Annotated in this window: 115 protein-coding genes, 2 riboswitches and 1 other annotated feature (1 of these 118 running past the window's edge); of the genes, 50 read left to right on the top strand and 65 right to left on the bottom strand. The window is 40.2% G+C overall.

The window, feature by feature from the left end; genetic code table 11:
- Positions 1 to 364 precede the first annotated feature (364 nt).
- Positions 365 to 3,070, bottom strand: coding sequence for an aconitate hydratase AcnA (gene acnA, locus ACFPA1_RS05930; RefSeq protein ID WP_213140095.1), 2,706 nt, complete (start codon positions 3,068 to 3,070; stop codon positions 365 to 367).
- Between the two features lie 322 nt (positions 3,071 to 3,392).
- On the opposite strand from acnA, the gene sspO reads away from it, so the two are divergent.
- A complete protein-coding gene (gene sspO / locus ACFPA1_RS05925; RefSeq protein ID WP_213140096.1) occupies positions 3,393 to 3,542 on the top strand; it encodes a small acid-soluble spore protein O in 150 nt (49 codons plus the stop codon).
- Between the two features lie 60 nt (positions 3,543 to 3,602).
- Here the strand turns inward: sspO and ACFPA1_RS05920 are convergent, their stop codons facing one another.
- Entirely contained in the window at positions 3,603 to 3,872 is a 270-nt protein-coding gene (locus ACFPA1_RS05920; protein ID WP_213140097.1) for a hypothetical protein, read from the bottom strand.
- Positions 3,873 to 3,985: 113 nt separating this feature from the next.
- Between ACFPA1_RS05920 and ACFPA1_RS05915 the strand changes: the two genes are divergently transcribed.
- Entirely contained in the window at positions 3,986 to 4,126 is a 141-nt protein-coding gene (locus ACFPA1_RS05915) for a small acid-soluble spore protein P (RefSeq protein WP_213115690.1), read from the top strand.
- Positions 4,127 to 4,193: 67 nt separating this feature from the next.
- On the opposite strand, the gene selA is transcribed toward ACFPA1_RS05915, so the two are convergent.
- Positions 4,194 to 5,600: an L-seryl-tRNA(Sec) selenium transferase gene (gene selA / locus ACFPA1_RS05910; protein ID WP_378581700.1), complete on the bottom strand. Its 1,407-nt coding sequence runs from the start codon at positions 5,598 to 5,600 to the stop codon at positions 4,194 to 4,196.
- 102 nt (positions 5,601 to 5,702) lie between these two features.
- Here selA and ACFPA1_RS05905 point away from each other — a divergent pair, with 102 nt between their 5' ends.
- Positions 5,703 to 6,107 carry an Hsp20/alpha crystallin family protein gene (locus ACFPA1_RS05905; protein WP_213140099.1) on the top strand — a complete coding sequence of 135 codons (405 nt, stop codon included), beginning with the start codon at positions 5,703 to 5,705 and terminating at the stop codon, positions 6,105 to 6,107.
- A gap of 79 nt (positions 6,108 to 6,186) precedes the next feature.
- Here ACFPA1_RS05905 and ACFPA1_RS05900 read toward each other — a convergent pair whose 3' ends face one another.
- The gene (locus tag ACFPA1_RS05900; RefSeq protein ID WP_372447556.1) at positions 6,187 to 6,426 is read right to left on the bottom strand and encodes an Rdx family protein; all 240 of its coding nucleotides are present in this window, start codon (positions 6,424 to 6,426) and stop codon (positions 6,187 to 6,189) included.
- Positions 6,427 to 6,548: 122 nt separating this feature from the next.
- Between ACFPA1_RS05900 and selD the strand changes: the two genes are divergently transcribed.
- Positions 6,549 to 7,601 (top strand): selenide, water dikinase SelD, encoded by a 1,053-nt coding sequence (gene selD, locus ACFPA1_RS05895; protein WP_213140100.1) that lies wholly within the window; start codon positions 6,549 to 6,551, stop codon positions 7,599 to 7,601.
- A 32-nt stretch (positions 7,602 to 7,633) separates the two neighbouring features.
- Here selD and ACFPA1_RS05890 read toward each other — a convergent pair whose 3' ends face one another.
- The 4 genes from ACFPA1_RS05890 to ACFPA1_RS05875 form a co-directional block, all read right to left on the bottom strand.
- Positions 7,634 to 8,596: an L-threonine 3-dehydrogenase gene (locus ACFPA1_RS05890; protein ID WP_213140101.1), complete on the bottom strand. Its 963-nt coding sequence runs from the start codon at positions 8,594 to 8,596 to the stop codon at positions 7,634 to 7,636.
- Between the two features lie 27 nt (positions 8,597 to 8,623).
- The gene (locus ACFPA1_RS05885; protein ID WP_213140102.1) at positions 8,624 to 9,814 is read right to left on the bottom strand and encodes a glycine C-acetyltransferase; all 1,191 of its coding nucleotides are present in this window, start codon (positions 9,812 to 9,814) and stop codon (positions 8,624 to 8,626) included.
- Positions 9,815 to 10,058: 244 nt separating this feature from the next.
- A complete protein-coding gene (locus tag ACFPA1_RS05880; protein WP_213140103.1) occupies positions 10,059 to 11,606 on the bottom strand; it encodes an acyl-CoA carboxylase subunit beta in 1,548 nt (515 codons plus the stop codon).
- Between the two features lie 11 nt (positions 11,607 to 11,617).
- Entirely contained in the window at positions 11,618 to 13,273 is a 1,656-nt protein-coding gene (locus tag ACFPA1_RS05875) for an AMP-binding protein (protein ID WP_213140104.1), read from the bottom strand.
- 279 nt (positions 13,274 to 13,552) lie between these two features.
- Positions 13,553 to 13,654, top strand: a riboswitch (purine riboswitch).
- 127 nt (positions 13,655 to 13,781) lie between these two features.
- Here ACFPA1_RS05875 and ACFPA1_RS05870 point away from each other — a divergent pair.
- Positions 13,782 to 14,375 carry a xanthine phosphoribosyltransferase gene (locus ACFPA1_RS05870; RefSeq protein WP_378581699.1) on the top strand — a complete coding sequence of 198 codons (594 nt, stop codon included), beginning with the start codon at positions 13,782 to 13,784 and terminating at the stop codon, positions 14,373 to 14,375.
- A complete protein-coding gene (locus tag ACFPA1_RS05865) occupies positions 14,375 to 15,685 on the top strand; it encodes a nucleobase:cation symporter-2 family protein (protein ID WP_213140106.1) in 1,311 nt (436 codons plus the stop codon). Before ACFPA1_RS05870 ends, ACFPA1_RS05865 begins: the two co-directional genes overlap by 1 nt.
- 19 nt (positions 15,686 to 15,704) lie before the next feature.
- Here the strand turns inward: ACFPA1_RS05865 and ACFPA1_RS05860 are convergent, their stop codons facing one another.
- Both ACFPA1_RS05860 and ACFPA1_RS05855 read right to left on the bottom strand, forming a co-directional pair.
- A complete protein-coding gene (locus tag ACFPA1_RS05860; RefSeq protein WP_378581698.1) occupies positions 15,705 to 16,001 on the bottom strand; it encodes a spore germination protein in 297 nt (98 codons plus the stop codon).
- Between the two features lie 129 nt (positions 16,002 to 16,130).
- Positions 16,131 to 16,598: a hypothetical protein gene (locus ACFPA1_RS05855; protein WP_213140108.1), complete on the bottom strand. Its 468-nt coding sequence runs from the start codon at positions 16,596 to 16,598 to the stop codon at positions 16,131 to 16,133.
- Positions 16,599 to 16,870: 272 nt separating this feature from the next.
- Here ACFPA1_RS05855 and ACFPA1_RS05850 point away from each other — a divergent pair, with 272 nt between their 5' ends.
- The 3 genes from ACFPA1_RS05850 to ACFPA1_RS05840 are packed head-to-tail and all read left to right on the top strand — an operon-like array spanning position 16,871 to position 20,184.
- Positions 16,871 to 17,773, top strand: coding sequence for a putative selenate ABC transporter substrate-binding protein (locus ACFPA1_RS05850; RefSeq protein ID WP_213140109.1), 903 nt, complete (start codon positions 16,871 to 16,873; stop codon positions 17,771 to 17,773).
- 16 nt (positions 17,774 to 17,789) lie between these two features.
- Positions 17,790 to 18,551, top strand: coding sequence for a phosphonate ABC transporter ATP-binding protein (gene phnC / locus ACFPA1_RS05845; RefSeq protein ID WP_378581697.1), 762 nt, complete (start codon positions 17,790 to 17,792; stop codon positions 18,549 to 18,551).
- Positions 18,544 to 20,184 carry a PhnE/PtxC family ABC transporter permease gene (locus tag ACFPA1_RS05840; protein WP_213140111.1) on the top strand — a complete coding sequence of 547 codons (1,641 nt, stop codon included), beginning with the start codon at positions 18,544 to 18,546 and terminating at the stop codon, positions 20,182 to 20,184. The genes phnC and ACFPA1_RS05840 overlap by 8 nt, the downstream gene beginning before the upstream one ends.
- Positions 20,185 to 20,317: 133 nt before the next feature.
- On the opposite strand, the gene ACFPA1_RS05835 is transcribed toward ACFPA1_RS05840, so the two are convergent.
- Entirely contained in the window at positions 20,318 to 20,647 is a 330-nt protein-coding gene (locus ACFPA1_RS05835; RefSeq protein WP_213140112.1) for a hypothetical protein, read from the bottom strand.
- Between the two features lie 155 nt (positions 20,648 to 20,802).
- On the opposite strand from ACFPA1_RS05835, the gene ACFPA1_RS05830 reads away from it, so the two are divergent.
- Together ACFPA1_RS05830 and ACFPA1_RS05825 are read left to right on the top strand one after the other, a co-directional pair.
- Positions 20,803 to 21,465, top strand: coding sequence for a response regulator transcription factor (locus ACFPA1_RS05830; RefSeq protein ID WP_277398192.1), 663 nt, complete (start codon positions 20,803 to 20,805; stop codon positions 21,463 to 21,465).
- Positions 21,462 to 22,445: a sensor histidine kinase gene (locus ACFPA1_RS05825; protein WP_213140114.1), complete on the top strand. Its 984-nt coding sequence runs from the start codon at positions 21,462 to 21,464 to the stop codon at positions 22,443 to 22,445. The genes ACFPA1_RS05830 and ACFPA1_RS05825 overlap by 4 nt, the downstream gene beginning before the upstream one ends.
- Positions 22,446 to 22,462: 17 nt before the next feature.
- Here the strand turns inward: ACFPA1_RS05825 and ACFPA1_RS05820 are convergent, their stop codons facing one another.
- Positions 22,463 to 24,388, bottom strand: a complete 1,926-nt coding sequence (locus ACFPA1_RS05820; RefSeq protein ID WP_378581696.1) for an FtsX-like permease family protein — start codon at positions 24,386 to 24,388, stop codon at positions 22,463 to 22,465.
- Positions 24,375 to 25,142: an ABC transporter ATP-binding protein gene (locus ACFPA1_RS05815; protein ID WP_213140116.1), complete on the bottom strand. Its 768-nt coding sequence runs from the start codon at positions 25,140 to 25,142 to the stop codon at positions 24,375 to 24,377. The genes ACFPA1_RS05820 and ACFPA1_RS05815 overlap by 14 nt, the downstream gene beginning before the upstream one ends.
- Before the next feature lie 217 nt (positions 25,143 to 25,359).
- Between ACFPA1_RS05815 and ACFPA1_RS05810 the strand changes: the two genes are divergently transcribed.
- A complete protein-coding gene (locus ACFPA1_RS05810; RefSeq protein WP_378581695.1) occupies positions 25,360 to 26,517 on the top strand; it encodes an MFS transporter in 1,158 nt (385 codons plus the stop codon).
- 76 nt (positions 26,518 to 26,593) lie between these two features.
- Positions 26,594 to 26,926 (top strand): hypothetical protein, encoded by a 333-nt coding sequence (locus tag ACFPA1_RS05805; protein ID WP_213140118.1) that lies wholly within the window; start codon positions 26,594 to 26,596, stop codon positions 26,924 to 26,926.
- An 11-nt stretch (positions 26,927 to 26,937) separates the two neighbouring features.
- Here the strand turns inward: ACFPA1_RS05805 and ACFPA1_RS05800 are convergent, their stop codons facing one another.
- Positions 26,938 to 27,720, bottom strand: coding sequence for a sulfite exporter TauE/SafE family protein (locus ACFPA1_RS05800; RefSeq protein WP_213140119.1), 783 nt, complete (start codon positions 27,718 to 27,720; stop codon positions 26,938 to 26,940).
- A 155-nt stretch (positions 27,721 to 27,875) separates the two neighbouring features.
- Positions 27,876 to 28,139: a metal-sensitive transcriptional regulator gene (locus ACFPA1_RS05795; protein ID WP_213115713.1), complete on the bottom strand. Its 264-nt coding sequence runs from the start codon at positions 28,137 to 28,139 to the stop codon at positions 27,876 to 27,878.
- 233 nt (positions 28,140 to 28,372) lie between these two features.
- Here ACFPA1_RS05795 and ACFPA1_RS05790 point away from each other — a divergent pair, with 233 nt between their 5' ends.
- Positions 28,373 to 28,552 (top strand): hypothetical protein, encoded by a 180-nt coding sequence (locus ACFPA1_RS05790; RefSeq protein WP_213141340.1) that lies wholly within the window; start codon positions 28,373 to 28,375, stop codon positions 28,550 to 28,552.
- Positions 28,553 to 28,609: 57 nt separating this feature from the next.
- Here ACFPA1_RS05790 and ACFPA1_RS05785 read toward each other — a convergent pair whose 3' ends face one another.
- Positions 28,610 to 29,398: a hypothetical protein gene (locus ACFPA1_RS05785; protein ID WP_213140120.1), complete on the bottom strand. Its 789-nt coding sequence runs from the start codon at positions 29,396 to 29,398 to the stop codon at positions 28,610 to 28,612.
- 188 nt (positions 29,399 to 29,586) lie between these two features.
- On the opposite strand from ACFPA1_RS05785, the gene ACFPA1_RS05780 reads away from it, so the two are divergent.
- The 3 genes from ACFPA1_RS05780 (at position 29,587) to ACFPA1_RS05770 (ending at position 31,549) form a co-directional block, all read left to right on the top strand.
- The gene (locus ACFPA1_RS05780; RefSeq protein ID WP_213140121.1) at positions 29,587 to 29,868 is read left to right on the top strand and encodes a DUF2642 domain-containing protein; all 282 of its coding nucleotides are present in this window, start codon (positions 29,587 to 29,589) and stop codon (positions 29,866 to 29,868) included.
- Between the two features lie 94 nt (positions 29,869 to 29,962).
- Entirely contained in the window at positions 29,963 to 30,061 is a 99-nt protein-coding gene (locus ACFPA1_RS05775) for a YjcZ family sporulation protein (protein ID WP_241113772.1), read from the top strand.
- Between the two features lie 150 nt (positions 30,062 to 30,211).
- The gene (locus tag ACFPA1_RS05770) at positions 30,212 to 31,549 is read left to right on the top strand and encodes a D-serine ammonia-lyase (protein WP_378581694.1); all 1,338 of its coding nucleotides are present in this window, start codon (positions 30,212 to 30,214) and stop codon (positions 31,547 to 31,549) included.
- 33 nt (positions 31,550 to 31,582) lie between these two features.
- Here the strand turns inward: ACFPA1_RS05770 and ACFPA1_RS05765 are convergent, their stop codons facing one another.
- The 4 genes from ACFPA1_RS05765 to ACFPA1_RS05750 all read right to left on the bottom strand — a co-directional run bounded on the left by ACFPA1_RS05765 (position 31,583) and on the right by ACFPA1_RS05750 (position 36,510).
- Entirely contained in the window at positions 31,583 to 33,067 is a 1,485-nt protein-coding gene (locus tag ACFPA1_RS05765; RefSeq protein ID WP_378581693.1) for a pyruvate kinase, read from the bottom strand.
- A 937-nt stretch (positions 33,068 to 34,004) separates the two neighbouring features.
- A complete protein-coding gene (locus ACFPA1_RS05760; protein ID WP_241113775.1) occupies positions 34,005 to 35,309 on the bottom strand; it encodes an arsenic transporter in 1,305 nt (434 codons plus the stop codon).
- A 289-nt stretch (positions 35,310 to 35,598) separates the two neighbouring features.
- The gene (locus ACFPA1_RS05755) at positions 35,599 to 36,186 is read right to left on the bottom strand and encodes a hypothetical protein (RefSeq protein WP_213140124.1); all 588 of its coding nucleotides are present in this window, start codon (positions 36,184 to 36,186) and stop codon (positions 35,599 to 35,601) included.
- 15 nt (positions 36,187 to 36,201) lie between these two features.
- Positions 36,202 to 36,510: a hypothetical protein gene (locus tag ACFPA1_RS05750; protein ID WP_378581692.1), complete on the bottom strand. Its 309-nt coding sequence runs from the start codon at positions 36,508 to 36,510 to the stop codon at positions 36,202 to 36,204.
- 186 nt (positions 36,511 to 36,696) lie between these two features.
- On the opposite strand from ACFPA1_RS05750, the gene ACFPA1_RS05745 reads away from it, so the two are divergent.
- The 4 genes from ACFPA1_RS05745 to ACFPA1_RS05730 all read left to right on the top strand — a co-directional run bounded on the left by ACFPA1_RS05745 (position 36,697) and on the right by ACFPA1_RS05730 (position 40,662).
- The gene (locus ACFPA1_RS05745) at positions 36,697 to 37,767 is read left to right on the top strand and encodes a CotH kinase family protein (protein WP_378581691.1); all 1,071 of its coding nucleotides are present in this window, start codon (positions 36,697 to 36,699) and stop codon (positions 37,765 to 37,767) included.
- Positions 37,768 to 37,918: 151 nt separating this feature from the next.
- Positions 37,919 to 38,434, top strand: a complete 516-nt coding sequence (locus ACFPA1_RS05740) for a hypothetical protein (RefSeq protein ID WP_213140127.1) — start codon at positions 37,919 to 37,921, stop codon at positions 38,432 to 38,434.
- Between the two features lie 56 nt (positions 38,435 to 38,490).
- Positions 38,491 to 39,807, top strand: a complete 1,317-nt coding sequence (locus ACFPA1_RS05735) for a hypothetical protein (RefSeq protein WP_213140128.1) — start codon at positions 38,491 to 38,493, stop codon at positions 39,805 to 39,807.
- A 186-nt stretch (positions 39,808 to 39,993) separates the two neighbouring features.
- Positions 39,994 to 40,662 (top strand): DUF2642 domain-containing protein, encoded by a 669-nt coding sequence (locus tag ACFPA1_RS05730; protein WP_213115724.1) that lies wholly within the window; start codon positions 39,994 to 39,996, stop codon positions 40,660 to 40,662.
- A gap of 157 nt (positions 40,663 to 40,819) precedes the next feature.
- Here the strand turns inward: ACFPA1_RS05730 and ACFPA1_RS05725 are convergent, their stop codons facing one another.
- Positions 40,820 to 41,893 (bottom strand): NAD(P)H-dependent flavin oxidoreductase, encoded by a 1,074-nt coding sequence (locus ACFPA1_RS05725; RefSeq protein ID WP_213140129.1) that lies wholly within the window; start codon positions 41,891 to 41,893, stop codon positions 40,820 to 40,822.
- 166 nt (positions 41,894 to 42,059) lie between these two features.
- On the opposite strand from ACFPA1_RS05725, the gene ACFPA1_RS05720 reads away from it, so the two are divergent.
- Positions 42,060 to 42,452 (top strand): thiol-disulfide oxidoreductase DCC family protein, encoded by a 393-nt coding sequence (locus ACFPA1_RS05720; RefSeq protein WP_213140130.1) that lies wholly within the window; start codon positions 42,060 to 42,062, stop codon positions 42,450 to 42,452.
- A 59-nt stretch (positions 42,453 to 42,511) separates the two neighbouring features.
- Here the strand turns inward: ACFPA1_RS05720 and ACFPA1_RS05715 are convergent, their stop codons facing one another.
- Positions 42,512 to 43,063 (bottom strand): GNAT family N-acetyltransferase, encoded by a 552-nt coding sequence (locus ACFPA1_RS05715; RefSeq protein WP_213140131.1) that lies wholly within the window; start codon positions 43,061 to 43,063, stop codon positions 42,512 to 42,514.
- A gap of 459 nt (positions 43,064 to 43,522) precedes the next feature.
- Between ACFPA1_RS05715 and treP the strand changes: the two genes are divergently transcribed.
- The 9 genes from treP to ACFPA1_RS05670 all read left to right on the top strand — a co-directional run bounded on the left by treP (position 43,523) and on the right by ACFPA1_RS05670 (position 51,176).
- Positions 43,523 to 44,947 carry a PTS system trehalose-specific EIIBC component gene (treP, locus tag ACFPA1_RS05710; protein WP_213140132.1) on the top strand — a complete coding sequence of 475 codons (1,425 nt, stop codon included), beginning with the start codon at positions 43,523 to 43,525 and terminating at the stop codon, positions 44,945 to 44,947.
- Positions 44,948 to 45,012: 65 nt separating this feature from the next.
- Positions 45,013 to 46,680 (top strand): alpha,alpha-phosphotrehalase, encoded by a 1,668-nt coding sequence (gene treC / locus ACFPA1_RS05705; protein WP_378581690.1) that lies wholly within the window; start codon positions 45,013 to 45,015, stop codon positions 46,678 to 46,680.
- Positions 46,681 to 46,694: 14 nt separating this feature from the next.
- On the top strand, positions 46,695 to 47,408 hold the full coding sequence (gene treR / locus ACFPA1_RS05700) for a trehalose operon repressor (RefSeq protein WP_213140134.1): 714 nt from the start codon (positions 46,695 to 46,697) through the stop codon (positions 47,406 to 47,408).
- Positions 47,409 to 47,494: 86 nt separating this feature from the next.
- Entirely contained in the window at positions 47,495 to 48,172 is a 678-nt protein-coding gene (locus ACFPA1_RS05695; protein ID WP_213140135.1) for an SOS response-associated peptidase, read from the top strand.
- 259 nt (positions 48,173 to 48,431) lie between these two features.
- Entirely contained in the window at positions 48,432 to 48,680 is a 249-nt protein-coding gene (locus ACFPA1_RS05690) for a hypothetical protein (RefSeq protein WP_213140136.1), read from the top strand.
- 13 nt (positions 48,681 to 48,693) lie between these two features.
- Positions 48,694 to 48,936, top strand: coding sequence for a hypothetical protein (locus tag ACFPA1_RS05685; RefSeq protein WP_378581689.1), 243 nt, complete (start codon positions 48,694 to 48,696; stop codon positions 48,934 to 48,936).
- A 41-nt stretch (positions 48,937 to 48,977) separates the two neighbouring features.
- Positions 48,978 to 49,211 (top strand): hypothetical protein, encoded by a 234-nt coding sequence (locus tag ACFPA1_RS05680; RefSeq protein ID WP_213140138.1) that lies wholly within the window; start codon positions 48,978 to 48,980, stop codon positions 49,209 to 49,211.
- Between the two features lie 136 nt (positions 49,212 to 49,347).
- On the top strand, positions 49,348 to 49,965 hold the full coding sequence (locus ACFPA1_RS05675; protein WP_213140139.1) for an RraA family protein: 618 nt from the start codon (positions 49,348 to 49,350) through the stop codon (positions 49,963 to 49,965).
- A gap of 104 nt (positions 49,966 to 50,069) precedes the next feature.
- Positions 50,070 to 51,176: a potassium channel family protein gene (locus tag ACFPA1_RS05670; protein WP_213140140.1), complete on the top strand. Its 1,107-nt coding sequence runs from the start codon at positions 50,070 to 50,072 to the stop codon at positions 51,174 to 51,176.
- A 31-nt stretch (positions 51,177 to 51,207) separates the two neighbouring features.
- On the opposite strand, the gene ACFPA1_RS05665 is transcribed toward ACFPA1_RS05670, so the two are convergent.
- Positions 51,208 to 51,645, bottom strand: a complete 438-nt coding sequence (locus ACFPA1_RS05665) for a GNAT family N-acetyltransferase (protein WP_213140141.1) — start codon at positions 51,643 to 51,645, stop codon at positions 51,208 to 51,210.
- Between the two features lie 215 nt (positions 51,646 to 51,860).
- Between ACFPA1_RS05665 and ACFPA1_RS05660 the strand changes: the two genes are divergently transcribed.
- Complete coding sequence (locus tag ACFPA1_RS05660) at positions 51,861 to 52,697, top strand: DUF4405 domain-containing protein (protein ID WP_213140142.1); 837 nt, start codon at positions 51,861 to 51,863, stop codon at positions 52,695 to 52,697.
- Between the two features lie 55 nt (positions 52,698 to 52,752).
- Here ACFPA1_RS05660 and ACFPA1_RS05655 read toward each other — a convergent pair whose 3' ends face one another.
- From ACFPA1_RS05655 to ACFPA1_RS05640, 4 genes are all read right to left on the bottom strand, one after another.
- A complete protein-coding gene (locus tag ACFPA1_RS05655; RefSeq protein WP_213140143.1) occupies positions 52,753 to 52,998 on the bottom strand; it encodes a hypothetical protein in 246 nt (81 codons plus the stop codon).
- Positions 52,999 to 53,033: 35 nt separating this feature from the next.
- A complete protein-coding gene (locus ACFPA1_RS05650; RefSeq protein WP_213140144.1) occupies positions 53,034 to 53,468 on the bottom strand; it encodes an SRPBCC family protein in 435 nt (144 codons plus the stop codon).
- A 67-nt stretch (positions 53,469 to 53,535) separates the two neighbouring features.
- On the bottom strand, positions 53,536 to 54,693 hold the full coding sequence (locus ACFPA1_RS05645; RefSeq protein ID WP_378581688.1) for an acyltransferase family protein: 1,158 nt from the start codon (positions 54,691 to 54,693) through the stop codon (positions 53,536 to 53,538).
- Between the two features lie 224 nt (positions 54,694 to 54,917).
- A complete protein-coding gene (locus ACFPA1_RS05640; protein WP_378581687.1) occupies positions 54,918 to 56,510 on the bottom strand; it encodes a long-chain-fatty-acid--CoA ligase in 1,593 nt (530 codons plus the stop codon).
- Positions 56,511 to 56,681: 171 nt separating this feature from the next.
- Between ACFPA1_RS05640 and ACFPA1_RS05635 the strand changes: the two genes are divergently transcribed.
- The gene (locus tag ACFPA1_RS05635; protein WP_378581686.1) at positions 56,682 to 57,086 is read left to right on the top strand and encodes a hypothetical protein; all 405 of its coding nucleotides are present in this window, start codon (positions 56,682 to 56,684) and stop codon (positions 57,084 to 57,086) included.
- Positions 57,087 to 57,626: 540 nt separating this feature from the next.
- Here the strand turns inward: ACFPA1_RS05635 and ACFPA1_RS05630 are convergent.
- On the bottom strand, positions 57,627 to 59,039 hold the full coding sequence (locus ACFPA1_RS05630; protein WP_378581685.1) for a PLP-dependent aminotransferase family protein: 1,413 nt from the start codon (positions 59,037 to 59,039) through the stop codon (positions 57,627 to 57,629).
- A gap of 230 nt (positions 59,040 to 59,269) precedes the next feature.
- Here ACFPA1_RS05630 and ACFPA1_RS05625 point away from each other — a divergent pair, with 230 nt between their 5' ends.
- Positions 59,270 to 60,286, top strand: a complete 1,017-nt coding sequence (locus ACFPA1_RS05625) for a DUF3231 family protein (RefSeq protein WP_213140149.1) — start codon at positions 59,270 to 59,272, stop codon at positions 60,284 to 60,286.
- Positions 60,287 to 60,310: 24 nt separating this feature from the next.
- On the opposite strand, the gene crcB (ACFPA1_RS05620) is transcribed toward ACFPA1_RS05625, so the two are convergent.
- The 4 genes from crcB (ACFPA1_RS05620) to ACFPA1_RS05605 form a co-directional block, all read right to left on the bottom strand.
- Entirely contained in the window at positions 60,311 to 60,673 is a 363-nt protein-coding gene (gene crcB / locus ACFPA1_RS05620; RefSeq protein WP_213140150.1) for a fluoride efflux transporter CrcB, read from the bottom strand.
- The gene (gene crcB / locus ACFPA1_RS05615; protein ID WP_213140151.1) at positions 60,670 to 61,044 is read right to left on the bottom strand and encodes a fluoride efflux transporter CrcB; all 375 of its coding nucleotides are present in this window, start codon (positions 61,042 to 61,044) and stop codon (positions 60,670 to 60,672) included. Before crcB (ACFPA1_RS05615) ends, crcB (ACFPA1_RS05620) begins: the two co-directional genes overlap by 4 nt.
- Before the next feature lie 114 nt (positions 61,045 to 61,158).
- Positions 61,159 to 61,299 (bottom strand): YrzI family small protein, encoded by a 141-nt coding sequence (locus tag ACFPA1_RS05610; protein ID WP_213140152.1) that lies wholly within the window; start codon positions 61,297 to 61,299, stop codon positions 61,159 to 61,161.
- Between the two features lie 155 nt (positions 61,300 to 61,454).
- The gene (locus tag ACFPA1_RS05605) at positions 61,455 to 61,964 is read right to left on the bottom strand and encodes a YbaK/EbsC family protein (protein ID WP_213140153.1); all 510 of its coding nucleotides are present in this window, start codon (positions 61,962 to 61,964) and stop codon (positions 61,455 to 61,457) included.
- A 272-nt stretch (positions 61,965 to 62,236) separates the two neighbouring features.
- Between ACFPA1_RS05605 and ACFPA1_RS05600 the strand changes: the two genes are divergently transcribed.
- Both ACFPA1_RS05600 and ACFPA1_RS05595 read left to right on the top strand, forming a co-directional pair.
- Complete coding sequence (locus tag ACFPA1_RS05600; protein WP_213140154.1) at positions 62,237 to 63,028, top strand: GNAT family N-acetyltransferase; 792 nt, start codon at positions 62,237 to 62,239, stop codon at positions 63,026 to 63,028.
- Between the two features lie 125 nt (positions 63,029 to 63,153).
- Positions 63,154 to 64,065 (top strand): DMT family transporter, encoded by a 912-nt coding sequence (locus tag ACFPA1_RS05595; RefSeq protein ID WP_378581684.1) that lies wholly within the window; start codon positions 63,154 to 63,156, stop codon positions 64,063 to 64,065.
- Between the two features lie 131 nt (positions 64,066 to 64,196).
- Here ACFPA1_RS05595 and ACFPA1_RS05590 read toward each other — a convergent pair whose 3' ends face one another.
- The 6 genes from ACFPA1_RS05590 to ilvA all read right to left on the bottom strand — a co-directional run bounded on the left by ACFPA1_RS05590 (position 64,197) and on the right by ilvA (position 70,719).
- Positions 64,197 to 64,916 carry a YebC/PmpR family DNA-binding transcriptional regulator gene (locus ACFPA1_RS05590; protein ID WP_213140156.1) on the bottom strand — a complete coding sequence of 240 codons (720 nt, stop codon included), beginning with the start codon at positions 64,914 to 64,916 and terminating at the stop codon, positions 64,197 to 64,199.
- A gap of 224 nt (positions 64,917 to 65,140) precedes the next feature.
- A complete protein-coding gene (locus tag ACFPA1_RS05585; protein WP_213140157.1) occupies positions 65,141 to 65,341 on the bottom strand; it encodes a CLC_0170 family protein in 201 nt (66 codons plus the stop codon).
- A 19-nt stretch (positions 65,342 to 65,360) separates the two neighbouring features.
- Positions 65,361 to 66,572: a Ger(x)C family spore germination protein gene (locus ACFPA1_RS05580; RefSeq protein ID WP_213140158.1), complete on the bottom strand. Its 1,212-nt coding sequence runs from the start codon at positions 66,570 to 66,572 to the stop codon at positions 65,361 to 65,363.
- Positions 66,562 to 67,662, bottom strand: coding sequence for a GerAB/ArcD/ProY family transporter (locus ACFPA1_RS05575; RefSeq protein ID WP_213140159.1), 1,101 nt, complete (start codon positions 67,660 to 67,662; stop codon positions 66,562 to 66,564). Before ACFPA1_RS05575 ends, ACFPA1_RS05580 begins: the two co-directional genes overlap by 11 nt.
- On the bottom strand, positions 67,610 to 69,232 hold the full coding sequence (locus ACFPA1_RS05570; protein ID WP_213141244.1) for a spore germination protein: 1,623 nt from the start codon (positions 69,230 to 69,232) through the stop codon (positions 67,610 to 67,612). The genes ACFPA1_RS05575 and ACFPA1_RS05570 overlap by 53 nt, the downstream gene beginning before the upstream one ends.
- A gap of 227 nt (positions 69,233 to 69,459) precedes the next feature.
- Positions 69,460 to 70,719, bottom strand: coding sequence for a threonine ammonia-lyase IlvA (ilvA, locus tag ACFPA1_RS05565; protein ID WP_213140160.1), 1,260 nt, complete (start codon positions 70,717 to 70,719; stop codon positions 69,460 to 69,462).
- 70 nt (positions 70,720 to 70,789) lie between these two features.
- Positions 70,790 to 71,046 (bottom strand) — a binding site (T-box leader).
- Positions 71,047 to 71,269: 223 nt separating this feature from the next.
- On the opposite strand from ilvA, the gene ACFPA1_RS05560 reads away from it, so the two are divergent.
- Positions 71,270 to 71,776 (top strand): gamma carbonic anhydrase family protein, encoded by a 507-nt coding sequence (locus ACFPA1_RS05560; protein ID WP_378581683.1) that lies wholly within the window; start codon positions 71,270 to 71,272, stop codon positions 71,774 to 71,776.
- A 76-nt stretch (positions 71,777 to 71,852) separates the two neighbouring features.
- Here the strand turns inward: ACFPA1_RS05560 and ACFPA1_RS05555 are convergent, their stop codons facing one another.
- The 4 genes from ACFPA1_RS05555 to ACFPA1_RS05540 form a co-directional block, all read right to left on the bottom strand.
- Positions 71,853 to 72,434 carry an SCO family protein gene (locus ACFPA1_RS05555; RefSeq protein WP_213140162.1) on the bottom strand — a complete coding sequence of 194 codons (582 nt, stop codon included), beginning with the start codon at positions 72,432 to 72,434 and terminating at the stop codon, positions 71,853 to 71,855.
- A gap of 62 nt (positions 72,435 to 72,496) precedes the next feature.
- Positions 72,497 to 73,504, bottom strand: a complete 1,008-nt coding sequence (locus ACFPA1_RS05550) for an ABC transporter substrate-binding protein (RefSeq protein ID WP_213140163.1) — start codon at positions 73,502 to 73,504, stop codon at positions 72,497 to 72,499.
- A gap of 21 nt (positions 73,505 to 73,525) precedes the next feature.
- The gene (locus ACFPA1_RS05545) at positions 73,526 to 74,287 is read right to left on the bottom strand and encodes an ABC transporter permease (protein WP_213140164.1); all 762 of its coding nucleotides are present in this window, start codon (positions 74,285 to 74,287) and stop codon (positions 73,526 to 73,528) included.
- On the bottom strand, positions 74,271 to 75,056 hold the full coding sequence (locus tag ACFPA1_RS05540) for an ABC transporter ATP-binding protein (protein ID WP_378581682.1): 786 nt from the start codon (positions 75,054 to 75,056) through the stop codon (positions 74,271 to 74,273). Before ACFPA1_RS05540 ends, ACFPA1_RS05545 begins: the two co-directional genes overlap by 17 nt.
- A gap of 214 nt (positions 75,057 to 75,270) precedes the next feature.
- Here ACFPA1_RS05540 and ACFPA1_RS05535 point away from each other — a divergent pair, with 214 nt between their 5' ends.
- The gene (locus ACFPA1_RS05535; protein WP_213140166.1) at positions 75,271 to 75,726 is read left to right on the top strand and encodes a YndM family protein; all 456 of its coding nucleotides are present in this window, start codon (positions 75,271 to 75,273) and stop codon (positions 75,724 to 75,726) included.
- Positions 75,727 to 75,854: 128 nt separating this feature from the next.
- Here the strand turns inward: ACFPA1_RS05535 and ACFPA1_RS05530 are convergent, their stop codons facing one another.
- The 3 genes from ACFPA1_RS05530 to ACFPA1_RS05520 form a co-directional block, all read right to left on the bottom strand.
- Positions 75,855 to 77,180, bottom strand: coding sequence for an MDR family MFS transporter (locus ACFPA1_RS05530; protein WP_378581681.1), 1,326 nt, complete (start codon positions 77,178 to 77,180; stop codon positions 75,855 to 75,857).
- Between the two features lie 215 nt (positions 77,181 to 77,395).
- Complete coding sequence (locus ACFPA1_RS05525; RefSeq protein ID WP_378581680.1) at positions 77,396 to 78,622, bottom strand: ATP-binding protein; 1,227 nt, start codon at positions 78,620 to 78,622, stop codon at positions 77,396 to 77,398.
- Positions 78,623 to 78,830: 208 nt separating this feature from the next.
- Positions 78,831 to 79,700 carry a proline iminopeptidase-family hydrolase gene (locus tag ACFPA1_RS05520; protein WP_378581679.1) on the bottom strand — a complete coding sequence of 290 codons (870 nt, stop codon included), beginning with the start codon at positions 79,698 to 79,700 and terminating at the stop codon, positions 78,831 to 78,833.
- A gap of 140 nt (positions 79,701 to 79,840) precedes the next feature.
- On the opposite strand from ACFPA1_RS05520, the gene ACFPA1_RS05515 reads away from it, so the two are divergent.
- The gene (locus tag ACFPA1_RS05515) at positions 79,841 to 80,008 is read left to right on the top strand and encodes a hypothetical protein (protein ID WP_378581678.1); all 168 of its coding nucleotides are present in this window, start codon (positions 79,841 to 79,843) and stop codon (positions 80,006 to 80,008) included.
- A 67-nt stretch (positions 80,009 to 80,075) separates the two neighbouring features.
- Here ACFPA1_RS05515 and ACFPA1_RS05510 read toward each other — a convergent pair whose 3' ends face one another.
- The 4 genes from ACFPA1_RS05510 to ACFPA1_RS05495 all read right to left on the bottom strand — a co-directional run bounded on the left by ACFPA1_RS05510 (position 80,076) and on the right by ACFPA1_RS05495 (position 85,706).
- Positions 80,076 to 81,308, bottom strand: a complete 1,233-nt coding sequence (locus ACFPA1_RS05510) for a glycosyltransferase family 2 protein (RefSeq protein WP_378581677.1) — start codon at positions 81,306 to 81,308, stop codon at positions 80,076 to 80,078.
- Positions 81,309 to 81,688: 380 nt separating this feature from the next.
- The gene (locus ACFPA1_RS05505) at positions 81,689 to 82,906 is read right to left on the bottom strand and encodes an MFS transporter (RefSeq protein ID WP_378581676.1); all 1,218 of its coding nucleotides are present in this window, start codon (positions 82,904 to 82,906) and stop codon (positions 81,689 to 81,691) included.
- Positions 82,907 to 83,054: 148 nt separating this feature from the next.
- Positions 83,055 to 84,893, bottom strand: a complete 1,839-nt coding sequence (locus ACFPA1_RS05500; protein ID WP_213140172.1) for a PAS domain S-box protein — start codon at positions 84,891 to 84,893, stop codon at positions 83,055 to 83,057.
- A gap of 114 nt (positions 84,894 to 85,007) precedes the next feature.
- The gene (locus ACFPA1_RS05495) at positions 85,008 to 85,706 is read right to left on the bottom strand and encodes a Na-translocating system protein MpsC family protein (RefSeq protein ID WP_378581675.1); all 699 of its coding nucleotides are present in this window, start codon (positions 85,704 to 85,706) and stop codon (positions 85,008 to 85,010) included.
- A 391-nt stretch (positions 85,707 to 86,097) separates the two neighbouring features.
- Here ACFPA1_RS05495 and ACFPA1_RS05490 point away from each other — a divergent pair, with 391 nt between their 5' ends.
- Positions 86,098 to 86,274 (top strand): hypothetical protein, encoded by a 177-nt coding sequence (locus ACFPA1_RS05490; RefSeq protein ID WP_213140174.1) that lies wholly within the window; start codon positions 86,098 to 86,100, stop codon positions 86,272 to 86,274.
- A 58-nt stretch (positions 86,275 to 86,332) separates the two neighbouring features.
- Here ACFPA1_RS05490 and ACFPA1_RS05485 read toward each other — a convergent pair whose 3' ends face one another.
- Positions 86,333 to 88,159 (bottom strand): APC family permease, encoded by a 1,827-nt coding sequence (locus ACFPA1_RS05485; protein WP_213140175.1) that lies wholly within the window; start codon positions 88,157 to 88,159, stop codon positions 86,333 to 86,335.
- A gap of 128 nt (positions 88,160 to 88,287) precedes the next feature.
- Positions 88,288 to 88,430: riboswitch (cyclic di-AMP (ydaO/yuaA leader) on the bottom strand.
- A 124-nt stretch (positions 88,431 to 88,554) separates the two neighbouring features.
- Here ACFPA1_RS05485 and ACFPA1_RS05480 point away from each other — a divergent pair.
- Positions 88,555 to 88,689, top strand: a complete 135-nt coding sequence (locus tag ACFPA1_RS05480) for a hypothetical protein (protein ID WP_277398384.1) — start codon at positions 88,555 to 88,557, stop codon at positions 88,687 to 88,689.
- A 90-nt stretch (positions 88,690 to 88,779) separates the two neighbouring features.
- Here ACFPA1_RS05480 and ACFPA1_RS05475 read toward each other — a convergent pair whose 3' ends face one another.
- The gene (locus tag ACFPA1_RS05475) at positions 88,780 to 89,757 is read right to left on the bottom strand and encodes an aldo/keto reductase (RefSeq protein WP_213140176.1); all 978 of its coding nucleotides are present in this window, start codon (positions 89,755 to 89,757) and stop codon (positions 88,780 to 88,782) included.
- Between the two features lie 117 nt (positions 89,758 to 89,874).
- Here ACFPA1_RS05475 and ACFPA1_RS05470 point away from each other — a divergent pair, with 117 nt between their 5' ends.
- Positions 89,875 to 90,648, top strand: a complete 774-nt coding sequence (locus tag ACFPA1_RS05470) for an arylamine N-acetyltransferase family protein (RefSeq protein ID WP_378581674.1) — start codon at positions 89,875 to 89,877, stop codon at positions 90,646 to 90,648.
- A gap of 215 nt (positions 90,649 to 90,863) precedes the next feature.
- A complete protein-coding gene (locus ACFPA1_RS05465) occupies positions 90,864 to 92,090 on the top strand; it encodes an MFS transporter (protein ID WP_213140178.1) in 1,227 nt (408 codons plus the stop codon).
- Positions 92,091 to 92,114: 24 nt separating this feature from the next.
- On the opposite strand, the gene ACFPA1_RS05460 is transcribed toward ACFPA1_RS05465, so the two are convergent.
- From ACFPA1_RS05460 to ACFPA1_RS05445, 4 genes are all read right to left on the bottom strand, one after another.
- On the bottom strand, positions 92,115 to 92,951 hold the full coding sequence (locus ACFPA1_RS05460) for a hypothetical protein (RefSeq protein ID WP_213140179.1): 837 nt from the start codon (positions 92,949 to 92,951) through the stop codon (positions 92,115 to 92,117).
- A gap of 120 nt (positions 92,952 to 93,071) precedes the next feature.
- Positions 93,072 to 94,280, bottom strand: a complete 1,209-nt coding sequence (locus ACFPA1_RS05455) for an ATP-binding protein (RefSeq protein ID WP_213140180.1) — start codon at positions 94,278 to 94,280, stop codon at positions 93,072 to 93,074.
- Positions 94,281 to 95,156: a tetratricopeptide repeat protein gene (locus ACFPA1_RS05450; RefSeq protein WP_213140181.1), complete on the bottom strand. Its 876-nt coding sequence runs from the start codon at positions 95,154 to 95,156 to the stop codon at positions 94,281 to 94,283.
- A 6-nt stretch (positions 95,157 to 95,162) separates the two neighbouring features.
- Positions 95,163 to 95,636, bottom strand: a complete 474-nt coding sequence (locus tag ACFPA1_RS05445; RefSeq protein ID WP_213140182.1) for a hypothetical protein — start codon at positions 95,634 to 95,636, stop codon at positions 95,163 to 95,165.
- A 190-nt stretch (positions 95,637 to 95,826) separates the two neighbouring features.
- Here ACFPA1_RS05445 and ACFPA1_RS05440 point away from each other — a divergent pair, with 190 nt between their 5' ends.
- Positions 95,827 to 97,512, top strand: coding sequence for a hypothetical protein (locus tag ACFPA1_RS05440; protein ID WP_378581673.1), 1,686 nt, complete (start codon positions 95,827 to 95,829; stop codon positions 97,510 to 97,512).
- A 208-nt stretch (positions 97,513 to 97,720) separates the two neighbouring features.
- On the opposite strand, the gene ACFPA1_RS05435 is transcribed toward ACFPA1_RS05440, so the two are convergent.
- Both ACFPA1_RS05435 and ACFPA1_RS05430 read right to left on the bottom strand, forming a co-directional pair.
- Complete coding sequence (locus ACFPA1_RS05435) at positions 97,721 to 99,031, bottom strand: hemolysin family protein (protein ID WP_213140184.1); 1,311 nt, start codon at positions 99,029 to 99,031, stop codon at positions 97,721 to 97,723.
- A gap of 57 nt (positions 99,032 to 99,088) precedes the next feature.
- Entirely contained in the window at positions 99,089 to 99,502 is a 414-nt protein-coding gene (locus ACFPA1_RS05430) for a MerR family transcriptional regulator (RefSeq protein ID WP_241114093.1), read from the bottom strand.
- A 180-nt stretch (positions 99,503 to 99,682) separates the two neighbouring features.
- Between ACFPA1_RS05430 and ACFPA1_RS05425 the strand changes: the two genes are divergently transcribed.
- On the top strand, positions 99,683 to 100,477 hold the full coding sequence (locus ACFPA1_RS05425; RefSeq protein WP_213141246.1) for an EcsC family protein: 795 nt from the start codon (positions 99,683 to 99,685) through the stop codon (positions 100,475 to 100,477).
- Between the two features lie 74 nt (positions 100,478 to 100,551).
- Positions 100,552 to 100,935: a VOC family protein gene (locus ACFPA1_RS05420; RefSeq protein ID WP_213140186.1), complete on the top strand. Its 384-nt coding sequence runs from the start codon at positions 100,552 to 100,554 to the stop codon at positions 100,933 to 100,935.
- A gap of 67 nt (positions 100,936 to 101,002) precedes the next feature.
- On the opposite strand, the gene ACFPA1_RS05415 is transcribed toward ACFPA1_RS05420, so the two are convergent.
- Positions 101,003 to 102,118, bottom strand: coding sequence for a UDP-N-acetylmuramoyl-tripeptide--D-alanyl-D-alanine ligase (locus ACFPA1_RS05415; protein WP_213140187.1), 1,116 nt, complete (start codon positions 102,116 to 102,118; stop codon positions 101,003 to 101,005).
- Positions 102,119 to 102,327: 209 nt separating this feature from the next.
- Between ACFPA1_RS05415 and ACFPA1_RS05410 the strand changes: the two genes are divergently transcribed.
- Positions 102,328 to 103,704 (top strand): YheC/YheD family protein, encoded by a 1,377-nt coding sequence (locus ACFPA1_RS05410; protein WP_378581672.1) that lies wholly within the window; start codon positions 102,328 to 102,330, stop codon positions 103,702 to 103,704.
- Between the two features lie 165 nt (positions 103,705 to 103,869).
- On the opposite strand, the gene ACFPA1_RS05405 is transcribed toward ACFPA1_RS05410, so the two are convergent.
- Complete coding sequence (locus ACFPA1_RS05405; RefSeq protein WP_378581671.1) at positions 103,870 to 104,781, bottom strand: DMT family transporter; 912 nt, start codon at positions 104,779 to 104,781, stop codon at positions 103,870 to 103,872.
- A gap of 221 nt (positions 104,782 to 105,002) precedes the next feature.
- On the opposite strand from ACFPA1_RS05405, the gene ACFPA1_RS05400 reads away from it, so the two are divergent.
- Complete coding sequence (locus ACFPA1_RS05400; RefSeq protein WP_213140191.1) at positions 105,003 to 105,626, top strand: TetR/AcrR family transcriptional regulator; 624 nt, start codon at positions 105,003 to 105,005, stop codon at positions 105,624 to 105,626.
- 34 nt (positions 105,627 to 105,660) lie between these two features.
- Positions 105,661 to 107,172: a DHA2 family efflux MFS transporter permease subunit gene (locus tag ACFPA1_RS05395; protein ID WP_213140192.1), complete on the top strand. Its 1,512-nt coding sequence runs from the start codon at positions 105,661 to 105,663 to the stop codon at positions 107,170 to 107,172.
- A gap of 52 nt (positions 107,173 to 107,224) precedes the next feature.
- On the opposite strand, the gene yeiL is transcribed toward ACFPA1_RS05395, so the two are convergent.
- Positions 107,225 to 107,896 (bottom strand): transcriptional regulator YeiL, encoded by a 672-nt coding sequence (yeiL, locus tag ACFPA1_RS05390; protein ID WP_213140193.1) that lies wholly within the window; start codon positions 107,894 to 107,896, stop codon positions 107,225 to 107,227.
- A 79-nt stretch (positions 107,897 to 107,975) separates the two neighbouring features.
- Between yeiL and ACFPA1_RS05385 the strand changes: the two genes are divergently transcribed.
- On the top strand, positions 107,976 to 109,124 hold the full coding sequence (locus ACFPA1_RS05385) for an MFS transporter (RefSeq protein WP_213140194.1): 1,149 nt from the start codon (positions 107,976 to 107,978) through the stop codon (positions 109,122 to 109,124).
- Between the two features lie 59 nt (positions 109,125 to 109,183).
- On the opposite strand, the gene hprK is transcribed toward ACFPA1_RS05385, so the two are convergent.
- The 5 genes from hprK to ACFPA1_RS05360 form a co-directional block, all read right to left on the bottom strand.
- Entirely contained in the window at positions 109,184 to 110,119 is a 936-nt protein-coding gene (hprK, locus tag ACFPA1_RS05380) for an HPr(Ser) kinase/phosphatase (RefSeq protein WP_378581670.1), read from the bottom strand.
- 168 nt (positions 110,120 to 110,287) lie between these two features.
- Positions 110,288 to 110,932: a response regulator gene (locus ACFPA1_RS05375; protein WP_378581862.1), complete on the bottom strand. Its 645-nt coding sequence runs from the start codon at positions 110,930 to 110,932 to the stop codon at positions 110,288 to 110,290.
- Positions 110,933 to 110,941: 9 nt separating this feature from the next.
- Positions 110,942 to 112,081 (bottom strand): sensor histidine kinase, encoded by a 1,140-nt coding sequence (locus ACFPA1_RS05370; protein WP_378581669.1) that lies wholly within the window; start codon positions 112,079 to 112,081, stop codon positions 110,942 to 110,944.
- Positions 112,082 to 112,241: 160 nt separating this feature from the next.
- Positions 112,242 to 113,801, bottom strand: a complete 1,560-nt coding sequence (locus ACFPA1_RS05365) for a malate:quinone oxidoreductase (RefSeq protein WP_378581668.1) — start codon at positions 113,799 to 113,801, stop codon at positions 112,242 to 112,244.
- 331 nt (positions 113,802 to 114,132) lie between these two features.
- Positions 114,133 to 115,021: the 3' portion of a TrkH family potassium uptake protein gene (locus ACFPA1_RS05360; protein WP_213140198.1), read on the bottom strand. Its footprint extends 458 nt past the window's final position; 889 of the gene's 1,347 nt are visible here — the last part of the coding sequence; its start codon lies off the right edge, out of view; it ends in the stop codon at positions 114,133 to 114,135.

The following is a 115,021-nucleotide window of genomic DNA, read 5'->3' as shown; positions in this document are numbered from 1 at the left end:
TTTTAAGCAAGTATAAGCAGAATTGTCAACAAAATTCTAAATGAGGATTTATGGATTACTTCTGGTTTTTGTTATTATCTTGTTGTCTTGATTTTGACCTTCTTGTTTATTCAAATTATCTGGTTGCCTTCTATAAACATTTCTTCGATTCGGCGAATAATAATTTACATTATTGGGTCTTACTTGTTTAGATGACTTGCCACAACCACATGCCATATTACTCACTCCTCTTTCTGATTTTCGTAAAAACACGATAGGTATTATGTGATATTATATGGTGCTAATAAGTGAGGTGCTTGGACAAATATAAGAAAACGCAAAAAACACCATGCGCATTCACGCATGGTGTTTTTCTATTCTAGGATTAGCCTTGTAATCTTTCACGAAGAACCATTTGCAGGATTCCACCGTGACGGTAGTAGTCGATTTCAACTTCAGAGTCAAAACGTACAACTACTTCAAATTCCTTCTTGCTGCCATCTTCAGCAGTAGCAGTAACTTTTACAAGGTCACGAGGTTTTACGTTCTCATCAACTTGAACTTCAAATGTTTCCTTGCCAGTTAAACCAAGTGATTCTGCGTTGTCGCCTTCTTTGAATTGAAGTGGAAGAACGCCCATTAATACAAGGTTTGAACGGTGGATACGTTCGAAGCTTTCAGCAAGAACAGTTTTGATGCCTAGTAGGTTTGTACCTTTTGCAGCCCAGTCACGGGAAGATCCCATTCCGTAGTCTTTTCCAGCAAGAACCATTAAGCCAGTGCCTTCTTCTTTGTACTTCATGCAAGCATCGTAAATGGACATAACTTCGCCTGTTGGCCAGTAAGTTGTAAAGCCGCCTTCTGTGCCAGGTGCGATTTGGTTACGGATACGGATGTTTGCGAACGTACCGCGCATCATAACTTCGTGGTTTCCACGGCGGGAGCCGTAAGAGTTGAAGTCACGTGGCTGAACGCCTTTTTCCAATAAATATTTACCAGCTGGAGTATTTTTGCCGATCGCTCCTGCAGGTGAAATATGGTCAGTTGTTACAGAGTCACCGAACTTACCAACAATACGAAGTCCAGTTAATGGCTCAACTTCACCAGGATCTTTAGATAGACCTTCAAAGAATGGAGGATTTGCAATGTAAGTAGAATCCTCATCCCAAGTATATAATGGCTCGTTGCTTGTCTTGATTTCATTCCAGCGCTCGTTGTCGCCAAACACATTCTCGTATTCTCTACGGAACAGCTCAGGTGTAACAGTTTGTTTTACTACTTCATTTACTTCAGCAGTAGTTGGCCAGATATCCTTGAAGAAGACGTCGTTGCCATTTTTGTCTTTTCCGATAGGGTCTTTTTCAAAGTCAACGTTAACTGTTCCAGCTAATGCATAAGTAACAACTAGCGGTGGTGATGCTAGGTAGTTAGCTTTTACAAGCGGATGGATACGTCCTTCGAAGTTACGGTTACCGGAAAGAACAGATGTAACTAATAGGTCGTTCTCCGCGATTGTTTTTTCGATTTCATCTTTTAATGGACCGGAGTTACCGATACATGTTGTACAGCCGTAACCAACAAGGTTGAAGCCGATTTGCTCTAGGTATGGAAGTAAGCCGGAATCACGAAGGTAACCAGTTACAACCTTAGATCCTGGTGCCAAAGAAGTTTTTACAAACTTAGGAACTTCCATTCCAAGTTCTACAGCTTTCTTCGCAACAAGACCTGCACCCACTAGAACATATGGGTTAGAGGTGTTTGTACAGCTTGTGATAGAAGCAATCGCAACAGCACCTGTTTTGATTTCTGCTTCGTCACCGTTGTTAAATTTAACGGTTGCCGACTTTTCAAGCTCATCAGAACCTAAGCCGAAGCCTTGATTGCCTTGAGGAGCAGAAACAGCTTTCACGAATTCTTCCTTCATTTGTGAAAGTGGAATCAAATCCTGTGGACGCTTAGGACCAGAAAGATTTGCTTCGATTTCAGCAAGGTTGATTTCGACTACGTCAGTATAAACTGGCTCATCAGCTGGTGAGAAGAATAAGCCGTTAGCTTTGCAATATGCCTCAACAACTTTGATTGCTTCTTCATCGCGGCCTGTTAAGCGCATATATCCAAGTGATTCTTCATCGATTGCGAAGAATCCGCAAGTTGCACCGTATTCAGGAGCCATGTTCGCAACTGTTGCACGGTCAGCAAGCGGTAATGAAGGAACGCCTGGTCCGTAGAATTCAACAAATTTGCCAACTACGCCATGCTTACGAAGAACTTGTGTTACTTTTAATGCAAGGTCAGTAGCAGTAGCACCGTTTGGAAGTTCACCAGTTAATTTAACCCCTACAACCTCTGGTACTGGGAAGTAAGAAGGCTGTCCAAGCATGCCTGCTTCTGCTTCGATACCGCCAACGCCCCAGCCAAGAACGCCAAGACCATTGATCATAGTTGTATGTGAGTCAGTACCTACAAGTGTATCTGGATAAGCTTCGAGCTCGCCGTCAACTTCAGCAACATGAACAACATCAGCCAAGTACTCAAGGTTAACTTGGTGAACGATACCAGTTGCAGGAGGAACTGCGCGGTAGTTATTGAATGCTTTTTGTGCCCAGCTTAAGAACTGGTAACGCTCAGCATTACGTTCGAATTCTAAATCCATGTTAACTTTTAATGCATTTTCGTTACCATATGCATCAACCTGTACAGAGTGGTCGATAACAAGGTCAACAGTTTTTTCAGGATTGATTTTGTCTGGGTCGCCGCCAAGGTCTGCCATTGCTTTTCTTAAGGAAGCAAGGTCAACGACTGCAGGAACACCAGTGAAGTCCTGAAGGATTACACGGGAAGGCTTGAAAGGTACATCTACCTCTTTAAGTTCATCTGTTCCCCATTTTGCAAGATTTTCAACATGCTCTTTTGTAATAACACGGCCATCATATTGGCGGAGCACGGATTCAAGTAATACTTTTACGGAATAAGGCAATTTGGACACGTTGCCAATGCCTGCTTCTTCCAAAGCGTTTAGACGGTAATAATGATAAGTTTTGCCGTTTACGTCAAAGGAAGATCGTGCGTTAAACACATCATTTTTCGCCATGGTAGTAACCCCCTTATACGTCATAAAAATACAAAAATCGAAAAGTTGAAAAATCCCCATCCGGCTTTTACTTTTCTCACAAAAATAATCTTAATACAACCGATTACATAAGTAAATAACAAGAAAGTTATTGTGATTGATAAGTTTTTCTTATGGTTTTTTATGTAATTTGTTCGGAATATTTTGAAAAAACTATCATTACCTATGTAAAATTTTCTTTTGCCATCCGAAGGATTCCCTCTTACATTATGGCAAAAAAACTTTTATTTGTCATTAATTTCGTCCGAATGGAGATAGTAATTTTAACAGGAGGTGAAGGTTAATGGCAAAAAGAAAGGCGAAGCATGTCATACCAGGAATGAATGCAGCTGGCGCGCAAGGTATGGGTGCAGGCTATAATGAAGAGATGGCCAATGAACCCCTTACAGAAATGGAAAGACGAAACAATAAAAAACGTAAAAAGAATCAATAAAGATGCTTCCATTGCTTGAAATGGATTGAAAAAGCGGGACGGGATTCCCGCTTTTTCTTATTATTGAAAATCATTTACCTCAGTTACAATTTGTTTTAAATCCTGCTGAAATCTCTCAAGCTGTGCCCTTTGTGTTTCAGAAGCCACTTCGAGTGCATTCTCAATTTGCTGGTAAGCCTCATTCACTTCGTTTTTTAAATGCTTTAATTGATGTCCATAGCTAGCACTGTCGCTGACAATCGTTTCGAAAAGTCCCTGTGCATTCTCAAACCCCTGCTGAGCAGCTTGAAAAGCTTCCTGTTTATTCTTGTTATAAGGATTTCTTTGCATCTTTAGGATTCCCCCTTAAATTGTTTACCCATTAAATTGTACAGAACGAAAAAAAATATTCAGCACATAAAAAGAATGATTGACCGCATCCTAACTGATGAGGAGGGATAATGATGACCAACAAAAATGACGGGACAGATATGCGCAGAAATGCCCCAAAACAATCCGGCCAGCCGGAGCCTTTAAGCGGGTCAAAAAAAGTGAAAAATCGCAACCATACGCGTCAAAAACATAATTCAAGCCATGATATGTAATTTAACGATTAGCTAAATCGAAAAAAGCATCGATTCAGAATTCACTGAAACGATGCTTTCGTTTTTCTTAAATATGTAACAATGTATCTAGGAGCTGCTCCTCTTCCTCCTTAGTAACAGTCCTCAGATCAATTAAAAATTCATCCTTTTGAATTCTGCCAATGATAGCAGGCTTAGACTCCGTTCTTAACTTCCTGCCAAGCTGCTCGGCCGTTAAGGATTCATGCCTTAAGGCTATAACCCTTGCAGGCAATTCCACATCCGGCATAGTGCCTCCTCCGACCTGACTTGTAGCTTGAAAAATATTTGCCTGAAAAGCAGTTGTCCTTTGTAACAAATTTGTAACAAAGTTTGCTGCCCTTTCGTCTAATTCATTGACAGAAATTAATAAATCACGGATGACCGGAATATTTTTCATTGTCTTTTCACCACGGGCATAATCTAGTAATGTACCCTCAAGCGCCGCAAGTGTCATTTTATCCACCCGCACCACTCGCGCAAGCTGGTGTTTTTTCAATCGGTCAATAATTGCCTTTTTCCCAGCAATAATTCCTGCCTGCGGGCCTCCTAACAGCTTGTCCCCGCTAAATGTGACAACATCCGCACCCAATCCGATTACTTCTTTGACTACCGGCTCGTCCCCAATTCCATGGTTTCTTAGGTCAAATAACGCACCGCTCCCTAAATCCTCATAGAAAAGGACATCTTCACGGGTTTTTGTAAGCTGAATTAATTCCTCTGACTCAACCGATTTTGTAAAACCAATTACCTTAAAATTGCTGGTGTGAACTTTCATGATGATAGCCGTGTCGGGCGTCACCGCATTTTCATAATCATAAAGATGAGTTTTATTGGTTGTCCCAACTTCGATTAATGTCGCACCGCTCTCCTCCATGATCGAAGAAATTCGAAACGATCCGCCGATTTCAACAAGCTGTCCTCTTGAAACAATGACCTCTTTATTTTTGGCCAAGGCTCTTAAGACGAGGTAAACAGCAGCAGCATTATTATTCACGACCATCGCCGCTTCGGCCCCAGTAATCTCTTTAATCAAGGCTTCAACATGACTATGGCGAGAACCACGTTCCCCTTCATTTAACTTATATTCAAGATTGGAATAGTTTTGAGCTACTTCCACTACATGTTGAATAGCGGCATTGCTTAACCTAGCCCTGCCAAGGTTGGTATGTAAAATCGTGCCTGTTGCATTAATAACTTTTTCTAATGTATAGGAAAGCTGTTTTTTAATTTTATATTGCAGCTGTTGAAAAATTTCATCAATAAACGATTCCGTTCCAGGCAATGGCCCTAGCCACTGTTGGTGGATGATTGCTTGTCTAGTCTCATCCAGAATGTCTTTTAGAAGACTAGTCAGGGCTGCTGCATCAAGCTGATTTTGTTCAATCAACACTTTAAACTGTGGGTGATGTTGAAGCTCATGTACAGGTGGAATGCTCCGCAAGGTTTCTTTCATGCAATAAATATCTCCTTAAAATCCTTCTTTTGTCCTATTATAGCATTTTTAACATTTTTCGGCTCCTTGAATAAAATGAAACGTGTAAGGAGGAATAATATTTTGAAAAAGAAAAACCTGCCTCGAAATTCTGTAGTAGATTTTGAAAAAATGGAAAAATGGTTAACAAATTATTTTTTGGATCCATCTACAACCCATTGCGATTTATATCAATTCAGAATTGATATATACGAAACCGAAACAGATTGGATTGTTGAGGCATCATTAGATGAATATGTCAGTTCGGAGATTAAAGTAAAAACTGATAATACACAGCTTATCATTACAGCGCAAAAACATTCTTACACATTCTCATCACGACATCCAAAAAAGACCCGCACAATTGACTTTCCTTTCTCTATAATTAATCATTGTATAAACGCTTCCTTTCAAAATAATGTTTTAGAGATCTTTATATCAAAAATAAATAATGGTTCAGGAAAAAATCGGTATATTACGCTGCCTTGATTTACTTTTTTATTACACAGTTTACATAATAAAATTACCGGCAATTTAAAACCCTCACAGTTGAATGTGAGGGTTTTTGTTATTTTGACTCCATGATTTTAATAATGTCTTCTGTATCTGGGAATAACCCTATTTCATCTTTAGAGTAGATTTTTTCCCCATTCACGGTAACCTCGAAGATTCCTCCCGAGGCCGGAATCAATTCCAATTTTGAAATATCACGCCGGAAATGCGTGATTAGTTCCTCCGCGAAACTCGCGGCTTTTGGTGCGTAGTTTCACTGCATGCAAAATTCAACAATTACATGAAAGTTTTTCATTGATGACCTCCTGCTTTTCATTATGTATATGGTAGAAACATTTTATCTTTTCAACTATTATTCCGCAAATGTTTTGCACCAATTAGTATAATAGGTATACTATTTAATGGGAGGTGTACATAATGAGTGAGCAGGAAAAGATTCGCCTAACCTCTTTATCAACTAAGGCTGGTTGAGGCTGTAAAATTGGTCCAGAGGACCTGACGCAAGTTTTGCGTCTTTTACCAAAACAAGACCCTGTTCCCGAATTACTTGTCGGGAATGAAACTAGCGATGATGCGGGTGTGTATCAATTAACGGATACGATTGCGCTGATTCAAACAGTAGACTACTTTACTCCAATTGTGGACGACCCGTATATGTTCGGCCAGATTGCAGCCGCAAATTCATTAAGCGATGTGTACGCGATGGGTGGAGAACCGAAGACTGTATTGAATATTGTCGGCTACCCTATAAAAAAACTCGGAGCGGATATGCTTGCAGATATTTTACGCGGTGCTGCAGATAAAGTTAAAGAAGCTGGGGCCCTCACGGTTGGCGGCCATTCCATCGATGATCAGGAACCGAAATTTGGGTTATCCGTGACAGGAATTGTCCATCCGGAAAAAGTTTGGAAAAATGTCGGTGCAAAGCCAGGAGATATCCTTATATTGACAAAACCAATTGGCGTTGGAATCTTGACAACCGGGATTAAAAGAAATGCCGTAACTCCGGAGCAAGAACAAGCCGTGACAGAAACAATGGCAATGCTGAATAAAACCGCTGCTGAAGAGCTCTTCCCATTTACTCCTAGTGCTGTGACTGATGTAACCGGCTTTGGCCTGTTAGGACACGGAAGTGAAATGGCACGAGGGAGTGATGTGAGCTTTGAAATTTCATTTAACCAGGTGCCAATTCTTGAAGGGGCCATCGAATTAGCGAAAAATGGCGTAGTCCCTGGCGGCTCTAAGTCTAATCATAAATGGTTATCTAATGACGTTGTGTACGAGGACATTCTTCCTGAAGAACAGCTTGTTTTATGTGATGCGATTACTTCAGGGGGATTACTTGTATCGATTGCCGAAGATGATGCAAAGCGGTATATGGATAACTTGCATTCGCGTGGATTAGCGAAAGCCTCCATCATTGGTCGAGTAACCAAGAAAAATGACAAATTAATCTATGTGAAAAGATAACAGCGAAGCTTTGAGAGCTTCGCTGTTTTTCTTTAACTTGGGATTTTCAATTGAAATTTTTGGCTTAATTTATCAAGCATATCTTTCGTCATTTTATCTAAGTCATAGTCGAATTTGAAGCCCCACTCTTCCTTAGCCGCACTGGAATCGATAGAGTTTGGCCAGCTTTCCGCAATTTTCTGGCGAGTTGGGTCGACATTGTAATTCATTTTGAATCCAGGTATATATTTTCTGATGCTTGCCGCGATTTCTTCTGGGTCGAAACTCATCGCAGACACGTTAAAGGAATTGCGGTGTTTCAACTTAGAACCATCCGCTTCCATTAAATCCACAATGGCATTCAATGCATCCGGCATATACATCATGTCCATATAGGTGCCTTTATCGATATACGATGTATAGCGCCCATTTTTTACTGCTTCATAATAAATTTCCACAGCGTAGTCGGTAGTACCGCCTCCAGGGAGTGCCACATAGGAAATCAATCCAGGGAAACGCAAACCGCGTGTGTCAACACCGAATTTTTCAAAGTAATAATCCGCCAAAAGTTCACCGGCTACTTTATTGACACCATACATGGTGGTAGGGCGCATAATCGTATCCTGTGGTGTATTGTCTTTCGGTGTTGATGGACCAAAAGCACCAATTGAGCTTGGGGTGAAAAATTGTGCATTCATTTCGCGAGCTGTCTCTAGCGCATTTAACAGTCCGCCCATATTCAAGTTCCAAGCGAAAACTGGTTTTGCTTCGGCAGTGGCCGACAATAGGGCCGCTAAATGCATGACCGTATCCACCTTATATTTTCGCGCAGTCTCCACCATTGTTTTCCCATCGGTCACATCAACAACCTCAAATGGACCGCTTAATGCCGCTTCGCTGTTGTTTTTCTTAATATCGGTGGCGATGACATTGTCAGCCCCGTAAATATCTCTCAGCTTTAAGGTTAGCTCTGAACCAATTTGCCCTAAAGCACCCGTTATTAATATACGTTTCATCTATATCATCCTCTGTCAGTAAAATCTTTAAATAATTCCTAATTCCTTGCCGACTTTTTCGTAAATGGCGATGGCCTTATCAAGCATTTCTTTCGTATGGGCAGCTGTCGGCATATTGCGGACCCGTCCTGTCCCGCGAGGAACGGTCGGGAATACGATCGCCTTCGCATAAACCCCTTCTTCATTTAACCGTCTGCTAAAATCCTGAGTTAATTTTTCATCGCCAATGATACATGGAGTAATCGGCGTTTCACTGTTTCCAATATTAAAGCCCAAGTCCTTTAATCCTTTTTTCAAATAGTTTCCGTTTTCCCAAAGCTTTTTATTAAGCTCAGTACTTTCCATTAAAATCTCGATTGCACGTTTGCTTGCAGCCACATCAGCAGGTGTTAGGGAAGTGGAAAATAAGAACGGACGGCTGCGAACCTTCAGCCAATCAATTAAGTTTTGCTTTCCAGCAACATAACCGCCGACAACTCCGATTGCTTTTGATAGAGTACCAATTTGAAAATCGATCTTATCGGAAAGTCCAAAATGTTTGACCGTCCCTGCACCATCACCGAGTACACCTGAACCATGTGCATCGTCTACATAGGTAATCAAGTCAAATTCCTCAGCAATTTTCACGATTTCTGGCAGCAGTGCGATATCCCCGTCCATCGAAAAAACGCCATCGGTAATGACCATCACTTTGTTATACTGACCAGACTCGACTGCTTCTTTGGCTTTGGCGCGCAAATCTTCCATATCAGAATGGTTGAATCGAATTATCTTAGCTCTTGACAATCTGCATCCGTCAATAATAGAGGCGTGGTTAAGTTCATCTGATAATATCGCATCGTTTTGATCCATGACAGCGGAAATAGCCGCCATGTTACAATTAAAACCTGATTGATAAGCTATGGCTGCTTCTGTATGTTTAAACTCAGCTAATTTTTCCTCCAGTTCCAGATGAAGCTTGAGAGTTCCATTAATAGTCCGAACAGCTCCTGCTCCCACTCCGTATTTTTCAAGCGCTTCAGCAGCAGCTTTTTTCAACCGTTCATCGGTTGCTAATCCTAAATAATTATTGGAAGAAAGATTGACAAGTTCCTTGCCGTTAATCGTAATCACCGGTCCATTTGGACTTTCAAGCGGATCGATGACGTTATATAGGCCTTTTCCCTTTAAATCCTCAAGATTTTCATTTAAAAAATGCTCTAACTTTTTACTGGACATATAAAATCCTCCTTTATCATGAAAAACGATGTTTATGTATTTTTTAAAAATACAATTGTCCTCCTGAGGCGGACATTTATTTTCCTTATAAACCCTGTTATAAAAGGATTCATTTACTATACTTTATCACATTTCCACAAGAATGTTCACCCCAGGTGGACATTTTTTTAAAATATTTTTTATTAGATTGCCCATTTGAGTCGCAAAAAAAAGAACCCTTCCAAAATGGAAAGGTTCCAAAAGTTTATATACCTGTCGGCCAAGTCGCTAGCAGCCTCTCACTTTTTTCACGCTTTGAGGTTAATAAGTATTCAAGTGACTGGCACAGGAATTTTCGTGTTTCATTGGGCTGGATGACATCGTCAATCAAATGCTTCGCTGCTGCTTTATATGGTGAACTATCAAATGACCAAAGTTCCAAAAGTTTTTTTCGTTCCTCGCTTGGATTTTCAGCGCGGGCCAATTCGCGGCCAAACACGACATTCACCCCCACTTCTGGTCCAGTAAAATTAATTTCCGCGCTAGGCCACGCGACCACTAAATCACCGCCCATGCCCGGACCGCACATATTCCCGTATGCAGCACCGATACTTTTACGGATGACAACGGAGATTTTCGGTACAGTCGATAATGCCAACGCCTGATTCCAGACCATAATTTTTGTTGGCATTTTTGCCTTCTCCGCCTCGCTGCTGATGCGGAAACCTGGGGTATCGTGCAGAAAGATCAGCGGGATATGATAGGAATCACAAAGGCAAATAAACTCAGTCGCCTTTTGACACTCATGCGGTCCAGGTGCCCCCGCAAATTGGTTTGGCTGGTTGGCGATAATTCCGACCACATGCCCGCTCAAATGGGCAAACGATGTAATTAAGCCTTTGCCGAATTTCCGTTGATATTCGTAAAAGATGCTATCGTCAACAATCGTTTCAATAATTTTTTTCATATCATAGACGCGGTTGTTTTGCTGCGGCAGTATATTGAAAACCTCATCTACCAAGCGGTATGGATCATCATTCGTCTGTCTCATTTGCGGGCGTTCATCACTGTTTTGCGGCATATATGAAAAAAAGGTTTTCAACTGGTCAAAGCAGTCTTCTTCCGTTGCCCCATCATCATCAATTTGCCCGGTAAAGCGGTTATGAATATCGACCCCGCCTAATTCTTCCGGTATCATCCTCTGCCCGTTCGCGAGCTCAAGCATCCGTGGTCCGGCAATCGCCATACAGGTTCCTTGCAGCTGGGTGACGAAATCGGAAGAAACAGCAGTCCATGTAGGACCTCCAAAGCTATCTCCCAAGATGGCCGTCATCGTCGGTACTTGGCGGTGAACTGTCAGCATCTCACGCGGGAAAAGCTTATCGCTGAAACCGTCTGAACCCATTCCATCCGGCATCCGCAATCCGCCGCCTTCATGCAGTGCAAACATTGGGAGGCCGTTTTTAACCGCAAACTCATGGATACTTTTGGATTTTCGCATGTGAACGGCACCTTCCGTCCCGGCAAAAACAGTCTTGTCCCCGGCCTGAATGACGGCTGACCGGCCATTCACTTTACCGACACCAATGATAAGTCCATCCCCATAGCTTTTATGCTCGGCTCCCTTTACATCAGATGTATTTAACATGCCAAGCTCCATAAAGCTCCCTGCATCAGCAAATTTTTCAATTCTTTCGCGTGCAGTTAATAGTCCGCGTTCGTGCTGGGCAGCGATTTTATCACAACCACCACCTAAAAGTGCCGCTTCTTTTCTTTCCTGTAAATCCTTTGATAATTTTTGTAATAACTCCATTGTATAATCTCCTACTCTTCTTTTAATAATTTTCGCAATACCTTTCCGGATGATGTTGCCGGCAGCTGATCAATGAATTCTATATAACGTGGATATTTATACGCAGCCATGTTTTCTTTTGCCCATGAGATGATCGCGTCAGGAGTCAAGCCTTCCTTATTCGAATCCTGCAGTACGACAAATGCTTTGACAACTTCTCCTTTTACAGGATCAGGCACGCCGATAACGGCTGATTGGCGAATAGCCGGATGTAAATTGAGAAGTGCTTCGACGTCTTCTGGAAAAATACTGTAGCCTGAGCTTTTTATCATTTCTTTTACTCGTCCCATGAAATACAAATATCCATCCTCGTCAAGGCGTCCGATATCACCAGTATGAACCCAACCGTCCCTTAGCGTTTCGGCTGTTGCTTCCGGCCGGTTTAAATACCCCTTAAACACACCCGGATTTTTCACGACAATTTCACCCTGCTCACCTGCAGGCACTTCCTCACCTGTTTCGATATGAAGGATGCGAATTTCTGTATCAAAAGTAGGGATTCCACAGGAACCAAACTTCACTTTATCCTTTGGCATAAACGTGTCACATGTATGAGTTTCACTTAAACCATAGGAAGCCTCGTATAACGGGCAGCCCTTCGTAACCGCTTTCCATTTGTCTGAAAGCTCTTGTGTGACCTGAACTCCAAAGCTGGTGGCCAGATTGGTTGTTAAACTGGACAAGTCTCTTTCGGCAATGCCTGGAATTTGTAAAATGGCCCAATTCATCGGCGCGATGCTATACCAATAGGAAACACGGTACTTTTCTATGGCGTCAACCGTTGCAAGCGGATCAAAACGAGTAAATAACACACATGGCCTGCCCGAATAAATGGTTGAATTTAACCCCATCAACATACCAGCAATATGGCATAATGGAGCACTTGCCAATAAAATTTCATCGTCCTTCATAACGTTTGAATGGGTAGCGGCTGCTGATTTAAAAAGGGCATTACCAAATGAGAGCATAGCTCCTTTTGGGCGTCCGGTGGTTCCGGAGGTAAAGACCATTAACCCAATATCATTCCACAAATCAACTTGCTCAGTATGTTCGTCAGGATTTTCAGTTTGAAGGATCGTGGTGAAATCATCTGCTTCTGTGAGGTGGTGTTTTGGTACAAGCAATTCTTCTGGAAACTTCCATTCAGGCTGGTCTGGGAGAAAATCTTGATAGTTAGCAGTCACGATAAAGCTAAGGCTGCGGGACTTTTCCATCGCTTTTTTGACAAGAGGGTAAATTTCTGCACCAGCTACAATCCCTTCAATTGGTGCTTCTTCGAAATAATAGGCCAATTCATTTTCTTTAAACATTGGGTTCAGCGGCACAACCGTTCCACCTAGTTTTTGTATGGCGAAATGAGCAATAATATATTGCGGACAGTTTTGCAAATAAAGGGCGATGCAGCTGCCTTTCTTAACCCCTTTTTTATGTAAATAGCCAGCAAAGCGATTCACGTACTCCAAGAGTTGTCCCCAAGTGACCTCTTGTCCATAAAAAATATAGGCAGTGTCATTTGGGCGCTCGTTCCCATGCTGCTCTAAATAAGCAAAAAGTGGTTTTTCACCTTGTAAATAGGTAAAGTTGGCAGGTACATCAGCTGGCCAATATGGGCGGATTTTTTCAACCATCTTTCATTCCTCCAATTATTCTTTATATGAAAATTATGATTGGGGCCAAACATCCTAACCGGTTAGTATCCCCTAGTGATATTTATTTACCTTTTCACAATTTTCTGATATATACGTACATTTTAATAGTAACTGAAATAGGTTAATTGTTCAATCCTTCTATGATACTTACGTGAAGGGTTTCTAAAAGACGAACAAAGCAAAAAAATAATTAGCACATTATTCGCTTTTTGCGAAAAAAGTGATTGATTTCTCGATTTACCGTGATATAATTTGAAATGAATTCAATAAGGCTTCACTCATATAATCGCGGGAATATGGCCCGCAAGTCTCTACCGAATTGCCGTAAACGATTCGACTATGAGTGGGTAATGAGAACGGATGCTTTTCTTTTTAAGCGTACTTCCATTCTATTCCTTTCGGACACTAAGCCCAAAGGCCATTACCTCACTCAATTTGATGTGGGGACGGCCTTTGGGTTTTTTATTTTTAAAAATGGGGGTACAACATGAGACTATTACAGGAAAAAATCAAAAATGACGGGCAAGTTTTATCAGATCAAATCCTAAAAGTTGATTCTTTTTTAAACCATCAAATTGTTCCAGAATTAATGCTTGAAATTGGCAAAGAGTTTGCGAAGCGCTTCGAGGACGAGGGAATCACCAAAATTGTCACCATTGAATCTTCGGGCATTGCCCCTGCAGTCATGACGGGCCTACAGTTCAATATTCCAGTTATTTTCGCCAGAAAAAGAAAATCACTCACATTAACCGAAGGATTGATCACTGCTTCTGTTCATTCCTTTACAAAGCAGGAAACTAACGAGATTTCGATTGCACAAAAGTTTTTAAATGCTGAGGACAAAGTTCTTATTATTGATGACTTTCTTGCCAATGGTCAGGCAGCCTTAGGGTTAATTGATATTGTCAACCAAAGTGGCGCCGAAGTGGCCGGAGTAGGAATAGTCATCGAAAAGTCCTTCCAAGACGGTGCAAAAATGCTTAGCGACCAAGGAATAAGAGTTGAATCTTTAGCCCGTGTTGCTTCCCTCGCTAACGGTGAAGTCACTTTTAAATCTGAAAAAGTAGAGGAGCTAGTATAATGAAAAATTCAACACTTAAAACAGCATCCCTTGGAATTCAGCATGTTCTCGCTATGTATGCAGGAGCAGTTATTGTTCCGCTGATTATTGGCGGTGCCCTCAATCTTTCGAACGAACAGCTTGCCTATCTAGTTTCTCTTGATATATTAACAAGCGGTATCGCTACATTATTACAGGTATGGCAGAATCGTTATTTTGGGATCGGTCTTCCGATTGTCCTTGGCTGTACATTTACGGCAGTAGGCCCGATTATTGCCATTGGAAATCAGTATGGCATGTCCTCTATTTATGGTTCAATCCTAGTTTCCGGATTAATTGTCATGTTGATTGCGAAATACTTTGGTAAACTGATTCACTTCTTCCCTCCAGTCGTAACGGGTTCAGTTGTGACGATTATTGGAACGACACTAATTCCTGTCGCAATGAATAATGTTGCCGGCGGTCAAGGCAGCCCTGATTTTGGTTCGATTTCAAACATTGCGCTGGCATTTGGTACGTTATTATTTATCATTATTCTTTATCGTTTCTTTAAAGGTTTCATACGCGCTATTTCTATATTATTAGGCTTGATAGCAGGTACGATTGCTGCATCGTTCATGGGAAAAGTTAATTTTTCTGCAGTTGGTGATGCATCCTGGTTTCATATGGTAACACCTTTACATTTTGCAACTCCTTCTTTTGAACTGGCACCGATCATTACGATGACTATTGTAGCAATAGTAAGTCTTGTGGAATCAACTGGTGTTTATTTTGCCTTAAGTGATATCACGGGACGAAAGTTGACGGAACAGGATTTAGTGAAAGGGTATCGTGCAGAAGGATTGGCAAGTGTGATTGGGGCATTCTTTAATTCATTCCCGTACACCACTTACTCGCAAAATGTCGGGCTTGTCCAGTTTTCTGGTGTTAAGGATAAGAGCGTTATTTATACAATGGGCGGAATTTTAATTTTTCTAGGGTTTGTACCGAAAATTGCGGCGTTAACAACAGTTATCCCGACTGCTGTACTTGGCGGAGCAATGGTTGCTATGTTTGGGATGGTCATTGCTTCTGGAATCAAGATGCTTAGTAAGGTAGACTTTTCTTCACAGGAGAACCTATTGATCATTGCTTGTTCTGTTGGAGTGGGCTTAGGTGTAACTACCGTTCCTGATTTATTTGCACATCTTCCTGAGAGTGTTAAGATTCTTACGAATAGCGGGATTGTCGCTGGCAGCTTAACAGCCATCTTCCTAAATATTGTCTTCAATGTCGTCAAACCCGCTAAGCGGACTCAAGCACAAACAGCAAAAGGCTTAAAAGTATCATAAAAATAATCAGACGGGGCTGCTATCGGCCCCGTCTTCTATTTGCCGCCATATTTTTACCTCTATTTCCTGCACTTCCTGCTCTAGATTGTCTCGTATTTCCCGAACCCAATAATCCCTGATTATCCGCAATTGATTGAAGCAGATTGCTTGCGGCAGTAAGTGCCGTATTTCCTGAACCACCGGGATCCGTATTTCCGGAGCCTGAACCTGAAACAGTATTGGTAATCGAAATGGGTGAAATAATCACTGCCCCGCCAAAGTTTACGATTCCTCCTGATACGGTTCCGATGCTGATACCATCCTTCACTATGCCCATCGCCTTCCCTCCTTGTACGACTGTCATTTTTATTAGAGTATGTACAAGCAGCCAAGCCTGTTTATACAAATTCATCAATAAAATAAAAAAAGAGAGAGCGTTTCTCTGCCTCTCTATGCAATCCTATTGTTAGCAAATCGACCTTTTCTCCAACCGGCATATCCATTTATAATACCCCAATAATATTAAAAGCAAAATGGGGTCTAAAATGGCAGCATGCCAAAGCTTCCACCAGCCGTAATGGAAGTAGCCCCAAGGTTCCGGAAATAGAGTAATCATCTCGTAAACTAAGATCGCAATCACAAATAAAATGATAAAGGATACTTTTTTAACAAAAGGTCCTTTAAAAGGAAACCAATTTAAAAAAATCATATTAACGGGTGGTACCACAAATAAATGCGGAATTATGCCAGCCCATTCCACATCTTTACCAAAATACCAGTAGGCGTGGTATTTAATTTCTACCAAAACATCGAAGGTGCTTTGAAAGGCAATTGTAAAGCACCAAATGTGAACAATTTGATTGGCAGTTAAAACCCTATTTTCCTTAAAAGCGATAAAATTAAAAATGAGGATGGCGATAATTAATCCAATCATACATTTATCCTTTTTTCCTTAAATTGCCTCCAAAATCAAAACCTATTCATTTCTTCTGACACTATTTTTTCGTCACAGCAAACTGTATAAATTGAAATTTTGTGCCCCTGTCAGACCGACAGGGTTTTTATCTATTTGAATAATCGATACTAATCCATAGAATAAATCGATAAATTGAATTTATTACGTACTAACATTTCCTTATAATTAGGAAGGTTAATATTTATTTCTATTCATTTTTTAGTAATTGACAATTGAGGTGGGTATCTTTTATGAAAAAGTGGTTTTCTGTAATGATCCTGGTGATGATGGTATTTTCATTAGCCGCCTGTGGTCAAAACAATAATGAAAAATCTAGTGAAGGCAAGAAAGAACAAAAAACAGATCAAGTGTTTAAAATCGGAGCCATTCCGGACCAAAATGCCGCCGACTTGCAAAAAGGCATGGATGCAGTCGCTAAATACTTAAACGAGAAAACTGGCCTAAAGGTAGAGTTCGTTCCTTCTGTCGATTATGCCGCTTTAGTAACAGGATTCCAGCGCGGTGAAATCAGCATGGCTTGGTTTGGCGGATTAACAAGTGTTCAGGCTAGAAACCTTGTCCCTGAGGCTAAATCCATCGTTCAACGGCCGCGGGATGCTGAATTCCAATCAGTGTTTATCACCCAGCCTAATTCCGGCATTAATTCCTTGAAGGATTTAAAAGGGAAATCATTTACGTTTGGCAGTGAAAGTTCAACATCCGGCCATTTAATGCCACGTTATTTCCTTTCAGAAACGGGCATTGACCCGAACAAAGACTTTAATGGTAAGCCTAATTTTTCCGGCTCACATGACACAACCTATAAGTTAATCGAATCCGGTTCCTTCCAGGCGGGTGCATTAAATATTTCCGTTTGGGAAGCAGCCGTTAAAGAAGGTAAAGTGGATACAAACAAGGTAAAGGTATTCTATACAACACCTCCTTACTATGACTATAACTGGACCATTAATAAAGAGATCGACAAGAAATTTGGCAAAGGCGCAGAGCAAAAAATTAAGGATGCCCTCCTTTCTTTCAATGGAGAGCCAAAAGAAATGGCTGATTTGTTCCAAACCGACAAGTTTATCGAAACAAATAACGGAAACTATGGCAAAATTGAAAAAGTAGCCAAAGAACTAGAGATTATTAAATAGTAGGTGTTTGTCATCTATGACTACAAAAATCATGATTGATATAAAAAATTTAACAAAACATTTTGAGCGGAAGATAGCCTTATCTTCCCTTTCTTTTACCATTAAACAAGGGGAACTGGTGGCATTGGTTGGCCCAAGCGGCGCCGGAAAATCGACGCTGTTAAATTCAATTGCCCGCCTCGTACCTTTGGAAAGTGGTGAAATGGTCATTGACGGCCAGAACATTTCTTCTTATAAAAAAGGAAAAGCCTTCGCGAAAAAGGTTGGGGTTATCCGTCAGCAATTTGATCTAATCGGTCCGCTAGCAGTGATCCAAAACGTCTTGGCGGGAAAATTAGCGGAATGGGGAACCGTGAAATCATTGATATCTCTGCTCGTCCCACAGGAAAAAGATGCGGCACTTAGCGCGCTTGAACGTGTCGGTCTCGCGGATAAAGCTTATGAAATCACCTCTACCCTTTCCGGCGGTGAGCAGCAGCGTGTTGCATTGGCCAGACTAATGGTTCAAAAACCGGAGATTATTTTGGCAGATGAACCAGTTGCCTCCCTTGACCCTGCACGGGCTGATGACGTTCTGTCGATGCTCACTAAAATTGTTTCAGAGGATAACCAAACGCTAATTGCCAGCCTACATTCAGTTGAATATGCACGAAAATATTTTGACAGAATCATTTCCTTAAAAAACGGTGCGATATTTTTTGATTTGCCGACAGAAAAGGTAACCGATGAAATGTTAACCGAACTGTACAGTCTAAAGGAGCATTCGAGCCATGCATAAATGGAACTCCCCCTTTCGGCTCCATAAACGATTTATTCTTTCATTGATTTTGTTGGCAGTTTTCGGATGGAGTTTGTTTTCGGTCAAATGGGATGCAGATGAGGTGTACCATGCTGGCGGAATTCCAACATTGGGGCAAATTTTTAAAGGTCTCTTTCAACCGGATTTGAGCCGTGAGGTTTTATCGAAAGGTCTTGAAGCCGCCTGGATTACTTTGGCATATGCCGTAGCAGGAATGTCTCTAGCCATTATTTATGCTTTTATTGTCGGCGTCCTCGCATCGGGGACGTTAACATCTTCACGGGCATCTAGACTTGCCAATAAGGTATTTTTCAGAGGAATATTAGGATTTACCCGTTCGATTCACGAACTGGTTTGGGCGTGGCTGTTCGTGTCTGCCATCGGTTTCTCACCGTTTGCTGCCATTTTTGCCTTAGCAATTCCATACGGCGGGATTCTTGGCCGAATTTTCGCCGATATGCTAAATGATGTACCCAAAGAGCCAATAAAAGCTTTATTGGCAGCCGGGGCCTCCAAACTTGAGGTCCTCTTTTACGGGTATTTGCCGTTAGTTTGGGCTGATATGATTAGTTATACGATGTACCGTTTTGAATGCTCGATTCGTTCTTCGGCAATTATGAGCTTTGTCGGTCTCGGCGGTCTTGGCTATCAAATTCAACTTTCGCTTGCTGATTTGAAATACGACCAAGTTTGGACCTATGTATTTTATTTAATTGCCTTGGTTGTACTTGTGGATATTTGGAGTAATTTTGTCCGCAAAAGCTTAACAGATCGAAAGCGCCAGCGTGGTTTCAGTTCAGGCTGGCGTGCCGCTCTTTTGGCGTCATTGTTGATTGCAGGTTCGTGGATATATATTTATATTATCGACCATGCCGATATATTTGACCTTTTCTCTGATCAAAATGCGGAATACGCGGGAAAGTTTTTTGGAGGATTAATTGGTTTAAATGAAAACAATCCTGCCTTTTTCAATGCCGAAAGCTGGGCTTCTGCGTTAAAACTGACCTATGAGACGCTTGAAATGAGCGTAATGGCGATTGGGTTTTCGACCATTGCAGCCTGTTTAACAGTGATTCCAGCGGCGCGTAATATTGCGAGCGGTAACCTGACCATTTCGAAAAAATGGTACAATTGGCCGCTATACGGTCTGGTCCGTCTCGTTTATATTTTTTCCCGTTCCGTTCCGGAATTGGTCTGGGCGATGATGATTATTTTCATTTTAAAACCGGGTATTTTGCCGGGCGCACTTGCCCTTGCTTTGCACAATTTCGGAATTCTAGGAAAGCTATGGGCAGAGGTAATTGAGGATATGGATCCACGGCCGATTCGCAACTTGGCTGCATCCGGTGCCTCTAAGATTGAGACAATGTTTTACGGGATTCTTCCCATTGTTTTGCCAAGGTTTCTGACCTATGTATTATATCGATGGGAAGTAATTATGAGGACTACGATTGTCGTTGGATTCGTTGGTGCAGGCGGTCTAGGCATGGATTTTAAACTAGCCATGAGCTATTTCCAATACACGCAGATTACCCTGCTGCTGCTTTGCTATATGATTCTTGTTGTCATCGCGGACTTTGCATCGGAAAGTACGCGGAAAACAGTGAAATAGCGAAATTACGGCCGCTCGATCATCGGATCAGCGGCTTTTTTGGTTAAAAACAATCACATTCTATCATTTATACACTGGGCTAAACATCTGCTAAAAATAATCTATCATTCAGCTAATAAACAGCTAGCATAACTCAGCTTGGTTTTTTATGGTCTAAATCCTTCGGCTGTTGGGCCTTTCTCACTAGCTTACCGGCATCAAAATGTCGGCCATAGGTGGTTACGATTTCTGCCGCTTCTTCATAAGTCGGGATTTGTCCGTTTGCTTTCCTTGTTAAAAAGTAGGATTGAACCTTTCCACTGTAAAACACCCAGCTAAAAAACTTCCTTGCAAAGTTATGCATACCTCCAGTTCGGAAGGAATTCATTTCTTTGCCTGCTTTCCAGACAGTCAATGTCTGGCCGATTCCGCCTTCTAATTGCCCTCTCAATTCCGTATACAGCAAATTGTCGTTCTTGCTCATCGCCTTCATGATTCTCTGGTTTAAAAAGCCATTGATTATTAGGCGCGGTATGTTGAAATGTTCTCCCCTTGTTCAATAAGGTAATTTTTCCAAATCCATCCTCACCCTTGTATAATAGAATCATATGGAAGGGGCGGGATATCTTGTTTAAGGTTATGATTGTAGAGGATGATCCAAAAATACGCGATATTATTTCTGAACACCTATTGAAATGGAGGATTGAACCTAGTAAGATAACAAATTTTGAGAACCTGGATGAACAGTTTATCGAAGTTAAACCCCACCTTGTTCTGCTGGATATTAATTTACCAATCTATGATGGCTTTTATTGGTGTAGCAAAATCAGACAACTGTCCAATGTGCCCATCATCTTCATCTCCTCTCGAAATCAAAATATGGATATCGTCATGGCCATGAATATGGGGGGCGATGATTTTATCCAGAAGCCCTTCTCATTAGAGGTACTGACTGCCAAGATGAATGCTATTTTGCGAAGGACTTACACCTATCAGCAAGAGGAAAAAGAAGTTATCGAGCATAGGGGCTTAATTCTTAATCTAAATAAGGGGAATATTTCTTACCATAACAGCGAAATAGACCTAACCAAAAATGAGTTTCAGATTCTTTATTTATTATTGAAAAAGAAGGAAACCATTGTAACTCGCGATGAAATCATGCAAGCCCTATGGGAAAGTGAAAATTTTATAGATGATAACACGCTAACCGTTAATATCGCACGTCTGCGCAGAAAATTGGAAGATTTGGGTCTCATCGATTTTATCGAAACGAAAAAACGGCAAGGATATATGATTCCATGAAATTCAGATATTACCTTATAGATCAAAAATGGCAGCTTATTACCTTTTATTCAATTCTTGGCGTTATTTCTATCATAATCAGTGTTGAACCACAATTGAGGGTTTCATATAGTAGCCTGCTCTACTTCATCTTGCTGGCGACCTTTTTGTATAATTTATATTTTATCGGTAGTTTTTATCGGAAAAAGGGACAACTTCGCAAATGGCAGTCTCAGGATTTTGAAAGCATTCCTGCCTCCGCCTCTTTCGAACAGCAAATTTATAGCCAGGTGTTAAGACAGTTAGAGGAACAATATTTAAGACAAATACATGAACGAAACGATGCGGCCAAGGAACAGCTCGAATTTATGACGCAATGGTTTCATGAAATAAAAACCCCAATTGCCGTCAGCCGCCTGCTGCTTGAGACGGAAATCGATTCACCAAGCATGCAGGAAGAAATAGATAAAATCGAAGGCTATGTGGAACAGGCCCTCCACTTTTCCCGCCTTAACGATTTTAATAAGGACTATCTAATCCAGGAGATTGATTTGGAAAAGTTGATGAAGGAAATAATCATTGGAGAATCCAAGTCTTTCATCGGCAGAAAGATAAAACTAGATTTACAGGTTTCCTCACTGACTGTATTGAGCGATAAAAAAGGACTGACCTACATAGTTCGCCAGGTTCTATCGAACGCTTTAAAATATACGAAAGAAAACGGCAAGATTACTATCATCGCAGACCCAAAGTCAAGGAATCTTATCATCCGTGATTCTGGTATCGGGATTCCCGCTGAAGATCTTCCCCGTGTTTTTGAAAAAGGATTTACCGGAAAAAACGGCAGAGGCCCTCAAAAATCAACAGGAATGGGACTGTATCTAGCAAAGAAGACAGCAGAGAAGTTAGGACATACATTAATATTGGAATCTGCCACGGATAACGGAACAAAAGCTATCCTTCACTTTCCAGAAACGGTGAATAATATCCATCAAATGTGAAAAAACAAGCTCAACTATCATGAGCTTGTTTTTATTAACCGCACATAACCAGCAGTAGTCATCAAATAGTAAATCAGATAAATAACAAGATATGCACCAAGAAAAATCATAAATGGAACCTGCAGTGGAATCTGTAAAAATTCGGATAGCAAATAAGTAATCATTGCACTATGACTGACAGCAAGCAGCAATGGCAGCACAAAAACAAATCCTACTTGTCTTGCCACCGTCTTTTTAATCTCCTGTTCCGGAATGCCGATTTTTCTGAGGGTTTGATATCTGGCCTTATCGGATGCTGCTTCCATCAACTGTTTGAAATAAATAATGCTTCCCGTTGCGGCCATGAACACAAGTCCAAGAAAACCACAGATGTAGATTAATAGTCCATAGGTTTCAAGTCCGTTATGATATTTATCATAAAAACTCGAATAGATAGGGAGATTGTCATTAAACTGAAGCGGCCTTACAATCTTTTCTAACTTGGAATCTAATTTTTCAAGCGATTTCTCATTCTTCAATTTATAGATGTGCAAATACTGTGGTGAAATCCCCTCTTTTAGCTCCTCATATTGAGCATTACTTATAACCAACGGGAACAACATCTCCCCTTGATTAAGCAGGGAAAATAGCTTATAGGTAGTAATAGTTAACTCTTGTCCGGCCTTAAGAACAAGTTGTTTTCCAGAATAAGGATCGGATTTTACATCCAGATTTCCATCATAAAAGGCCGCTGCTTCATTTCTTTTTAAGTGAAGGGATTCCGGTCTCCCCCTTTTCTCCATTAGTTTCTGAAATGTATTTTCGGAGATCAGCATGGTTTGAAAAAAATCTGGCACCCTTTCCATGCCGTTCAAATCAGCCTCCACAGGAAGATACTCCAGGTTGAGTTGGTATCGGGGGTTATCCTCACTGGCCCTTACAATCAAAGCTGCAATTTCTTTGTTTACTTCATCATCCTTCATATTGAACATATAGCTGTAGGGAAAGTGCTCATTTGTCACTCTATCAATATGATAATAAAAACCAAGAATGGTTCCGCATGCTAATAGTGTCACACTACTTAATAGAGAGATTACGGTCAAGATAAGGACATTTCCTTTAAACCGGTATAATAAATTGGTGATGCCAAGCAGGTTTTTTCCTTTCAAATAAACCCTCTCCAGCCTCTTCATCAATTTTAACAAATAGGCTGCTAGGGAATTCATAAAAAAGTAAGAACCTGCCACAAGGAAAAATACCGCGGTGCCAAATCTAATTCCGGTATTGTGAATTATCGTGAACTTCTCCGGATTCCAAAATAATAGATAGGAAACACCAATCAGGACAACTGCTAAAATACTCGTTATGATAGAGCCTTTCGCAAGCCTCTCTCCTTTACGGTCAGCTTTAAATAACTCGGTAAGCGAAAATCGATAGATTAATCGATAGCTATGGATGGAGGTCACTAATAATATGATAAGAAACACCACGATCGTCTGCAGCATCGCCCTGCTTGATACCGAAAAAGACGCTTGCAGCGAAAAGCCCATTAACTTGAAAATTATCATCATGAACAATTTGGAGAACAATATTCCGGCGCCAATACCTATCACTAAAGCCAGTGCCCCAATGATCATATTTTCATAAAAAAGCAGCAAGGCGATTTTTTTCTTACTCATACCAAATAAGGCGTATAATCCGACTTCCTTTTTCCGCATCCTGGTAAAAAACGAATTGGAATACCAAATGAAAGAACCTGAGAAAATCATGAGAATCATCGATGCCGCAAAAAAAGCAGACTCCAGTTTTCCAATTGTTACAGTACTGCTTAACAGCTGCTGATTGTCTTGGAATGAAACAAAGGTAAAATAAATAGCCGTACTAAAGACCAGCGAATAAAGATAGAGCAAATATTGGCGTATGTTTCGGATGATATTCTTTCTGGCAAGTTTAGAGAGCGTCATATTGCCCGCCTCCTATACTTGAGAGAATATCTAGAATTTGCCCGAAAAGATGCTTTCGCGAGTGCTCACCTTTTCGAATTTCGGTGAAAAGAGTTCCATCTTTGATAAACACAACACGAGAACAAAAGCTTGCGGCATAAGGGTCGTGGGTAACCATAAGGATGGTTGCCGCCTGCTCCCTATGTAGTTCCGATAAAGTTTCCAGCAAATAATAGGCTGACTTTGAATCCAGTGCGCCGGTAGGCTCATCAGCAAATAGGATCTTTGGCTGGCCGATGATTGCTCGACATACAGCGGTCCTCTGCTGCTGTCCCCCTGATATTTCATACGGGAACTTTTCCAAAATTTCTTCAATCCCGAACTTTCGTGCCAAATCGTTAACCTTTCTTTTCATTTCCTTTTGCGGAGTTTTACTAAAGGTAAGCGGCAGGAGAATATTCTCTTCCACTGTTAAAGTATCTAGGAGGTTATAATCCTGAAAAATAAACCCCATTTGATCTCTTCTGAAATCAGTAAGCTCTGTTTCCTTCATGTTTGTCAGGCTTTTACCATTAAATTGAAGGAGGCCGGAGGATGGCTTCTCGATGGTTGAAAGAACATTTAGTAATGTGGATTTCCCTGCACCTGATGGTCCCATGACTCCGACGAATTCTCCCTTAGTAATGTTCAAATCAATATCGTGCAAAGCGGTGTAAGAGTTCCTTTTTGTGCCAAACACCTTATTTATCCCTTTAGCTTCTAATATTAATTCCATATATATCACCCATTTCTAAAATCCTTAGTTTTATCATAGGAAATTAATGGCTTTTTTTCCATAATCAATCCTTACGAAAATGGAAGTGAACCTTACATTTTTGTAAGGATGAGGAAGAGCAAGAAATGATGGTTGCATTATATTAGCATGCTGAGTGATAATGGGTATTGAGTTTCATTTAGTGGAATTTGGATTTAATTGAAGGAGTTGACATCCTTTGCAGAAAAAGACTGCTTTACCGATTCTATTTGTTGTCATGTTTTTAGTAATGGTCGGGTTTGGCATCATCATCCCGGTCCTGCCGTTTTATGCGGAGGAAATGGGGGCGAATCCGACAGAACTTGGGCTGTTAATGGCGGTCTATTCCTTGATGCAACTGATCTTTGCACCAATGTGGGGGCGCCTATCTGACCGCATTGGCCGAAAACCGGTCATGATGATAGGGATTACCGGTCTTGCCCTTTCATTCTTTATTCAAGCGATTTCAACCGAGCTTTGGATGCTGTTTGTCGCCAGAATATTAGGAGGAATGCTTTCATCTGCTAATATGCCAACGGCAATGGCATACGTTGCCGACATTACAACAGAAGAAAACCGCGGAAGAGGAATGGGCATTATCGGTGCTGCGGTTGGCCTTGGCTTTGTTTTTGGACCGGCTGTCGGCGGTATTTTTTCTAAATTCAGCTTGAGTATGCCTTTTTTCCTTGCTAGCGGATCCGCAGCCATCACCCTAGTGCTTGTATTTCTTTTGTTAAAGGAGTCAAAACACGAAACAGGACAGACTTCTGAAGAAAAAAGATCGATCTGGAAAGCCTTTACCCGTGAAGTTTCCGTCTTATTTTTCGTACAATTATTCATTTCTTTATCCCTTTCAGGTTTGGAAGCCACTTTTGCCTATTTTGCTGCTGAAAAAGCGGGTCTTGATTCAACACAACTGGGCTATATCTTCATGATTATGGGGTTTGGCGGCGCGCTGGTACAAGGAGGACTTGTAGGCAGGTTAACAAAGAAATATGGAGAAAGTGCCGTTATTCAAGGTGGAATGATTGTTTCTGCCATTGGATTTGGGCTTATACTACTTGTAGATAACTTTACGACAGCGGCAATCTATTTAACCATTTTTGGATTAGGAAATGGCGTAATCCGGCCAAGTGTTTCTTCACTGCTGACGAAGACATCATCCGCAGGACATGGAAGTTCAACTGGGCTTTTGTCATCCTTTGACTCGTTGGGCCGTATTATTGGACCGCCGCTTGGAGGCTGGCTGTTTTCGCTGGCGATTGGTCTACCTTATATTTCAGGTGCTATAATCACCATCCTGGCATTTTTCATGTTTTTATTTTTCAGGCCACGTGTGAAACCTGCAAACATTTAAAAGCTAAAGGCATATGTTCATCGGACGAGCATAAAATGGGTTACGAGAATTCATTTATTAAAGGAGCTCGGAACTCATGAAAATAAAAACCTACTTAACTGCCTGCGGTTTGCTAATTACCATTGGTTTAGGTGCCTATCTGGATTCACCATATTCTTTTATAAACAAAAAATTGTCCTATACAGCTGATCAGCCGGTCCATGCGGTTCAAGCCAGCGTAGAGCCGCCGGAGGACATGCCGGAGATGGTAGAGAAACTGGTGAAACGTGAAAAAAAGGATGGTTATATTCTTGAAACTTATCAGGAGTATGAGGTTTATAAAGACGAGGATGGAAATATAAGCGAAGAAGTGCCCACCTCCAAGACAGAGATATTAAAATATTATGATTATAGAAATAAGGACCGCTAAAATAGCGGTCCTTATTTTAATAAAATATCCATCCATACCTTTATGGCCACTGCCAAAATCAATATCCCCATTATCATTTGCAGAATTTTTGTATTCATTCTCTTCCCTGCATTAGCACCAAGTGGAGCCGCCAGTAAACTGGCCACAACCAGTATCAGCGCAGGTAAAATGTCGACGTGACCGGTAGTGATTTTACCGGTAATCGAACCAATAGATGAAATAAGGGTAATCGCCAATGATGAGGCGATGGTCATCCGGGTCGGTATCTTTAAAACAACAAGCATGATTGGCACCAAGAGGAAAGCACCTCCTGCCCCCACAATGCCGGCTCCAATCCCGACGATAAATGCCAATATTGCCCCCAGCCATTTATTAAATTGCACTTGATCGAGCGGGATATTATCAATCCCTTTTTTCGGGATAAAAATCATAATGACAGCAATTAAAGCAAGAATACCGTATACAATATTTATGCCGCTTTCGGGCAATTGCGAAGATACGAATCCCCCAATAAAACTACCAAGCAAAATACTGATCCCCATATAGGCAATAAGAATTTTATTTAAATAATCGCCCTTCCGGTAGGCTAAAACACCCCCGATTGTGGCAAAAAATACCTGGATGGCCGTTATTCCTGAAACCTCGTGTGCTGTAAAATGGCCGATACCAAGCGCCGGAGGAATATACAAAAGCATCGGAAAATTTATGATGGCCCCGCCTATTCCCAACATACCCGATAGAAATGCACCTACAAATCCGATAATAAAAACTGTAATGATAAAACTAATTTCCATGACTGCCCCCTAAAAGTAAGGAACAATTTAGTCCCTTCCCATAATAAATATTACAGGTTGATGCCCAGTTGCACAAGAAATGTTTGTCTTACCAAACATCAATACCTATATGGGTATTTTTCAAAAAAAAATAAAAGAGGGCACCTCCACTCTTTTTACCGGCTTTTCACGAGTAGATTTACGGCCTCTTTTACTAGTTCTTCCATGTTTTTATCCCCTTGCTCTTCTGCCTTTTTTACACACTCCACCAAATTGGAGCTTACAATAACACCAATTGTACGATCAATGGCAGTTCTAGAAGCAGATAGTTGGGTAATAACGTCTTTGCAGTCCTTGTTTTCTTCCATCATTTTTAATATTCCGCGCAACTGGCCTTCAATACGTTTGACTCTATTTTTAATTTGATCATTATAGTCCAAATCGCTTACCTCCTAATAAAAACAAGCATTGACATGATTTATATTATACCCGCAAAGGTATATTGTCAACCTACTTAAAATTAGTTGCATTTCTCCATGATTTAACTCTTCCATATTCACCTAATTTTTATGACCTCATATGATAAAAATAAACGTTAACTATTGATATTTAAGGGAGATAATGTATAATTCATAGTATAACTATAGGAATTAATGGATAGGAGGACTAAAGCGTGATGCGTTTTTTTAAAAACCTTTTCGTTGAACATTGTCCGAAATGCAATAAAGAGTTGGAAACACATAAATCCAATTTATTAAGCTCAGTTGTCGTAAAATCCTGTCCAGAGCAGCATTATCAGAAAGAATATCATCCAGCTTTTGAAACATATATTGAAAGCGATACTGTCTCCTAATAGGCGGAGTTCCACAGCTCCGCTCATTATATTTTTTATTACATATGAATTTTTCGTTTATTTAGAGATAATGTACAGTTCTTTTTGGAATTTTTCTAATATCTCTTCAAAGGGGGAATGAATTAAAAGAGGAAACAGATCTTCGAGGGCTTCATAATAGTCCTGTCCTAACAACTCGCGCAAAATCACATACCTCTGAAACAGCAGGGCTATTTCAAAGTCAATGCCCATGTCATATAAACCATTAAACAAGTCTTCTTTTGGTAATTTTCTTATTTTCCTCAGAATCTTTTCATTTTTTTCGATAAATTTTTCATGGAGATAGTGGGTTACATAGTCTGTATAAATCATTTGCCCGATTTCATTTGTTTCTTTTTTGGAATGATTAAAGCCGATGACACGGTCTTCCTTTTTTTCCTGAAGGATAAATGTTTTATTACCGCTTAAATGGGTGATGAAATTCTTCACACTTTTATCAAAAATTTTATCAAACTGGATGATTTGATGTAGTTTTACTGCAAAATCCTTATGTTCCTCCCCCACGACGAATAACCGGTCTACAATCGGCAACAGCTTTAAAACTCCTTCAGATAGCTTGCTGGAAGCATCATAAATGATAATATCATGTTTTTTCTTCATCGCTTTGACTTTTCGCTTTTGTTCCGTTAATGTCAGTTTGGCGAACTCATGGATCAATTCGTTTGAACAATCTTCCTTTTCTAGACTCCCATATGATATAAAAGCGACGGATAAATTTGTGTTTGTCTTAAGCCAATTATAGATCGATAATGACAGTTCAGTTACACCTGATTTTGCTTTCGGGGAATAAAAACCGACCAAATACATTTTTCTCACCTGCCTTATAGTTATTCATATTCAGATGTGAACTATTTGGTTGGACAAACTCCCATTCTTACAAAACGCTTTCTTGGTCCACTTCCATTTATAAACACCCCCCTTAAAAATTTTTCAAAAGACAATCCCATTTTCCTATGTTTTGCATTTACTATACCTGAGAGGAGATGAATAGACGAATGAGCGATAATACATTTCATCAATTTGCCCATGAATTAGTAAATGAAGAAGTAAATGTTGTTACAACTCAAGGAAATTTTGAAGGAAGGCTGCTTTTAGTCGGTTCAGATATTATTGTCCTGCAAAATAGAATGGCTGCACGGCGCAGAATTATCATTAGGATTCTCGAAATCGTAGCACTGTTCCGAGCAGAAATCCGGCCAACAGGCCCATTTGGCTTTATGGGCGCCGCTCCTGAGTTTGAGGAATCCCGTGAAAGCCGTGATCACGAGCACAACTAATCATGTAAAAATCCGCATTAAAAATACATGTTTGTCTATACGCCGCAAAACCTTCAGACATACCCTGTAGTAAAGGATGTTGGAGGTGATATGTATGAGCGGCGGCGGCGGAGCAGGATTTGCTTTAATCGTAGTTCTGTTTATTTTGTTGATTATTGTTGGTGCAAGCTTTATGGGCGGTTACTTTTATTAATAAATACCGTTAATATGGTAATCCACCATAAAAGACGATCTATTTGCAAAAATAGATCGTCTTTTTCATTCTTTCAAGCTGATATTTTAATATCTTTTTTGTTAATATAAAAGATAATTAAGATAAGTTATAGATGGCAGGGTGATATACATGGAGAAAGAGTTTTATAATCGGATGGGTAGTCAAGAACAGGTGCTGCTTAATCGTCTTTCAAACTATCAGGAAGTATACTGGTCGAATGGCAAGCTTGAGAAATATCAGACGGGAATCGAAAAATGTACGTTAACATGGATTGATATTGACGATGCGGAAAAGCGTTTGGAGCGCTTTGCTCCCTATATTGCAAAAGTGTTTCCGGAAACTCAGAATACAGGCGGCATAATCGAATCTCCGTTAGTAAAAATTCCAAGCATGCAACAAAAAATGGAACAAGATTTAGGGCAGCGAATTTCGGGTGATCTTTGGTTAAAATGTGACAGTCATCTTCCTATTTCAGGGTCCATTAAGGCTAGAGGCGGTATTTACGAGGTTTTAAAACATGCGGAAAAATTAGCTTTGAGTCAAAGGCTTTTAACAATGGATGACGATTACTCGGTTTTGGACAGTGACCAATTTCGTAATTTCTTCTCGCAATATTCGATTGCAGTCGGTTCCACCGGTAATCTCGGTTTGAGCATTGGTATTATGAGCGCAAAGATAGGTTTTAACGTTACTGTACATATGTCTGCGGACGCCAAACAGTGGAAAAAAGATTTGCTGCGTTTAAAAGGGGTAACAGTGGTTGAATACGAATCGGACTACAGCAAAGCGGTCGAGGAGGGCCGACGACAGGCCGAGGCTGACCCGTCCTGTCATTTTATTGATGATGAAAATTCCCAAGATTTATTTCTAGGTTATGCGACTGCTGCCTTGCGGTTAAAAAATCAATTACAAGAATTAAAGATAACTGTAGATGAAAATCATCCATTATTTGTATACCTGCCATGCGGTGTTGGTGGTGGGCCAGGCGGTGTGGCTTACGGTCTAAAGCTACTGTTTAAAGATAATGTTCACTGTTTCTTTGCCGAACCCACTCATTCCCCATGTATGCTGCTGGGAATGATGACAGGCCTTCATGACCAAATTTCCGTGCAGGATATTGGACTAGATAATCTCACCGACGCAGATGGACTTGCTGTCGGCAGACCTTCCGGCTTTGTCGGGAAAATCATCGAGCCATTTTTAAGTGGAATTTATACGGTTAGTGATGAGAGGCTGTATAAACTGCTGAAGGATTTGGCAGACTCAGAAAATATTTATCTAGAACCCTCTGCATTAGCCGGGATGAATGGTCCTGTGTGGCTGGCTGGTGAGGCTTCAGATTATCTGAGCAGGCATGGGTTATCTGAAAAGGTCAGCCAAGGTACGCACATTGTTTGGGCGACTGGTGGAAGCATGGTACCAAAGGAAATGATGGAGAAGTATTATCAAAAAGGTGTTAATTCATAAGTTCAGGGCCGCTGAATATGGTTGCGGCCCTTTTTAAAGTACCCCAAATTGGGTAATATGACTTCCAAAAGCTATATCTTTCCTTGGAAAATTCGACTCTTCTGTTAACAGTTTTGCCAGCATAATTAAAGCTTCATTAATAAAAAGACCTTTATTCAACATGACGCAATCTGACCTCTTTGCCTGAGACACATCGGTAATTTCCGACCGTGCCGCTATTCCCTTTTTCGTCAGTTTCTCTAAAACACCCGTTGCCCAAATAACAGGGACATGAGCAGCAGAACAGATCGTGAGGATTTCTTCCTGAACAAATGACAGGTTTTCGGGGCCAACCTCTACGGCCAGGTCACCTCGGGCAATCATAATCCCAAATTTATTAAAGTTTAACCCTTCGATGATGATTCTAGATAGTTGATGAATGGCATCCTTGGTTTCAATTTTTGCTACAACAGCCAAATCCCCTGCTGCTTTTCGATTCAATTCCACCCTTAATTTTCTTAAATCCTGCGGTGAATGTACGAAGGAAATACCTGCGATGTCGGCATGTTTGGTGACAAACCTTAAATCCTGAATATCTTTTTCAGTTAGGGCAGGAACATTTAAGCTAAGTAGTGAATCAGGTAAATTTATCCCTTTCCCTTGTTTGACCTGGTATGGAGCGATTGCTGGTGACAGGATTTCAACTTCCACGTACTCTTTTGTTACGTGGTGAACAATTCCCATAATTTTTCCGTCATCGATGAAAATTCGGTCTTTGGCACGGACATTTCGAAATGCTTTCACCAGCGTCACCGGAACTCCAGCAGGTTGATCTGTTGTTTGCGGATGTCCTATTTGCTGAGGATCCAGATATAATCTTAATGTATCGCCTTTTTTGACAAAAATATTAGCGGATTGCAAGTCACCAATCCGCACCTTTGGGCCAGCCAAATCCATGAAAATTTTGCATGTCCGGCCTTGATAGTTACCTTCGTCCCTCAGTTTATTTTCTGCATTCCGCAATGCTCCGATAATTTGCAACCAAACCTCCGGATGATGGTGGGCACAATTGATTCTGGCAACATTCATCCCATTTAATAGTAAACTCTCCATTAAGACGGGCTCATGGATACTTTTTACATCCAAGGTGACCATGATGGAGGATTGCAGGCCAGGATTGGTGTTTCCAAAGAGTCCGTAGGTGCGGTGTCGCACGTTTTGCCTTGCGGCTTCCGGTGTCGGAGCGTGGAGGCTTGTCGATGGAATTACCTGAGCATCCAAGTTTTTTAATATTTTTTCTAATGTATATAATACATGGGGCTCCGAGTGGTCAAGTGCTGCCAATCCTCTGTTTGTTAATTGTTCGCTGATTTCTGACGTTAATTTTTTCCGTAAAGACAAATAGGCAATTAGGTTATCCCGACTTGCCAAGGAGTCCGTTACTAGGAAATTTTTACTGGCATTTTCACTTTCCTGTTTGACCTGATAATCTATACTCAACATTTGTTGGATGAAATCTGGAGAATTATTGAAAACCACTCTTTTTCTCTCCTTATTGATAAATTTAATTAAGGAGTAATCGGATGCTATATTGGTTACCCTCGTATTCGTTGTATTTATGGCAACTAAATTCATTATCATAAAATTGTATGCAACGACGAGTGGAGCGATGTATGTACAGCTTTTTACTTGTGGTAACTTGCATATAAAAATGATTTGGACTGTTTGGATACTGGATGCGGAAAATCGGAACTGGGATTGTGTATTGCGGGGAACTATGCGACCGAATTCGGGAAATCGGTACCGGGTTGGGAGCCTAAACACTCTTTATAACGACCGAACCTTAAATTATCCCTCGCTTCGGTCGTTATGATCGCCTCATAACGACTGAACTACCAAAAACTCCCACGATTCAGGCGTTATAAACGCCTCATAACGACTGAAACATCGAAAAGTTCCACGCCTCGGTCGTTATGAACGCCCCCATAACGACCGAACTACCAAAAACCCCCACGCCTCGGGCATTATGAACGCTTCATATCGACTGAACTACCAAAACTCCCATGCTTCAGGCGTTATAAACGCCTCATAACAACCGAACCATCGAAAAATTCCATGCTTCGGGCGTTATGAACACCCCATAACAACCGAACTACCAAAAACCCCCACACCAAGGGCGTTATAAATCCTACAAAATTGTCAAAAAGATGCACCAGCCTGAAAAAAACAGCCAGTACTGCCTCCAAACTTAAACCTGCTTATTCTTACCTGTCCACCCGTTCAAACCATCCCCAGCAACGCGTCCTCTAGCAGTTCCGGCAGGCGGTCCGGGGTGCAGCCGAAACAAAGAATTCCCATTCCCGCCTAGTTGCAGAGACAATCAATATAGATTTAGACAAAAAAATTGCCGAGAAAAATAACCTTTCTCGACAACCTGAGTACATGCACTAGGCATGTACCTTTAAAGCTTATGGATTTATACAAAAACTAGCAACAGCCATAGGTATAAGCTGATTAAGGTAAAAATTAATGTCGGCGGAATAACGAGAATTGTTACCTTTATATACTCCATCCAAGGAATTTGAATTTTATTGTTTTTAAGAATGTGCATCCAAATAAGGGTTGCCAGCGTTCCAATCGGCAGAATGAGCGACCCGATATCACTGCCAATGATATTGGCAAGATAAACAGTTTTCATGATTAATGGGTCCAAGCCCATTTCTGTTAATGCCAATGTAGAAATCATCAAAGCCGGGTGATTGTTAAAAATATTCGAGAGCACTGATGTAATCACACCCATCGTCAAGCTGGCATGGAACAGGCTGTCATTTACGATCGATTTTAGATGCACCAGCAACAAATTGGTCAGTCCAATATTGTGTAATCCGTAAATGATAACATACATGCCGAATGCAAAAATTAAGATATGCCATGGAATTTTACCAATAACATCTTTTGGGTTGATTTTTAAATATACCCATCTCCAGATTAGCAGGATAATGGAGCCTAAGACAGCCACTAATGATACAGAAATGCCAAGATATGAAGCAACAAATAAACTGATTCGTACTATGAATACGAAGATGAGCATATTGATCATCAATTTCTTTTTTTCATTAAACAAAACATCGCTATTTTTTTGCAACGGGTGATAGAGTCGATTTTTTTGCAGTGGAATGCAGTAAGAATGTGGGGAAATTTGTTGAGGAATTTCCTTCTTGAAAATCATATAGAGCAGTAAGGATAGAAACACTAATCCAAGAACACCTGGCACAAACATCATTTCCGTCTGCATATAAAGGTCCATCCCGATAATCTTTAAGGCAATTAAATTGACGATATTGCTGACCCCGATTGGCGCACTTGAGGCCGTCGCAATGAGGGCACCACTCAAAAGGTAAGGAATCATTTGCCGTACTTTTAAGCCTAAATTCTTAAGCGTTAAGATTAAAATGGGTGTGGTAATCAAAATGCTGCCGTCATTATTGAAAAAGAGTGTCATTAAAAAGCAAAGCAGTAAAGTATACCAGTATAGACGGACACCAGAACCCTTTGAAACTTTTAACATTAAAGCTGCTGTCCAGCTAAAAAATCCGATGCTTTCCAATACAATCGCCATAACGATTGTGGCTATGATGGTGATGGCTGCCCCCGTTACTTTTGAACTAATATCTACTAGGTCCGCCGTAGAAACACTTCCGCTTAAAAAAACGATCACCGCTCCAATGGAAGCAGGAATGGCTTCATTCATATTTTTTGGACGGATAAATATCATTATCATAGTAAATAAAAAAGCTAGTATGGTAATGATAACCGTCGATTGGTCATATATCGTAATAATTTCACATCCTTGCAAATTGTTTTATTGATTTGAAATTGTTTATCCCACCCCTCGTCCTATGGTTTATTTTACGCCTGTCCTTGACTGGTTGACCTAAACGAGTATCTCGGTCTCACATAAATCAGCAAAAGACTAAATAATTTTTCCTTTTATTATGTAGGCAGCTGCCGACTTTGGATACAGAAGAAGAAAAACAAAAATCCGGTACTATGGATAAAAGTACCGGATTTTATTTCATATTTTCATAAAATACATTTTTTACAGAGTTATTATTTCTTTTTACCCTTTCCGCCCTTTTTTCCTTTGCTGCCATGACTTCCGCTGCTGCCGTGGCTTCCCGAACTGCCATGGCTTCCGCTGCTGCCGTGGCTTCCTGAACTGCCATGGCTTCCACTGCTGCCGTGGCTTCCTGAACTGCCATGGCTTCCACTGCTGCCGTGGCTTCCCGAACTGCCATGGCTTCCACCACTTCCTGAACTTCCGTGGCTGCCATGCTTTTTCGGACCAGGGCCAGGTTTTTTATGTTTTTTATGCTTTTTATGATGACCAGGGCCTCGACCCCCACTTGATCCTCCGCTGCTTCCGTGACTGCCGGTGCTGCCGCCCTTGCTTCCACTGCTGCCATGTGATCCGGTGCTACCACTGCTGCCCTTACTGCCATGTGATCCAGTGCTACCGCTGCTGCCGGTACTGCCATGTGATCCAGTGCTACCGCTGCTGCCGGTACTGCCATGTGATCCAGTGCTTCCACTGCTGCCCTTACTGCCGCCGCTTCCAGTGCTTCCGCTGCTGTGATGTTTCTTTGGACCAGGACCATGCTTCTTATGTTTTTTCAACGGGCCTTTTCCACTGCTGCCAGACTTGCCAGAACTACCGCTGCCCTTTGAGCCTGTGCTGCCAGTACTTCCGTGACTGCCAGTGCTTCCGTGACTGCCGGTGCTTCCGTGACTGCCGGTGCTTCCATGACTGCCGGTACTTCCATGACTGCCGGTACTTCCATGACTGCCGGTACTTCCATGACTGCCGGTACTTCCATGACTCTTTCCGCCTTTGCCTTTCTTATGTTTACCAGCAGGATTATTATGCATAAATGCAAGTACACCATTTGCTTCTGCTTGTTGTAATAATTCTTCAACGCCAAGATTTAACACCATTTATACACCACTTTCCAATACAATTTATTTTCTCTTTCAATTTATGAAATTGGCGTATGTTTTGATATAGACAGATATATATTTTTCAAAACTAAAAGTCATTTAGGAAACAAATACACACCTCCAATATATATTGCATATATCTAGATAAAATATGGTATAGGGGTATTAAAGTGTTAAAATACGAAATTTTAATAAATCCTAAATGGTTAAGAAAATTGGAATATGATATTTGGAATGACGATTTAGTCCCAGCTGTGTTAAAGATTGGAAACAATCGCTATAAAATAAGCCTTTCGTACCGCGGCAATGTAATTAGAGATAAGAAAAAGAGATCCTACCGGATTGTATTTGAAAAGCCATTTACAAAGAATGGCGCCCATGAACTTCATCTTAATGCCGAGTTCTCAGATATATCCTTGTGCAGGAACAAACTATCACTAGATTTTTTTGATCGGATCGGCGTTATATCTCCTCACTCACGCCATATACTTTTATACGTTAACGGATATTGTAAAGGTATTTACTTAGAAATAGAATCATTAGACCAATACCTCCTGGAAAAAAGAAATTTACCGGATGGTGCCATTATTTACGCAACCAATAATCGAGCGAACTTCTCCTTAATAACGAAAAAAAATGAACCAAAAAAGAGGCTCGACCAGGGGTATACGCTAAAATATGGCAATAAAGAAGATATGGAACATTTACGGAGTTTCATTGCGATGATAAATGTGCTAAAAAATAAGGATTTTAAAAGAGAAATCGTCAATATATTGGATGTAGACAAATATTTAAGATGGCTTTGTGGCGTGGTTTGTACACAAAACTACGATGGATTTATCCATAATTATGCACTCTACAAAAATGGAGAAACAAATTTATACGAAATCAGCCCTTGGGACTATGACGGTACCTGGGGAAGAAACCTCCATGGCCGGCTCCTTGATTATGATTACGTCCCCGTTACAGGATATAACACTTTAACTGGGCGAATTCTACACTTCCCGGAATTTAAATCGAGATATAAAGAAATTCTATTCTCTATTTTAGATAATGATTTTACCGTAGAGGTTCAAGCACCGATTATCAATGAGCTATTGGAAAAAATAAAACCCTACATCAGCCTAGATCCTTATATTGAATTGGATGAGGAAACACTGGACGAGGAAAAAAATGTCTTTTTTGAGTTTATTCGAAATAGAAATGCCTATCTTAGCAGCGAACTTTCTATTTTAATTTAGGCCTTAAGTATATGGTTTTTGACCATATTTTTTTTGCCTATTTTTCAGGTACTTGTTAAAAAAAGGCTACTTTATTAGTACAACATCATCCCATGATACATATAGATGCAGTGTAAATGTTTATCTAAATATAAGGAGGAAACTATGGGTTATGAATAAAGAGTCGATGATGCAATATGTGGGCAAAACGATTCGTGTCGATCGGGGTGGCCCTGAATCCAGGATGGGAAAAGTATTGGCCGTTTTTGAAGATTATTTTGTTCTTTTAACTGAAAGTGATGGCGTGGTTTATTACAAAACCAATCATATTAGAAGTGTGACTGAGAGTTCAAGGGATCTTTTGAAACTCGGTGTGAATATTCCAAAGAACTTCGAATACAAAACTGGCGAAAACTTTGTCAAACTATTAGAAAGTATTCGTTATCAATGGATACGAATTAACCGCGGAGGAACTGAAGCCTTAGAAGGAGTACTAAATGATGTAAGTAAAGATATTGCTTCTTTAATTGTGAAAGAAGAGGTCGTTCGTTTTTCTATGAAGCATATCCGAAACATTAGTTATGGTTTATTGCTTGAGGGCAAATCCGGCGGCAGTAAGAACGACGAGAGCAATGATGAAGATGAGAATGAGGAAGATGAAGGTTCGAGAGAGGAAAGTAACGATTAAAAATGAGTCGCTTCTCCTATGAGGAGCGACCCATAATCTCTTTAGGAGGCTGAATAATGGGATTAGAGAAATTTACTGCTGCTTTAGATTTGCTAAAAGGCTTCTATGTGAATCTATATGTAGGTGAGGAAGTTTATAAAGGTAAATTGCTTGGCGTTGAAGAAGACCATGTTGTCTTAGAAACCGACCAGAAATTTATCTTTTACTACCGAATTGATAAAATTCAGGCCATTACGAAGAATACAAGAGACTTTAAAGTTCTAAATTCTAAGACACCATTTCAAAAAACACAAAGCTTGATCGCTTTATTAAATTCATTTCAACACACCTGGGTCACGATTCTAAGTATCCATAAGCAAAGATTTAGCGGCGTGCTTAGTGAAGTAGATTCAGATTTTGTTACTTTGATTAATGGTGAAGAACGAATTTTATTAAAATTAGACTATGTGTCCAATATTCTCAAAGGATTTATAAAAGAAGAAAAAAAAGCCACGGAAAATAAGGAAGCAGCAGAAGGACAAAACAAGACAGAAAACAAACAAGAACAATCGAAGGAAAAAGCAGCTGCTAAAAAGGATAATAGTAACCAAAAATCGGATAAAAAGGATGCTGAAGCAAAAGCCGATACACACTCTGAAAAAAATGAAAAAGTGGAAATCAAGGAAAAAGATGAAATCAAGGAAAATGATGATAAGCATCAGGCGGCGGACCAAGAGCTTGCAGGCTGGTCAAAGCCATTTAAATTGGAAAGCCCGGTCGCAAATATTGAAGAGGATGAAAGTCATTCAAGTTCCGGAAATGAGGAATCAAAACCGGAGGAAAAACCAGCTCCAGTATTGCTTAAGACTGTAGTAAAAAAGAACAGCGATAATCAAAATGATAATAAATCTAAAAATCAAGAGAAAACAAAACAGGTTGTTTCACAAAAAGAAACAGCGAAAGAAAAAAATGAGCAAAAGGCAAAACAAGTGGCAAAGTCTGATACTACTGCTGCTAAAACAAAGGAAAAAACAAAATCGGAAGCTGTATCACGAAATAAGAAAGAAATGAAAACAACGGAAACCGCTCCAGCCAAATTAAAAGATAAAATAACAGCAGAAACCGCGCAATCCCCATCTGCTACCACAAAATTTGAAAAGGGCCAAAAAGAAAAGAGATTTATATGGAATGCCTTCGAGCAGGAAAAGAAATCCTCCCGTTTTGCCGGTGAAGGAGCAGTCGGTTCAAATGTAAATCCTTCCCCATTCGAGGGTGAAATCGTGTCAGGATCGATGGTGAAATCTTTACCATTTGCCGAAATCGCATCTGGCTCCAGCAAGAACTCATACTCGTTTGCTGAACCTGCAAAAATAAAGAGATTCAGAGTTTATTAATAAAAAAAGCTGTTTATTATTTATGACAATATCAAGTAATCATTCAACCATTTTAATTGTCCACACTAATCCCCTTTTACAAAAGTGAGCTGGGGTCCATTATGTTCATCCACTTTTTTATTGAAAGGGAATGTTGAAGCCCCTCTCTTTTTGTAAACGTCACTTCTTTGGAAAGGAGTGTGTGAAATGAATTTTAAAGAAGCAATTGGAAAATATATCAAAATTGAAATTGCCGGCAAGAAACTTTTAAGCGGCATGCTGATTGATGTTGGCGGTGATTTGTGTGTATTGTTTAACGGGACTGATTATCTTTATATCCCTACCATTCATATACAAAACTGGCAGTATCTCAAACAGGATGAAATTGAGGAAATCACAATCAGTAATGAACCTACCCCTATCTATAATCATAATGAAGATATCTCTTTAAGAAAAATCCTTACATCTGCGAAGGGTATTTTTACAGAAATCTACGTTACAAGTAAACAAGCACTGCATGGTTACATTATCAGCATCATGAACAATTATTTTGTGTTTTACTCACCTATTTATAAAACCATGTTTATCTCATTAAATCATTTAAAATGGCTTATACCTTACACAAATAATAAAAGACCTTATGGCCTAAGCAACTCCAATTTACCTGTTAATCCAAGCAGTATCACCTTTGCTCGATCATTCGAAATCCAAATAGAAAAACTAAAAGGAGAACTGGTTGTCTTCAACATTGGAGAAAACGAAAATGTCATTGGCAAAATCCAAAACATAAAAAACAACTTCGTCGAATTAATCTCAGCCAAAGAAGACCCAGTCTACCTCAACCTCCATCACATCAAAACCCTCCACATGACGTAGCAACTATCTGTGCCCATCTGCCCGCAAAGTAAACAAGCTCTAGGCACAAAATAAAGTGGTGTCAGGCACCGCCCGTGGAAAATTAAGAAAGGCTGAATCATATTCTTATTGTTTCTGATTCAGCCTTGTTGTTTTTTTGGTAGGCCTTTTTTCAAAGTTATAACTTTGTTTGAAGTTTTTCAGCCTCTGATATTATCCTGCCGATTAATTTGCTCACGGTTATGTTTCTAGCCAGCCTTGGACTTTGTCCGGACCAGAGTGACATATATTCGTGGTTTCCTTTGGCGGCCGAGGCTTTTCTAATTGCCTTTGTCAGTTCGTTCTGCACTGGATAGTCTGGTAGATGATCCTCCATTTGTTCATGTTTTTCGATAAACCGATTGTTAATCCCCCTAGCCATTTTACCGGAAAAGGCTTTGGTCAAAACAGTTTGGTCCTCCTCCGCTTCTAAAATTGCCTGCTTATGCAGTTTATTGGCTCCGCTTTCTTCACATACCAAGAAGGCTGTCCCCATTTGCACTGCTAAGGCGCCCAAACATTTGGCCGCCATAACTCCACGCCCGTCCATGATCCCGCCTGCCGCGATAATCGGAATACGTACACTGTCAGTTGCTTGTGGAAGGAGGGACATCAAACCGATTAAACTTTGTTGGTCCCCGCCTAAAAACGTTCCGCGGTGTCCGCCCGCTTCCATCCCTTGGACCACAACCGCATCCATCCCTGCTTCTTCATTCAATTTTGTTTCCTGTACTGTAGTGGCCGTTCCAATCAGGATAATGGTATTCTGTTTAAGTTTGGCTGTGATTTCTGCTGACGGCAGCCCAAAGGTAAAGGAACACACTGGGATTTTTTCTTCGATAATGATATCCACCTGTTCATGAAACTTCTTTAGGTCTTCTTCGAAACTAGGGAGACTTGGATTACCCTCTATTCCCAATTCCTCCTGCAGAGGTATTAAAACGGATTTGGCATTGTTAATCTTATCCTCATCGACATGATAAGTACTTGGAACAAATAAATTCACACCGAAATTACTTGAAGTTAACTCACGAATTTCATGAATTTGCTGCCTCAATTGACTTGGACTTAAATAACCCGCGCCAATCATTCCGAGCCCACCGCTATTGGAAACAGCGGCAACTAATTCCGAAGTTGTCACCCCTCCAGCCATTGGCGCCTGAATAATTGGATACTTAACTTCCAGCAACTTCGTTAAAGAATTTTCCCACATATTCTACCTCCTCTATACAAACTTAACTATAACGATTAAATTCGTTATCCTGCAAGATAAATTCGGAAAATAATGATATTTCTGGTAAGCAACAATGAGAAACCGCTCCAATATTATGGTAAGCTATCGATATAAACAAAGTGTGAATGGATAAGTGGGGGTCTAAATGGAACGAATTATTTTGTATGATGGGGTCTGTAATCTTTGCAATAAGAGCGTCCAATTTATTATAAAAAGGGATTCCTCAGGCCAATTCAAATTTGCATCCCAGCAAGGTGTCGCCGGACAAAACCTGCTCAAGAAATTCACCTTACCCCCTAAGATGAACAGTTTTGTGCTAATAGAAAATGAAAAAATCTACCTTGAATCAACGGCAGTACTTAAAGTTTGTAAGGATCTTTCAGGGGCATGGAGACTCCTCGCTGTTCTGTTCGTCATCCCCCTCCCCATTCGTGACCGGCTTTATAAAACAATTGCCAGCAACCGATATAAGTGGTTCGGAAAAACAGAAAGCTGCATGCTTCCAAAACCGGAATGGAAAAATAGATTTTTAGATTAATGCTGCTAAACTAAAACAAAACAGCCCCTCTAGGTGCTGTTTTTTCCTTTTTAAAGATTTCAAGAACCGGTAAACGACCTTTTATGAAAAGCACCAATATACTTAAAAATTTCCTCACCGCTATCAGGCAGCGCAGTGTCAGGCCCTAATTTAATAAACATGGCCCGATAAGGTTCAGGTACCCATATATAATGATGAATGTAATCAGTTATGATAAAGCCGCATTTTTCCCAAAAGCGAATTCTTGCGAGGTTTTCGTCGGTCTGGTCAGATTCAACCTCTATAACAAGATTCTCACATTGGCCTTCCTGTGCCGCCCATTCTTTAATATAAGTAACCATGTTTTTACCAATTCCCTGGTTTTGATACTCCTCTGGGACAGCGAGGTAATCAATTAATAACGCAGATATTCCAGCAAGTTTTCCGCTGATTGCCATTGCCGTTGCCTGATTATCCAAAAATCCCACGTGCAAACAACAAAGCTTCTTCCTGAACATGTTTCGGATAATCTTCTCCGGCTTTGCTCCCTTACCAAGAAAAGCCTCTTCATAAATAGGAAAAACCTTACCCCATATAGCCTCATCAAAGTAGTCAATTGTTTTAAATTCCAATAATGGACAACCTCCATAAAGTACTTTCTATCATCATACACATAAAATTCCATTTAAAAAAAGACCCTTGAACAAAGTCAAGGGCCAAAGCGAGAACCTAGCGGTCACAACTAAGTCTCAAATTAGGAGGTCTAAACTCAGAAGAATTTAAACAACTATAGTGTAACATTTTCTAAAAATTCATTCAATAGTTTAAAGTGTTAAAGACTAAAAGTATTTTAAAAATTCAGGAAAACACTATACTTTTTTACCAACCCTCCCCATCATTTACTTAACTTTTCCAATAAAATTTCATTATTGACAAACATGTATATACAAGTCATAATGAAAACGTAATCAAAACTTGTATATACAGGTAGAAACCAACAGGTAAACTCATACAAAACCTGTATAAAATTAAGGGTTTGATAAAAATATAGGAAACAAATGGGTATTACCCATTCGTTAGGGGGAAATCAGATGAGTAAATACACAGATCCTTCAAAGGAATTACTCAAACATATTGGCGGTAAAGAAAACATTGCTGCCGTTACTCACTGTGTAACTAGAATGCGGTTTGTTTTAAAGGATCCATCGAAAGCCGATGTAAAAAGTATTGAATCAATCGGACTTGTTAAAGGTACATTTACCCAAGCTGGCCAATTTCAAGTCATTATTGGAAATGAAGTTTCTAGCTTTTATAATGAATTCGAAAAAATTGCAGGTGTTGAAGGCGCTTCAAAAGAAGAAGCAAAAATTGCAGCGAAGAAAAATCAAAACTGGCTGCAGCGGATGATGGGGCATTTAGCCGAAATCTTCACACCATTAATTCCAGCCCTTGTTGTCGGCGGTTTAATCCTTGGATTCCGAAATATTATTGGCGACATTAAACTATTAGATGATGGAACAAAAACAATTGTAGAAGTTTCTCAATTTTGGGCCGGAGTCCACTCATTCCTTTGGCTGATTGGTGAGGCGATTTTCCACTTCCTCCCTGTCGGCATCACCTGGTCTGTAGCCAAGAAAATGGGCGCATCGCAAATTCTTGGTATCGTTCTCGGAATTACCTTAGTATCACCGCAATTGCTAAATGCTTATGCCGTTGCGGGAGCGAAAGAAATTCCTACATGGGATTTTGGTTTTGCACACATTAAGATGATTGGTTATCAAGCTCAAGTAATCCCTGCGATTCTAGCTGGCTTAACTTTAGGCTTCCTTGAAACGAGACTGCGTAAAGTAGTGCCAAATTCAATTTCGATGATTGTTGTGCCATTTTTTGCACTGGTTCCGACTGTATTAATTGCTCACACAATTTTAGGGCCGATCGGCTGGCAAATTGGTTCAGGCATTTCTCATGTGGTTTATTCAAGCTTAACCTCTTCCTTCGGCTGGTTGTTTGCAGCAATCTTTGGATTTGCTTATGCTCCACTAGTCATAACAGGCTTACACCATATGACAAACGCAATTGACCTTCAATTGATGAGTGAGCTTGGCGGTACAAACCTATGGCCAATGATTGCTTTATCCAATATCGCTCAAGGTTCAGCCGTTCTTGCGATGATTTTCATCAACCGTAAAAACGAAGAGGAAAAGCAAGTTTCAATCCCGGCGACCATTTCATGTTACCTTGGGGTGACGGAGCCGGCAATGTTTGGTATTAACCTGAAATATGGTTTCCCATTCTTAGCAGCCATGATTGGTTCCATGGTTGCAGGCGTTGTATCTGTAGCAAGCGGTGTTATGGCTAACTCAATTGGTGTCGGTGGTCTTCCTGGCATCTTATCGATACAAGCAAAACATATGGCGATGTTTGCTGTCTGCATGGTCATTGCCGTTGTTGTTCCATTCCTGTTAACAACCATCTTTGCAAAAACGGGAATGAACAAATTTTCTTTGAAAAAATAACTCCAATCAAGGAGGGAGAACAGCTCCCTCCTTTTCACATTAAATACATTAGGCAGGTGCAAAAAATGTCAACAGCTTGGTGGAAAAATGCAGTCGTTTATCAAATTTATCCAAAAAGCTTTAAGGATACAACCGGTAATGGTACCGGAGATCTTCAAGGCATCATTGAAAAACTCGACTATCTGAAAAAATTAGGTGTCGATGTTCTATGGCTCACCCCTATATATCAATCGCCACAGCGAGATAATGGGTATGACATTAGCGATTATTACAGCATATATCCCGAATATGGCACAATGGAAGATTTTGAACGGTTGCTGAATGAAGCCCATAAGCGCTGTTTAAAGATCATGATGGATATTGTCATCAATCATACCTCAACAGAACATGAATGGTTTAAGCAGTCAAAATCCTCAAAAGATAACCCGTACCGTGACTTCTACATTTGGAAGGATGGTGTAAACGGAGCACCGCCAAACAACTGGCAGTCTAAATTTGGCGGTTCTGCTTGGGAGTATGACGAAACGACTGGCCAATATTACCTTCATCTTTTCGATGTGACCCAAGCGGACCTCAATTGGGAAAACGAAAAGGTCCGCCAAGCCTTATATGAAATGATGCATTTTTGGCTTAAAAAAGGAGTCGATGGCTTCCGTCTTGACGTTATCAATCTCATCTCAAAAAACCAGCAGTTCCCGCAGGATGAAACGGACGGACGCAAATTTTACACTGATGGTCCAAGAATCCATGAGTTTCTGCACGAGATGAACGAAAGGGTTTTTTCAAATTATGATTTAATAACGGTCGGTGAAATGTCGTCTACCTCTATTGATCATTGCATCGATTACACAAAACCCGAACGGGAAGAATTAAATATGGTGTTTAGCTTCCATCACCTGAAGGTTGATTACCTGAATGGCGATAAGTGGACGAATGCGGATTTCGATTTCGATGCCCTTAAAAAGATTCTGTCTAACTGGCAAATAGAAATGATTAAGGGAGGCGGCTGGAATGCCCTTTTCTGGTGCAATCACGACCAACCACGCGTGGTATCGCGATTTGGGGATGATGTGAAATACCATAAAGAATCAGCGAAAATGCTAGCCACTGCGATCCACATGATGCAGGGCACCCCTTATATTTACCAGGGGGAAGAATTCGGAATGGCCAATCCGAACTTTAATTCCATTGAGGACTACCGTGATGTAGAATCCTTGAATATTTTTAAAATCAAGAAAAACGAGGGAATGAGTGAACAAGAAATCCTTACTATCTTGAAGCAAAAGTCACGGGATAACTCAAGAACACCGGTACAATGGGATTCCAGCCGCAATGCTGGGTTTACGGCAGGTACTCCATGGATTAATACAGCGGAAAATTTCTTTGATATCAATGCCGAAAACGCCATGCAAGATCACGATTCTATTTTCTATTATTATCAAAAACTTATTCAGCTTAGAAAAAATCACGATATCATAACAGACGGAGACTTTGAATTAATTTTAGAAGATGACAAAGAGGTTTTTGCGTATGTTCGTTCCAATGGCGTTGAAAAAATGCTTGTTCTAGTTAATTTTTACGGGAAAGAAAAAGCGGTCACTCTCCCATCTCACTTACATCTTGATGGTGAACATTGTGAAATGTTAATCTCTAATTATGAGGATTCAGCTGCACTTGGGAGCCAAATTCATTTGCGGCCATATGAGTCCATCGTTTACCTTATGAAGAAGTGATTGGTGATGTCTTTATGACAAACAAATATTTAACCATCTACAATACGATTGTCGAACAAATTAAAAGCGGAGAAATCCTACCTCAGACGCTCCTGCCTTCTGAGAATGAATTAACAGAACACTTCCAGACATCAAGGGAAACTATCAGAAAAGCGTTAAATTTGCTATCGCAAAATGGATATATTCAAAAAGTCCGCGGCAAAGGTTCCATCGTCATCGATGTCTCCAAGTTCGACTTCCCTGTTTCCGGACTAGTCAGCTTTAAAGAGCTTGGCCAAAAAATGGGCCGGAAACCGAGAACCATCGTGAATGAGTTGGAATTAATGAAACCGGACGGCTATATTCGCCAGCAACTCCAGCTGTCCGGGAAAGATCAGGTCTGGAAGGTCGTGCGGACACGAGAAATCGGCGGAGAAAAGATCATTTTAGATAAGGACTTCCTAAATAAAAAGTTTGTTCCAGAATTAACAGAAGAAATTTGCGCAGATTCTATTTATGAGTATTTGGAAGAAGACTTGAATCTTACCATCAGTTTTGCGAAAAAAGAAATAGTGGTCGAAGAACCGACGGATGAGGACCGTGCCCTTCTGGATCTTGATGGTTTTCATAACATCGTTGTTATTAAAAACCTTGTATACCTGGATGATGCCAGTCTATTTCAATACACGGAATCCCGGCACCGCCCCGATAAGTTTCGGTTCGTCGACTTTGCCCGAAGGACAAATTGATTATGAATGGAAATCTCTTGTAAAAGAGGTTTCCTTTTTGATTTTTTGCTACAATAAACCTAACTTAAGAACCTGAGGTGAAAAGTATGTGCGGGCGATTTACCTTAACAGCAACAATTGATCAGATTCTTGACCGGTTCGATATACAAGCTTTCCTTGACGAGGAAAATTATTTGCCAAGCTTTAACATTGCCCCCTCTCAACTGGTATTGGCAATCATCAATGATGGCACGTCCAATAGGATGGGCTTTTTAAAATGGGGGTTGATTCCTCCCTGGGCCAAGGACATGTCGATTGGTCATAAAATGATCAATGCTCGGGCAGAAACTTTAACAGAAAAACCAAGCTTCCAAAAGCCGTTCCAGAAAAAGCGCTGCCTTATTATTGCGGATAGCTTTTACGAGTGGAAACGAAATGATGATAAAACGAAAACACCAATGCGGATTAAACTGAAGGATGATAACCTTTTTGCGATGGCCGGACTTTGGGATAAATGGAAATCCCCCGAAGGGCAATCTGTCTTTTCCTGCTCTGTCATAACAACTGCCCCGAACGAATTGATGAAGGATATTCATGACCGAATGCCGGTCATTTTAAAACCGGAGGACGAACATAAATGGCTTGACCCCTCGATTACGGATACGAATTTCCTTAATCAATTCCTGGTGTCATTTAATAAAGATCAGATGGAAGCATACGAGGTCTCTTCGCTTGTAAACTCGCCAAAAAACAACTCGATTGATCTCATTCAAAAAATATGCTAACGCACATTTTTTCCGACTATGGACAAGTTGCCTATATGCACGTCCACATTCTGTCATATGATGTACTAACCCATTAAGTTTTTCCTTCTTTTAAGTGGCCGGAAGCCACTTTCTTTTTTTGTCCGAAAACCCATCCGTATAAATGGTCTGTATCACATATAAAGTGAATACAATGTAAAATACCATCAACAAATAACCAGGGGCCCCCCACTAAATTGCAATGACTTGTTGATACCTTTTGTTTTTAGAGGTGAGATGATTGGTTTTCATTCCAACAAATTTGAATATTTGTTATTTAAAAGTTGGCACACCTGACCATAAGAGCGCTGTTTCCTTTGGTCAAAATATTTATTTGGGAATCAATACAGTTGGGAAGAAAAATCAGGGATTCGGCCAGCAGATGGCCGATGATTCTACAACCGTTTTTCCTATCGGAATCATATTTGATGATGAAATGATTGATATGCCTTCGATTAAAAGCGAACCCAAGCCGGGGCCGCACGCCTAAAAATTGAACAGGAGTGATTGGTTTGAATATTGCACCTATGGCCATTAATTTCATTGGTTTTAAGATTAACGCAGTGGATAATACCTCTGTCATCAACTTTGGGCCGAACCAATTTATCGATCAGTTTCTATCTTATAAAAGAAACCAAGGAGTCGGCGAACAAAACGGTGATATCTCCCCTGTCAACATTCCGATTAACTATGTAATTGATCCAGACATTAATGATAGTGGAACAGTCAAAAACAGTGTTGTATAAATTTATGAACGAAAAACTTAATCGACAACGAGGTGAACCTTTTGATCTTTGCACCAATGAACATCAATCTTGGTGATATAAAAATTAATGTTTTCGACCACGCCTCCGTCATGAACATGGGCCCCAATCTATTTATCGACCAATTTGTTTCCTATAAACGGAATCAAGGCTATGGAGAGCAAAACGGCGACTTTGTACCGCTTTATATTCCAATTTGCACGGTATATGACCAAGATATCAGTGACAGTTGGTCAGGAAAAAGCAGTTTTATTTAGTATATCGATATGGCCGTCTGGCTTTTCTGCCGACGGCCATTTTTATGTCCTTCTCAAACTAATACTTTGCTAATATTCCAATTTGTTAGAATAGTAGTATAATAGAGGAAAATTTACATAAAGGAGAATCGCTAGTATGGATAACCTATTAATCGAATTTAAGAATCTGCCGACAACCTGCATTTCCGATGGAATGGATGGCCTAAATAACCTCCACCCATCCATTAAACCTCTTAAAGAAGAGTACAAGCTTGCAGGGCGGGCCTTTACTGTCAAAATCCCAGTCGGTGATAATTTGGCCGTTTTAAAAGCGATTCGTAACGCTCAGCCGGGTGATATCTTGGTTGTCGATGCCAAAGGAGACCAATACCGTGCCATTGCCGGCGATTTTGTTGTCGGCATGATGCAGACCCTCGGAATCGGCGGCTTAGTGGTTGATGGTGTCATCCGTGATATTGTGGGTATTAAAGAATTAAACTTCCCTGTTTTCTCCCGAGGAACGGCGGTCGCTGCAAGCGGCAAAGCAGGTGTCGGTGAAATCAATGTGCCGATTTCCTGCGGCGGAGTCACGATAAACCCTGGTGACATCGTTGTTGGAGATGCCGATGGAGTAGTTGTCGTCCCTCAATCAATTGAACAAGAGATTTTAACTAAATCTCAAAACAAATTGAAAAAAGACCAGCTAAGAGAAGAAAAGATTTCCGGCAATCGTGAAGCGATTATTAAACATTTGGATGAAATGCTTTCCAAATAAAAATGCCCCCTTTTTCCTATTTAGGAATGGGGGTTTTATATTTTTTGATCCTACTTTAAAATTGTGCCTGACCGTTTTCAATTCGTATACTTATTTGGCGAAGTTTGGGAAATATAAAGTTTATAAATGTAGATTTTTGGCTGGGATGGTTGCTTGTGGGGATGAAGATTAAAAAGATTCTTTATCATTTAATTATGCTCAGGGATAAAATATTAGTCCCTTTTGTGCTTTTATACATATTATTGGCGGCGCTTGGGATTTTCTGGATAGAACCAAAAACCTTTGAATCGTACATTACCTCAATATATTGGGTATTAACCACGCTGGCAACTGTAGGTTTCGGTGACTATGCGCCAGTAACAGATGCAGGAAAAATTTATACCATCTTCCTTTATATCACCGGCATTGGGTTAATAAGTGTATTTGTTGGTAAAGTCATTAATACCGTATACGTAATTGATAAGCTTAAGGTTGGAGGAAAAATGAAATATACAGGGAAACATCATATTATTCTGATTGGCTGGAGCCCGAAAACAAAATTAGCCGTAAAGGAAATTCTTAAGACAGACAAAAAGACGGATATAGTCATTATTGATAATTTAGAAAAAGCTCCAATTACCGAGGAACACCTGTTTTATGTCCGCGGTGATGCGACCGACGAGGAAACGCTCCTAAACGCCAACCTTCCAAAAGCTAAGGGTGTAATTATTTTTGCTGACCAGATTGCACAGGATAACTTTTTAACAAAAGACCCTCTTCTTGTGGATGGCAAAACCTTATTAGTGGCGACCGCGATCACAACGCTTGAGGAAAAATTAAAAAAAGATATTCATGTCACGGCAGAAGTTATCAATGAAAACCATATCCAATTGTTCAAACATGTTCAGGTCGATGAGTTTATTCCAACCCAGGAAATGATTTCGCACGCTGCCGTCCGCTCCTTATTCTCACATGGCGTTACCCATATGTATTCAGAATTAATGAGTACACAGTATGGAGATTCCATGTATGAAATTCCAAAAAAGAAGGAATGGAAAACGTACCGTGATGCTTTTTTTGAACTGCTTAATAAAGGGGCAACGTTAGTAGCCGACCGTGGCGACATGCACATTAATCAAAAGCTGGACCAAATGATTCCCGATGATGCCCAGCTGTTTGTCATTTGTGATAAGGAGACCATCAAACAATTGACTAAAAGTGTTGAAAAATAATTTAAAAAAGGGGTGGATAAATCATACACCCCTAAATAGAAAAATAATAAAAGTAATGGCTTTCTCTTTTGAAGCCAATTTTTTCATAAAGACCTTGCGCCGGAATATTGTCAGAGGCTGTCTCAAGCAGTACACCTTTTGCTCCAGTATCCTGTGCCATTTCAATAGCCTTATTAATTAATTTTTCACCTACACCCTTGCCACGGTATTCTTTTTTCACATACAAATCATTCAAAATCCAAGACCGTTTCATGCTAACTGATGAAAAGGTTGGATACAGCTGCGTAAAGCCAACCGCCTCCCCACCATCATAAGCGATGAAAATTACCGATTCCCCATTTAATATTCTCGACTTTATAAACTCCCGTGCTCCTAAGGTATCAGGCGATTGCTCGTAAAATTGTCTGTATAAATCAAAAAGCTCCGTTACAGCATCTAGTTCTTTGATTGTGGCTTTGATAAGGTTCATTGATGCACCTCTCCCCCTTTTATTTTCCCTTTTTCCTATTTATGGTACACTTTATTGTACTTCAATTGGATTCATTTTTGATAGTCATTTTTATTCCCCCAAAATGAAAAGTTCTTTTTTCAAAAATAAGGATTTATTTTTTGGCTTAAGGATTTCTTAAGGTTCACGCACCATAATGGGAAAAAGTTAAGGTGAATGAATTTGGAGGAATTAAGATGAAAAAGAATTATACAAAAATTGTTCTCGATTTGTTGATGGCCATCACGTTTGTGCTGCTAATGAATCCAAGAGTATTAGATGGACTGCCGTTTCATGAAATTGCCGGCCTGGTAATTGGGGGCGCTATTCTAGTACACATCGGCTTGAACTATCGCTGGGTGGTTAATACAACGAAAAAGATCTTTGACCCGAAGCTTCCTAATAAAACACGATTTAGTTATCTTTTAAACGTACTGTTGTTAATTTCGATGGCAGGTGTTATTATCACTGGCATATTAATTTCTAGGGTTGTATTACCAAGTCTCGCCATTCAGGGAAATCACACTATTCGTGAATTACATGGATTATCTGCTGATGCCACACTTGCATTTGTTGGACTTCATGTTGGTGTACATTGGCAGTGGGTAATGAGTATCTGTAAAAAGGCATTTAAAACAAAGGAAGGGATACTTAGGAAAGGTGTTATTGCATCCGTTGTCCTGTCACTCGCTATTTTAGCAGGGGGAATTCAATGGTTCGCTTCAACAGCTACATCAAGCATGGGTGAGTTCAAACCGATGCAAATGCAGCAAAGCACTCAAACATCTAATAATGGAAATACGATAAATACAGAGAACTCAACTGCGCTGACAAAGCAAGGACCTCCTAATGGAGATTTTCGAAATGAAAAATTCCATGCTAAAGAAGGACATGGAGGATCAAGCAACCCATTTCTCGTAGTTCTTAACTATTTTGCGATTTGGGCAGTAATCATCATTCCTACTTATTATATTGAAAAGCGAATTTTAAGGAAAAAACGGAAATCTAAATTAGCCCATCCTCAAATGACATAAAAATGTATATGTGATTAAAAAAAGTCCGGTTTATTGTTCCGGACTTTTTTACTTCTTATGATAATTTGAGATGATATTCATTCATCCAATTGTTACTTTTCCATTTTTCAGAAATAATATCATTAATTGCAGGGGGATATGGACTTATTCTAATATGTTCATAAATACTTCCAAGTACGGACTTGTAATCTAATTCGGCACAAACGCTAAACCATTGCTGGACCGTTTCATTTTTTGCCACAAAAAGAGGATATACCCTTTCAATCAAGACAATCAGATTAAACGCCTCTTGTTTAGTCAATGAAATTTCTCCTTGAAAATCCCTAGGAATTATGATTATTTCTGTAATCCGCCCCGTAATTGATTCACGCCAAATTCCAGGTAAGCTTTTAAACAGGTCAGCATAAATACCCAACCTTCTTTATTGTCCAGTATATTATGTATTAAGGCAGTGTCATTCTCTTGAAAGCCGTCTTCCATTATTTCAATAATCGTGCTGGAAGAATTCATTTCTTTTAAGCTGATGGTTACGGTATGTTCGTCCTCCGGCGGGCCCCAAAGGAAGACAATTTTTTTATTCTCCTCTACTTCAACAACTTTAATTTCCAATTGCGCATTGTACAAATCATATTCCAATTTGATGGTCTTTCCCGCTGCCCATCTTTCTGAACTCGATGAGAACCAAAAATTCCCGATTTTCGAAGGATCGACAAAGGCCTCAAATACATCTTTGGCAGGCTTTTTAATTTGAAACTTTGTTAAATTATTCATTATAATCCACTCTCTTTCACCTATTAACATAATCAGGGTTGTCTCATACGGTTTATTTTATACCATTTTAACTTTTTCTTAATCCACTATCCGAATAAATTTGTTTATCTTGTTTCGGTTTCACCTTTACACCAAATATCCATCTCGTTATGGCTGTCCGCTTGATGATAAACTCATATATTAGCCAAGAAATAAGCACAGTCAGGACCATAATGAGGAAAAACGACAGAATCATACCAAGATTGATTTTTAAAACATAGTAACCTATGACAACTAACACACTCTGGTGAATAATATAGATAGGGAATGCTGCTTCATTCATGTACGGGATAGCCTTGTGAGAAAAATTCAAAAATTTGTGACCGAAACCCAAAATCACCGCAAGCGTCAGCCAAACATTGAAAGTTCTTAAAATAGATATAAGTATATCCACACCTGGAAAAATCTTCCTGTCCTGATTCATTTGCAGCAAGATAACCCATGCCGGAACCAAAACAACCAGTGCTGCCAATCCCTTCACGCGAATTCGATTGAACATATTTTGATAGCTTTGATGGGAACAAGTAATAAAGCCCATTATAAAAATGAACAAGAAAAAGAATGGATTTTGACCGCCTGGTGCCGGGAGTGCCTGTGTCACAAACAAACCAATGAATAGTAGGAAAAATACAGGTGGCCTGCTACATACTTGATTAAATTTTTCATGTTTGCTTTTTCTCATGGGGTTTTTAAAAAAGTTGAAAACCGGCAGCGCCACAAGCGAAAGGACAAACAAATAAAGTATGAACCAAAGGTGCGCCGGTGTGAAGGTGCCAAAATAGCCGGATAGATCAGTGAAATCAGTAAAAAATGTTCTTAAAAAAGTGAAATAGTTCCCTGCTGTTCCTGTGTGATTTAATTTCGCAAAATACCCCTGTGGCGGAATGATAAACAAAACGCCAAAAATCAAGGGAATCAACAATCGATTCACGCGATCTTTTATGTATTCCTGGTTCGACCTCCTCTTTAGGGCGTACCAGCTCGCTGACCCTGCCAGCCAAAAGAGCAGCGGCATAAACCAATAACTAGTTACGGCAATGAACCAACTAAGCCCCCAGCTTAATTCCCCACTTTTCACATAAAACGGATCCCAATAATCAAATACTCTCGCTGAATGAAACGGAAATAACAGCAGGATTCCCAGATTTCTCAGCCAATCAATATCATATCTTCGATTCTCACTCACTCAGACTCCCCCAGTCTAAAACCAATTTTTTCCTAGATATATTGTAGTGATTCCAACTGCTTCTTACAAGGAAAATTTACCTAAAAAAGCAAAAAACTCCCGACAATGGGAGTTTCATATTAGGGTTTTATGAAAAAGTAGTAGCATGACATTCTTGTAGAAAATATAAAATAGCGGACTGGAAACAAAGATCCAACCCGCTTATTAATTCTATGAACCTTTTTTTAGTTAACGAACCGTCCTGTTTTACCTTTTGAGCTCCAGTATTCATTACGAAGGTGGACCTTTTGGATTTTTCCAGAGGCAGTCTTTGGCAGTTCCTTTACAAAGGTGACGCCTGTAACCGCTTTAAAATGAGCCAATTTTTCACGGGAAAACGAAATGATGTCCGCTTCGCTGACTTCAGCACCTTCGCGCAATACTACATATGCATGGGGAGTTTCGCCCCATTTTTCATGTGGAACTGCAATGACGGCAGCCTCTAATACCGCAGGATGCTCGTACAGCGCCCCTTCCACTTCAATGGAAGAAATGTTTTCTCCGCCGCTGATAATAATATCCTTTTTCCGGTCAACGATCTCGATATTACCGTATTCATCGACCGTTCCCATGTCACCCGTGTGGAGCCAGCCGTTTCGGATTGTTTCCATGGTCGCCTCCGGGTTTTTCCAATAGCCAAGCATAACACCGTGGCTTCTTGTGACGACTTCACCAATCTCCTGACCGTTATGGGCTACCTCTTCTCCATGCTCGTTGACTACTCTAACATCAGAACCAATCATTGGATAACCCGCTTTTGCTTTGATGCGTGCTTTCGTTTCGGGTGACAAGTGTGTAAGCTCCGATCGGATTGTTGAAACCAAGCTAAGAGGCGTAGATTCTGTCATTCCGTACACCTGAATAAACTCCCAGCCAAGCTCTTGTTCAACGCGGGTCACGAACGCTGGCGGCGGTGCAGAACCCGCTATAACCACGCGAACGTCATGCTCTATTGCCGGTTTATTTTTTTCATAGTATTGCAGCAAAGAATTCAGCACTGTTGGTGCCATGTGCAGCACTGTCACCTTATGTTCCTGGATGGCCTGAAAAATTGATTCAGGAGTAGCCTTTTTCAAGCAAACATGTGTCGCACCATTTGCCGTATAATAAAATGGCGAGCCCCAGCCGTTCACATGGAACATCGGAAGAACATGAAGATAGACATCTCGGTCGCTCACGCGCAAGTGGTGCATCGTGCTTAATGCATGAAGATAATTATTGCGGTGTGTCAGCATAACTCCTTTAGGGTTTCCTGTTGTACCGCTTGTATAAAGAAGGCTGCAGACGTCATTTTCATCAAGTTCTGCACGATTGAAATTGCCTGATGGGTGGCCTGCCAGCCATTTCTCATAATCCACCTCATCGGTTTGATCATCTTTATATTGAACAATGATATGTTTGACTGTTTCGAGCTGCTCTTTAATCGGAGTGATTAAATGGTACAAGTCCTGGTCAACCAACAGTACTTTGGATTCACTATGGTTTAAAATAAACAAGTAATCTTCAGGCTTCAAGCGGATATTGAGCGGCACCATGATGGCGGCAAGCTGGAAAATGCCATAAAATCCTTCTAGCATTTCGACTGTGTTTGGCGCAAGATATGCAACCCTGTCCCCTTTTTCTACACCTAATTCCTTTAACCCATGAGAAAGCTGGTTCACTCTGCCATTCAGCTCGGCATATGTAAATTGGCGTTCATCGCAAAAAACAGCCTGCTTGTCTCCATAAAGTGAAACGGCACGATCTAAAAATTCCGGAAGTATTAAAGGTACATTCATTTTTTTCACCTCTTTTTAAAATTTAGAATATTCCAATATAATATTATTCTATCATATAATTTTTAAATAAAAATACAAAAATTTGTCTAAAAATAAATAATTGCACCTAAGTACTAATCTGTTGGAAAATCCCATAAAATAGAATGTACGTTCGTAGAGGAGGGCGAGGAAATGCTTAAGAGCAATGATTCCTTGATTACAGGTGAAATGTTAGTCAAATATTACGAACTAAACAAGAAGAAAAAAGAAATCGAACTGGAAATGGATGAATTAAAGGAAGTGTTTCAAAGCTATTTTAATAATTTAGTAGGAAAGGACATGAAAGGCGAAATTACGTTGAGTGGTTTTAAATTGCAAAGGCAAATTCGCAAAATGGAAAAATTCCATGAGGCGGAAACGGTGAAAAGGTTGGAGGAAATGCAATTGAACGACCTCATCCAATTGGTGAAGAAGCCCGATGATTCAAAAATAAAAGCGGCGCTCGAACTGGGATTAATAAAGCCAAATCAACTAGAGGGCTGTATTGTTACTTCTCTTTCCCCTGCTATCTCGGTAAAACCAGTGACGCCGCGATAAATTCATACAGAAGATTTTTATGGGTAAATTTCATTTTTTTGTAATCGCTTGGGACTTCCAGGAGTTTTTTCGTTTTGATCTTCATTACTTCATGAAGGACACTTCCCTCTTGGAGTCCCTTCGTTTTGGTCTTCATCGGCTTTATGAAGGACATTTCCCTCTTAGATTCCCTTAGTTTTGGTCTTCATCGGCTTTATGAAGGACACTTCCCTCTTGGAGTCCCTTCGTTTTGGTCTTCATCGGCTTTATGAAGGACACTTCCCACTTGGAGTCCCTTCGTTTTGGTCTTCATCGGCTTCATGATGGACATTTCCCTCTTGGAGTCCCTTCGTTTTGGTCTTCATCAGCTTTATGAAGGACATTTCCCTCTTGGAGTCCCTTCGTTTTGGTCTTCATCAGCTTTATGAAGGACATTTCCCTCTTGGATTCCCTCCGTTTTGGTCTTCATCAGCTTCATGAAGGACATTGCCCTTTTGAAATCTTTCCTCTTTGCCAACCCATTTTTGTCCTATACCCAATTTCTGTTAACCTTTCCCCTTTCTACTTTTTTGTTATCCCCCATGCATCAGCCAGAACCCGTATCCCCTCTTTAATTTGATTCTCTGACAGCCCGCCGTACCCAAGTAAAACCTTGGAATCCATCCCGCCAGCCAACTCCACATCATAGACAGACAACGGATACACCTTTACTCCAGCAGCCAGCGCCCTCCGTACCAACTCCTCCTCCCTCATGCCATTCCTAACGTTCAAAACAATATGCAAACCCGACTTTTCACCGATTACCTTCACCCATTCACCCATAAAATCATGAATCGCTGAAATCAGGAAGGCTTGCTTTCTCCGGTAAAGTGTCCTCATTTTATTTAAATGGGTTTGCCAATGGCCGTCGTGCATAAAACGATAAAGCGTATCCTGATGGAGCCGGGAGACTGCTTGTTTATAAATGGTGAATTGCTCCCTGTACCTGGCCAACAGTTCTTCAGGCAGGACCATATAACTGATTCGCAAGGATGGTATCAACGACTTTGAAAAAGTGCCTAAATAAACAACTCTACCGGATGAATCCAGCCCTTGCAAAGCTGGAATCGGTTTTCCTTTATATCGGTATTCCCCGTCGTAATCATCCTCAATAATGTATCCGCCCCTTTCTTCTGCCCATTTCAACAATTCCATTCGTCGAGCAATTGGCATAACCATTCCCAGCGGGAACTGATGGGATGGAGTGACATACACGACACGGGCGCCGCTCCCGTGCAAACATTCTACAGCAATCCCTTCTTCATCCAAAGGAACCGGAACAGTTCTGGCACCTAAATCTTGCAAAACTGCCCTTGTCCGGTGAAATCCAGGGTTCTCCAAAGCATAAATTTCATCCCTGCCGATTACTAAACAAAGGAGTCCCATCAATACCTGTGTTCCCGCACCAACAACAATTTGCTCAGCTTTGCAACGAACACCTCTAGACTGAAATAAATACTTGGCAATTTCCCCGCGAAGCAGCCTTTCCCCTTGCGGATTGCCGGTATAAAACAAATCCCCCTGATCCTCATATAAGGCTTGAACCGACAGCCTTCTCCATAAACTGAATGGAAAATGTTCAAGGTCGACCTTTCCCGAATTAAAATCTATTTTTACAGCAGGATCCGTCAGCTCCTCAACCATCCTTACAGGCTCCACCTTATCATGTCTGACCATTAAATCCTCCAGCAGCTCAACAACAAACAAACCTGAACGCGGACGGCTTTCCAGAAACCCTTCCGCACAAAGCTGGTCATAGGCAGACTGAACCGTATTCAGACTTAGTCCCAAATAATTAGCCAAATTTCGTTTGGATGGCAATTTTTCCAGAGGTTTAATATTACCTTTAAAAATTTCATCTTTGATAAAGTTCGCAAGCTGCATATATAAAGGCGTTGGGCTTTTATGATCCAATACAGGCATTATCTCAAGCATTGCCAATCCCCTCCAAAAGCTGACCCTACTAAAATCATTTAATCTGATATCTTTGATTATACCAGTTTACCAATTAAACTTGAGTTCACATCTAAGATTTTTTATATGTGAATCCGTAACTTAATCTCTAAAATTTTTCCAACAAAGAAGGATTGTTCCTGCTTTTTTCATGAAAAAGGAAATTTTGTAAATAATATAACTATGACATATTGTGAAATGGGGTCATGTAAATGAATCATGCCAATATTAAGCTTACAGCATCTGAAATTGCCTGTGTTTGGACCACCTATATAAACGATTGCATGTCAAAGTGTGTTTTAACCTATATGCTGAAGCATCTTGAAGATGAGGATATCAAACAGATTATTCAGATGGCCCTGGGCATTTCCGAGACCCACCTTGATTTTTTAACTACCCTATTTAAAAAAGAAAATTTTGCCGCACCTAATGCCTTTAACGAAAATGATGTAAACTTGAACGCCCCAAGGCTATATACTGACTCTTATTGTATAAGCTATGTCAATCACATGGCAAAAGCTGGCATGCTAGCTTTTAGCGGTATGGTCGCCATGAGCGCCAGGGAAGACATTCGTTCCTTTTTCACAACAGCCTTAACCGAAACAGCATCTCTTTATAACAATAGTTCGGAGGTTTTGTTAAGCAAAGGTTTGTTCGTCCGGTCTCCATATATTGAGGTCCCTGGAGAAACCGACTACATCGACAGCAAAAAATATTTGAGTGGGCTAAATCTATTCGGTGACAAAAGACCGTTAAATGCTATTGAGATTTCTCATTTATTTTTAAATGTGCATACTAATTCAATTGGTGCAAAAATCTCTCTTAGTTTCGCACAAACCTCACCATCTAAGGAAGTTCAGGAGTTCATGTTACGAGGCAAAGAAATTTCACAAAAACATGTCACGATTTTTGCGCAAACTTTACTAGAAAATAATTTACAAACACCTGAATCTTCAGATATTGGAATCACAGATTCCACTATACAAGTGTTCTCAGAAAAACTTATGATGTACCATATGGCACTGTTAAGTGCCGCCGGATCGGGGAATTATGCAACTGCAGCAGCAGCCAGCCAGCGAACAGATTTATTCCAGACGTATGACCGACTGTCACTGGAAATTGCCAAATTCGCTAAGAGTGGTGCCGATATTATGATCAAAAACAGCTGGCTAGAACAACCGCCCGGGACGAAAGACAAAGAGATGCTGTCTAAAAAGAAGGAAGGGTAAACTTAATCCGAACTATTTTTTTCTTTATTGAAATTGGCTGCCCAATAAATATCCCAAGTAAGCAAGAAAAATTCCGATTATGTAGGTTAAGAATGTATAAAGATAAAATTGCCATTTTTGTTTTTTCAAAAGGAATTCTAGCATTTCCAATTTTAACGTAGAAAATGTGGTAAAGGCTCCCATGAACCCGGTTCCAAATAATAGAGCGAGCGTTGGGTCGGCCTTTGCCCCGCTAATCATTCCTAGAAGAAATGCACCGGCTAAATTAACAGTTAAAGTTCCTAGCGGAATTGCTGCCTTTGCATTTAACTGCTTGCTTATCAAAAAACGGGCAATTGCGCCAAAAAATCCCCCTAATCCGACCATTATTAAATGGACAATTGTCATGATTTTTGCACCGCCTCACTGCATTTAAATCCTAATCGGCTCATTATAAGGCCACCGATAACACTAATAGCAACGTATAATACGGCTAAAACAATTTTTTCATCATGAAACAATTGGACGGTTTCAACACTAAGCGTGGAAAATGTGGTAAATGAGCCGACGAACCCTGTCCCAATCGCAGTTGTAATCATAGGTGGCAACGAAACCCGTTTAAACAAATTAGTCGTGAACCACGCCAGCAGAAAACTCCCGATTAAGTTAATTGTTAGAGTGGAAAAAGGAAAAGAAGCGCCTTTAAACAGCGAGATCCCTATCCAATACCTTAAGATTGCACCTAGCGCCCCGGCAATGCCCACTAAAAAATAAACCAAATGAAATGCCCCCTTGGCTTCGATATAAAAAACTCCTGCAAGGAAACACCCCGCAGGAGATAACAACAAATTTATTATAAACCCTGATTTTTGAAAAAGAAAGATTCCCTTATTTTAGAAAAATAAATGCGAGGAAATTTGCCGGTCCTTATGTTCCTCATATAGCTGATCGACCAACTCTTGGTGTACGGCCTCTTCCATGGTCACATTACGTTTTTTTATTGTTATGGTAAAAAACAACATATTCAAGTTCATTTTAAGTTCCTCCTTCTAATGTTTTCTTTATTTATCTCTAGTATAGAAGGATTTCCCATATCTAAAATCGTGACTATGATGGAGATTTTTCTACTCCTTTAGTCTGAGAAAATAGTTTATCTCGTTTGAACATTTTATGTACAGAATAAATCTTTTTAGCTGCGTACTGCTACCTTTTCCGGAAGCTCTACCCCTTCCCAATCTTTGCAAACATCGACCCAATCCTTGGCGAAGGAATATTCAAAAATTTCATCACCTGTCAACTCGATTGCAGATTTTGCGCTTCCGCAAGCTGGAAAGAGAGTTTCAAAACGTTTCATGGAAACATCTAAATATACATCTAAATCATTTTTTAAACCAAATGGACATACACCGCCTACAGCATGTCCCGTTTGTTCCAACACTTCTTCGGCAGATAACATGCGGGCTTTAAAGCCAAAGGTTTGCCTAAATTTTTTATTATCAATTTTTGTATCTCCGGCCGCCACAATCAGAATGGCTTTTTCTTCTTCCCCTCTGAAGGACAAAGTTTTAGCAATACGCGCCGGAATAACGCCGATGGTTTCAGCAGCAAGATCCACTGTTGCACTCGACGAATCAAACTCCATCACATCCTGTTCCCGTCCCCATTGCTTGAAATGGGCTTTCACACTTTCTAAAGACATCCTATTCCATCCTTTCCCATCAATTTTATGAAGTATAATAACAATTTTCGTGGCGCAAAACAAATCAAATGCTTATCTTTGAAGCTTTTCGGCACTTAGGGACACCTGCAACCATATTGTTAGATACTGCTATCATTTATCTACTTTAACAATATAAAATTGATATATATTTGCAATCACAATGGGAGTATGGACATTTACCTATTTTTGTAGTCTCTCCATCGCTGATTATGATTTAATGGAAATAAATACACAAAATGGGAGGTAATTAAGTGAATTCATTATTTAGTAAAGTTTTAGAATTAGACCTTGCTTATCTGGATACCTTTTCGAATAGAATCGAAACATCCTGGGGGTACTTGTTTTATAATGAAAATCAGCCAGCCTATTATGACGCCAATCATGCACATATCCATGAAGCTCCTTCTAATCCAAAGTCTGTCATCGAAGAGGTACTGGATTTTTATCAAAAAAGAAACTTGACCCCAAGATTCTATATCTTCAATATTGAAAATCAAGGACCTTTAATCAAAGAATTGTATGCCAGCGGCTTTCGATATGAAGAGCTCGTCTCCCCTGTCCAAATCTGGAATAAAGAATTAACATCACGACAGCAAAAAAACAGAATACAAATAGAGAGAGTTACAGAGGCCAATTATACAGATGCATTAGAAATCGAATGCCAAATTAAAGAGTTTGGCGGCCGGGGGGTGCGGGAAAAAGCCTTTGCCGTAGAGTTTAAACATCCATCATTCAGCCGCTATCTGCTTAAGATGGATGGCACTGCCTGCTCCACTGCCTGTTTATTCGAGCATAGGAATCAAGTCCGTTTGGAACACGTTGCCACACTTGAAGAATATCGCGGCAAAGGCTTAATCGGCGACCTCATTTATTTTCTTCAAGAAGAAGTAAAGAAAAAAGGCTTGGAGAACTTGTGGGTTTTCCCTATCGATGAGCGGGTTGAGAATGTATATGCCAAATACGGATTTCAATCGTTAGGAAAATTTATTACAGGGCATGCTTTTTTGTCTGGAAAAAGTGTGATGGAAATCAGGGGCAGCTAATGGTGTCCCTAATCAAATAATTAGTTTATTCGAAGTTAGGTAGAACAAATTCCCCTTTTAAAACGTTTGAAACTTTTGTAATATTAAGAGATTGAGAGCTTAGAAACACCTTTGGGGGGATACAAATGAATTCACATGGTGCAGTTTTGCCATATCCACGGGCAAAGGGCATTATATTGGTGATTATCGCAGCTGTCTGCTGGGGCGCTTCCGGTACAGTTGCCCAATATTTATTTCACAATAAAGGCTTTAACTCAGGCTGGACGGTTGTCATTCGACTCCTTCTCTCCGGGACAGGATTATTATTTTTTGCACAAACTGTTGCGAAACAAAATATATGGAATGTCTGGAAAAACAAACAGGATGTGGTCCAGCTTGTCTTGTTTGGAATCTTCGGCATGCTTGCCGCTCAGTATACCTATTTTGCAGCGATTGAGTATAGTAATGCAGCTGCCGCAACGGTCCTTCAATACTTGGCACCTGTTATGATAGCTTCTTACCTTTGTCTGAGGAAAAAAAGATTACCGTCAAAGCTTGAATTGATGGCCATCTTGTTCGCATTGGGCGGAACATTTTTGCTAGTTACAAAAGGGAATATTCATGCGTTAGCAATCTCTGTACCTGGTTTTACTTGGGGAATTCTTTCAGCATTTGCGCTTGCTTTTTACACACTATACCCGGGCCGCCTGCTTGCAAAGTGGGGGTCGCTCATTACGGTTGGATGGGGAATGATGATCGGCGGTATCGTCTTCAGCTTTGTCTATCGACCATGGCAGTTTCATGGTGATTGGTCCGGGACGTCATTTTTGGCGATGGTGTTTGTCATCATTTTCGGAACAATCATCGCTTTTTTCTGTTACATGGAAAGTATGAAGTATATTAATGCATCAGAAGCGAGTCTTCTTGCTTCCGCAGAACCGTTATCGGCAGCTTTTTTATCTGTTGCTTGGCTGCAGGTTTCGTTTGGACCCGCTGAATGGCTTGGCTCCTTCGCCATCATTGCAACAATATTTATTTTATCGGCTGTAAAACAATAAGGATAACCCAAAGGGTCGTTGAATAACGACTCCTTTGGGTTATCCTCTGTTTTGGCTAATAAGAAAGTATAAATTCAACTACGCCTCATGAACCGTCCTATCGGACTCGCCAATCGGCGAGTTTTCATTTATTATTCCCCTAAATCAACGTTATGATAAACCTGTTGAACATCATCAAGATCTTCAAGCGTATCGATTAATTTCTCGAACTTAGCAACAGCATCTTCCGGAAGCTCAACCTCGTTTTGCGCAAGCATGGTAAGTTCGGCTGTAGTAAATTCTGTTATACCAGCATTTTTGAAAGCTTCCTGCATAGCGTGGAACTGGTCTGGCTCAGCATAAACGATGACCTGGTCCTCTTCCTCAACCACGTCACGAACGTTCACGTCTGCTTCCATAAGGATTTCAAGGACGTCCTCTTCAGATTTTCCTTCTAAGCCAATTACAGCAGTGGCATCGAACATATATGCAACAGAACCGCTGACACCCATATTTCCGCCATTTTTACCAAATGCAGCACGGACCTCTGAAGCGGTGCGGTTAACATTATTAGTTAAGGCATCAACAATAATCATCGAGCCATTCGGACCAAAGCCTTCATAACGAAGTTCATCAAAGCTCTCATCAGAACCGCCTTTTGCTTTATCAATCGCCTTATCAATAATATGTCTTGGCACGCTGTAAGTCTTGGCACGCTCCAGGACAAATTTTAGACCCTGATTAGCCTCCGGATCGGGTTCGCCGCGGCGTGCTGCCACATAGATTTCACGGCCGAATTTAGCATAAATACGACTTGTATTTGCATCCTTTGCTGCTTTTTTATCCTTGATATTGTTCCATTTACGACCCATATGAACACTCTCTTTCTGGTTTGAATCTATCCAAAATTATTTATGAAAAAGCTGTTACAATTCAACCTTTTCAAAAATAGCTTTTGGGAGTCTATTTTCTAAATATACACAGATAATATTATACCTAATTTAGCTCATTTGTTAAGAGTTTGATTATCAAAAAGAAAGAAAGTTCATTAGAACATGATCATTACCTACACCTCTGCAGGTGTTAACGCCATTCATTACCAAAAATAATAACGAGAAATCCACTGTACTGCCAATAACGCAATGCCCGTACTGATGTTTATCCAGCCCAAAAAGAGTGATGCTATTTTTTCCTTTTTCATATTTGCATTTTTATATGCTTTACTGTCGGTAAGGAGAATTAAAGAGCCTGTTAAAAATAAGATGACGATGACATAGCCTAAAAACCCAATATACATGCATTACACCCTTCCAAAGTTATTTTGCTTTCATACCGACACGATGTATATGGGTACTTACCTGAACATCATAGGTAAGATATTTATATTCCTTTTCCCATTTATCTTTGGTTTTCACCTTGTCATTCCAATAATTTGGAAGTTTCGCTCGAAAATGTTCTCCAAATCCAAACACGTCAGATTCAGCTTTTTGTGTCTTTGCGATCAATTTTCGAATAGCTTGAGCGACTCCCTTAGAAGTTTCATTTTCTATTTTCTTAATTATGCGCGAGTTTGTTAGCATAATCTTCGGACCTTGTTTTTCATCAATTTCACTTTCATAACGAATTTTGATAACGACATGTGGTTTTCCGTCCTTAAGACTAACATTTATTTTCGTTTTGCGGTTTATGGCCCTAACGATTACCATTTCATCAGTGTCCGGTACATTTACGAAGGCACCATACCCTCCTTTCCCTATACCAAGGATTGCCATGTAGATGCCAATTTCTAAAGGTGTGGTCTTTCCTGCCATCTTGTCCCCCTTGAAGTAAGCAAGACCATTCAGTTGAATATTTTCTTTACTTTTAATAGCTAAATAGGGCAAGTATGGATCCTGTCCTTTGCTTGATTGAATCGTCCAAAACAAACCAATAAAGCTGGAGGGGAATCTTCCCAAAGCTGATAAATTATCAACCATATCTGCTAAATAAAGGGATGGGACCCGCTCAAGTTCCGGAGACAGCTTCATATAGGTGGCCGCAGGCTCTTTAGAAACAACAAGGGAAGCCGTTCTTCGAATTTCCGGATTGCGCCTAAGAAAATCGTTAAATCTTAGTGTTCCTCTTTTTGCCACTTTTTCATTTAATACGATAATTCGTAAGTGACCTAAAAACAATTCATCAGCAATCTCCTGCTGAAGATTGAGCATTGCATCTTCAAAAGTATGTCCTATCACATTAACAACCAGAACAGAACTTCCTGAACCTTTTGTTTGTTCAGGACCTAATGGAATTCGACCGGGAACAGCAACTTGAGCCGTTAATTTAATAATATCTTCCTTTGGATTGGGAAATTTACTTCCTAAATGAGCAATCGCTTCTTCTTTATTCTTTTCATTTTCATCTGCTTCATCGATTCCAATTGCCAAAACATTTGCGCGTTTTTCAATTTCCTGGCTATCCCAACAGCCGCTGAGCAAAGGAATGACTAATATGGTTGCGATCAGTATTTTTATATAATCATTCCTCACGTTTTTTCTGCCTCCATCCCTTTAAAAGGTCAATTGTTAATAACAATAGCGGGTACATGATGGTTATCACTAGACCCGCTCTGCCAATCATTTGGATTACCTCATACATATGTAAGATGTTTTGAGGAAGCATGGCTAGAACAAACACAATAGGCATGATGAAATAGGAAAGAGCTTTATGGTCCTTTAACCTAAAAAGTTCTTTTATAGAATGAATAGTAAAAAAATAGCTTGAGAAAAGGGTGGTAAAAACAGCTGTTACCCAAACAGCTAAAAAAATGACATCCAGTCGCTGTAAAATATTACCTGGCACGCTCGTTGTTCTTGCCAATTCCAGAGTCGGCCAGAACAGATGTTTGATTTCTTCAGGTCCGAACACAGAGACAGTTGCAATGACAATTAATAGGTATAACCCTCCTGAAACGAATATCCCCCAAAAGCTCGCCTTAATGGCTTTTTGAGGTTTTTTCATTGCTGGAATTATCATTGTTATGATAAAAGAACCTTGTAACAAGGCAGAAATGGTCAACATTCCAGCCATCATTTCCTTAAAGTTGTTTCCAACCATCGGCCGTAAATATAGGATGTTGGCATTTTTTAGCGATAAGGCCACGACAATTAAAGCCGGAGCCAAAATCATTGGAAAATAAAAATTATGAATGTATGCAAACACATTGATATTGTTCCGGCAGCTTATACATGCAAGAGATAGCATCACGATTACGGTCACTTCCAACGGCGTTTCTCTCAATACTGCCGTTACAACAACAGCCCCAAATTCGCGTGCTGCTAGGCCAGTTAATACTAAAAAAAAGGAAATAACGAATAGGCTGCAAAATCTCCCAAGCCACTTACCTACTATATCCTCACTGTACATAATGATCGTTTTATCCGGATGACGGATTCCAAGATACGCGAGGATAAATAAGCCGATGGCCGCAAAACCAATTCCTAATAATGTGACCAATGGTGCACCTGAATCCCCTGCCCGAACGGCAAACAAAGGCAATGGAAGAACTCCTACCCCGATAATGGTACTAATTAAGATCGTTGTTGCCTGAAGTGTTGTAATCTCCTTTGGATCCCCCATTATTCGAAGCCTCCCGTTGATCGTTACCAACCTTGTTATGTTTTAATACAGTATTTTCATTTTTACCAAGTCTGGTTCGATTTGCCGAATGCAGAAACTCCGGCCTTTTTGGCATCCACCACAATGGGCTGCGGATTACAACATCCTTCATGCCTTGATAATTTTCTGGTGAGACAGGTGACATGTACGGGACGCCAAAAGATTTTAAGGACAACATATGATTAAAAATAAAGATGATCCCAATAACGACGCCATATAATCCCAAAATTGATGCCATGATCATAATCGGAAATCTAAGCATTCGTAGGGCAAAAGCAGCCGAATAGGCAGGTGTCGCAAATGAGCCAATCGTAGTTAATGCAATCACGACTACTGTAATAGGACTTGATAGCCCCGCCTCAACTGCAGCCTGACCAATGACCAAAACACCCACAATTGATAAGGCTCCGCCTACTTGTTTGGGAAGACGAACTGTTGCTTCTCGTAAAATTTCCATCGAAATTTCAATGGTTAATACTTCAATTACAGCAGGATAAGGGACACCCGCACGTCCACCCGCTACCGCTACAGCAAACTCAGTCGGCAGAAGTTCGGGGTTAAATGAAATTAGTGACACATATAAGGACGGAAAAACAAGTGAAAATACCAGAGCTAATATCCGGGCGAGCCTGACAAAGCTGCCCATTAAGAATCTTGACGAATAGTCCTCAGTTGTTTGGTAGAATTGATTAAAAACAACTGGAACTAACAAAGCAAAAGGGGAGCCATCGACAAGAATGGCGACTCTCCCTTCAATCAAATTGGCTACTGTCCGGTCAGGCCTTTCCGTAGACTGCGTTTGTGGAAATGGTGAGAAGGGGTTATCTTCAATAAATTGTTCCAAATAACCCACATCCAAAATGGCATCTATATCAATTTCAGACAGTCTTTTTTCCACTTCCTTGACGACCTTCTCATTTGCAATTCCTTTAATATAGCAAATGGCTACAGTTGATTTTGTCAAACGGCCAATTTTCATCGATTTAACTTGGAAATCAGGGGTCGGAAGACGATATCGAAGCAGCATAATATTAGTTGAGATATTTTCTATATACCCTTCCCGTGGTCCCAAAATAACCTGCTCCGTCTCCGGCTGGTCAATGGAGCGTTTTTCAATCCTCTTCGTTCCTATATGAATTGCTATAGGTATACCGTCAATTAAAACAACGGTTTCTCCGCGTAAAAGAGCTTCAATTAATTGTTCAGTATTCCTCCCAGTATCTGCAAGGCTATGATATAGAGTTTCATTCATAATGATGTCAATCAAATTATCAGGCTGTATTTTTCGCCCTAATAAATGATCAGGTAAATACATAAGTGGCTTTAAAATATCCTTATTAATGGCCTCTTGATTAACGATATTGGAAAAATAAAATAGCACCGCTTGAAATTGCCCAAAAATTTTGAATGGCTTTATGGTGAAATCGTCATTATCTCCTAAAATTCCCTTAATATATTCCTCATTTTCTCTAAGTGTACTGCTGATGGGTCTGTCACCTTGTTCCTCCTCCATTTCGCTATGAAACTTCATATATGTATTTTTTCTATTTTTATTTTTACTCTTTCGATTTTTAAATAAGGTCACTTCACCACCGCCTTACCGATAATTTTTGTCATTTTTCGGTAAATATTCCTTTCTGTCTTGCTCTGCAATAATAAATATTTTTACATATAAAAAAAGCGGTCCACTTTTTAAGTGAACCACTTACAACATTGCTTATATTAATATTGGTGTCCTTCAACATTTTTTTCGGAATTTTACACCAACATTTGAAATAGCGTACTATCCTTATTTACTTCCCTGCAGTTAAAACCTTTCGTCTTGATTCGTTCTATTAAAGGGAAATAGTCTTCTCTATCCTTCAGCTCGATTCCAACTAATGCCGGTCCGGTTTCACGGTTGTTCTTTTTCGTATATTCAAAATGGCTGATATCATCGTTTGGTCCAAGGACCTCTAATAAGAACTCCCGCAGTGCACCTGGGCGCTGTGGAAAATTAACGATAAAATAATGCTGCAGTCCTTCATAAAGCTTTGAGCGCTCCTTGATTTCCTGCATCCGGCCGATATCATTGTTCCCGCCGCTGACGATACATACAACAGTTTTACCTTTAATCTGTTCAGCATATGTATCCAATGCAGCAATAGATAAAGCACCTGTAGGCTCAACAACGATCGCATTTTCATTGTATAAAGATAAAAGCGTCGTACAAACCTTTCCTTCAGGTACAACTACGATATCATCGATAAGCTCTTTACAGATATTAAAAGTCTTCGTACCGACTGTTTTAACCGCCGCACCATCAACGAATGGGTCAATTTTATCAAGCGAGGTGACTTCCCCTTTTAAAACCGATTCCTTCATCCCAGGGGCACCTTCAGGTTCAACACCGATTAATTTAGTTTCTGGAGAAAAATGCTTCAGGTAGGTACCCACACCAGCCATTAGACCGCCGCCGCCAATTGCTCCGAATAAATAGTCGATATTTTCATGACAGTCATTTAGAAGCTCGACACCTACTGTACCTTGCCCGGCAATGACGTCATAATCATCAAACGGATGGATAAACGTTCGGTTTTCTTCGCGGCTGCATTCTATTGCTTTTTCGTAAGCATCATCAAAGGTATCGCCTACCAAAACGATTTCGACGCTGTCCTTACCCCAAAACTTCACTTGGTTTACCTTTTGTTTTGGTGTCGTATTCGGCATAAAGATTTTCCCGCTAATGTTTAATAGGTGGCAGGAATAGGCAACCCCCTGTGCGTGGTTTCCAGCGCTTGCACAGATAATGCCATTCTCTATATCCTCGGGGCTCAACCTCTTAATACGATTGTAAGCTCCACGGATTTTAAAAGAACGGACACTCTGCATATCTTCACGTTTTAAGTAGACATGGCAGCCATAACGCTCAGACAATAAATGATTGTATTGTAGCGGAGTCGGCGAAATCACATCCTTGATGGTGTGACTAGCAATGATGATATCCTCCACATTAAATGTTTCGACCTGTTGACTCATGGTCAATTTCCCTCCTCAAGTTTGAAAAAATCTCAGCTTTTATAAACAATAAAAAACCCGTCCCCATTGGTATAGGGACGAGTTAGCTCGCGTTACCACCCTACTTCCGCAGCATCCAATAAACAACTTGCTGCGGCTCTCGATCATCCGTACATTGTAATATACGTGTTCCATTGTAACGGCGGACTTCCCGGTGCGGCTTACTGGAAATATTTCAGCAGCACATCTCAGAGATGATTTTCAGATAAGGCCTGTCATCGGCTTCCACCAACCGCCGACTCTCTTTAGACAAACAGCAAATCCTACTCTTCTCGTCATCAATTTTATAAATCAATTTTTAATAAGGTTAACACCGAAAAAAGGGTCTGTCAATATTTTTAGACTATTTATATTATTTAGACAATTATTAAAGCGCTTTCATTTCCATTTCAGGACACAGATGTCATTTTTTAAAAGACAGCTTCATTAAAAAGGACAATTACCCTATATTTCCACTAATTATGTTATAATGAAATATAAAAATATTCTGATATTTAGAGGAGAGGTAAAAATGATTATTCCCTACAATGGCAAAACCCCTGCTGTTCATGAATCTGTATTCGTCGCTCCTGGCGCTTATATCGTTGGCGATGTTACCATCGGCAAAGACTCCACCGTTTGGTTTAACGCTGTTCTACGGGCAGATGACGGTCCGATCATTATCGGAGAACGCTGCAGTATCCAGGATAATTCCACCATACATATGTTTGAATCCTGTATCATCGAGGACGATTGCACGATTGGCCATAATGCCATCCTCCACGGCTGTAAAATTGGCAGGAAGACAATCGTCGGTATGGGCTCTACCATATTGGACAATGTCGAGGTTGGCGAGGAATGTATTATTGGAGCCAATACCCTGCTGGCAGGCGGAATAAAGATTCCGCCCCGCTCCCTTGTGTTAGGTTCACCGGGAAAAGTGGTCCGCGAGCTGACCGAGAAGGACTTGCAAATGCTGCAAATGTCCAGTGCCCACTATGTCCAGAAAGGGAAAGAATTTAAGGATATATTAAAATAACATTAATAAGGGCACTTGCTTAAGCAGTGCCCTTCAGATAAAAATATAAGTTTACATAACATTATTATACTAAATATTATTGTAATGATTTAATATCCTTAATGATCTGCTCATAAGGTACATCCGTTGCACCTTCGTACTTCTGAACAACAAACCCCTTTTTGTTTACTAAATAAAACGAAGTGCTGTGCACATATTGATTTGACCCTTCCAGCTTCGCTGCCGGGGCCATAAACGACTTATTAGCAAAGCTTTCAATAAACTCCTGCTTATAGCCCGTGATTAAATCCCAGTTTGCGAAATCAGCCTGCACTCCACTCGCATATTGCTTTAGGACTGCAGGCTGATCCTGCTCTGGATCAATGCTAAAGGAGACGAGCCGGGTGTCCACACCTTCATCCGCCAATTTTCGCTGCAGCTCGGCCATATTGGCAGTCATTGGCGAACAAACCGTGTCACAGTTCGTAAACACAAAATCAGCCACCCAGACCTTACCCTTTAATTTTGATAGGCCAACTTGTTTCCCGTCTTGATTGATTCCTTCAAATCTCTCCACCTTCATGCTAAGCGGAAACTCTACCTTCTCCTTCTTTTCTTTATCCGCCGAACAAGAAGTAAGAAGCAGGACGGAAAATAATACAATTAAAAAACGTTTCATTCTCACAATCCCCTTTTGCTTAAAAAAAGTGCCGAGCATCCACTCAGCACCTTCTTTCATTTTTAGTTAATAAATTCTGTATCAATTAATGATGCAAAATCAGGCTTTTCCTTCAAGAATTTAAGCTCTACGGAAGAGTTAGCAAACTCTTGAATCACATCTTTATTGACATCAGTCGTGAAATGAATATTTTCCCAAGCAGCATCGACGACATCCTTAGCAAGGTCTTGCTTTGTAATCTCTTTAATGCTCTTAATTGTGATATCTTTTGCTTCTTCCGGGTTTTTTTCAATAAACGCAATAGCTTCATCTTGTGCTTTCACAATTTTAGCAATAACATCTTTATCATCTTTAATTTTCTTGCCGCTTGAAACTAAGATTGTGTTTGGCAGAGTTTTACCAAAAGAAATTTTAGAGCTGTCGACGATAATTTTCGCGCCGCCGTCTTTCACTAACTGTGATGCCCATGGCTCTGGAACAGCCGCGATATCCACTTTTCCGGACTCAAACATGCTTGCATACTGGGCAGGGTTACCGGTTACATGCTTCAATGTACCGCCAATCCGAGCCGAAGAGATTCCAAAATCCTGTAAAAATGTTTCCATCTGAACATCATGTGTACAGCCAACGCCTGGAGTAATAAACGTCTTTCCGTTGAAGTCTTCAACAGAATTAATGCCGCTCTTCTTGCTTGCTACAATGGCTGTACCTCCTGAAGAGGCACCTGCAAGGATTTTAACATCTGCGCCGTTTGTAAAGTTATTCATAACTGGGCCAGGTCCAACTAAACCAGCATCAATATCGCCAGTTTTAAGAGCGGTCATAAATGCTCCGCCGTCCGGGAATGTTTTGTATTCCACTGTTACATCTTTACCCAATTCTTTTTCATAATAGCCTTTCGCCTTTGCAACCATAGCCGGAGCATGATCAATGTTTGGAAAATAACCGATGACTACTTTTTTAGCAGCCTTTTCTGAACTGCCAGAACTAGCTTCTTTTGAGCCACAGCCCGCTAGCGCTCCGAATACCAATAATAGAATAATGCTGATGATAGATACCTGCTTTTTCATCTTTTTCTCCCCTTTTAATCTCTAATTGCTAGTTTCTAAACCCCAGCGGCGCATGACATTTTTTTCAACGCGCTGGAAGAAGGTAATATCAACAATCGTTCCAATGACGCCGATGATGATCATAATCGCGATAACAAGGCTCATATTGCCAAAATCGGAGGCAAATTTAAGTGTATAACCAAGCCCCGGACCGCTGCTTAAAAGTTCCCCCGCCATGAGCGCTCGCCAGGCAAATGCCCAGCCAAGTCTGGCACCCGTCACGGCGTATGGGATGGATGCCGGAAAAATAACCTTAAGGAATAAGTCTAATCCCCCTGAACCCATCGTTTGTGCGGCTTTAATATATAGAGGCGAAACGTTTTTAATCCCCATCCGCATATTGATGGTCATTACCAAGGTTGCGCCAAGAATGACGATAAACGTAACGGCTTGTTCGTTTAAGCCGAACCACATGATTGCAATCGGCAGCCAGACGATGCTCGGTACACTTTGCAGGGCCAAAATCAAAGTTCCAAGAGTCTCATCAGCGGTTTTATTTTTTGCTAAAAGAATGCCAAGACCGACACCAATTACGATGGCAAGTGACAATCCAATAGCTAAGCGCCGCAGGCTGGCAAGTATATCGTAGATTAGTGTTTTATCAGAAAAACCTTTGGCAAGTGCTTCGTAAACATCCGTTGGTGCCGGCATTAGCGCTGGTGAAATGTCAAAAATTCTTACTGCCCCCTGCCAGATGATTAAAAGCAGTGCAAAGAATATGGTGCGTTTAATTGTTTGCTGCATATGCGAGTTCCTCTTTCACAACTTTATCAATCTCGGATTGTAGTAATCCCATAATCTTTTCTTCCAATTTGCCCACCATTTGCGGATGGTTTGCGCGCGGCCTTGGGATTTTTACGTGAATATCCTCGAGAACCACTCCTGGACGCGTTCCCATCACAACAATCCGGTCTGATAGCTTAATAGATTCGCTGATGCTATGGGTGACAAATAGGATCGTTTTCCGTGTTTCAAGCCAAATTTTTTCTAGCTCGGTATGCAGTCGCGAACGTGTCTGCTCATCAAGCGCACCAAACGGTTCATCCATTAAAAGGACCTTTGGATTCATTGAAAGCGCACGGGCGATTGCCACGCGCTGCTGCATTCCGCCCGATAGTTCATGCGGTGAATGCTTTGTATAGTTGCTGAGCTGCACCATTTTTAAAAATTGGTGGGCTGTTTCCCTTGCTTCCTTCTTTTTCATCTCTTTGCGGAGCGGGAACATAACATTCTCTTCCACGGTCATCCACGGGAATAGAGCAGGCTGCTGGAACACCATGCCGCGGTCTCGGCCCGGTTTGGTAATAGGCTGGCCATTCAAGAGGACCTCGCCGCTGGAGGGCTTAGTCAACCCGGCCACAATAGATAATAAGGTCGATTTCCCACAACCGGACGGCCCAAGAATCGAAACAAATTCGCCCTCTTTTATTTCCAGATTTATATCTGAAAGAACAGTACTTACCTCATTTTGATTAAGAAACTGCTTATTTACCTCATTAATGTGAAGAAACACTTCGCATCCCCACTTTCCCTATAATTCGCATTAATTTTATCGGATTTATATTGATTAAAATTTATTATAAAGGTTCTGTGGGTAAAGTCAATTATTTTTCTGCAAATTTTGCAAATTAATGATTGTGGGTTGGGTAAAAAAGGTGCAGGCTCCTCTGTATTTGTATATTTGGAAAATTCAAGGGGAAATCTACAGGAAAAAGGAGGATTCGTTGATGCAAAATGTATATCGTTTGGCAGCCAAGTTTATACCCTGCTTGATTATACTTGGGATCATTCTCGGTTTGTTTTTTGATTTTAGTTTTGGAGATGTCCTTTTGATAACGGCTGTACTGGGGATTGTCAGTTATGTAGTAGGAGATTTACTGATTCTTCGTAAAACCACCAACCTCTTGGCAACCGTGGCGGATTTTCTAGTTACCTTTTTGGTGGTGTGGTTAATGGGGCGAATGCTGACAAACGAAAATAATCTAATTTGGGCCTCGTTTATTTCAGCTGCTGCCGTGGCCTTATTTGAATACTTTTACCATGGTTTTCTTACGAATGAGAAAAACAAACAATTTACAAATACCTCGAGGCCTATCCAACAACAACCACATTTCCAAACAGAAGCTGCCGAGGAGTTTACTCCGGTAAAGCCGGACGTCAGGAGTTCGGACGAGAATAAGTAGAAATAACCTAATTCAGAGCATGGTAAACTCTTATAAAAAAAAGTCCTCATGGAACAATTCATGAGGACTTTTACCATTAGATTTACATAATATTTTTATGTGTAACCTTCTTATCTAGTCATATGTTGTTATCCCTCACTCAATTCTGCAGTCTTCGCAGGAATGAGGAAGCTTAGCACAACCGTGACCAAACTTAAAATTAAGGCATAGAGAAAGACATTCTGCATGCCATTTACAATATTTGCAGTATGGTTAATAATCAACCCCATCACGGTAACGCCAATCGATGTACCGATGTTCCGCAAAAACATCTGCAACGAGGTGGATACTCCTTTAATATTGGCTTCGGCGAACTCCTGCGAAGCAATCGTGCCGACTGCAAACAATAAACCAAATGAAAAGCCCTGTACTGTCAAAATTAAAAACAAATTCGTATACGACAAATCTTTAATAAACATAAACAGTGCAAGTCCTGATAACGCAGTAATAAAACTGCCGATAATAAATAACCGTTTATAACCGAATCGGATAATCCATTTTCCAGCAGGTGTACTGCCAAACATCCAGCCGACCGCAATGCTTAATAAAATCAAGCCGCTCTTATAAATACTCATATGCGAGCCCTCTTGAAGAAACAGCGGTATATAATTAGAGGTGCCAAAAAACGATAAACAGTACACTAGCATAAATAGATTCGTCATCAGGATGCCTTTATTTTTAAAAAGGGAAACAGGTAAAAAAGGATGCGCTTCCTTTCTTTCTACCAAAATAAAAATAATCATGCCAATTATGCCCGCTATCACATACCAGATGGCGTTGCCTACATTGGTAGATAATAATAGAAGGCTGACCGAAGCCCCAAATAAAAAGAAACCTTTATAGTCAATATGAGTTTTCTTAAATTCTGTTTGCTCTTTATAAGGAAGCAAACATAATACAGTTGCTATACCAATCGGAATATTAATAAAGAAAATCCATCTCCAAGTCAGAGTCTCGACGAAAAAGGAGCCCATCACTGGCCCGACAATTGAAGAAATGGCCCAAATACTGCTGAAAACCGCTTGGATCTTGCCGCGCTTTTCAATCGTGAACAAATCTCCGACAATAATCATCGAGAGTGGAATCATGCCGCCTGCTCCCAGGCCTTGAATACCTCTATATATAACTAAGGAAACCATTGAGTTCGCCATGCCGCATAAAATGGAACCTAATGTAAAAATTCCAACCGCAATCATCAACAGATTTTTTCGTCCATACATATCCGATAATTTTCCGTACAAAGGTACGGTTACTGTACTTGCCAGCATATAGACAACAAATATCCACGCAAACAACTCCATTCCGCCAAGCTGTTTGACAATAGTAGGACTAGCTGTCTGCATAATATTGGCGTCAAGCGCCGAAATGAGGGTCGTGATGACCAGCCCCCAAAATACATATTTATTTTTCCCCATATAAACCTCCGTGAAAAAGCCAAATATAACTCTTCCTAATTTTTTACATATATATGATTTCAGACTAAACTATTATAGCAAAAGGTTTACTAATTTTTTATTTTTTAAAAAATAAGAATAATCGGCGCCTGAATATGTTGCATTAGAACCGCCCCATACCTCTCAAAAAAAAATCAGTTCTCATGCAAATGATGCACAAGAACCGTCCCCATGTTTCATTTTTTTAATAATGGCTGCGTAATTGTTGGCAGGGTGACTTCTACGGTTGTTCCTTGGTGTACTGCGCTTGTAAATTTGATTTGGCCGCGGTGGCCTTCGACTATTTTGAAACAGGTCATTAGTCCGAGTCCGGTTCCTTTTTCTTTTGTTGTATAGAATGGCTCCCCTAGTGTTCGAATCCGTTCTTCTGGTATGCCGACCCCTTCGTCGGTAATCCGGATGGATATTTTGCCTTCTTCCTTTACCCCTACCGTTACAAAGATATCGCCGCCTAGATGCATGGATTCAATTGAATTCTTCAAGAGATTTAAAAAAACTTGCTTTAACTGATTTTCTTCACCAGATATCATCGGCAGCTCTTCAGCAATTTCAGTATAAATCTGCACATTATTAATGATAGACTGAGTATTTATTAAGGTAATAACATCATGTAACAATAGTTCAATATTCTGTTCCTTGAAAACAGCCGCGGATGGTTTGGCCAGAACCAGGAATTCGCCCACAATGGCATTAATACGCTCCAGCTCTGCTAATACGATATCATAATATTCACCCTGTTCACTGTTTGCTTTGAATAATTGGATAAATCCCTTAATGGACGTAAGCGGGTTGCGGATTTCATGAGCAATTCCCGCCGCCATTTGGCCGAGCAAAGCCAATTTTTCGGATTTTTGCAGAAGTCTTTCTGTTTCCTCTCTTCGGGCTGTGACATCCTTTCCAACCACGAGGATCGCTTCTTTTTTTCCAAAAACAATCGATAAGGGAGTAACTTCAAGAAAAAATTCTGTTCCGTCGGTCCGTTTAATTTTATATTCAATAGTAGCAAGGGGGCATTTTTCTTTCTTAATTAGCTTGATTCGTTCTTCGAGCCGTTCTTTATACTCAGGCGTGATAAATTCAAAAATAGACTTCCCCAGAACTTCTGCCAAACTTTTGGCGCCAACCATACTGAGAGCTGCCCGATTTCCATAAACAATTTTCGTATCCTGATAAATAAAGATAGATTCAGGGAGTGAATCAAGTAATCTCTTATAGCTTTCTTCACTTTCACGTGCTTTTTTTTCAAAAAATCTGGCCTTATCGTATTGCCAGCCAACAAACCAAGCGATCAGGGTAAAAAGGAAAAAGTCAAATGTAAAGAAGGGTTCATGATACATAATCCTTTGGTAGGTAGTAAAAATGAGTGATAGTAGCAGCAAAATGATTTGTCCAGATTTATTCATGTCCATTCCTCTTTGTGTATGTAGGTTACCTGATTTAATTCGACGAAATCACAAATAATCCTTTATCATTCTCCAACTTTTTCATCTCATGGAAAAAAGGTCCAATATAAAAGGCATCTATTTTATGCCCGGGTATAAATTAATTATTCGTTTTCCAACTAGGTCATTAAGAAGAAAAAACCACCTGAAAAAAATCAGGCGGTTCTTCTTAATTACTATCCACCCAGTGCATAAATTCCCCAACAACCCGTAAAAATTCTTCCGGTTCCTCAATATATGGCATATGGGCACTGTTTTCAAATACATGAAATTTCGAGCCAGGTGTTGAACGGCTGTATTGCTCTGTTGTTTCCGGCGTAGCCTCATCGTACCGGCCACACGTATATAGTGCGGGGCAAATGATTTCCTTCAATTGTGAGGTGCAGTCAAATTCTTTTAAATTCCCCAGTACCGTAAATTCGGATGGGCCCCACATAATATTGTAAATTTCGGAGTTTCGGTATTCAGGGTGCGCTTTTAGATGCTCAGGCTTTGGAATCCGGCAGACAAATTCTTTGCTGAACACCTCGATGGCTGCCTGAAACTCTTCCGAATCCGTGGCTCCGTCTTCTTCACAGCGTTTTATGGTATCTTGGACTTCAACCGGCAGCTTTTTCAAATTCCGCTTTTGATCCTGTTCCCATAATGGCGCACTCAGGCATGGGCTTGAAAAAATGACACTTTTTACCCCGCTCGGCTTCGTTAAACAATAGGCTGCCGCTAGTGTGGTTCCCCAGGAATGCCCAAGAATATGTACTTCATCAAGGTTCAAAGCGGCGCGAATTTGTCCCAACTCCTCCACGAATCGATCCAACTGCCAAAGTGAATCATCTTGTGGCCTTTCTGACCTGCCGCAACCTAATTGATCGTATAGAATGACCGGGCGGTCTGCCGCCAACTGCTTCAACCCCTGTAAGGAAAAGCACGATGAACCTGGCCCGCCGTGCAAAATAATTACCGGTGTGTTCCCCGTTCCATGATCATATTTCTCATACCAAACTTTCCCACCGGTTACGTCTATGTATCCTTCTGTCCGCATTAGAATTTCTCCTTTAATATTTATCTTAATTCTATTTAAGACTATTTTACATCATTAATCTACAACAGAATATTAGGGACTTATGAATAATTTTAATTTTACTTCCCACTCTATATGATGTCAGGGAGGTGAAAAACATAATGGGACAATCGCCTAGTAACAAACAGCAAAAAGGAAAATCACTGACGAACGGACAGAATTCCGGAACCCAATACCATGAGGAACATGCCGGAAATATAGAAGGGTACGGCCAGCCTCACCCCATTACTAATAGCATCGATACTAAAACGAATAACACAAAAGCATAAGAGCTGGCCAAGAGTGAATTTTTCGTTCACTCTTTTTTTAAGACATTACTATAGGAGGATAGCTGAATTATTTCCAAACTCTTCGAAGACGCATGCCCTCTTGCAAATAGCCCCACACAGATACCGGGGACATAATCATCTGATAGCACAATACGTACAAGAAGAATCCCTTACGATTTTTTCTAATGCCAAGGTTAAGTTCCTGAAAAACACCCTTTTGGTATCGATAAAGGACGTAATTTGTCAGTAAAGCTAAAGGTAGGACGAAAAGTGTCTGCGGGCCGGCAATCCAGTAGAATCCAAAGAAACTCAAGAATAACCCGGGGATCCAAACGAACGTATAAACAAAATCCAAATATGGCATCACAAGGTTCGAACCGGTTAAATACCTTGTAAATATCCTCGGCTGCTGCCATGGCTTGACCCGTTTGAGCGCCTCAATCATCCCTCGTGCCCAGCGGCTCCGCTGCCGAACGAAATGGCGAAAGTTCGTAGGTACATCCGTAAAAGCAATGGCCGTCGGTTCAAAATATACCTTATAATTTTTCTCTAAAAATGACCATGTAAGAACTATATCTTCTCCAATGGCATCAGGCCAGCCCCCCGCTTCCTTGACAACTTCTGTTTGGTAAAGGCTGTAGGCCCCTTGAGCAACGAGCGTTCCCTGATATAAGCCCTGCAGCCTTTTAATAGAAGCAATTCCTAAAAAGTAATCCCATTCCTGAATCCGGGCCAGCCAGTTTTCACGGCTGTTGCGGACAAGAACGGCTCCTGCCACCGCACAAACCTCCTGTGGTGCGGATTCCATCCGGGCTACCAGGCGCCTTACTGCTTGGGTATGAAGTAAGGTATCAGCGTCCAATGTAATCAAATATTTGGTCTCGACATTTCGGAGCGCTTGGTTTAACGCAAAATTCTTCCCAGGTTTTTTTTCAAAAAGAACTTTTATATTAAGACCCAGCTCATCACCTAATTGATTTGCCACCAGTGCTGTACGGTCTGTCGAATTGTTATCAATGACGATAATCCGGATTTCTCCTGCATAGTCCTGTTTTGCTATTTGCTGTAAGGTACTAACTATCCCTTTTTCCTCATTCCAACACGCAATTAAAATACTCACTGGTTCGGCCGGATGCAACGTATTAAATCCCGGCTGCTTGTCAAACAAAAGACTTACGACCATAAAGGCATTTAGGTATCCTGGTATATAGGCAATTCCAGTAATCAAAAGAAGCGCTACCGGGATAGTCACATAATCCCCCAGTTCCTTCACCCAAGGGATCGAAATAATAATAGACATAATCATCCAAACAAAAGCAAATCCATGGCTGATCCAAAACTTCCACAATACAGAAAGATATAATCTCCTTTGAATACGTAACGGTATATCTCTTGATGATTCTCTAAGTGAAATAGTCAAATCCGAAGTCAAACCCTCGTTTCTGTTTGAGTTATGTGAGACTATTTTATATGGAAGGCCTCATGGATACCATAGTTGTTCTGAAATTACCAATAAGATTAAAATTGAGGGAGGAATTTCCCGCAATCGGATTATAATCCCTTTTCGCAAACCTCACACTATAATTGACTGATTCGCAAAAATAACCTGATAATACAAAAAGAGATTGGGCTTTACTCCAACCTCTTTCTAGTTTTGCTATTAAAATCTGGAGGTAAGTTTTAACCTGATTTTCTGGCAATAACCTTCCCCTTCAATGAACCACTTAACACACCTGCATTCCAATACACCATCCCCATGGCAGTTAAAAGAAGGACACCGGTTACCAGGAACACACTTTGAACCGGTAATATTCCGCCTAAGAAGCCGCCAATCATCGGGCCTGTCATGCCGCCAATCTGATTGGCGGTTTGGTTTAATCCAAAGGCGCGGCCTCGGAATTCATCTGGCGTGGATTTTACGACCAAACCGTTTAACGCTGGATAAACCGCGCAGAAGAAGACGCCAAACATGAAGCGGATGATAGAAAATCCCCATATTTGCGAGACCAGTATCTGGGCTAACATGCCGATGCCGCCGCCCATCAAGCCTATGAATAACACCCGCTGAAAACCTACTTTATCGGCCCATTTTCCCCAATACGGGGCAAATAAAGCACTAGCGATGCCTGGCAGTGAAAACACGATACCGGCAATTAATGAAGCGTTATCGGATGACCCACCCAACTTTACAACATATAAAGGAAGCACTGGTTCGATCGTCATGATGGAACAACTTGTTACAACTGTTAAAATGAGCACAAGAAATAACGGCCGGTTGGTCATCGCTGTCTTAAAATCATTTCTAACAGAGCCCCCGCGCTCTTTGTTAGGCTTGAAATTTTCTTCTTTTACCCAAAAAATGATCAGCAGCGTGGCGAGGAATACAAATACTCCACCACTGGCAAAGGCAAGCCGGTTACCGACAAGATGTGCAATCCCCCCGCCTAATAGTGGACCAAGGATGCCCCCTGATGCCGATGCTGAGGAGATCATGGACAAGGCATACCCAACTTTTTCATTCGGAGTATTGGTTCCAATCAAAGCAATTGCACCTGGTATAAACCCACTGAGTAACCCCTGTAAAATCCTTAATGCTAAGATTTGGTATGGATTGGTGACAAATGCCATTAACGTATAAATAACAAAAAGGGCAATTCCAGCCCTTATAATCATTGGTTTTCTTCCATATTTATCGGCCACACGCCCCCAAAACGGTGAAGCGAAAGCACCAGCAAAGAAAGCAGCACTAAAGAGCACACCTGACCACATTTCAGCGTGATCATGCACCCCTAATTGCAACAGAAATATCGGTAAAAAAGGAATTACCATGGAAAAACTGGCTGATGTAAAGAACACGCCAACCCAAAGCACCCATAAATTTCGTTTCCACATTAGCACGTTTTCCATCTCCTAAATTGTACTTTTTTCCAAAAATTTAAATTTAATACTGTCATAATATCATAAACTAAAATTATTTTCACTCCCGAAATATCCGGTTTTTGAAATATAAATATCCCAAGTATTTTTACTTGGGATACTTTTATCGCTATTGTAACGGAAGAATGACCTCAATAATGGTGCCCTTCTTGTCACTCCAAAAATGGACGGTGCCGTGATGGTTTTCAATGATTTGTTTTGAAATCATAATTCCGAGCCCTGTGCCATTTTCTTTGGTCGTAAAGAATGGTTCGCCAATTCGCTTCAAAATGTGCGGCGGAATGCCGTCACCCGTATCCTTAAAGAAAATCTTCACCTTGTTCTCACCGATTGCTTTCATTTCAATAATGCAGCTGCCACCATTTGGCATTGCTTCAATAGCATTTTTTAAAAAGTTGATAAAGACCTGCTTTAACTGATTTATATCGCCATTGATTGTGATTGGTCCAACAGTATTACCCACTTCAATTTCCACATTATTCATAATTGCTTGGGTATCGATCAATGTTTTAATATCTTCAATCAAGGCTGGCAAATAGACGGATTCGAACTTAACATCCTGCGGTTTGGCTAGAACTAGCAATTCACTGAGGATTAGTTCAATGCGATCTATTTCCGATTCAATTATTCCAAAATAGGTTTGATCTTCCATTTTCCTTTCCATTAACTGCAAAAACCCTTTAATGGCTGTCAGTGGATTTCGGACCTCGTGGGCAATGCCTGCAGCCAATTGCCCGGCAATGGTTAACTTTTCAGAGTTTAGCAAAAGCTCCTGCGTCTTTTTACGTTCAGTAATATCCCGAATAATCACATGTTGGGCATAATGATTATTGAAAAATGTAGGAATTCCTTTTATTTCAGCATCAAATACTGACCCATCCCCGCGGATTACTTTGTAATCCCGAAAATCGACCGTTTCACCATTAGAAACGGTTTGAATCCGCTCCTTCATCTCTTGATGGTAATCAGGGTGAATAAAATAGAGAAGGTTTTTCGAAAGAACCTCTTCTGCATTGTTAACACCAAGTAAATCAATACCTGTCTCATTTACAAAAATGATCTCCTTATCCAGGACAATGAGAACAGCATCCGGAGAATGTTCCACTAATTCGCGGAAAGCCTTCTTACGACTCCACAACTCTTCTTCCGCTTTAATTCGTTCAGTAATGTCCCTGATAACTGAGACAACCTCTACTATCGTTTGTGTGTCCGGATCAATAATCGGTTTACTGAGTGCTTCCACCCATACCAACGTTCCATCTTTTCTACGAATCCGGTATTTCCCACGAATGCTTTCTGCACCTAAATAGGATAATTTTCGATCGGCATTAGCCTTTTCCCAATCTTCCTCGTGAACAATGAATGAAAGAGTGGTTCCAATCAATTCCTCGGCCTTATAACCGGATATCGTTTCGCAGGATGGAGAGATATAAATGATTTTCCCTAATAAATTTGTACAGACGATTGTATCAAGAACATTTTCCGTCAATAAGCGGTGAAACTCTTCAATTTTCCGAACTTCCGTCTTTTTTTGTTTTAATAGAGTAATATCTTTTAAGATAGTAATTACTCCGGTAAATTGGTTTTCTACACCGATAGGAACATTAGTAATATTGACTTCGAGGATTGCGCCTCTTTTGTTTTTCATTTGACAATCGAAGTTTTCCAGTTGACCTAAAGATGCTTTATGAAAATAATGAAAAACGTTGTCTAAACTATCGAGCGTGAAAAAGGTCTGAAGTTTCATTGTTAACACTTCATCAGTTGAATATCCCGCCATTTTCTCAAATGCTGAGTTCACTCTAATCAAATTCCCGGCCGAATCCATTAATATAATGGCGTCTTGGCTCCGGTCAAAGAGCGTTTCATAGTCTGGAAACCGTTCCTTCATATATTTTTTTAAAAGCTGGTTCTTTTGATTCTTAATATTTTCAACAGGACTGTTCATCTTTCTCTATCAGTTCCTTTCCTACTTTTTACCTATACAAAAAAGCCAAGATAGGTTAATGTCCCATCTTGGCTTGTGTCTAGCTCAATCAAAATTGTCTAACTCACTTCCGCCCTATGTTGTTGGAGATAAAATCAATACGATGGCACTTTTATCTAACTGAAAATCCCAATCCACAAAAATGTCAGTTACTTTCGTTTGAAGAATGCCTTCGAAATTACCTTTATTATGTAATAATCTTTTTTCAAGATTTCGTTTTGCATGCTTTAATATTTCTGAATGGCCTGTCCGGATTAACTCCTTCTCAATCGGAACAAGTATTCCCTTCCGAATCACTACCAATGTTCTATTGTTTAAGAGGTAGGAATCAATCTCCTCTGGTTCTTTTTCAGCCTGAATGCTCAAGACCCTAACTTCTTCATGAATGGAGTTTTTACCATTGTACTCCATATTATTTTCATCTTTAGTTGGATCAGAATCTATACAAACAAACATCCCGCTTTTATTATGCAAACCCCAGTCATAATAAAACTCTTTAATATCCAATCCGGTTAAGATTTTCATATATGCCTTAAATTCCGAAATAAGTGTTTCCATTAAGATATCCCTTGTACTTTGGAACAACTGTTTTTGTTTTTGTTCCAATAAAACGTTCTCAGTCGGTGAGATGAAGTTTCGCAAATAAACCGTTACAAAAGCCTGATTGACCGAAACATAAACGGATTCGGGTCCCTTTCCAAAGGCTTCACGCAGTGCTCTGCCAATATAGCTTGAAAGTTCCATTTGAAGCTGTTTGCTTTGCAATAAAACCATCCTCTTAATTGAGATAAAAGCATTTTTTCTTTTATCCCAAATTTATTGTATATTTTTTTGCTAAAATTTTCAATGATTTTCTACTATTTGCCATTGACAAATAGTAAAAGCATTTAAAAGCACATATAAATATTATTTTTTATAAAAAAATAATTATTCATTTTTTTACTGAACGGCAATCCGTTTGCATTGGTCATCCGCTGCCAACAAGCTCATCTGTTGTCGTTATTTGAAAGATGTTCAATAATACCTGCCAATCTTGAATGATTCTGCCGATATTTGGTGATAAGTTTTTTACGTTGCCTGCAGGAAAAAAACAGTCTTTTCTAAAATTTAATTAAAAAGACGAAAATCATTGTCTAACGAAATTAGTTGAAAGGTGGTTATATACTTGGATTTAACCCTACAACAAATCGTCGAAGGCTTGCCGAAGTCCCTTTTAAACGCTACTGACAGAGATTTGGAAGGTTTCCAAAAGATTATAGAAGAAGCAATTAAGTTAAGAGAAGGCCACAGAAATCTGCAAAAAATGATAAAGAACTTCTCTACCTCTACCATTCGCACCTAAAACATTTGAATGCACGAAAAATAGGAAGGTGCCAGTTTACACCTTCCTTTTGTCTTATTTACTTTTTCAAATGATATGGGACCGTCGTGACAATCACGTTTCTGCGATACAGTAAAAAGGATCGAATCAGCAAGCTGGATTGATTATGCAGAATGTTTTCCCAACTGTGCTTTGGCATAAATTGCGGAATGACGACAGTAACACGGAAATTGGCCTCGCTTGCTTTATGTTCAACAGTATCAACGAACTTCGTTAATGGATTAATGATACTCCTGTAATGAGAATGCAGCGTCACAAGGCGGATATCCGGGTGCCATTTCTTCCATTTCTCTTCGAATTTATGCTCGTCCTCTCTTTCAAACGCGACATAAACAGCAATAATTTGATCAGGCTTCAGCGATTTTGCATAATTGATCGAATTTTCGACCACATGGGTAATACCCGCCACAGGCACGACAATGACATTCCCTTCAATCGGAACAGCGGGCTCGCAATCGGAAATTCTAAGCTGGTCCCCGACTGCTTCATAATGTTTTTTAATCCTGTGGAACAGAAGGATAATCAATGGCAAAAAGATTAATATCGGCCAAACCCGTGAAAATTTTGTAACGAAAAAGATGAGTGTTACTGTAAAACTGATTAGGGCCCCAGTGGTATTAATAACAAACTTTAATCCCCAGCCATTTGGTTTTTCACGAAGCCATTTGACCATCATACCTGTTTGTGACAAGGTAAACGGTATAAACACCCCGACGGCGTAAAGCGGAATGAGATGCTCTGTCTCCGCATGAAAAGCAAGGATTAAGATCATAGACGCCGCACCAAGAATAATGATTCCATTCGAATACCCTAAGCGGTCTCCTCTAACCAGGAACATTCTCGGGATGAATTTATCTTTTGCCAAATTGACCGACAAGAGTGGAAACGCAGAATACCCTGTGTTTGCGGCCAAAATCAAGATCAAGGCTGTAGTTCCCTGTATAAAGTAGTACATGAAATTCCGCCCAAAGGTGTGCTCAGCTATTTGTGAAACAACTGTTACCTCTGCTCTAGGAGTGATGCCGTAATAATAAGCCAAAAAGACAATTCCTGAAAATAGAGCCGCAAGCAGAAGTCCCATTGCCATTAAAGTTTTGGCGGCGTTTTTGGGTGCCGGATCTTTAAAGTTTGGAATGGCATTCGAAATCGCTTCAACACCTGTTAAGGCAGAGCTTCCGGAAGCAAATGCCCTTAATAAAATAAACAAACTGATCCCAGCCACTGGCGTCCCTATCGGAGTATGTAAGGCAGGCGAAATTTGGCCAGTTATAATTTTATATAAACCTACACCTACTAAAATAAACAAAGCTAGGACAAAAAGGTATACAGGATAGGCTAAAATGGACGCAGACTCTGTTACTCCCCTTAAATTTAAAAGGGTAATGAATAAAACAAATAGAATCGCAATCCCCACATTATCGCCATGCAAATTAGGAAACGCTGAAGTGATGGCATCAGTTCCGGCGGATACACTGACTGCAACAGTTAAAATATAATCCACTAACAGAGAGCCTCCGGCCACCAGCCCGGAATTCACTCCCAAATTACTCTTCGACACCACATAGGCTCCGCCGCCGTGCGGATAAGCAAAGATGATTTGCCGATAAGACAAGATAAGTGCAGTTAACAGGATCAATACGCCGACGGCGATCGGAATGGAATACCAGAATGCGGTCGCTCCAACTGTCACGAGGACAATCAAAATCTGCTCAGGACCATAAGCCACTGACGACAACGCATCCGAAGAAAGAATCGCCAAAGCTTTTGTTTTATTAATTTTTTGTTCTCCTAGTTCATGTGATTTCAAAGGCCTCCCTATCAAGAACCTTTTTACGGAAGAAAACATTCATGTCACCGCCAAATTTCATAAGTTGTAAGTAAGTTTCCCTATTTTTCGCAAAATAAAAAGTGCCTCCAAGTCATTACGAATAGACCTGTAGACACATCATTTCTTTTGCATCACAAGCTCCGCCTTCCTTCTCAATATAACGCTTGCGAGGTTAGCTGTCGGGTTCGGGCCTTTGAGTAGCCCTGCCTGAAAGGATTCACCCCTAGGATTATTTACTAATCCAGAACAATGGTTCCCCCGCACCTATCGGTTTCAGCGATTTAGAAATTTGAAACTGTGAATATCATACTCCCCTGTTCTCCTGTTGTAAATGATTTTTTTTATAGATAAACGGTTATGTTAAGTAACGGGACAAGCGATTATTCCATAAAATAGACAAAAGGAGGATTTTCATGCGTAACGAAAAAAATCCTATTATATCTGAAGAATTTTTAAACGAGCTAGTAAAAGACATTAACGAGGAATTTGGGTGGGACACGGTTGAACAAAATGTCGAGCGTTATGACCATGAAACACATAAAAATTGAGATGTCTTATAAGAGTGAAAACAGACTACGAAGTAAAAAATCGTAGTCTGTTTATTTAACAGAAGGTAGTTATAATATTATGAGTTACTATTAGAAGCCGCGAACCGGATGAGGAACATAAGGTTCTTCCAAATATGCCACTTCTTCTGGGGTGAGTTTAATCGAGATTGCTGCCACTGCATCTTCAAGATGAGGCATTTTCGTGACCCCAATGATAGGTGCTGTAACAGGCGCTTTTTGCAGCACCCACGCAAGTGCAATTTGTGCACGGGGAACCTCCCGTTTTGCGGCTAATTCCGCTACACGTTCGACGATTTTACGGTCCGCCTCAATTGCAGATGTGTAAAGTGTTTTTCCAAATTCATCTGTCTGGGATCGGGAAGTCGTTTCTACCCAGTCGCGGGTCAGCTTCCCTCTTGCCAGCGGACTCCAAGGAATTACACCGATTTTCTCTTCCCGGCAGAGCGGCAGCATTTCGCGTTCCTCTTCACGATAAAGAAGGTTTAAGTGGTTCTGCATGGAAACGAACTTCGTCCATCCGTTCCGCTCAGCAATATTTTGTGCTTTCATAAATTGCCACGCATACATGGATGAAGCGCCTATATATCTGGCTTTACCGGCCTTCACCACATCATGCAGTGCTTCCATTGTCTCTTCAATAGGCGTCTTGTAGTCCCAGCGGTGTATCTGATACAGGTCGACATAATCAGTCCCTAGGCGCTTTAGGCTGTTATCAATTTCAGCCATAATTGCTTTTCTGGAGAGCCCTCCACCATTCGGACCTTTATGCATGCGCATGTACACTTTGGTTGCAATGACAATCTCATCCCGGTTTGCAAACTCCTTCAGGGCGCGGCCGACAATTTCCTCACTAGTTCCGTCTGAATAGGCGTTTGCCGTGTCAAAAAAGTTGATGCCATCATCAAGTGCCTTTTTAATAATCGGGCGGCTTAGTTCTTCGTTAAGCACCCACTGGTGAGTTCCTCGCTCAGGAACACCGAAACTCATGCAGCCAAGACATAACCGGGAAACATCTAACCCTGTATTACCAAGCTTAACGTAATCCATCTTGTATGTACCTTCTTTCAATTTGGTTTCAACTTAACTATAATATATTTTGGGTAATTTTTACATAATGCAATTTTCGTATTTTTAATTGATTATAAATTTTAGGAGGATTTACGAATGGGTGAATTAAATCTATTATTCCGCAAAAGAATTGGGTACCCGCAAGACGAAACTGTTACCTTTGAAAAAGTAGACACCATTCTTGATAAAACAGCAAAATCCATTCCCTTTGAAAATTTGTGCATCATCGCTAATAAAACTGCCGAAATTTCAAAAGAAAATCTAAAAAACAAAATCCTATTAAAATATGAAGGCGGACTTTGTTATGACCTTAACACCATTCTCTTTTATTTTTTAATTGAAAATGGTTTTAATGTCTCCTTAGTTCAGGGTGTAGTATACAATCATATTGCCAATCAATGGAGTTCTACCGGAAGAACTCATGTGGCGATTGTCATCACCCACAACGAGTACCGATACCTCATCGACACAGGTTTCGGGGGGAACCTGCCATTGAAGCCCGTCCCATTAAGCGGGGAAATCGTAACATCCCAAAATGGAGAATTCCGCATCGAGCAAACCAACACAGAGCAAGGAAATTACATTTTGCATATGAAACTAAATTATAAAGACCAAGATTGGAAGATGGGCTATGCTTTTGACACCAGGAAATCCGTAGATGAATCTGATTTAAATGAGGTGCAGAAAATCATCATCGAGCACCCCGAATCCTCTTTTAATAAAAAGCCATTGATCACCAGGTTCACCGACAGGGGTAACTTAATCCTTACTGACACTTCGTTAACCGAGTGGACGGATGGAAAAATGGTCAAAAAGGATATTGCCCCAGAGCAGTTCAAATTGATTGCCAAAGAACAATTTGGAATTTGAGACTAAAATAAAAAGGCATGGTCCGTGATTGGCCACGCCCTCTTATTTTGACCTTTAGATGATAATTCCATCATACCTCCCGTTCACCAATTTCATGCATATCAACAATTAGAATTTATGTAAAAAGAAGAGTATGATAATAATATCTAACTATAAGAGGGACTCAGATGTAATGCTAGCATCTAGTTAAAACAAAATAAAGGAGTCTTCAAAAAATGAGTTACATTCAACGTGGGACACGCACATTTAAAATGGTAAACCTAGCATTATTTGCAGGCGGTTTTAGTACCTTTGCCATTCTTTGGGGAACACAGCCCCTCCTGCCAGATTTTGCTCAGGAATTTCATATTTCTCCGGCGGTTTCCAGTTTAAGCTTGTCTTCCACAACGATTGCCTTATCTATCAGTCTTTTAATAGCCGGTTCTTTATCGGAGGTATTTGGACGTAAATCCATCATGACGATCGCATTATTTACCTCGTCCATCCTATCCATTTTAACGGCTTTTACACCCAATTTTCATTTACTGATTATAAGTCGGATCTTGCAAGGCATTGCGCTTGCTGGCCTGCCGGCTGTAGCGATGGCCTACTTAGGCGAGGAAATCGAAAGCAAAAGCTTAGGAATGGCAATGGGGTTATATATCAGCGGGAATTCCATTGGCGGAATGGCAGGAAGGATTATCAGCGGCGTTTTAACCGATTATTTCAGCTGGCATGTGGCCTTAATTGGCGTTGGCATTATTAGTTTACTGGCAAGCTTTGTTTTCTGGCTGATTTTGCCTAAATCTACACATTTCACACCGCAAAAATTAGCCATTAAAAAACTGGCTACTTCATTGTTCAGCCAATTTAAAGAACCGGGTCTTATTTATCTATTTATTATTGGATTTTTATTAATGGGCAGCTTTGTCTCTTTATACAACTATATTGGCTTTGAGCTCATTAAGCCGCCTTATTCATTAAGCCAAACACTGGTTGGATTTATTTTCATCGTGTATTTAGTAGGAACCTTTAGCTCCACTTGGATGGGTATGCTAGCCGACCAGCATGGGAAAAAGAAAATTTTACAGCTGTCTTTGGTCATCTTATTGGTTGGTGCCTGCATCACGCTAAACACCCATTTATGGATCAAAATCTTGGGAATCGCCATCTTTACCTACGGATTTTTCGCCGGCCATTCGATTGCCAGCGGCTGGGTCGGCAAGGCCGCCACTCACGATAAGGCACAAGCCGCATCATTATACTTATTTTTCTATTATGCTGGTTCGAGCATTGGAGGAACAGCAAGTGGAACAATGTACAGCCAATTCGGATGGCACGGGGTTGTCTACATGATTGCGATTCTTGCCATTGTTTCAATTGGAATATCGATTCGTTTAGGGATGATGGCCAACAGAAAATTAAAATTATCTTCCATTAAAGGATTAAAGCATAGCAGTTAAAAAACAACAACGTCACAGCTATTTTCATCGATTGGCCAACCGTATTTTCACCTGGTAAAGCAGATAGCTAATTACCCATGTTAAAAGAGAAAAAGTTAAGGCAATGCTGGAAAAAGCAAGCACATAGGCATTATACTCCGCCAGCTTAGTAACGGCCCGGTACGTATCAAAACCAAAGATTCCGGCCGTCAGATTCCATAGGACAAGAAGGAAAAATATCATCCCAAGTCCTCTGGCGGAGCCTTTAATGTCTGCCCAGCTTAAAGCTATATGCGAAGAAATACAAATGGCCAGCACAAAATAAACCCAAAATAACGGGTTCAGCAAATTTTCTAAGGTAAATAAATTCTTACTAAAAACGACCACGACTTCCCATACGGTCAATAGTAATGGCAAATCAACTTTTTCAAAGGTTATATGCTGTGCAATAAAAGAATCAAGTGTTGCAAAAGATTGTGGAACTAGCAAATACATTCCTAATAGCAACGACCCAATGCCGCTAAAAATTGGCCCCAACCCTATAAAAAAATTCCCCGCCTGCTGATACATACTGTTCGGGTTATATTGGTGGCGCACGAAACCAAGCGTGCCATCAGGGCTATTAAGCTGAAGCAGCTTCACCTGTGTCACCTTATGCCCCCATAAAAAGCACTGCAGCAGATGCCCAATTTCATGAATAGGAACACCAATCCACGCCGTAGCAAGCACCCCTTTTGCTCCAAATGCCCGATATAAAAATGAATTAGAATAACGTTCAAGCACGCCTAAAATCAAGCCTACCAGGATGATGACACCGAAAAGATACGCTATTTCAAGCAAACTTATCAGCAAAATATTGAAAAAGGATGTGAGGATGCTCATATCATAGCTCCTTTAAAATTCATTATTCAATATCCATTTTATACCAATTCAAATTCATTTAAAAACACAATAAAGCTTGGGCTATTCCAAAGCTTTATTGTGTATATCAATGCACGAAATCTATAAATTCTCCTTAATAAAAGCTGCAGCATCACTGTAAATGCCGCCTTGGTTTGCGTACTTGATGTAATTTTTAATTGTTGTTAACCACTCAATCGTTGTCGGCTTCGTAACCTTGATGACATCGAGTAAATCTTCCATTGTAATTAGACGTTCGCTGCCGCCATCCATAATCTCCGATAACACCTTTTCTGCCGCCATCTCGACAACATTCTCAATATCCGCACCTGAATAGAGCGGGGTTTGATCTGCAAGGACGTCATAAACCATCCCATTTTCAATCGGCCTGCCGCGAAGTTTTAATTCAAAAATGATCTTTCTGGCTTCCTTGTCCGGTGGAGGAACAAAGACGAGCTTGTCAAATCTGCCTGGGCGCTTAAACGCATCATCCACGTCCCACGGCATATTGGTAGCCCCGATAATGAGTAATTTATCATTCGTCGATTCAACACTCTGGAGCTCATTCAGCATCGTATCCACTAGTGGACGCATCACATCGGAACGGGATTTTGAACGGCTGAAGCCAAGCGCATCCAATTCATCGAAGAACAACACAGCAGGAGCATTCCCTCGTGCCGTTTCGAAGGCATTATGCAAATTCTGCTCACTTACACCAACAAATGGATCGAGAATTTCTGAGATGTGGATCGGATAAAAATTTGCCCGACATTCCCCAGCTGTTGCTTTGGCAATAAACGTCTTTCCGCATCCCGGCGGTCCATACAACAAAATACCTCCGCCTGCCTTCTTACGAAATTTCGCAAAAAGCCCAGGATTCATAAACGGTTTGATAATTTTCATCTCGATGGCTTTCTTTAATTCATCAAGACCGCCAACTTCTTCAAAGGTAACCCTTTTCGGAATTCGATCCGAAAGGGAAACGACATTACTCTGTTTTTTCCCCTGAATGACTTTAAAGCCTTTCGTATTTTCTTGTGAAGAAGATGGAGTGAACACTTCTGTATCTGTAGGCGTAACGCTTGGTTTAACAGGTTCAAGTGTGTTCATTCTAGGGTTATCAATACCCTTGATAGCAGATAGAACCATCGCAGTAATAGTCGGATCGCCACTTTTTACCGCAAATGAAAATGCATGGAGCGCTTCCGGAAGCTGCTCGTTTTTTAGATATTCCTCCCCTAGCAAATACCGGACTTGGTAGTTCTCCGCGTCCCGTTCTAATATCGACTGGTAAATCTCTATTTTATTCATCTAAAGCCTACCTTTCACAAACCATTTATATAGTAAAAGTGCAGTCCACGAATAAATGGCATACAGAACATAGATTATAGCAATGATGATTAGCGGGATGTAAAGCTCCATCCAATTTAACAATAACGCCATCACCATAAAGGTAATCCAGACCACAGCCGGCCCGCCAATTTTATCAACAAAACGCTGGGGAGCAAATAAAGGGTGGGTTAATGAGTCGTATTCCCCAAGCAAAGCTAGAATATTTTGGTCAGCAGGATTCAGCAGAAATGCTTGCCGGTAACATTCTCTCGCCTCCTTGACTTCTCCTTTTAAAGCATGGTACATGGCAATGTTGGTCAGGTTTTGAACCTCATCTGTTGAAGTCTCCAGTACATTCCGGATGTATTCTTGCTGCTTTTTCGAGTCAGCTTTTGCGAAATAAAAATGTAAGATAAGCTGATTCACTCTATCGCTGAAAGGTTCCAATTCCCTAGCTTGTTCCAGGAGAGCAAGTGCTTTTTTATCATGGCCTGCTTGAAGCATCAAATAACCGTAGGAAGCAATCACCTCACCATTAAGCGGGTCAATTTTAAGCGCAGCCAAAAGGGCTTCTTCTGCATCTTTATACATCCCTACATGCTGATAGGTCGATCCGATGAAGTGGTATCCGATTATTTCGCTATATCCAAATTGCATTGCTTCACAACAGAGTTTCCTAGCTTCTTCAAAGTCTTCACGAGACATCTCTACCACTGCCATTTGAAACAGAGCAGTGGCGTTTTTAGGGTCTTGTCTTAGCTGGTTTTCTATGATTGGAGCCGCCGCTTCATACCTTCCTAAATGAAAATAATGCTCGATGACTGCAGCATCATTTTCTTTTATCTGAATTGTCATAGATCATCACTCCACCCTACCAGTCAGGATAAAGGCCGTAACCATGATAGCCAACTGAATGATGGCGCCAAGAATAATCCAGAGAAGCGCCTGCTTAAATAAAGGCTTAATTTCACCATTTGTAACTAAATGCTGCTGAAATGGCTTGTTCAACATATATTTGTATAGTAGAAACAAAAGAATAGAAAGAATTTGCATAGAATAACGAGGCAATCTGTTTCCTTCAGCAAAAGCTCCATCAGCATACATGTAAAAAATAACACCTTGTGCCAGCAGAACAAGAATACTAGCGGCCAGCAGCATATTAGTTTTTGCCTTGGGTATATTCAGCCACTTGGCGTTCCTAATGCCAAGCACCATCATGGGAATTGGGCCGCCGAAAAAGGCAACGAGAAAAAAGCGGTTAATATCATACGATTTAGTTTGGTTCCAGCCATCCTGAAGCGAAGGCTGAAAAAGGTCATAATTCGGTTTAGACATAGACTCCCCCTGAAAAATTTCTATATAATTCTAATACTATAATCCCAAAAATCAAAAAACTGTCAATAGTTTCTTATAGAAAATAACACCTGCCATTTATCCATCATTTTTACAATTGCCGTATGTATAGAAATGGAATAAAATGAATGAAAGAGTAAAATTTTACTAGATTATAGGGCTGGTGAGGAATTTGTACGAATTCAAGCTGCGCAATATTCTGAGACAAGTGAAAAGCCAAAATCCGCAGAAACGGTATGAAGCCCTTGGGCAGCTATTTGAATATAAACAGCAGGAAGGGCTAGAGGTACAGATTGATCTTTTGAAAAATATGATCAAAACGGCGGCATCCAAATTTCCCGAGCGCGTCGACCATTGGGATAACCCTTCCTATTTCCTCATCGATTTCGTTTGTGATTTTTCCAGACCGGAAGTTGCCGAGGGACTTATCAGGCATTTTGATAGTTTTGACATTCAGGCGAAAGAACGGGCAATTGACTTCTTAATTTTAACGGAAGACGAAGAGATCTTTTCTTTTTTGGAAGAGAAAATTGTCCAATTAATCAAGACAAATGATTTTATTATCCCTTACCGGCAATTGGCGCCCTATCCCACATTGCTAAAAGGGATTCTTGATGCCTCACTGGACATACTTGAATCCAAGCGTTTTAAATTTTCAACCTATGACATGCTGCTGTCGTTGAATGCCTCTGGTTATGAAAAGGGATATCAAAAAGACGTAGTTCTGCCCATTTTGTTAGAAGACTACGTGACGGAAAAACAGGAATATTTGAAATTTGATCCGGATTATACCACGAAATATGTGTATACCGCCTGGAAGGACAGTTATTTCATTGTTCGGAATCGTATGAGGCTGTTCTTAAATTTGATGGAATATTATTTTACTCCTGAGGTAGAAATAGAACTTCAGCAGGCTTTAAATTTCCGTGACCCATTTTTGAAAACAGAAGCTCTCCTTTTGTGCATTGTTAAAAACCTTCCTTACGATGACAGTATCTTAAAGGAGTGCTCCACGTATATCGAGACGGCAGAAATGATCTACTGGGAATTGAAGGATCGGAATATGGAGCACCTCTACCCTATTCATGAGGGCAAGCAGCCTCATTTGGCCAAGACCCGGCTTTTCACCACCATTATCCAATTACCGGAGGGAGACGATGGGATTGTCCATTATCCGGACGACATCCAGGTTCAAGATAAATTGGAGATGGAAAATTACTATGGGCAACCTGTGCGGTACTATTTAATGAGCTTTAAGGAGCATGACCGTGAGTATGTGGGTTGGGTAGGTGCGTATGCCCTTGAAGATGGAGAAGATACTGCCGTCCTTTGGAACGATTCCTATACGGATTATGTGGAATTTAATTCAGCCCCGATCGAAAAGCACAAACAAGACTTTTTCAAGGAACGGGCCGAAGAAAAGCAGAATTATGATAATAGTGTATACTTCCAGAGCTCTCCTAAGCTTAGCAGAGGTGCATGGTTCTTTATCGCCCTGGCAATTGTGCATTGGATACGCGAAATATTATCCGGATTTGCGGAAAACTCCCTTTTTATTTCGATTCTCTTCACCGTGGTTGGCGGCGCACTGTGTTATTTTGAATTCTATAAAAATAAAAAGAGAAAAGTATTGATTATCGGCCAACAGCTCGTAAAGCAGGATGGTGCCAACCAACAAAGCATTGGCATTCATGAAATCAAAAAGGTGGAGTACGACAAGAAAAGTGTGCTCGTCTACAATAAGAAAAATGAGCTTGCCTTCAAATTCCCGATTAGATGGGTCCACTATGAATTGTTCTATATGTACATGAAGGAGCACTCGGGGCATTTGAAGAACCGGCCGTTTATACAGGGGTAGCTCGCTAGCCTGTAACGGGCATCTAATAACGCTTGAGGTTTTCCTCAAGCGTTTACGATTTAAATACTCAAAAAGCTCAGTATTCGGGTTTGGGATATCTTTTTATTTTCTCAATTAAATACTGTACTCAATACAATAAAAAACCGCCAATTAAACCAAAAAAAGGATTCCCTTGTGCCTTTCAGACACCGATGGGAATCCCTATATATTATGCAGGCGTAGCCTGCGGTTCTAATTTTTCAATTTCCAACGTTTTAATATGGTAGCCGTCGACTTCGAGGACTTTAAATGCAAAGTCTCCGTATTGTATTTTGTCCCCTTCGCTAACGTCAATTTTTTCGGATAGAATCCAGCCTCCGATGGTATCCATTTCTGAATCATCGAGGTCGAGTCCGAATAAATCGTTAACTTCTTCAATCAACACTTTACCATCCACGATGGTTTTGGTTTCGTTGATGTGATTGATTTCAGGCATTTCGTCAGCGTCAAATTCGTCGCGGATTTCACCGACGATTTCTTCCAAAATGTCCTCAACAGTCACCAATCCTGCTGTACCGCCATATTCGTCCATTAATATCGCCATATGAATCCGTTCTTTTTGCATTTTCACCAAAAGCTTGTCAATATCAATCGATTCAAACACCTGAATGGCAGGACGAACATATTGGTCAATCGTTGCGTCCAACTGATTACCAGAAATAAAGTCCGTTAAGACTTCCTTCATATTCACCATACCGACGATGTTGTCTTTCTCCCCATCGATCACCGGGTATCTCGTATAATTCTCATTCTTCATAATTTCGAGACATTCGGCTACAGTTTGCGATTTGTCAAATGCTGCAATTTCGGTTCTTGGTACCATGATTTCTTTGGCAATTCGATTATTGAATTCAAAAATATTGTTTACATAATGATATTCTGATTGATTAATTTCTCCGCTTCTGAAGCTTTCGGAAATGATGATTTGCAGTTCTTCTTCGGAGTGTGCCTGCTCGTGTTCTGATGCAAGCTTCAATCCAAAGAGTCCTGTAATAAAACGAGCCGATCCATTTAACGCTTTTACAAACGGGTATGCAATTTTATAAAAAAGAATCATCGGCCTTGCCAATATTAATGTAACTTTCTCAGCTTTTTGAATGGCCAATGTTTTCGGTGCAAGCTCCCCGACAACCACATGAATAAACGTGACCAATGTAAAGGCAATCACAAACGCAGCAATTGTCGTCACTGATTCCGGCAGGCTCAAGCTAATGAACAGCGGATGTAATATATGTTCCACTGTCGGTTCTCCCAACCAACCTAACCCTAAAGCTGTTACGGTAATACCCAATTGACAGGCTGATAAATATTCATCAAGATTTGAAATAATTTTTCTTGCGGCAATGGCACTTTTATTTCCCTCGGCCACAAGCTGATCAATCCGCGTGCTGCGGACTTTAACAATAGCAAATTCGTAAGCTACGAAAAATGCAGTAAAAGCTATTAAAATAGCAATTACAAATAAATTAATAATGGTCAATAGAATCCTTACTTACGAAATGTAAGCAAGGAATACACCTCCTGTTTTTTGAAAAAATTAGTTTAATAGTAATAACAAGGTTTGTGCCAACGTGACACCCTGGGGTGACAGCTTATTGACAACCATTTCTTTTTCATGTTCGTTTAATTTTTGCAGAAACGGTTCGATGATTTTTATTTCCTCTTTCAGATGCTGCATAATGTTGGCAATCTGTTCAACGTGTTTTTCTACTTTTTCCTTGTCAATGCCGCAGTCCGCTTTCATCAGTTCAATGAATGACTTGATTTCTTCAAGCGGCATATTCAAATTCTTGTAATGCTCTACTAATTTTAAGACTTGAACGCTCTCTTCTCCGTACAATCGATAATTTGAATTTGCCCGCACAGGGTTCAGTAAGCCTATTTGGGTATAGTAATCGATTGTTCGTTTGGAGAGGTTCATAACTGCTGCTAGTTCTCCAATTCGATACAACTTCCCAACTTACTCACCCCTTCCAATTTTATGTTTACTATACCACATTTTGAACTATACAGTCAACGTGATGGTTTTTAAACAAATGTTTTTGGACAAATTGGTTGAAACTACTCTTATAGTTGAAACGTAAAACATTTAAGAAATTAATCGATTTGGAGTTGATTTATTTTGACAGCAATGGACTCAGCTGATTTTTTAAAAAGTGAATTACGGAAGATTGAAAAATGGGAAAAGGATCAAAAGGGCCTATGGTTCTGGGAGAAAATCGGCCGCCTGCCGTTTGTTTTGCTTGATAAACTTACCCCTAAATCAATTCAGGAAAAGCTTGGCACAGCCATTGATGAATTGGGAGGATACATACAAACGGGCGGACAATACTTGATTAATGAGGATGGTATTTTAAAAAAGTTTGACGATGAAGTGGTAAGTTTTAATCAAGTACAAGCGGTGCCAATCAGCAAAATGGATGCAGTAGCCGAGCAAATTCGAAATTCGCGAACCAATATGGCTACTGTTCAAGGTGCCACAACCGGGATTGGCGGAATATTTACACTTGCTATCGATATTCCCTTACTAATTGGTATGTCCCTAAAGGTACTACAGGAAGTCGCTTTGTGCTATGGATATGACCCGAGGGAGAAATCGGAGCGAATCTTCATTGTGAAATGCTTGCAGTTTGCTTCCTCTGATATTGTTGGGAAAAAAGCCATTCTAGATGATCTCGCGGCATTTGAGGAGAAGAAGCAGAACGCCCAAATTTTTTCGCAATTGCAGGGCTGGCGTGAGGTTGTCATGACCTATCGGGACAACTTTGGCTGGAAAAAGCTGTTTCAAATGATTCCGATTGCCGGGATTATTTTTGGGGCATTTGTTAATAAATCACTTATTGGGGATGTTGCGGAAACTGGGATTATGCTTTATCGAAAACGGAGAATATTGGACAGAATGCATCAGTTGGAACGAGCTCATTAAGAATTTATAGAAGTTTCCCCTCTCCTTTGTGTCAAAATTTGGTATAATAAAATCAAATGGATAGGAGTGAATTTATGATTAATATTTTAGGTCAAGTTATGGTTTATGTTAACAATCAGGATGAAGCGGTAAAATTTTGGACAGAAAAGGTTGGATTTACGGTTATTTCAGAGGAAGATAACGGTCAAGGCATGCGTTGGATTGAAGTCGCCCCGACCAATCAGACTGAGACAAGCATCATTCTGCACAATAAAGAATTCGTATCTAAAATGGCACCTGAGTTAAATCTTGGCACTCCCTCTTTAATGTTTTTCACAAAAAATCTTGAACAATTACATAGCGACTTATCAAACAAAAACGTTACAGTTGGAGAAATTGTTAATATGCCTAATGGTAAGGTGTTTAATTTTGCAGACAGTGAAAATAACTACTTTGCCGTGATGGAAAGAAACAAGTAAGAATTGAGGGATATTCTCCTGGAAAAAGGAAAAAGCATGGATCTGATTCCATGCTTTTTCCTTTGAATTATTTAAAATAGTCTCTTAAAAACATAGCTGTATCAATCATTTTTACTCTCATGGCATTCTCCATTCCAAAATACCCTTTAATCAGAACAGTTGTTTTTTCTTTTATTTGGCCAACAAGCGTTTGATGCAATTCATCGATAGAATGAAAATGTTTCACATTTTCATCGGCTATACCGGATTGATTTGCAGCCTCTCCTATTATTTTTGTTCCTTCCCCTACTGTATAAAGGTAATCAATTTTACAGCTAGCTGCATAACTTCCTATATCTCTATAGGCTTGTTCCTCATGAATGCCTAAGTCAAACATGCAGCCCAAAATAGCAATTTTTGTATCCTTACCAATATTGGATAAGACATTAATGGCTTCTTTCATAGCATCAGGTTTTGCATTAAAAGTATCATTAATAATGGTTATTTCATTTTTTAAATGATAGATTGTTAAGCGGCCAAACGTTTGATAAAAGTTTTCTAATCCAAGGCGTATATCATTTATGGACAATCCTAATCGATGGGAAACTGCTATAGCAAATAAAGCATTATACACATTATGTTTACCGAAAATCGGAATATAAAATGGGCAGTCCATACCCTCCATTTCAACCCGAAAATTCATTCCATTCTCAGTGTAATAAATTTCCCTCGCCTGATAGTTGGCTTTGTTTTGAATGCCTATAGAAAGAATTTCGCCCCGAAAATCCCCTTTATCCAACAATTTTGAATTCAGATCGTCCTCGTTTAAAAATAAAATCCCATCTGATTTCATTCCTTTAATCAATTCTGACTTCGCGGCTATTACACCAAATTCCTGGTCCTCAAAATTTCCAATATGGGCTATTCCGACATTGGTGATGATCCCAATATTTGGTTGAATAAGTTTGCAATGCTCCGTAATATTCCCAGCATGTGTCATCCCGTATTCTAAAACCAGCGCCTCATAAGTAGGATCAATTTGCTTCACATACTGAGATGTAAACCAAACGTCATTGCCATTTTCATATGACTTAAAAACCTTCCAGCGCCTCTGTATAATTGATGACACCATTTCTTTAGTAGTTGTTTTCCCTGAACTTCCTGTAATGGCTATAATTGGTTTTCCTATACCAATATTATCCATCTTCAATCACCCGCTTTTCACATGAGGATTAATGTATAAAACTCCTTTACAAAAATGGAGCTTTCAATTAACAGGTTATGAAAAAAGAAATAAAATTGTTATACGAAAATAGAAATCACCCCAAAAACCACACCTATTTTTGGTACAACCCCATGCGAAATATTCCAAACATAATATACTACTATAAAACTATTTGAAAAGGTGATGAAGTGTCACAGAATAATATTGTTCATATTCATTTTCTTGAGGAGAACCCAAACAGGGAACTATTAATCTCTCGGAAGTTGTGGAAGGAATTTGGTTTAAACAGGCGTAATTATTATATTCAGTTTGGTCATCGGATTATCGTATCAAAAGTTATCCCTATTGACGGCAACGAATCAGAAATTTATTTGTCCTCAATATTAATAAAAGAGTTAATGATTCCTTTCCCCTGCCAGTTAAGGGCTCATTTTGATAATGGCACACTGCGGATAGGCCCATTAGTAGGAATATTAATGGCAGATAGCTCTCACATTCAATTATTTGAATATCTACTGTCGACGCTGAAGAATGAACCAATATCCATTTTTCTTTTTACTCCTCAGGTAATCAATTGGTCGAAAAAAAACGTCACAGGTACATTTCTCGAGACGACAACAGATGGTTCAAAAAAATGGCTGGAATGCCAAGTTCCTTTCCCTAACGTGGTCTACAACCGAATCTATGGGAGGGAAAATGAACAAAAAGAGATTTTTAGCGTCTTCAAGAAGAATATCAATCTTTATACTAGCGCTAAAATGTTTAATTCTTCTTTTTTTAATAAAGACATGGTCTACCAACAACTCAATTCCGATCCTGAGATTATGAAACATATCCCTGATACATGTTTAGCCCCGTCCGTTTCAGACATACAGGACTTTTTAAACAGGTACCAAGAAATTTTTCTTAAACCAGTAACAGGAAGTTTTGGATATGGTATTTTCAAGGTAAGTTCTCAAAATGGGACAGGCTTTCTATGCCAATACCGTGAAGATTCACAAGAAGTGTTTCGGATTTATATAAGTTTAGATGACCTCGCTGATCATCACTTTAAGGATGGATTACTATCCACCTATCTTTTGCAGCAAGCCATCGATCTAGCGTGCGTTGACGAACAAACCTTTGACTTTAGAATCCATCTTAATAAAGACGGTTATAACAAATGGCAGCCAACCGCAATGGTTCCCTTCTTGAAGAATAAAAATGAATTAACTACTCATTCCGGAAAGTATACCTCAAGAGACGTTCTCAAAGAAGTATTTTGCGAGCGGAGTATCGAATTAACGAATCAAGTGAAAGATGCAGCAATCTATGCGGTCACAGCAATGGAATCTTCCCTAAATCAACTTATTGGAGAGGTTGGAATTGATATCGGTATTGATAAGAATGGTCATATTTGGATCTTTGAAATTAATTCGAAGCCTAGCCACATGATAACTATTAGCGAAAGACTTATGAATGAGTATCAGCATTCCACCCGCTGCCTAAGTGAATTTTTCCAATACTTGGCGGGCTACCGAATGAAATACGGGGACGGTTCTGCTGCATCACCTGATGCAAATTAAACGGAGTATAGGTAAATTTATATTCTGGAAACCCTTTAAAAGCCTCATAGCTTGACAAGTTGACGTCAAAAGCCGCCATAAATGGCGGCTTTTGAATTGGAAAAACTCCTTCGATATTTCAAATAAAAAAGAGGATCTTTGGTTTTACAGAACCGCTTCCCTTCATTAGTTTGCATGCCGCATTCCCATATCTGCAGCCGTTTTACGTGAGACTTTGTGGTTAATTAGGTAAATGCTTAACAGAATTAATACTATGCCGCCAAATAGGCTAGCTGTAAACGGCTCGTTTAACATAAATGTTCCGATGACTACGCTGATCATTGGTACAAGGAACGTGAAGGAACCAACCTTGCTGGCTTCACCTGCACTCATTAATTTCAGGTAGGCAGCCGTTGCTAAGGTTACACCGAAGATACCCGCATATAGCAGGCTCCAAACAAATGAAGCGTTCCAGTGAATGGCGTGCAGGTTTTCGGTGTATGCTCCATAACCAAACATTAGCAAACCACCGATGATATTTTGGATGGCTACAAGCCATAGGTTATGCACAAGTGCACTAGTTTTTTTGACATAGACAGTGCCGATGGCCCAGCCCATTCCGGTAATGAGTGCAAGAATAATTCCAATTGCAGAAATTTTTCCCGACATCCCTTCAAGACTTACCACGACCACGCCAAGAAATCCAATGACCATGCCTAGAATTTTCTTTGCTGATAAGGATTCCTTCAGCCACATCCAAGCTAGCAAAACCACAAGCACGGGCTGCAGATACACAATAACGCTAAATAAGCCGGAAGGAAGATACTGCAAGCCAATCATCTGGATGCCGTTGAACATAAGGATATTAAAAAATGTTGAAATAAGATAAATAGACCACGTTTTTTTCCATTGGATTTTTCGCCATTGCGGGATTAAAATTAACGCCAAAAAAACCCCGCCAATCACTCCACGTAGTCCGGCAAAAAGCATCGGCGGCGAATAATTGAGAGACACTTTGTAGACCGGCCACATTGTTCCCCAAATCAGAACAACAAAAGCAATGCCAAGGGCCGTCTTTGTTCTGGACAATTGCTCCATTTTTTTAGGTACCTCCCCTAAACAATTTATTAATGATGTAAATTATTTCGCAATTTCCATTCTATCACCTTTTTCAGAATATTGTTTTAATTGTGCTTTTCGATTTACTAAATAAATATGACACAGTGTCATTTTAGTGTTGACTTATGACAATGTGTCACATATAATACTTCTTATCAAGAATTGTGACACATTGTCACACCTCAGATAGGAGAATATTGATGCCTAAACAAACGTTTTTTCATTTACCTAAAGATAAACAAGACACTTTAATTCAATCTGCCAGGAAAGAATTCTCTAGGGTCCCATTACACGAAGCATCCATTGCCAACATTATCAAAGATGCTGGTATACCTAGGGGAAGCTTTTACCAATATTTTGAGGACAAAGAGGATCTGTTTTATTACTTGTTAAGCCGGCTCTCACAAATCAATTATGAGAAATTTGTTTCAACCCTAAAGACTCATGACGGTGATTTATTTAATACGTTTATTGATTCATTTCAATTAATGATCAAATACCTTAGAAATCCGGAGCACCAAAATCTTTTTAAAAATGCTTTTTTAAATATGAACTATAAAATGCAAAATACTTTGGCCAATAACATTTATGAAGAGGATCAGAAAAGACGATATTTAGATATGGTTAACTTAATTAACGTAAGTAATTTAAGCATTAAGGATGAACAAGAGCTACATCACGTTATAAAAATTATAAACGCAGTCACATTCCATAACCTCGTGCAAATGTTTGTAAAGGATTTATCGGATGAAGAAACTCTTCAAAATTATATTAGCCAGCTTGACTTGCTAAAACGCGGGTTATATAAAGTAGAACACCAATGAACTCCCTTAAAGGGATAAAAAGGAGAAAACATATATGGATTCAACATTACAACAAAAGAAAACACCCTATTTAATGCTTGCGATTTTATTTGTCGGAGCATTTGTTTCTTTTTTAAATAATTCACTTTTAAATGTAGCGCTCCCATCAATGATGACAGATTTAAATATTAAAGATTATTCCACTATCCAGTGGCTTGCAACAGGATATATGCTAGTCAGCGGCGTTTTAATTCCTGCCTCAGCATTTTTGTTAACACGCTTTTCGAATCGTCGTTTATTTATAACATCTCTCGCCATTTTCACTCTAGGTACTGCATTAGCAGCCTATGCTCCAAACTTTAGTGTATTACTTACCGGGCGATTGGTTCAAGCAGCAGGTTCTTCCGTAATGGGGCCATTATTAATGAATGTGATGCTAATCAGCTTCCCACGGGAAAAACGCGGAACTGCAATGGGAGTTTTCGGATTAGTTATGATTACAGCTCCTGCAATCGGGCCGACTTTATCTGGTTATATTGTAGAAAATTATGATTGGCGTTTACTGTTCGAAATGATTTTGCCGTTAGCTGTCATTAGTTTAGTATTAGCTATTTGGAAGCTTGAGAATGTAATGGAACAAAATAAAAATGCCAAACTGGATTATTTCTCAGTTGTATTATCTTCTATCGGCTTTGGCGGTTTGTTATATGGTTTCAGTTCTGCAAGCTCAGACGGCTGGACAGATACAATCGTCTTAACCACTTTAATCGTTGGCGCTATTGCCTTAATTGCCTTTATCGTCCGTCAATTAAAAATGGCTGAACCATTACTGGATTTACGTGTCTACAAATATCCAATGTTTGCACTTGGCTCAGTTATCGCGATTGTCAATGCAGTAGCGATGTTCTCCGGTATGATTTTAACACCGGCATATGTACAAAATGTCCGTGGCATTTCCCCGCTTGATTCAGGATTAATGATGCTGCCTGGTGCGATTGTGATGGGGATTATGTCGCCGATAACAGGGAAATTATTCGATAAATTTGGTCCTCGCATTCTTGGTGTAACAGGACTTGTCGTTACAGCTATTTCAACTTATATGCTGGCAAACCTGCAAATCGACTCAAGCCACGCCTATATAATACTTGTTTACACTCTCCGTATGTTTGGGATGTCAATGGTAATGATGCCAATTATGACAAACGGACTTAACCAATTGCCAACGCGCTTGAATCCGCACGGTACAGCTGTAAATAACACCGCACAGCAAGTGTCAGGTTCAATTGGTACAGCGGTTCTTGTTACCATTATGAATTCCGTTACAAAAACAGAAGCTCAAAGCCTAGTGGCTGGCGTAGATCCAACAACCTTTACCGCTGCTTCAAAAGCGCTATTAACACAGAAAGCTCTATTAGCAGGCATTCAATATTCATTCTATGTAGCACTTGGCATAAATATTGTCGCCCTAATCCTAGCCTTATTCGTTAAACGAGTCGATACAAGCAAAGAGTCGGTAAGACAATTAGACCAGCAAAAAAATAATCCTACCAAAGAGGTAGCACATTAATGGTTTGTGGGGGACGGTTCTTCATTTGATGCACAAGAACCGTCCCCATGCTTCATTCTGCTCTCAACATTCCTGCCAATTCTTCCAAGGCGCTCAGCTGTTGAATGCGGTAGTGGCGCCCCTCTTTTTTTAAATAGCCTTTTTCGCAAAATTGCCCGAGCACGTGCAGCAGATGGCGGTATGAAACTCCTAAAAAGTCACATACCGAAACATGTTTTTCCTTATATATTCTTTCATCAGCCGTTTGCAAAATAAATTCGGCAAGCCGGTTTTCAAGCGGGAACGCGAGGCTTTGCGAATATTTTGCGGCCATTTTTGTTGCTTTGGCGCTTAATAACTTTGTCAATTCACGCAAGAATACTACATCTTCTAGCAGCTGTGTGCGGAAGCGATGAAAAGGAAGGGCAAAGCAAACCGTCTTTGTAGTGGCTTGAATCCCTTTTGTATAGTACACATCGTTTAATAATTCCATTTCTCCTACATATTCGTTCTCATTGATAAAGTTAATTAACGAAACTTTCCCATTCAGATGCGTTAAATAAATCTTCGCTTTGCCTTCAATGACATAATATAAAAAATCCGGTCGCATTCCCTCTTGAATAATCCATTCATCTCGTTTATATTCACGCACCTCTACAAACTCGTCAATTGGAAAAGAAAATAAATGGGCAATGGAGTGTTCTTCCAAATATCGTTTCCTTTTTTCATTTTTATAAATTTCCATAATCCACCTCAGAATATGAGATATCTCATATTATTGTACGATTCCACATGATATCATGCAAATCATGAGGTGAAACATTATGAACACACAACGCTGGATGAGCAGCCAGTTTTTTACTTTTTATTTAACTTGGGGCGTCTTCCTTCCCTATTGGACGGGTTGGATGATTCATACAAAAGGAATTTCGATTTCACAAGCCAGTTTAATTATGAGTTTAGGTTTGGTTGTTCGGGGCATTTCCACATTAATGGCGTATCCATATTTTTCGAGGAAGTTCAGCAGTAAAACTTTATTAAATGGGATGGCAATTGGGACATTGGTTTCCATTCTGTGTTATATTCCTTCGAATTCCTTTGCCAGCATACTACTTGTAACGCTGCTAATAAACTTTTTTTACCCTACATTGATGCCTGCTCTGGATACCGCGGCTGGCATCCTAGTACAGAGTAAGCAATTAAAACATTATGGAAAGAGCCGTTCATGGGGGTCTATAGGGTTTGTCGTTGCTGGCATGGTCTTAACAGTCTTTACAGGAGCACTTGGAGATGTAGTCATTTTATGGGCGCTCTTAATCGGTACTATGGTTTTCGTTGGGCTAGGCCTTATGCCAGCACCATTAGTTTTATCTGAAAAACCACAACCGAACCCAACAAAAAAAGCAAGAATGCTGAACTTATTTCGTATCAAACACTTTGGTTTGGTGCTCGTGATTGTGATCTTACTGCAGGCTGCCCATGCAACTTATTACACCTATGGATATATTTTTTTACAAGAAATACATTCACCTAAATATTTAATCGGCGTAATCCTGAACATTGCCGTGATTGCAGAAATCATTTTCTTCTTAATTGCCGATCGGTATTTTCAGCGATTTTCAGCAGGGTCTTTACTAGCACTTTCAGCTCTAGGTTCAACTGTACGTTGGATATTAGTGTTTATTTTTCCAAATGTGCTGGTCTTCTCTATTTCGCAGGTTTTGCATTCACTTTCGTTCGCCATGGGTCATTACGCCTTTATGAAATACTTGATCAAAAATATACCGCACCAGCAGATACCGAATGCACAAGGCATGTATTCAGCACTTGCATTAAGTTGGAGCACAGCGGTATTCACTATATTCGGCGGCTATCTATATGAAATCGAGCCGCGATTCGCCTTTATCGGCATGATTGTTTGTTCCATCCCATCGATGGTGCTTGCTCTTGTATATCGGAAACTTGAAAAATAGGGACGGTTCTTGTGCATCCTATGATGCACAAAAACCGTCCCTTGGTATTTCCTTTGCATTTACTCAATACTAGAATTCGTAATATCAGCCTCTATCCTGCTCAGGAACTCTTCTGCGGCGCTGTAACCTTGCTGCTTCAAATACCAGTTATTTGCAGCTGCCTCGATTAACCCAGCTACATCACGTCCTGGCTGAAGTTGGATTTCAATGGAAGGTATCTTAACACCCATATAGTCTGTAGAGTGAACTTCTTGATCCAAATCATTATACAAGGCATCTTTTTCCCATCTGGTCAAATTAATATCCAGCGCGATTCGTGTTTCGTCCTGAAAAGCCTTGCGTCCATATAACCGAACCACATTCAGCAGCCCAATACTGCGAAGAGCCAAAAACTCTTTGGTTTTCTCATCATGAGTACCCAGAATCGTTTGATGACTAAGTTTTTTTAGAACAACAATATCATCCGCTACCAGCCGATGTCCCCGGCGGATTAAGGTGTGTGCTGTCTCGCTTTTTCCGACCCCCGAATTTCCGCGAATTAAGACCCCAATACCGGATACATTCATACAAACTCCATGCACAGCAATTTCCGGTGCTAATTCTTTCACCAAATACGCATCCAATTTGGGAATAAACTCTGATGTAATCTCAGGCTTATTTGTCAACAACAAGGGGATGCCCTGTTCAACACAATGTTGATTCAAATAGGTAAGTCCTTCTTCACCACAAGTTACGATAAAGCACGGCGGATGATAATGGACAATATTTCCGATTCGGATTTTCCGTTCCTCTTTACTTAACCTATGTAAATAAGTAACTTCCTTTTTTCCTAAAATTTGAACTCGTTCTGTTGGAAAAAAGTCAAAATGGCCAACAAATTCCAAGCCCGGACGATGCACCCGTGATTGCGTTATCACATTCTGAAGCTTACTTTCACCAGCAAGCACCTTCAATGAAAACTTCTCTACCAAGTTTTCAACTGTTATTTTCTTCACTTCTAAACTCCCCTCAATTAGTCTTTATATAATTGCATTTTACTTAGATTAATGGAATCATCATCATTATCAAAATAAATTGTTGTTTCTATCAATCCTTGTCCATGTAGAATACTCCCTCGGTATTACTGGTAAAGGACGAAGAAACATAAGAACCGTCCCCATGCATCACTTTTCCTTTAAATAAATAATCAGCTCGGAACGGCTTTTGAGTTCTAGTTTATCTAGAATGCGGGAAACATAGTTTTTAACTGTTCCTTCTGTTAAAAATAATGTCGCACTGATGGTCTTATTGCTTTTTCCTTGCATAATTTGTTCAACGACTTCTATTTCTCTTGGTGTAAGTATCTTGGACAAGTCTTTCTTTTCCGTGTTAGGTGCCTGCAGAGATTCGGGAACATTCCGGAGGGCCCTGATTAGTTTACTTGTTACATCTGAATGAAGTAGCAGCGTTCCTTCGTGTGCTGCCTTTATTGCCTTAATAATCTCTTTTAGGTCAGAGTCCTTTAGAATAAAACCGTCTGCCCCATTCTTCAGTCCGTTAAAAATATACTCATCTTCATTAAAGGTAGTTAAGATGAGTACTTTCACATTTGGATATCTTTCCTTAACTGCTTTTGTAGCCTCGATGCCATTCATGACAGGCATTCTAATGTCCATTAGTATCACATTAGGCGTCATTCTTTCCAATAAAGCAATAAGTTCTTCCCCATTCGTTGCTTCCCCGATGATCCGAATCTCTTCATTTAAGCTAAGCAACATTTTTAAACCATCCCGGACAATTCCTTGGTCATCTACAATTATCACGTCAATCACTTTTCATCACTCCACATTTGTCACAAATGGAATTTCTGCTTCCACCGCAAAACCGTGTCCCTTGGCCGACACAAACTGAATACTCCCTCTCAATAAATGGATTCGTTCCTCCATTCCCCGCAGGCCGTGGGATTTTTTAATATCGGTACACCCTTCCCCGTCGTCCTCTACTTTCACCAGCGCCTTTTTTTCATTTACAAAAATATCAATATGAAACGTATGGGCATTCCCATGCTTAATCCCGTTCGTAATGGCTTCCCTCACTGTTTCAAAAATTCCATTTTGAATATCGCGGCTTGCGAACTCAACGGTGTCATCGAAAAATAATTCAAATTGCAATCTGCCGGCGGTTTGCAAGCTATCTATTAAATCCTCAATAGAGTCGCGCAGTTTAACCTTATCTTTCCATGCCTGATTATCCTTTAATACGTCAACTGCTTTACGAAGGTTCGTTATCGATGTTTGCGAAATGACTAAGGCTTTCTTCATGACATCCTTTGATTTTTCTGGATTTGAATCCATCATATTATCGGCAAATTCCAGGTGCATTTTTAAGGCGATTAGAGCATGGCCAATGGAATCGTGGAGCTCCTGTGCAATTCTAGTCCGCTCTTTTATTATCGTGATTTCCTTCAGTTTGGCATTTGCCTCCATTAATTCAACATTGAGTAGATTTCCCTTCTCCCTTTCCCTGCTGTTGCTCCGAACAAGGTAGATTAGGGCCATCAAAGCAAAGTAAGGAATTAATGCTTGTTGGATTCCTGCCTTAAGAGCAAACATACCGATTACAAACATGAAAATATGAAGAATGACCAGACCAATTTGTATAGTCGGGCGATAAATAAAAATTTCAACGATTGGAAAAATAAAATAAATATTTAGCGGTATATTATCAAATTGAATCACATATAAACCAATTGCTATAATACTTACCGACATCGATATATAGTAGATTATACGATTTTTTTCATATAGTTGGTAATAATTTCTGTAAATATCATTTAAATGCAAAATAACCAATCCTATAATGAAAGCCGCCTTTATAGGTATCGAAGAAGGAGACTGCCCCATAATATCAATCGAAGCCAAAATGATCAGGATGATTCGAAAAATCATCATGACCGAGGGGGTTTTATGTTTTTCCATGACATAACATCACATCCATCAATTAGTTTCTATTTTAATTGCATTATACTATTCTGCTAAAAAACTGAATAGCTATCAAAAGTCATACAAAAATGAAAAATGGGGACGGTTCTTCTGCATCTGATGCAGAAGAACCGTCCCCATGAAACTTCCCATAAACTTAAACTGATACAGGTTCCTTTTCTACACTACGTTTTTCTTTCGATAAATCCTTTTTATTGTTTACAGGTACGCGTCCTTTACTTAAGCCAAGTGCAAACGCTGTTGAAGCATGAATTTCGTCGAAAAGCTCTGGGTTGTCCACTAGTGAAATGCCATAAGATGGTATCATTTCTTTTATTTTTGGTTCCCACGCTTCGCGGTGCTGAGGGAAACATTTTTTTATGATCTCGAGCATGACGGAAACAGCTGTTGATGCACCTGGTGAAGCACCGAGCAATGCTGCGACTGAGCCATCTGCTGCAGTAACCACTTCAGTACCAAATTGAAGCGTTCCTTTACCGCCCGCTTCTGTATCTTTAATAACTTGTACACGTTGTCCGGCTACCACGATATCCCAATCTTCGCTTTTTGCATTTGGAATAAATTCGCGCAGCTCTTCGATACGCTGTTCCTTCGATAACATTAGTTGTTGGATCAAGTATTTTGTTAATGGAATGTTTTTGGCACCTGCCGCCAACATCGTGATGACATTATTTGGTTTGACAGAACCTAATAAGTCCATATTTGAACCAGTTTTCAAAAATTTGGGTGAAAAACCAGCAAAAGGTCCAAACAATAGTGATTTTTTGTTATCAATAAATCGTGTGTCAAGATGCGGCACTGACATAGGAGGTGCACCCACCGCAGCCTTGCCATAAACTTTTGCATGATGCTTGTTTACAACCTCAGGATTGTTACATACTAAGAATAGTCCACTTACAGGGAATCCTCCAACATGTTTACTTTCAGGAATACCGGTTTTTTGAAGTAAAGGCAAGGAGCCGCCGCCGCCGCCAATAAAGATAAATTTTGCAGTATGGCGTTCTATTTCACCGGTTTCCATATTCCACACTTTTAATTCCCATAGGCCATCCTCAGTACGTTTAATATCCTCAACTTGATGTTTGTATTTGATTTCAACGTTTTGATTTTTTAAGTGGTCAGTCAACATGCGTGTTAAAGCACCAAAGTTAACATCCGTACCCGAGTCAATTTTCGTAGCCGCTATTGGTTCCTTTGAAGTCCGGCCATCCATAATAAGCGGAATCCATTCTTGCAATTTTTTCGGCTCATCGGAATATTCCATCCCTTGGAATAATGGATTGTTTGAGAGTGCTTCAAAACGTTTTTTCAAGAACTCTACATTATTTTTCCCTTGTACCATACTCATATGTGGCAAAGGCATAATAAAATCATGCGGATTACGGATCAGATCACTGTTAACAAGATAAGACCAAAACTGTCGTGAAACCTGAAACTGTTCATTAATTTTGATAGCTTTGTTAATATCGATTGATCCGTCTGGTTTTTCTACGGTGTAGTTCAACTCGCACAATGCCGAATGTCCAGTTCCTGCATTATTCCATTCGTTCGAGCTTTCCTCGCCTGCTTTTTCAAGCTTTTCAAAAACTGTAATTTTCCAGTCCGGCACTAATTCCTTCAAGAGTGTCCCTAAAGTGGCACTCATGATTCCTGCACCAATTAAGATAACGTCTGTTTCAGTTTGTCTGCTACTCATTTTTCCCATCCCTTATATGCTATGATTTGCAGAAAGGATGCTGGCGCCCATGCTTAAAGCAAACAGCAAGCTAAGGCGCGACTAGTTACACACCTTTTCTGGATCAATTAATTCCTTAATATAGTTTATCACTAATATCGATAGATTTAAATATTTATTACTATAATAATAGTTAGTAAGCTATTTAAAAGCTGGTAAAAGTGAGAAGTCCAACCACAATGCCCTATTTTTATCAATCCGCTTGGCAATCGCTTACACTTTTGTAAAAATACTTTTTACGATGAATAATTATAAACCGCACCGTTTACCTATACACGGGACTATCTTTCAATTATCCTATTAATATCTTTTCTTCAGCATATCTAAGTCTTGCTTCTTGGCGCTTCGACATGAGCGCGAATGCCATGGTTAATGGCCCAAGGCGACCGATGAACATCATTAAGGTGATTAAAAGTTTTCCATAAGGCGATAAATCCCCTGTGATACCCGTTGACAATCCGACTGTTCCGAATGCCGAAATGGTTTCAAAAAGCAGCTTATTCATCGGCATATCCTCTGTGTAGGTCAGCAAAAAGAAAATCGTGAAGATAAAAATGATGGCTGACACCCCAATGGATAAGGATTTATTAACCAAGCTCCAGGAAATTCTTCTTTTAAAAATATTAACATCGCTTCGATTCGTCAACACTGTCCAAAAGGCAAATATGATAATGGCAAAGGTCGTAACCTTAATTCCCCCACCGGTAGAGCCAGAAGAAGCGCCAATAAACATCAATGCCATCGTAAAAACTTGTGAGGACAGCGTCATATGTCCAATATCAATGGTATTAAAGCCGGCTGTTCTTGGTACGACGCCTTGAAAATAGGAGGCCCAGAATTTATCGTTCCAGCTTAGGTTTCCAATCGTTGCGGGGTTATGAAATTCAGAGATTAATATAATTACTGTTCCCACAACATTAAGGATTAATGTCACGAGCAGCACCACTTTGGAATGAAGGGACAGCTTACGTAAAGATTTTTTCTGCCAGACATCCAAAATGACGGTGAAACCAATTCCGCCGATGATAAATAATGAAGTGATGGCTAAATTGACGGTCGGATCCCCGACCCATTTACTTAGATTGTCTGGTTCGAGGCCAAAACCGGCATTGTTAAAAGCGGATATCGAATGAAAAAATCCGTAATACAAGGCTTTGATCCACGGCATCTCAAATGACCAG

The sequence above is a fragment of the Neobacillus sp. GCM10023253 genome (assembly GCF_042653105.1).
Lineage (GTDB): Bacteria > Bacillota > Bacilli > Bacillales > Cytobacillaceae > Neobacillus > Neobacillus citreus.
This window is presented reverse-complemented; position numbering and strand designations above follow the sequence as displayed.

What these genes read in the sequence shown, in the direction of transcription:
- acnA (WP_213140095.1), bottom strand. Translation starts at nt 3,070, where the DNA reads ATGGCGAAAAATGATGTGTTTAACGCACGATCTTCCTTTGACGTAAAC.
- sspO (WP_213140096.1), top strand. Translation starts at nt 3,393, where the DNA reads ATGGCAAAAAGAAAGGCGAAGCATGTCATACCAGGAATGAATGCAGCT.
- ACFPA1_RS05920 (WP_213140097.1), bottom strand. Translation starts at nt 3,872, where the DNA reads ATGCAAAGAAATCCTTATAACAAGAATAAACAGGAAGCTTTTCAAGCT.
- ACFPA1_RS05915 (WP_213115690.1), top strand. Translation starts at nt 3,986, where the DNA reads ATGACCAACAAAAATGACGGGACAGATATGCGCAGAAATGCCCCAAAA.
- selA (WP_378581700.1), bottom strand. Translation starts at nt 5,600, where the DNA reads ATGAAAGAAACCTTGCGGAGCATTCCACCTGTACATGAGCTTCAACAT.
- ACFPA1_RS05890 (WP_213140101.1), bottom strand. Translation starts at nt 8,596, where the DNA reads ATGAAACGTATATTAATAACGGGTGCTTTAGGGCAAATTGGTTCAGAG.
- ACFPA1_RS05885 (WP_213140102.1), bottom strand. Translation starts at nt 9,814, where the DNA reads ATGTCCAGTAAAAAGTTAGAGCATTTTTTAAATGAAAATCTTGAGGAT.
- ACFPA1_RS05880 (WP_213140103.1), bottom strand. Translation starts at nt 11,606, where the DNA reads ATGGAGTTATTACAAAAATTATCAAAGGATTTACAGGAAAGAAAAGAA.
- ACFPA1_RS05875 (WP_213140104.1), bottom strand. Translation starts at nt 13,273, where the DNA reads ATGGTTGAAAAAATCCGCCCATATTGGCCAGCTGATGTACCTGCCAAC.
- ACFPA1_RS05870 (WP_378581699.1), top strand. Translation starts at nt 13,782, where the DNA reads ATGAGACTATTACAGGAAAAAATCAAAAATGACGGGCAAGTTTTATCA.
- ACFPA1_RS05865 (WP_213140106.1), top strand. Translation starts at nt 14,375, where the DNA reads ATGAAAAATTCAACACTTAAAACAGCATCCCTTGGAATTCAGCATGTT.
- ACFPA1_RS05860 (WP_378581698.1), bottom strand. Translation starts at nt 16,001, where the DNA reads ATGGGCATAGTGAAGGATGGTATCAGCATCGGAACCGTATCAGGAGGA.
- ACFPA1_RS05855 (WP_213140108.1), bottom strand. Translation starts at nt 16,598, where the DNA reads ATGATTGGATTAATTATCGCCATCCTCATTTTTAATTTTATCGCTTTT.
- ACFPA1_RS05850 (WP_213140109.1), top strand. Translation starts at nt 16,871, where the DNA reads ATGAAAAAGTGGTTTTCTGTAATGATCCTGGTGATGATGGTATTTTCA.
- phnC (WP_378581697.1), top strand. Translation starts at nt 17,790, where the DNA reads ATGACTACAAAAATCATGATTGATATAAAAAATTTAACAAAACATTTT.
- ACFPA1_RS05840 (WP_213140111.1), top strand. Translation starts at nt 18,544, where the DNA reads ATGCATAAATGGAACTCCCCCTTTCGGCTCCATAAACGATTTATTCTT.
- ACFPA1_RS05835 (WP_213140112.1), bottom strand. Translation starts at nt 20,647, where the DNA reads ATGAGCAAGAACGACAATTTGCTGTATACGGAATTGAGAGGGCAATTA.
- ACFPA1_RS05830 (WP_277398192.1), top strand. Translation starts at nt 20,803, where the DNA reads ATGATTGTAGAGGATGATCCAAAAATACGCGATATTATTTCTGAACAC.
- ACFPA1_RS05825 (WP_213140114.1), top strand. Translation starts at nt 21,462, where the DNA reads ATGAAATTCAGATATTACCTTATAGATCAAAAATGGCAGCTTATTACC.
- ACFPA1_RS05820 (WP_378581696.1), bottom strand. Translation starts at nt 24,388, where the DNA reads ATGACGCTCTCTAAACTTGCCAGAAAGAATATCATCCGAAACATACGC.
- ACFPA1_RS05815 (WP_213140116.1), bottom strand. Translation starts at nt 25,142, where the DNA reads ATGGAATTAATATTAGAAGCTAAAGGGATAAATAAGGTGTTTGGCACA.
- ACFPA1_RS05805 (WP_213140118.1), top strand. Translation starts at nt 26,594, where the DNA reads ATGAAAATAAAAACCTACTTAACTGCCTGCGGTTTGCTAATTACCATT.
- ACFPA1_RS05800 (WP_213140119.1), bottom strand. Translation starts at nt 27,720, where the DNA reads ATGGAAATTAGTTTTATCATTACAGTTTTTATTATCGGATTTGTAGGT.
- ACFPA1_RS05785 (WP_213140120.1), bottom strand. Translation starts at nt 29,398, where the DNA reads ATGTATTTGGTCGGTTTTTATTCCCCGAAAGCAAAATCAGGTGTAACT.
- ACFPA1_RS05780 (WP_213140121.1), top strand. Translation starts at nt 29,587, where the DNA reads ATGAGCGATAATACATTTCATCAATTTGCCCATGAATTAGTAAATGAA.
- ACFPA1_RS05775 (WP_241113772.1), top strand. Translation starts at nt 29,963, where the DNA reads ATGAGCGGCGGCGGCGGAGCAGGATTTGCTTTAATCGTAGTTCTGTTT.
- ACFPA1_RS05770 (WP_378581694.1), top strand. Translation starts at nt 30,212, where the DNA reads ATGGAGAAAGAGTTTTATAATCGGATGGGTAGTCAAGAACAGGTGCTG.
- ACFPA1_RS05760 (WP_241113775.1), bottom strand. Translation starts at nt 35,309, where the DNA reads ATGATAATGATATTTATCCGTCCAAAAAATATGAATGAAGCCATTCCT.
- ACFPA1_RS05755 (WP_213140124.1), bottom strand. Translation starts at nt 36,186, where the DNA reads ATGGTCCTGGTCCAAAGAAACATCACAGCAGCGGAAGCACTGGAAGCG.
- ACFPA1_RS05740 (WP_213140127.1), top strand. Translation starts at nt 37,919, where the DNA reads ATGAATAAAGAGTCGATGATGCAATATGTGGGCAAAACGATTCGTGTC.
- ACFPA1_RS05735 (WP_213140128.1), top strand. Translation starts at nt 38,491, where the DNA reads ATGGGATTAGAGAAATTTACTGCTGCTTTAGATTTGCTAAAAGGCTTC.
- ACFPA1_RS05730 (WP_213115724.1), top strand. Translation starts at nt 39,994, where the DNA reads ATGAATTTTAAAGAAGCAATTGGAAAATATATCAAAATTGAAATTGCC.
- ACFPA1_RS05725 (WP_213140129.1), bottom strand. Translation starts at nt 41,893, where the DNA reads ATGTGGGAAAATTCTTTAACGAAGTTGCTGGAAGTTAAGTATCCAATT.
- ACFPA1_RS05720 (WP_213140130.1), top strand. Translation starts at nt 42,060, where the DNA reads ATGGAACGAATTATTTTGTATGATGGGGTCTGTAATCTTTGCAATAAG.
- treP (WP_213140132.1), top strand. Translation starts at nt 43,523, where the DNA reads ATGAGTAAATACACAGATCCTTCAAAGGAATTACTCAAACATATTGGC.
- treC (WP_378581690.1), top strand. Translation starts at nt 45,013, where the DNA reads ATGTCAACAGCTTGGTGGAAAAATGCAGTCGTTTATCAAATTTATCCA.
- treR (WP_213140134.1), top strand. Translation starts at nt 46,695, where the DNA reads ATGACAAACAAATATTTAACCATCTACAATACGATTGTCGAACAAATT.
- ACFPA1_RS05695 (WP_213140135.1), top strand. Translation starts at nt 47,495, where the DNA reads ATGTGCGGGCGATTTACCTTAACAGCAACAATTGATCAGATTCTTGAC.
- ACFPA1_RS05675 (WP_213140139.1), top strand. Translation starts at nt 49,348, where the DNA reads ATGGATAACCTATTAATCGAATTTAAGAATCTGCCGACAACCTGCATT.
- ACFPA1_RS05665 (WP_213140141.1), bottom strand. Translation starts at nt 51,645, where the DNA reads ATGAACCTTATCAAAGCCACAATCAAAGAACTAGATGCTGTAACGGAG.
- ACFPA1_RS05660 (WP_213140142.1), top strand. Translation starts at nt 51,861, where the DNA reads ATGAAAAAGAATTATACAAAAATTGTTCTCGATTTGTTGATGGCCATC.
- ACFPA1_RS05650 (WP_213140144.1), bottom strand. Translation starts at nt 53,468, where the DNA reads ATGAATAATTTAACAAAGTTTCAAATTAAAAAGCCTGCCAAAGATGTA.
- ACFPA1_RS05640 (WP_378581687.1), bottom strand. Translation starts at nt 56,510, where the DNA reads ATGAATGTACCTTTAATACTTCCGGAATTTTTAGATCGTGCCGTTTCA.
- ACFPA1_RS05635 (WP_378581686.1), top strand. Translation starts at nt 56,682, where the DNA reads ATGCTTAAGAGCAATGATTCCTTGATTACAGGTGAAATGTTAGTCAAA.
- ACFPA1_RS05630 (WP_378581685.1), bottom strand. Translation starts at nt 59,039, where the DNA reads ATGCTTGAGATAATGCCTGTATTGGATCATAAAAGCCCAACGCCTTTA.
- ACFPA1_RS05625 (WP_213140149.1), top strand. Translation starts at nt 59,270, where the DNA reads ATGAATCATGCCAATATTAAGCTTACAGCATCTGAAATTGCCTGTGTT.
- crcB (WP_213140150.1), bottom strand. Translation starts at nt 60,673, where the DNA reads ATGACAATTGTCCATTTAATAATGGTCGGATTAGGGGGATTTTTTGGC.
- ACFPA1_RS05610 (WP_213140152.1), bottom strand. Translation starts at nt 61,299, where the DNA reads ATGAACTTGAATATGTTGTTTTTTACCATAACAATAAAAAAACGTAAT.
- ACFPA1_RS05605 (WP_213140153.1), bottom strand. Translation starts at nt 61,964, where the DNA reads ATGTCTTTAGAAAGTGTGAAAGCCCATTTCAAGCAATGGGGACGGGAA.
- ACFPA1_RS05595 (WP_378581684.1), top strand. Translation starts at nt 63,154, where the DNA reads ATGAATTCACATGGTGCAGTTTTGCCATATCCACGGGCAAAGGGCATT.
- ACFPA1_RS05590 (WP_213140156.1), bottom strand. Translation starts at nt 64,916, where the DNA reads ATGGGTCGTAAATGGAACAATATCAAGGATAAAAAAGCAGCAAAGGAT.
- ACFPA1_RS05585 (WP_213140157.1), bottom strand. Translation starts at nt 65,341, where the DNA reads ATGTATATTGGGTTTTTAGGCTATGTCATCGTCATCTTATTTTTAACA.
- ACFPA1_RS05575 (WP_213140159.1), bottom strand. Translation starts at nt 67,662, where the DNA reads ATGGGGGATCCAAAGGAGATTACAACACTTCAGGCAACAACGATCTTA.
- ACFPA1_RS05570 (WP_213141244.1), bottom strand. Translation starts at nt 69,232, where the DNA reads ATGAAGTTTCATAGCGAAATGGAGGAGGAACAAGGTGACAGACCCATC.
- ilvA (WP_213140160.1), bottom strand. Translation starts at nt 70,719, where the DNA reads ATGAGTCAACAGGTCGAAACATTTAATGTGGAGGATATCATCATTGCT.
- ACFPA1_RS05560 (WP_378581683.1), top strand. Translation starts at nt 71,270, where the DNA reads ATGATTATTCCCTACAATGGCAAAACCCCTGCTGTTCATGAATCTGTA.
- ACFPA1_RS05555 (WP_213140162.1), bottom strand. Translation starts at nt 72,434, where the DNA reads ATGAAACGTTTTTTAATTGTATTATTTTCCGTCCTGCTTCTTACTTCT.
- ACFPA1_RS05550 (WP_213140163.1), bottom strand. Translation starts at nt 73,504, where the DNA reads ATGAAAAAGCAGGTATCTATCATCAGCATTATTCTATTATTGGTATTC.
- ACFPA1_RS05545 (WP_213140164.1), bottom strand. Translation starts at nt 74,287, where the DNA reads ATGCAGCAAACAATTAAACGCACCATATTCTTTGCACTGCTTTTAATC.
- ACFPA1_RS05535 (WP_213140166.1), top strand. Translation starts at nt 75,271, where the DNA reads ATGCAAAATGTATATCGTTTGGCAGCCAAGTTTATACCCTGCTTGATT.
- ACFPA1_RS05530 (WP_378581681.1), bottom strand. Translation starts at nt 77,180, where the DNA reads ATGGGGAAAAATAAATATGTATTTTGGGGGCTGGTCATCACGACCCTC.
- ACFPA1_RS05525 (WP_378581680.1), bottom strand. Translation starts at nt 78,622, where the DNA reads ATGAATAAATCTGGACAAATCATTTTGCTGCTACTATCACTCATTTTT.
- ACFPA1_RS05520 (WP_378581679.1), bottom strand. Translation starts at nt 79,700, where the DNA reads ATGCGGACAGAAGGATACATAGACGTAACCGGTGGGAAAGTTTGGTAT.
- ACFPA1_RS05515 (WP_378581678.1), top strand. Translation starts at nt 79,841, where the DNA reads ATGGGACAATCGCCTAGTAACAAACAGCAAAAAGGAAAATCACTGACG.
- ACFPA1_RS05510 (WP_378581677.1), bottom strand. Translation starts at nt 81,308, where the DNA reads ATGTCTATTATTATTTCGATCCCTTGGGTGAAGGAACTGGGGGATTAT.
- ACFPA1_RS05500 (WP_213140172.1), bottom strand. Translation starts at nt 84,893, where the DNA reads ATGAACAGTCCTGTTGAAAATATTAAGAATCAAAAGAACCAGCTTTTA.
- ACFPA1_RS05495 (WP_378581675.1), bottom strand. Translation starts at nt 85,706, where the DNA reads ATGGTTTTATTGCAAAGCAAACAGCTTCAAATGGAACTTTCAAGCTAT.
- ACFPA1_RS05485 (WP_213140175.1), bottom strand. Translation starts at nt 88,159, where the DNA reads ATGTTTTCTTCCGTAAAAAGGTTCTTGATAGGGAGGCCTTTGAAATCA.
- ACFPA1_RS05480 (WP_277398384.1), top strand. Translation starts at nt 88,555, where the DNA reads ATGCGTAACGAAAAAAATCCTATTATATCTGAAGAATTTTTAAACGAG.
- ACFPA1_RS05475 (WP_213140176.1), bottom strand. Translation starts at nt 89,757, where the DNA reads ATGGATTACGTTAAGCTTGGTAATACAGGGTTAGATGTTTCCCGGTTA.
- ACFPA1_RS05470 (WP_378581674.1), top strand. Translation starts at nt 89,875, where the DNA reads ATGGGTGAATTAAATCTATTATTCCGCAAAAGAATTGGGTACCCGCAA.
- ACFPA1_RS05465 (WP_213140178.1), top strand. Translation starts at nt 90,864, where the DNA reads ATGAGTTACATTCAACGTGGGACACGCACATTTAAAATGGTAAACCTA.
- ACFPA1_RS05460 (WP_213140179.1), bottom strand. Translation starts at nt 92,951, where the DNA reads ATGAGCATCCTCACATCCTTTTTCAATATTTTGCTGATAAGTTTGCTT.
- ACFPA1_RS05455 (WP_213140180.1), bottom strand. Translation starts at nt 94,280, where the DNA reads ATGAATAAAATAGAGATTTACCAGTCGATATTAGAACGGGACGCGGAG.
- ACFPA1_RS05450 (WP_213140181.1), bottom strand. Translation starts at nt 95,156, where the DNA reads ATGACAATTCAGATAAAAGAAAATGATGCTGCAGTCATCGAGCATTAT.
- ACFPA1_RS05445 (WP_213140182.1), bottom strand. Translation starts at nt 95,636, where the DNA reads ATGTCTAAACCGAATTATGACCTTTTTCAGCCTTCGCTTCAGGATGGC.
- ACFPA1_RS05425 (WP_213141246.1), top strand. Translation starts at nt 99,683, where the DNA reads ATGGACTCAGCTGATTTTTTAAAAAGTGAATTACGGAAGATTGAAAAA.
- ACFPA1_RS05420 (WP_213140186.1), top strand. Translation starts at nt 100,552, where the DNA reads ATGATTAATATTTTAGGTCAAGTTATGGTTTATGTTAACAATCAGGAT.
- ACFPA1_RS05415 (WP_213140187.1), bottom strand. Translation starts at nt 102,118, where the DNA reads ATGGATAATATTGGTATAGGAAAACCAATTATAGCCATTACAGGAAGT.
- ACFPA1_RS05405 (WP_378581671.1), bottom strand. Translation starts at nt 104,781, where the DNA reads ATGGAGCAATTGTCCAGAACAAAGACGGCCCTTGGCATTGCTTTTGTT.
- ACFPA1_RS05400 (WP_213140191.1), top strand. Translation starts at nt 105,003, where the DNA reads ATGCCTAAACAAACGTTTTTTCATTTACCTAAAGATAAACAAGACACT.
- ACFPA1_RS05395 (WP_213140192.1), top strand. Translation starts at nt 105,661, where the DNA reads ATGGATTCAACATTACAACAAAAGAAAACACCCTATTTAATGCTTGCG.
- yeiL (WP_213140193.1), bottom strand. Translation starts at nt 107,896, where the DNA reads ATGGAAATTTATAAAAATGAAAAAAGGAAACGATATTTGGAAGAACAC.
- ACFPA1_RS05385 (WP_213140194.1), top strand. Translation starts at nt 107,976, where the DNA reads ATGAACACACAACGCTGGATGAGCAGCCAGTTTTTTACTTTTTATTTA.
- ACFPA1_RS05370 (WP_378581669.1), bottom strand. Translation starts at nt 112,081, where the DNA reads ATGGAAAAACATAAAACCCCCTCGGTCATGATGATTTTTCGAATCATC.
- ACFPA1_RS05365 (WP_378581668.1), bottom strand. Translation starts at nt 113,801, where the DNA reads ATGAGTAGCAGACAAACTGAAACAGACGTTATCTTAATTGGTGCAGGA.